103 protein-coding genes and 3 pseudogenes (1 of these 106 running past the window's edge) are annotated in these 114,645 nt (G+C 63.1%); 57 read left to right on the top strand and 49 right to left on the bottom strand.

The window, feature by feature from the left end; genetic code table 11:
* Both ACIPHM_RS07155 and ACIPHM_RS07150 read left to right on the top strand, forming a co-directional pair.
* Positions 1–516, top strand: partial view of an MFS transporter gene (locus tag ACIPHM_RS07155; protein ID WP_400326093.1) — the 3' end only. It extends 864 nt beyond the left edge of the window; the window shows 516 of its 1,380 coding nt (coding positions 865–1,380); its start codon lies beyond the left edge, outside the window; its stop codon occupies positions 514–516.
* A gap of 255 nt (positions 517–771) precedes the next feature.
* Positions 772–1,203, top strand: coding sequence for a hypothetical protein (locus tag ACIPHM_RS07150; RefSeq protein WP_400326090.1), 432 nt, complete (start codon positions 772–774; stop codon positions 1,201–1,203).
* A gap of 36 nt (positions 1,204–1,239) precedes the next feature.
* Here the strand turns inward: ACIPHM_RS07150 and ACIPHM_RS07145 are convergent, their stop codons facing one another.
* The 6 genes from ACIPHM_RS07145 to ACIPHM_RS07120 all read right to left on the bottom strand — a co-directional run bounded on the left by ACIPHM_RS07145 (position 1,240) and on the right by ACIPHM_RS07120 (position 7,177).
* Complete coding sequence (locus tag ACIPHM_RS07145; RefSeq protein ID WP_400326087.1) at positions 1,240–1,689, bottom strand: MarR family winged helix-turn-helix transcriptional regulator; 450 nt, start codon at positions 1,687–1,689, stop codon at positions 1,240–1,242.
* 110 nt (positions 1,690–1,799) lie between these two features.
* Positions 1,800–2,717, bottom strand: a complete 918-nt coding sequence (locus ACIPHM_RS07140; RefSeq protein WP_400326084.1) for an alpha/beta hydrolase — start codon at positions 2,715–2,717, stop codon at positions 1,800–1,802.
* A gap of 174 nt (positions 2,718–2,891) precedes the next feature.
* The gene (locus tag ACIPHM_RS07135) at positions 2,892–3,716 is read right to left on the bottom strand and encodes a hypothetical protein (RefSeq protein WP_400326082.1); all 825 of its coding nucleotides are present in this window, start codon (positions 3,714–3,716) and stop codon (positions 2,892–2,894) included.
* Complete coding sequence (locus ACIPHM_RS07130; protein ID WP_400326079.1) at positions 3,650–5,011, bottom strand: histidine-type phosphatase; 1,362 nt, start codon at positions 5,009–5,011, stop codon at positions 3,650–3,652. Before ACIPHM_RS07130 ends, ACIPHM_RS07135 begins: the two co-directional genes overlap by 67 nt.
* Before the next feature lie 463 nt (positions 5,012–5,474).
* Positions 5,475–6,362 (bottom strand): IclR family transcriptional regulator, encoded by an 888-nt coding sequence (locus tag ACIPHM_RS07125; RefSeq protein WP_400326076.1) that lies wholly within the window; start codon positions 6,360–6,362, stop codon positions 5,475–5,477.
* A complete protein-coding gene (locus tag ACIPHM_RS07120) occupies positions 6,359–7,177 on the bottom strand; it encodes an IclR family transcriptional regulator (protein ID WP_400326073.1) in 819 nt (272 codons plus the stop codon). The genes ACIPHM_RS07125 and ACIPHM_RS07120 overlap by 4 nt, the downstream gene beginning before the upstream one ends.
* A gap of 245 nt (positions 7,178–7,422) precedes the next feature.
* Between ACIPHM_RS07120 and ACIPHM_RS07115 the strand changes: the two genes are divergently transcribed.
* The 3 genes from ACIPHM_RS07115 to ACIPHM_RS07105 all read left to right on the top strand — a co-directional run bounded on the left by ACIPHM_RS07115 (position 7,423) and on the right by ACIPHM_RS07105 (position 10,497).
* On the top strand, positions 7,423–8,382 hold the full coding sequence (locus ACIPHM_RS07115; RefSeq protein WP_400326070.1) for an MBL fold metallo-hydrolase: 960 nt from the start codon (positions 7,423–7,425) through the stop codon (positions 8,380–8,382).
* Between the two features lie 104 nt (positions 8,383–8,486).
* Entirely contained in the window at positions 8,487–10,229 is a 1,743-nt protein-coding gene (locus ACIPHM_RS07110) for an FAD-dependent oxidoreductase (protein WP_400326067.1), read from the top strand.
* A 58-nt stretch (positions 10,230–10,287) separates the two neighbouring features.
* Complete coding sequence (locus ACIPHM_RS07105; protein WP_400326064.1) at positions 10,288–10,497, top strand: DUF2783 domain-containing protein; 210 nt, start codon at positions 10,288–10,290, stop codon at positions 10,495–10,497.
* 103 nt (positions 10,498–10,600) lie between these two features.
* On the opposite strand, the gene ACIPHM_RS07100 is transcribed toward ACIPHM_RS07105, so the two are convergent.
* On the bottom strand, positions 10,601–11,401 hold the full coding sequence (locus tag ACIPHM_RS07100) for an IclR family transcriptional regulator (RefSeq protein WP_400326062.1): 801 nt from the start codon (positions 11,399–11,401) through the stop codon (positions 10,601–10,603).
* A gap of 308 nt (positions 11,402–11,709) precedes the next feature.
* On the opposite strand from ACIPHM_RS07100, the gene ACIPHM_RS07095 reads away from it, so the two are divergent.
* From ACIPHM_RS07095 to pcaF, 3 genes are all read left to right on the top strand, one after another.
* Positions 11,710–12,387 (top strand): 3-oxoacid CoA-transferase subunit A, encoded by a 678-nt coding sequence (locus tag ACIPHM_RS07095; RefSeq protein WP_400326059.1) that lies wholly within the window; start codon positions 11,710–11,712, stop codon positions 12,385–12,387.
* Between the two features lie 33 nt (positions 12,388–12,420).
* Positions 12,421–13,071, top strand: a complete 651-nt coding sequence (locus tag ACIPHM_RS07090; RefSeq protein WP_400326550.1) for a CoA transferase subunit B — start codon at positions 12,421–12,423, stop codon at positions 13,069–13,071.
* 133 nt (positions 13,072–13,204) lie between these two features.
* Entirely contained in the window at positions 13,205–14,407 is a 1,203-nt protein-coding gene (gene pcaF, locus ACIPHM_RS07085; RefSeq protein WP_400326057.1) for a 3-oxoadipyl-CoA thiolase, read from the top strand.
* Positions 14,408–14,568: 161 nt separating this feature from the next.
* Here pcaF and leuA read toward each other — a convergent pair whose 3' ends face one another.
* Together leuA and ACIPHM_RS07075 are read right to left on the bottom strand one after the other, a co-directional pair.
* Positions 14,569–16,281 carry a 2-isopropylmalate synthase gene (leuA, locus tag ACIPHM_RS07080; RefSeq protein WP_400326055.1) on the bottom strand — a complete coding sequence of 571 codons (1,713 nt, stop codon included), beginning with the start codon at positions 16,279–16,281 and terminating at the stop codon, positions 14,569–14,571.
* Between the two features lie 253 nt (positions 16,282–16,534).
* Positions 16,535–17,038 carry an Lrp/AsnC family transcriptional regulator gene (locus ACIPHM_RS07075; protein ID WP_400326052.1) on the bottom strand — a complete coding sequence of 168 codons (504 nt, stop codon included), beginning with the start codon at positions 17,036–17,038 and terminating at the stop codon, positions 16,535–16,537.
* A gap of 322 nt (positions 17,039–17,360) precedes the next feature.
* On the opposite strand from ACIPHM_RS07075, the gene hppD reads away from it, so the two are divergent.
* The 4 genes from hppD (at position 17,361) to ACIPHM_RS07055 (ending at position 22,260) form a co-directional block, all read left to right on the top strand.
* Entirely contained in the window at positions 17,361–18,434 is a 1,074-nt protein-coding gene (gene hppD, locus ACIPHM_RS07070; protein ID WP_400326049.1) for a 4-hydroxyphenylpyruvate dioxygenase, read from the top strand.
* 163 nt (positions 18,435–18,597) lie between these two features.
* Complete coding sequence (locus ACIPHM_RS07065; RefSeq protein WP_400326047.1) at positions 18,598–19,983, top strand: amino acid permease; 1,386 nt, start codon at positions 18,598–18,600, stop codon at positions 19,981–19,983.
* Positions 19,984–20,152: 169 nt separating this feature from the next.
* The gene (locus ACIPHM_RS07060) at positions 20,153–21,352 is read left to right on the top strand and encodes an amino acid aminotransferase (RefSeq protein WP_400326044.1); all 1,200 of its coding nucleotides are present in this window, start codon (positions 20,153–20,155) and stop codon (positions 21,350–21,352) included.
* Positions 21,353–21,540: 188 nt separating this feature from the next.
* Positions 21,541–22,260: a glutathione S-transferase N-terminal domain-containing protein gene (locus tag ACIPHM_RS07055; RefSeq protein ID WP_400326042.1), complete on the top strand. Its 720-nt coding sequence runs from the start codon at positions 21,541–21,543 to the stop codon at positions 22,258–22,260.
* A 196-nt stretch (positions 22,261–22,456) separates the two neighbouring features.
* Here ACIPHM_RS07055 and ACIPHM_RS07050 read toward each other — a convergent pair whose 3' ends face one another.
* From ACIPHM_RS07050 to ACIPHM_RS07040, 3 genes are all read right to left on the bottom strand, one after another.
* A complete protein-coding gene (locus ACIPHM_RS07050) occupies positions 22,457–23,662 on the bottom strand; it encodes an NAD-dependent formate dehydrogenase (RefSeq protein ID WP_400326040.1) in 1,206 nt (401 codons plus the stop codon).
* Positions 23,663–23,934: 272 nt separating this feature from the next.
* Positions 23,935–24,846, bottom strand: coding sequence for a LysR family transcriptional regulator (locus ACIPHM_RS07045; RefSeq protein ID WP_400326037.1), 912 nt, complete (start codon positions 24,844–24,846; stop codon positions 23,935–23,937).
* A 166-nt stretch (positions 24,847–25,012) separates the two neighbouring features.
* Positions 25,013–27,502, bottom strand: a complete 2,490-nt coding sequence (locus ACIPHM_RS07040; protein WP_400326548.1) for a penicillin-binding protein 1A — start codon at positions 27,500–27,502, stop codon at positions 25,013–25,015.
* A gap of 255 nt (positions 27,503–27,757) precedes the next feature.
* Here ACIPHM_RS07040 and ACIPHM_RS07035 point away from each other — a divergent pair, with 255 nt between their 5' ends.
* The 3 genes from ACIPHM_RS07035 to ACIPHM_RS07025 all read left to right on the top strand — a co-directional run bounded on the left by ACIPHM_RS07035 (position 27,758) and on the right by ACIPHM_RS07025 (position 31,539).
* A complete protein-coding gene (locus ACIPHM_RS07035) occupies positions 27,758–28,465 on the top strand; it encodes an OmpW family protein (protein ID WP_400326035.1) in 708 nt (235 codons plus the stop codon).
* A gap of 225 nt (positions 28,466–28,690) precedes the next feature.
* Complete coding sequence (locus tag ACIPHM_RS07030; RefSeq protein ID WP_400326032.1) at positions 28,691–29,188, top strand: DUF2946 family protein; 498 nt, start codon at positions 28,691–28,693, stop codon at positions 29,186–29,188.
* Between the two features lie 182 nt (positions 29,189–29,370).
* Positions 29,371–31,539 carry a TonB-dependent receptor family protein gene (locus ACIPHM_RS07025; protein WP_400326031.1) on the top strand — a complete coding sequence of 723 codons (2,169 nt, stop codon included), beginning with the start codon at positions 29,371–29,373 and terminating at the stop codon, positions 31,537–31,539.
* Between the two features lie 179 nt (positions 31,540–31,718).
* Here ACIPHM_RS07025 and ACIPHM_RS07020 read toward each other — a convergent pair whose 3' ends face one another.
* Complete coding sequence (locus ACIPHM_RS07020) at positions 31,719–32,291, bottom strand: cytochrome b (RefSeq protein ID WP_400326028.1); 573 nt, start codon at positions 32,289–32,291, stop codon at positions 31,719–31,721.
* 597 nt (positions 32,292–32,888) lie between these two features.
* Between ACIPHM_RS07020 and ACIPHM_RS07015 the strand changes: the two genes are divergently transcribed.
* Positions 32,889–33,722 (top strand): aldo/keto reductase, encoded by an 834-nt coding sequence (locus tag ACIPHM_RS07015; RefSeq protein WP_400326026.1) that lies wholly within the window; start codon positions 32,889–32,891, stop codon positions 33,720–33,722.
* A gap of 86 nt (positions 33,723–33,808) precedes the next feature.
* Positions 33,809–35,077 (top strand): NAD(P)/FAD-dependent oxidoreductase, encoded by a 1,269-nt coding sequence (locus tag ACIPHM_RS07010; protein WP_400326023.1) that lies wholly within the window; start codon positions 33,809–33,811, stop codon positions 35,075–35,077.
* A 112-nt stretch (positions 35,078–35,189) separates the two neighbouring features.
* Here ACIPHM_RS07010 and ACIPHM_RS07005 read toward each other — a convergent pair whose 3' ends face one another.
* On the bottom strand, positions 35,190–36,191 hold the full coding sequence (locus ACIPHM_RS07005) for an LLM class flavin-dependent oxidoreductase (RefSeq protein WP_400326020.1): 1,002 nt from the start codon (positions 36,189–36,191) through the stop codon (positions 35,190–35,192).
* Positions 36,192–36,356: 165 nt separating this feature from the next.
* Here ACIPHM_RS07005 and ACIPHM_RS07000 point away from each other — a divergent pair, with 165 nt between their 5' ends.
* The 3 genes from ACIPHM_RS07000 to ACIPHM_RS06990 all read left to right on the top strand — a co-directional run bounded on the left by ACIPHM_RS07000 (position 36,357) and on the right by ACIPHM_RS06990 (position 39,635).
* Positions 36,357–36,815 (top strand): winged helix-turn-helix transcriptional regulator, encoded by a 459-nt coding sequence (locus tag ACIPHM_RS07000; protein ID WP_400326017.1) that lies wholly within the window; start codon positions 36,357–36,359, stop codon positions 36,813–36,815.
* Positions 36,816–37,142: 327 nt separating this feature from the next.
* On the top strand, positions 37,143–38,186 hold the full coding sequence (locus ACIPHM_RS06995) for a patatin-like phospholipase family protein (RefSeq protein ID WP_400326546.1): 1,044 nt from the start codon (positions 37,143–37,145) through the stop codon (positions 38,184–38,186).
* Positions 38,187–39,635 carry a GntP family permease gene (locus ACIPHM_RS06990; RefSeq protein ID WP_400326014.1) on the top strand — a complete coding sequence of 483 codons (1,449 nt, stop codon included), beginning with the start codon at positions 38,187–38,189 and terminating at the stop codon, positions 39,633–39,635.
* A 125-nt stretch (positions 39,636–39,760) separates the two neighbouring features.
* Here ACIPHM_RS06990 and ACIPHM_RS06985 read toward each other — a convergent pair whose 3' ends face one another.
* From ACIPHM_RS06985 to ACIPHM_RS06970, 4 genes and pseudogenes are all read right to left on the bottom strand, one after another.
* Positions 39,761–40,744, bottom strand: a complete 984-nt coding sequence (locus tag ACIPHM_RS06985; protein WP_400326012.1) for a M14 family metallopeptidase — start codon at positions 40,742–40,744, stop codon at positions 39,761–39,763.
* Positions 40,745–40,866: 122 nt separating this feature from the next.
* Positions 40,867–42,186, bottom strand: a complete 1,320-nt coding sequence (locus ACIPHM_RS06980; RefSeq protein WP_400326009.1) for an MFS transporter — start codon at positions 42,184–42,186, stop codon at positions 40,867–40,869.
* 219 nt (positions 42,187–42,405) lie between these two features.
* Entirely contained in the window at positions 42,406–42,639 is a 234-nt protein-coding gene (locus tag ACIPHM_RS06975; RefSeq protein ID WP_400326006.1) for a hypothetical protein, read from the bottom strand.
* A pseudogene (locus ACIPHM_RS06970) lies at positions 42,606–42,710 on the bottom strand (TetR/AcrR family transcriptional regulator); the annotation flags it as partial. The pseudogene ACIPHM_RS06970 and the gene ACIPHM_RS06975, both read right to left, overlap by 34 nt.
* A 168-nt stretch (positions 42,711–42,878) precedes the next feature.
* Between ACIPHM_RS06970 and acnA the strand changes: the two are divergent.
* From acnA to ACIPHM_RS06910, 12 genes are all read left to right on the top strand, one after another.
* A complete protein-coding gene (gene acnA / locus ACIPHM_RS06965) occupies positions 42,879–45,518 on the top strand; it encodes an aconitate hydratase AcnA (RefSeq protein WP_400326003.1) in 2,640 nt (879 codons plus the stop codon).
* Between the two features lie 37 nt (positions 45,519–45,555).
* On the top strand, positions 45,556–46,452 hold the full coding sequence (locus ACIPHM_RS06960; RefSeq protein WP_400326001.1) for a GntR family transcriptional regulator: 897 nt from the start codon (positions 45,556–45,558) through the stop codon (positions 46,450–46,452).
* A gap of 18 nt (positions 46,453–46,470) precedes the next feature.
* Positions 46,471–47,202: an ABC transporter substrate-binding protein gene (locus tag ACIPHM_RS06955; RefSeq protein ID WP_400325998.1), complete on the top strand. Its 732-nt coding sequence runs from the start codon at positions 46,471–46,473 to the stop codon at positions 47,200–47,202.
* A gap of 271 nt (positions 47,203–47,473) precedes the next feature.
* Entirely contained in the window at positions 47,474–47,800 is a 327-nt protein-coding gene (locus ACIPHM_RS06950) for a winged helix-turn-helix transcriptional regulator (protein ID WP_400325997.1), read from the top strand.
* A 269-nt stretch (positions 47,801–48,069) separates the two neighbouring features.
* Positions 48,070–48,645 carry a hypothetical protein gene (locus ACIPHM_RS06945; protein WP_400325994.1) on the top strand — a complete coding sequence of 192 codons (576 nt, stop codon included), beginning with the start codon at positions 48,070–48,072 and terminating at the stop codon, positions 48,643–48,645.
* A 452-nt stretch (positions 48,646–49,097) separates the two neighbouring features.
* The gene (locus tag ACIPHM_RS06940) at positions 49,098–49,280 is read left to right on the top strand and encodes a hypothetical protein (protein WP_400325991.1); all 183 of its coding nucleotides are present in this window, start codon (positions 49,098–49,100) and stop codon (positions 49,278–49,280) included.
* A 100-nt stretch (positions 49,281–49,380) separates the two neighbouring features.
* The gene (locus ACIPHM_RS06935; protein WP_400325988.1) at positions 49,381–49,710 is read left to right on the top strand and encodes a hypothetical protein; all 330 of its coding nucleotides are present in this window, start codon (positions 49,381–49,383) and stop codon (positions 49,708–49,710) included.
* Positions 49,707–50,570 (top strand): hypothetical protein, encoded by an 864-nt coding sequence (locus ACIPHM_RS06930; RefSeq protein ID WP_400325987.1) that lies wholly within the window; start codon positions 49,707–49,709, stop codon positions 50,568–50,570. Before ACIPHM_RS06935 ends, ACIPHM_RS06930 begins: the two co-directional genes overlap by 4 nt.
* The gene (locus ACIPHM_RS06925; RefSeq protein ID WP_400325984.1) at positions 50,570–51,769 is read left to right on the top strand and encodes an MFS transporter; all 1,200 of its coding nucleotides are present in this window, start codon (positions 50,570–50,572) and stop codon (positions 51,767–51,769) included. Before ACIPHM_RS06930 ends, ACIPHM_RS06925 begins: the two co-directional genes overlap by 1 nt.
* A complete protein-coding gene (locus tag ACIPHM_RS06920) occupies positions 51,769–52,650 on the top strand; it encodes a class I SAM-dependent methyltransferase (protein WP_400325981.1) in 882 nt (293 codons plus the stop codon). Before ACIPHM_RS06925 ends, ACIPHM_RS06920 begins: the two co-directional genes overlap by 1 nt.
* Positions 52,651–52,656: 6 nt before the next feature.
* Positions 52,657–53,352, top strand: coding sequence for a hypothetical protein (locus ACIPHM_RS06915; protein WP_400325979.1), 696 nt, complete (start codon positions 52,657–52,659; stop codon positions 53,350–53,352).
* Between the two features lie 7 nt (positions 53,353–53,359).
* A complete protein-coding gene (locus tag ACIPHM_RS06910; RefSeq protein WP_400325977.1) occupies positions 53,360–54,583 on the top strand; it encodes a DUF2087 domain-containing protein in 1,224 nt (407 codons plus the stop codon).
* 25 nt (positions 54,584–54,608) lie between these two features.
* On the opposite strand, the gene ACIPHM_RS06905 is transcribed toward ACIPHM_RS06910, so the two are convergent.
* Together ACIPHM_RS06905 and ACIPHM_RS06900 are read right to left on the bottom strand one after the other, a co-directional pair.
* Positions 54,609–54,731: a hypothetical protein gene (locus ACIPHM_RS06905; RefSeq protein ID WP_400325971.1), complete on the bottom strand. Its 123-nt coding sequence runs from the start codon at positions 54,729–54,731 to the stop codon at positions 54,609–54,611.
* 4 nt (positions 54,732–54,735) lie between these two features.
* Positions 54,736–55,683 (bottom strand): 2-hydroxyacid dehydrogenase, encoded by a 948-nt coding sequence (locus tag ACIPHM_RS06900; protein WP_400325968.1) that lies wholly within the window; start codon positions 55,681–55,683, stop codon positions 54,736–54,738.
* A 468-nt stretch (positions 55,684–56,151) separates the two neighbouring features.
* Here ACIPHM_RS06900 and ACIPHM_RS06895 point away from each other — a divergent pair, with 468 nt between their 5' ends.
* Positions 56,152–57,471 (top strand): MFS family transporter, encoded by a 1,320-nt coding sequence (locus tag ACIPHM_RS06895; RefSeq protein WP_400325966.1) that lies wholly within the window; start codon positions 56,152–56,154, stop codon positions 57,469–57,471.
* Between the two features lie 214 nt (positions 57,472–57,685).
* Here ACIPHM_RS06895 and ACIPHM_RS06890 read toward each other — a convergent pair whose 3' ends face one another.
* On the bottom strand, positions 57,686–58,594 hold the full coding sequence (locus ACIPHM_RS06890; protein ID WP_400325963.1) for a LysR family transcriptional regulator: 909 nt from the start codon (positions 58,592–58,594) through the stop codon (positions 57,686–57,688).
* A 70-nt stretch (positions 58,595–58,664) separates the two neighbouring features.
* A complete protein-coding gene (gene ruvA / locus ACIPHM_RS06885) occupies positions 58,665–59,246 on the bottom strand; it encodes a Holliday junction branch migration protein RuvA (RefSeq protein WP_400325961.1) in 582 nt (193 codons plus the stop codon).
* A gap of 249 nt (positions 59,247–59,495) precedes the next feature.
* On the opposite strand from ruvA, the gene ACIPHM_RS06880 reads away from it, so the two are divergent.
* Complete coding sequence (locus tag ACIPHM_RS06880; protein WP_400325958.1) at positions 59,496–60,617, top strand: ParA family protein; 1,122 nt, start codon at positions 59,496–59,498, stop codon at positions 60,615–60,617.
* 25 nt (positions 60,618–60,642) lie between these two features.
* Positions 60,643–61,218, top strand: a complete 576-nt coding sequence (locus ACIPHM_RS06875) for a HEPN domain-containing protein (RefSeq protein WP_400325955.1) — start codon at positions 60,643–60,645, stop codon at positions 61,216–61,218.
* Between the two features lie 49 nt (positions 61,219–61,267).
* On the opposite strand, the gene ACIPHM_RS06870 is transcribed toward ACIPHM_RS06875, so the two are convergent.
* Entirely contained in the window at positions 61,268–62,218 is a 951-nt protein-coding gene (locus ACIPHM_RS06870; RefSeq protein ID WP_400325952.1) for a LysR family transcriptional regulator, read from the bottom strand.
* A gap of 175 nt (positions 62,219–62,393) precedes the next feature.
* Here ACIPHM_RS06870 and gtdA point away from each other — a divergent pair, with 175 nt between their 5' ends.
* The 6 genes from gtdA to ACIPHM_RS06840 all read left to right on the top strand — a co-directional run bounded on the left by gtdA (position 62,394) and on the right by ACIPHM_RS06840 (position 68,851).
* Positions 62,394–63,431, top strand: coding sequence for a gentisate 1,2-dioxygenase (gtdA, locus tag ACIPHM_RS06865; protein ID WP_400325949.1), 1,038 nt, complete (start codon positions 62,394–62,396; stop codon positions 63,429–63,431).
* Positions 63,432–63,521: 90 nt separating this feature from the next.
* The gene (locus ACIPHM_RS06860; RefSeq protein WP_400325946.1) at positions 63,522–64,220 is read left to right on the top strand and encodes a fumarylacetoacetate hydrolase family protein; all 699 of its coding nucleotides are present in this window, start codon (positions 63,522–63,524) and stop codon (positions 64,218–64,220) included.
* 9 nt (positions 64,221–64,229) lie between these two features.
* Positions 64,230–64,871 carry a maleylacetoacetate isomerase gene (gene maiA / locus ACIPHM_RS06855; RefSeq protein WP_400325943.1) on the top strand — a complete coding sequence of 214 codons (642 nt, stop codon included), beginning with the start codon at positions 64,230–64,232 and terminating at the stop codon, positions 64,869–64,871.
* A gap of 96 nt (positions 64,872–64,967) precedes the next feature.
* On the top strand, positions 64,968–66,185 hold the full coding sequence (locus tag ACIPHM_RS06850; RefSeq protein WP_400325940.1) for a 3-hydroxybenzoate 6-monooxygenase: 1,218 nt from the start codon (positions 64,968–64,970) through the stop codon (positions 66,183–66,185).
* 123 nt (positions 66,186–66,308) lie between these two features.
* Positions 66,309–67,652, top strand: coding sequence for an MFS transporter (locus ACIPHM_RS06845; protein ID WP_400325937.1), 1,344 nt, complete (start codon positions 66,309–66,311; stop codon positions 67,650–67,652).
* 254 nt (positions 67,653–67,906) lie between these two features.
* Positions 67,907–68,851, top strand: coding sequence for a 2-hydroxyacid dehydrogenase (locus ACIPHM_RS06840; protein WP_400325935.1), 945 nt, complete (start codon positions 67,907–67,909; stop codon positions 68,849–68,851).
* 14 nt (positions 68,852–68,865) lie between these two features.
* Here the strand turns inward: ACIPHM_RS06840 and ACIPHM_RS06835 are convergent, their stop codons facing one another.
* Both ACIPHM_RS06835 and ACIPHM_RS06830 read right to left on the bottom strand, forming a co-directional pair.
* Entirely contained in the window at positions 68,866–69,117 is a 252-nt protein-coding gene (locus tag ACIPHM_RS06835; protein ID WP_400325932.1) for a hypothetical protein, read from the bottom strand.
* A 40-nt stretch (positions 69,118–69,157) separates the two neighbouring features.
* On the bottom strand, positions 69,158–69,811 hold the full coding sequence (locus tag ACIPHM_RS06830) for a hypothetical protein (protein WP_400325929.1): 654 nt from the start codon (positions 69,809–69,811) through the stop codon (positions 69,158–69,160).
* Between the two features lie 274 nt (positions 69,812–70,085).
* Between ACIPHM_RS06830 and ACIPHM_RS06825 the strand changes: the two genes are divergently transcribed.
* Entirely contained in the window at positions 70,086–71,066 is a 981-nt protein-coding gene (locus ACIPHM_RS06825) for a Ku protein (RefSeq protein ID WP_400325926.1), read from the top strand.
* Positions 71,067–71,074: 8 nt separating this feature from the next.
* Entirely contained in the window at positions 71,075–73,579 is a 2,505-nt protein-coding gene (gene ligD / locus ACIPHM_RS06820) for a DNA ligase D (protein ID WP_400325923.1), read from the top strand.
* Between the two features lie 2 nt (positions 73,580–73,581).
* On the opposite strand, the gene ACIPHM_RS06815 is transcribed toward ligD, so the two are convergent.
* Positions 73,582–74,556: an AraC family transcriptional regulator N-terminal domain-containing protein gene (locus ACIPHM_RS06815; RefSeq protein ID WP_400325920.1), complete on the bottom strand. Its 975-nt coding sequence runs from the start codon at positions 74,554–74,556 to the stop codon at positions 73,582–73,584.
* Positions 74,557–74,962: 406 nt separating this feature from the next.
* On the opposite strand from ACIPHM_RS06815, the gene ACIPHM_RS06810 reads away from it, so the two are divergent.
* A complete protein-coding gene (locus ACIPHM_RS06810; protein WP_400325917.1) occupies positions 74,963–76,012 on the top strand; it encodes an aldo/keto reductase in 1,050 nt (349 codons plus the stop codon).
* Between the two features lie 104 nt (positions 76,013–76,116).
* On the opposite strand, the gene ACIPHM_RS06805 is transcribed toward ACIPHM_RS06810, so the two are convergent.
* From ACIPHM_RS06805 to ACIPHM_RS06780, 6 genes are all read right to left on the bottom strand, one after another.
* A complete protein-coding gene (locus ACIPHM_RS06805) occupies positions 76,117–77,259 on the bottom strand; it encodes a porin (RefSeq protein WP_400325914.1) in 1,143 nt (380 codons plus the stop codon).
* 153 nt (positions 77,260–77,412) lie between these two features.
* Complete coding sequence (locus tag ACIPHM_RS06800; RefSeq protein ID WP_400325912.1) at positions 77,413–78,750, bottom strand: MFS transporter; 1,338 nt, start codon at positions 78,748–78,750, stop codon at positions 77,413–77,415.
* Positions 78,751–78,853: 103 nt separating this feature from the next.
* Positions 78,854–79,591 (bottom strand): class II aldolase/adducin family protein, encoded by a 738-nt coding sequence (locus ACIPHM_RS06795; protein ID WP_400325909.1) that lies wholly within the window; start codon positions 79,589–79,591, stop codon positions 78,854–78,856.
* A gap of 29 nt (positions 79,592–79,620) precedes the next feature.
* Positions 79,621–80,484: a VOC family protein gene (locus tag ACIPHM_RS06790; protein WP_400325906.1), complete on the bottom strand. Its 864-nt coding sequence runs from the start codon at positions 80,482–80,484 to the stop codon at positions 79,621–79,623.
* Positions 80,485–80,701: 217 nt separating this feature from the next.
* Positions 80,702–81,622: a LysR family transcriptional regulator gene (locus tag ACIPHM_RS06785; protein ID WP_400325904.1), complete on the bottom strand. Its 921-nt coding sequence runs from the start codon at positions 81,620–81,622 to the stop codon at positions 80,702–80,704.
* A gap of 234 nt (positions 81,623–81,856) precedes the next feature.
* Complete coding sequence (locus tag ACIPHM_RS06780; protein WP_400325901.1) at positions 81,857–82,756, bottom strand: LysR substrate-binding domain-containing protein; 900 nt, start codon at positions 82,754–82,756, stop codon at positions 81,857–81,859.
* A gap of 166 nt (positions 82,757–82,922) precedes the next feature.
* On the opposite strand from ACIPHM_RS06780, the gene yfcF reads away from it, so the two are divergent.
* The gene (gene yfcF, locus ACIPHM_RS06775) at positions 82,923–83,621 is read left to right on the top strand and encodes a glutathione transferase (protein WP_400325898.1); all 699 of its coding nucleotides are present in this window, start codon (positions 82,923–82,925) and stop codon (positions 83,619–83,621) included.
* Between the two features lie 34 nt (positions 83,622–83,655).
* Here yfcF and ACIPHM_RS06770 read toward each other — a convergent pair whose 3' ends face one another.
* Positions 83,656–84,009 carry a hypothetical protein gene (locus ACIPHM_RS06770; protein WP_400325895.1) on the bottom strand — a complete coding sequence of 118 codons (354 nt, stop codon included), beginning with the start codon at positions 84,007–84,009 and terminating at the stop codon, positions 83,656–83,658.
* A 387-nt stretch (positions 84,010–84,396) separates the two neighbouring features.
* Here ACIPHM_RS06770 and ACIPHM_RS06765 point away from each other — a divergent pair, with 387 nt between their 5' ends.
* Together ACIPHM_RS06765 and ACIPHM_RS06760 are read left to right on the top strand one after the other, a co-directional pair.
* Positions 84,397–85,494 (top strand): branched-chain amino acid aminotransferase, encoded by a 1,098-nt coding sequence (locus ACIPHM_RS06765; protein WP_400325892.1) that lies wholly within the window; start codon positions 84,397–84,399, stop codon positions 85,492–85,494.
* 145 nt (positions 85,495–85,639) lie between these two features.
* Positions 85,640–86,299, top strand: a complete 660-nt coding sequence (locus tag ACIPHM_RS06760; protein ID WP_400325889.1) for a YitT family protein — start codon at positions 85,640–85,642, stop codon at positions 86,297–86,299.
* On the opposite strand, the gene ACIPHM_RS06755 is transcribed toward ACIPHM_RS06760, so the two are convergent.
* On the bottom strand, positions 86,284–87,183 hold the full coding sequence (locus ACIPHM_RS06755; RefSeq protein WP_400325887.1) for a LysR substrate-binding domain-containing protein: 900 nt from the start codon (positions 87,181–87,183) through the stop codon (positions 86,284–86,286). The genes ACIPHM_RS06760 and ACIPHM_RS06755 overlap by 16 nt on opposite strands.
* Before the next feature lie 166 nt (positions 87,184–87,349).
* Here ACIPHM_RS06755 and ACIPHM_RS06750 point away from each other — a divergent pair, with 166 nt between their 5' ends.
* The 3 genes from ACIPHM_RS06750 to ACIPHM_RS06740 all read left to right on the top strand — a co-directional run bounded on the left by ACIPHM_RS06750 (position 87,350) and on the right by ACIPHM_RS06740 (position 91,368).
* Positions 87,350–88,375 (top strand): DUF1338 domain-containing protein, encoded by a 1,026-nt coding sequence (locus ACIPHM_RS06750; protein ID WP_400326543.1) that lies wholly within the window; start codon positions 87,350–87,352, stop codon positions 88,373–88,375.
* A 125-nt stretch (positions 88,376–88,500) separates the two neighbouring features.
* Complete coding sequence (locus ACIPHM_RS06745; protein WP_400325884.1) at positions 88,501–90,000, top strand: aldehyde dehydrogenase family protein; 1,500 nt, start codon at positions 88,501–88,503, stop codon at positions 89,998–90,000.
* Between the two features lie 171 nt (positions 90,001–90,171).
* On the top strand, positions 90,172–91,368 hold the full coding sequence (locus tag ACIPHM_RS06740; protein WP_400325881.1) for a PLP-dependent aminotransferase family protein: 1,197 nt from the start codon (positions 90,172–90,174) through the stop codon (positions 91,366–91,368).
* Between the two features lie 109 nt (positions 91,369–91,477).
* Here the strand turns inward: ACIPHM_RS06740 and ACIPHM_RS06735 are convergent, their stop codons facing one another.
* On the bottom strand, positions 91,478–92,932 hold the full coding sequence (locus tag ACIPHM_RS06735) for a 2-hydroxymuconic semialdehyde dehydrogenase (protein ID WP_400325878.1): 1,455 nt from the start codon (positions 92,930–92,932) through the stop codon (positions 91,478–91,480).
* Between the two features lie 216 nt (positions 92,933–93,148).
* Here ACIPHM_RS06735 and ACIPHM_RS06730 point away from each other — a divergent pair, with 216 nt between their 5' ends.
* On the top strand, positions 93,149–93,901 hold the full coding sequence (locus ACIPHM_RS06730; RefSeq protein ID WP_400325875.1) for a GntR family transcriptional regulator: 753 nt from the start codon (positions 93,149–93,151) through the stop codon (positions 93,899–93,901).
* 2 nt (positions 93,902–93,903) lie between these two features.
* Here the strand turns inward: ACIPHM_RS06730 and ACIPHM_RS06725 are convergent, their stop codons facing one another.
* The 3 genes from ACIPHM_RS06725 to ACIPHM_RS06715 are packed head-to-tail and all read right to left on the bottom strand — an operon-like array spanning position 93,904 to position 97,712.
* Positions 93,904–95,082, bottom strand: a complete 1,179-nt coding sequence (locus tag ACIPHM_RS06725; RefSeq protein ID WP_400325872.1) for a M20 aminoacylase family protein — start codon at positions 95,080–95,082, stop codon at positions 93,904–93,906.
* A 36-nt stretch (positions 95,083–95,118) separates the two neighbouring features.
* A complete protein-coding gene (locus ACIPHM_RS06720; RefSeq protein WP_400325869.1) occupies positions 95,119–96,354 on the bottom strand; it encodes a diaminopropionate ammonia-lyase in 1,236 nt (411 codons plus the stop codon).
* 59 nt (positions 96,355–96,413) lie between these two features.
* Positions 96,414–97,712: a Zn-dependent hydrolase gene (locus ACIPHM_RS06715; protein WP_400325866.1), complete on the bottom strand. Its 1,299-nt coding sequence runs from the start codon at positions 97,710–97,712 to the stop codon at positions 96,414–96,416.
* Positions 97,713–97,924: 212 nt separating this feature from the next.
* Between ACIPHM_RS06715 and ACIPHM_RS06710 the strand changes: the two genes are divergently transcribed.
* Complete coding sequence (locus tag ACIPHM_RS06710; RefSeq protein WP_400326540.1) at positions 97,925–98,398, top strand: Lrp/AsnC family transcriptional regulator; 474 nt, start codon at positions 97,925–97,927, stop codon at positions 98,396–98,398.
* A 42-nt stretch (positions 98,399–98,440) separates the two neighbouring features.
* Here the strand turns inward: ACIPHM_RS06710 and ACIPHM_RS06705 are convergent, their stop codons facing one another.
* From ACIPHM_RS06705 to ACIPHM_RS06695, 3 genes are all read right to left on the bottom strand, one after another.
* Positions 98,441–99,580: a porin gene (locus tag ACIPHM_RS06705; protein WP_400325864.1), complete on the bottom strand. Its 1,140-nt coding sequence runs from the start codon at positions 99,578–99,580 to the stop codon at positions 98,441–98,443.
* A 116-nt stretch (positions 99,581–99,696) separates the two neighbouring features.
* Positions 99,697–100,383, bottom strand: a complete 687-nt coding sequence (locus ACIPHM_RS06700; RefSeq protein ID WP_400325862.1) for an HD domain-containing protein — start codon at positions 100,381–100,383, stop codon at positions 99,697–99,699.
* Positions 100,384–100,388: 5 nt separating this feature from the next.
* Complete coding sequence (locus ACIPHM_RS06695; protein ID WP_400325860.1) at positions 100,389–101,921, bottom strand: alkaline phosphatase D family protein; 1,533 nt, start codon at positions 101,919–101,921, stop codon at positions 100,389–100,391.
* Between the two features lie 123 nt (positions 101,922–102,044).
* Here ACIPHM_RS06695 and ACIPHM_RS06690 point away from each other — a divergent pair, with 123 nt between their 5' ends.
* A complete protein-coding gene (locus ACIPHM_RS06690) occupies positions 102,045–103,064 on the top strand; it encodes a LacI family DNA-binding transcriptional regulator (protein ID WP_400325857.1) in 1,020 nt (339 codons plus the stop codon).
* A gap of 78 nt (positions 103,065–103,142) precedes the next feature.
* Here ACIPHM_RS06690 and ACIPHM_RS06685 read toward each other — a convergent pair.
* Positions 103,143–103,343 (bottom strand): annotated as a pseudogene (locus tag ACIPHM_RS06685) (peptide ABC transporter ATP-binding protein); the annotation flags it as partial.
* 33 nt (positions 103,344–103,376) lie between these two features.
* Positions 103,377–103,583: pseudogene (locus tag ACIPHM_RS06680) on the bottom strand (GntR family transcriptional regulator); the annotation flags it as partial.
* 101 nt (positions 103,584–103,684) lie between these two features.
* On the opposite strand from ACIPHM_RS06680, the gene ACIPHM_RS06675 reads away from it, so the two are divergent.
* Entirely contained in the window at positions 103,685–104,860 is a 1,176-nt protein-coding gene (locus ACIPHM_RS06675; RefSeq protein WP_400325854.1) for a D-cysteine desulfhydrase family protein, read from the top strand.
* 98 nt (positions 104,861–104,958) lie between these two features.
* Here ACIPHM_RS06675 and ACIPHM_RS06670 read toward each other — a convergent pair whose 3' ends face one another.
* Entirely contained in the window at positions 104,959–105,099 is a 141-nt protein-coding gene (locus ACIPHM_RS06670; RefSeq protein ID WP_400325851.1) for a hypothetical protein, read from the bottom strand.
* Between ACIPHM_RS06670 and ACIPHM_RS06665 the strand changes: the two genes are divergently transcribed.
* Complete coding sequence (locus ACIPHM_RS06665; RefSeq protein WP_400325849.1) at positions 105,098–105,484, top strand: DoxX family protein; 387 nt, start codon at positions 105,098–105,100, stop codon at positions 105,482–105,484. The genes ACIPHM_RS06670 and ACIPHM_RS06665 overlap by 2 nt on opposite strands.
* Before the next feature lie 41 nt (positions 105,485–105,525).
* Here ACIPHM_RS06665 and ACIPHM_RS06660 read toward each other — a convergent pair whose 3' ends face one another.
* The 5 genes from ACIPHM_RS06660 to ACIPHM_RS06640 form a co-directional block, all read right to left on the bottom strand.
* The gene (locus tag ACIPHM_RS06660; RefSeq protein WP_400325846.1) at positions 105,526–106,338 is read right to left on the bottom strand and encodes an ABC transporter permease; all 813 of its coding nucleotides are present in this window, start codon (positions 106,336–106,338) and stop codon (positions 105,526–105,528) included.
* A gap of 10 nt (positions 106,339–106,348) precedes the next feature.
* A complete protein-coding gene (locus ACIPHM_RS06655; protein ID WP_400325843.1) occupies positions 106,349–107,233 on the bottom strand; it encodes an ABC transporter permease in 885 nt (294 codons plus the stop codon).
* Positions 107,230–108,372, bottom strand: coding sequence for an ABC transporter ATP-binding protein (locus ACIPHM_RS06650; protein WP_400325840.1), 1,143 nt, complete (start codon positions 108,370–108,372; stop codon positions 107,230–107,232). Before ACIPHM_RS06650 ends, ACIPHM_RS06655 begins: the two co-directional genes overlap by 4 nt.
* On the bottom strand, positions 108,369–109,409 hold the full coding sequence (locus ACIPHM_RS06645; RefSeq protein WP_400325837.1) for a PotD/PotF family extracellular solute-binding protein: 1,041 nt from the start codon (positions 109,407–109,409) through the stop codon (positions 108,369–108,371). Before ACIPHM_RS06645 ends, ACIPHM_RS06650 begins: the two co-directional genes overlap by 4 nt.
* A gap of 83 nt (positions 109,410–109,492) precedes the next feature.
* Positions 109,493–111,172, bottom strand: a complete 1,680-nt coding sequence (locus ACIPHM_RS06640; protein ID WP_400325834.1) for a rhodanese-like domain-containing protein — start codon at positions 111,170–111,172, stop codon at positions 109,493–109,495.
* Between the two features lie 98 nt (positions 111,173–111,270).
* Here ACIPHM_RS06640 and ACIPHM_RS06635 point away from each other — a divergent pair, with 98 nt between their 5' ends.
* Both ACIPHM_RS06635 and ACIPHM_RS06630 read left to right on the top strand, forming a co-directional pair.
* Positions 111,271–112,311: a fatty acid desaturase gene (locus ACIPHM_RS06635; protein ID WP_400325831.1), complete on the top strand. Its 1,041-nt coding sequence runs from the start codon at positions 111,271–111,273 to the stop codon at positions 112,309–112,311.
* A 1,183-nt stretch (positions 112,312–113,494) separates the two neighbouring features.
* Entirely contained in the window at positions 113,495–114,532 is a 1,038-nt protein-coding gene (locus ACIPHM_RS06630) for a hypothetical protein (RefSeq protein WP_400325828.1), read from the top strand.
* The last annotated feature ends 113 nt before the right edge of the window (positions 114,533–114,645 follow it).

Below are 114,645 nucleotides of genomic sequence, written 5' to 3'. Positions count from 1 at the left end.
TCGGCGCTCACGTTCGTACTCGTGCTGAACTTCGGCGCCATGTTCGGCGCGATTGGCGGCGGCTGGCTCGCGGATCGTTTCAACATCAAGTACGTGCTCGTCGGCATGTATGCGCTCGCTGCCGTATCCATCACTTTGCTCGGTGTGAAAGTGCCAACGCCGGTGTTGTTCGTGCTCGTGGGATTGGCTGGCGCCTCGACCATCGGCACGCAGATCGTGACGTACGCCTACGCGGGTCAGTTCTATCCGATGGCGGCGCGCGGCACGGGTATCGGCTGGGCGTCCGGCGTGGGACGCAGCGGTGCGATTCTCGCGCCCATCGTGATCGGTGTGCTGGTGAGTATGTCGCTGCCGTTGCAGCAAAACTTTATGGCAATCGCGATTCCCGCCGTCATTGCGGTGATCGCCGTGTTGCTCATCGACCACAAGAAATCGGCGTCGGTGCAGCAGCAAGCAGCAACACAATGGCGAGGCAATTCGGCGGGACTGGCGAGCGGCGCGGGAGAACCGGCGTAAGCTCGCGCGTCAAGATGGGCCGGGTGACGAATCCCGACCCATGGTTGGCGGCACAGATGTGTGTCGCCATGCGAAAATTCGCGCCGCGGTGGTCACGGGAACGACTGCGGCTTTCGGTGAAGCAGCTCGGCGGTGCAGGGGCACAAAAAATAATTGCCCGGCGCGCATGCGACACATGAAAAATCATTCAACCCGAGCGCCCAACGCGCCGATATCCAGATATCCGTCCCAACGGACGATCTGGGGAAGATCCACATGTCGCGTCTTACTTTGCTGAGTTCTGTCGTGCTGGCCCTCACCAGCGCTTCGGCCTTCGCGGCCACTGCCGACGACGCTTCCGTCGTGCGGCTCTCCACCCAACAAACCATCGCCAGCGACGCCGTGTTTCTCGGTCACGTCGGTGCCGTTGCAACGCTCGGTGCCGACGCGTTGCGCGACGCACACGGCAATTTCGGCGTGAATGTCGCCGCGGGCGCACTCAACGTGCAATCGAACCAGATCGTGCTGGCGAACGCTGCAAACATCTCCGTCGATACCCGTCAGACGATCCGCAACGCCGCGACCGTCACCGGCGCCATGAACGCTTCGCTGGGCGAGCGCGCATTGATGGGCGCTTCGGGCAATATCGGCGTGAATGTGGCCGCGGGCGTGGCCAACGCCCAGGCGAACGCGCTGGCGATTCACTGACGCACGGAAGACGCCGCGAGGGTGTCGCCGGCAGGGTCAGCCTTCGGCCGGGAACTGCTTTTGCAAATTGCCGAGCCAGCGCGCCACGACGCGCAGTTCGGCGTCGCTGAAGTCGTCGTGCAGCAGGGCGTTGAGTTCAGCCAGAACGTCGCGCGCGCACGCAATGGCCTTATGACCGGCGGCGGTCACACGCAAGCGCGTGGCACGGCCGTCGGTGGCATCGGCGCGGCGAATCAGCAAGCCTGCGGCGACCATGCGATTCGCCAGCCCTGTCATCGACGACGGGGAAAGCTGCAATGCGGCGCCGACTTCGCCCACGAGCGCATCTTCGTGATGCAGCAGGTAGAAGAGCACACCCGCTTGCGCGGCGCTCACGCCTGCGCCCTCCACCGAGCGGGCGTCGATCCATTGCTGGACACGACGCTGGCCGACGTTCAGCAGGAACAACAGCCTGCGGTCGATGGCGTCGTCCGATCCCGGTTTCACAGCGGACGTCGTTCTGATAGCGGCCTGGGTAGCAAGGGACGCTTGGCGTTTTGGCATTCCGTCTTGTCAGTCTGGTGGATTCGATGTGATTCGGAACGGGAGTGGCGCGGCTACGACGTTCCCGTTAGCGCCTGGGTCCCGCTGTGACCCGCCGCGGCATTCACCGCGCCCGTCGACAATAACCAGTCGACGGTCTCCGGCCAAAGGCGTGGGCCGGAACGTTGACGGAAGTATCCCATATGCCCGATCGATCCGGAATCCGAAAGACTCGCCGAAATTTCTCGGCGTGTCACAGGCGCGTGATGAAGACGTGAGACGAGCATATCGATGCCCACGCGTGTCGCCCAGAGATCGTCGTCGAACCCCAGGGACAGGATCGGCGTGCAAACGCGAGCGAAGCGGGCTTCGGCGTCGAGCGTCGGATCGTCGAAGAAGTAGTTCGGAAGACGTGTCCAGCGACTCCATTCGAGCAATACTCCCACGGGCAGATCCTCCCCGATGCCGAGACGACTGCCGGGCATGAAACCGACGAGACGGGCTAGCGGCGGTGCGATCCAGTGCATGAGCAGGGTGACGCGGGCACGCTCGCGACGATAGGTGACCACTCGCATCGATCCGGCGTGCGACGCGACCTGAACGGCGGCGCGCAACAGGTTCGAGCTTTCACAAAGCCCGATGGCGTGGCCGCCGAAACTGTGCCCGACGGCATAGAGCGGCAGCGACGGGTAAAGCTCGGCCGCCCAGCGGGTGACGCCCTCCACATCGAGATCGGCCCAATCGCGCATGCGCGCGTTGAAGCCTCGCAGTGACGGCGGCCGCGAGCCGTCGATCCCACGATAGCTATAGGTGACGGCAATCAACCCACGCTCAGCGACGTATTGCGCAAACGCGAAATACAACCGCTCGGGCACGGCCGTTGCCGGATGCACCAACACGACACCCTTGGCAGGCAAGACCTCCGGATACCAGACGTGCCCGCCGAGCGGATACCCGTCGACAGCAGGAATTTCTGCAGCAAGCGACGACATGACACGACTCCCCGGCGTTCACATGCCCATGGGGGTGCGGCGCCTGTCAGTGAAAAGATTGGACGAGAAATTTGTTTCGCATACGAAGTATATGCATGAAGTTAATTCGTTCACGAATTAAATTAGAGGAAAGCTACGGGAGGACTGCGCACACAAGCGGGCGCGCACATTCGATCACTGAGATCCAGCACGCTTCGATGTCACCGGCCCCGTCGAGAATGACGTGCCGCCGCCGTCGGCATCGGGCGTGAACGTCATCGCGACGTCCAGCATTTGTCCGCACGCTTTGAATGTCCAGAGTTCATTCCAGACACCTCGCATCGTTTTACCCGCTTCGATAACATCGTGGGGGGGTTGCGTCACGCGCATGTCGAAGACATCGGCTTTCGTGCATTCCTTGAGTCCGGAGCGTGCAATGGCTGTCGTCACGGCGAGCATTACCGCGTCCTGTACCAGCGTCGGGCCTGCGAGAGGGTTGCCGGGATAGAACGCCTTTGGCGTTGGATTGCCACCGTTCGCGTCGGCGAGAAACAGCGTGTTGTAGATCTTCGAATCACCGCAGCGATCGAGTTGGTAACGCGTGAGCCAAATACCCTTTGTCGGGTTTTGCCCGCCATCGGGAAACGTTATCGGCTTCAAGACCACGGCACCGACCGGCTTGACCTGGTACTTCGACTTGCAGTCGGGTTGCAGGTTGAATTTCTTGTCGTCCTCCACACCCAACTGGTACATCACCAGCATCGCCGGACGAGAAAAAACATACTGCATTGCCGTCTTGTTCTTCAGTAACTCGGCGGTCGAATTGACAATCGTCTCGGCCTTGGCCGGCTCGACAAGAGCGAAAACAGCAACGGACGATACGACAGCGGCCAGCGTGATTCGAATTATTTGGCGCATCGCTGAGTCTCCCTTTCGTGTGTTCGTCTGAACCCTTATCGCACGGCCTCCAGACACGCCGGCAACAGCGCCGCCTTCGCGCGCTGCGCGAACGTCGGCCACTTGCAGGCCTTGCCGTCAGGACCGTCGCCGCAATCGGGAACGGGCAGCGTTACGCGCTTGGCAGGCTCGTCCAACGATAGCGCCGTGAGGTGACGCATCTGGTGCATCGACTGGTACACGAACTCCACGCGCACGAACGGCTCCCCCGCCGGATTGCGCCACAACGTGAAGACGAGCGCACCGTCGGGCGGCGTGTTGTCCGGTTGACCCGGCAGTTGCCAGTCGAGTTTGAGCATGCCCGCGAGATTGGCGACGTTCGTGTCGTGGCCCGTCAGCACATAGACGCGATTGCCCACCGGCAACACCGGACCGCGTACCGGCGCCGGCGGCGGGGCGCCCGTCGTCATTTGTGCGCGTGTGAGCGCGTCGAGCACCGCGGCCAGCAACGGCGTGCCGTTCGTCGCGGCGAGATAAGGTGTCTTGTTGAGCAGGTCGCGTTGCGCGTTATGCGCTTCGAGCAGGAGCGCCCAATCCTTTTCATCGCGAATCCGTCCCCACGCGACATCGGTGTCGGGCAAGCCCTCGCCGTACTGCAACAGGAACACTTCCGACGCCTTCGCCGCGCTCCCCAATGCCCCGCGCAACGCCACACCGCTGCCGTCGCCTTCCACACGCAGACGCGTCGGCACGTCCTCCAGCATGCATCCGCCCTGCGCACCGCACGCGGGGCTGTGCGCGTAGTCGAGCACTTGGCCCATGCGGGCGAGGGTCGCGGCATAACGCTTGTTCAGACCGGCGACGCCATCCGGCGCCAGACGCGCCTCGATCGCCCCGCGCGCCGCTCCCGGATCGAGCGGGCAGTCTCCGGCAGCGACCGGCTGGAAGACGGTGTCATACGTCGTGAGGTCCGCCTGATGCGACGTACGCATGTCGCACCCCGGCGCAATGCCTTGCAGCAAGGCATTGCCGGATTCACGCGTGCGCTGATCGATATCGGCCCATCCGTACACGGCGCCCGGCGCCGAACACGTGCTCTCGGGCAGCACGCGCCGCGCGCGCAGCCAATCGCCGTAGTAGCGTCCCATGCGCTCGGCCAACGAGCCGCCGCGCGCCGTCAGATAGCCAGCCGGCACGGGCCAACCGGGCCAGGTGTCCGGACTCAGTTTGTCCAACGGCGGATGTGCGTGGGTCGGAGACCGCACGCCGTGGCGGCTGACGATCACCGTGGAGACGAGGGTCCAGTCGGCCGGCATGCCGTCGATGCGCGCGGCCGACTCAGGCGGCTTCGCCGGTCCCGGCTGCTGGGGCGCCGGGGTCGTGCAGGCACTCAACGCCCCTGCGACGGCAACCGCCACGAGGCACGTCTGCCACCGACCGCCGGAAACACCCGAACGCCCGGCACGCCTGATACGCCCAATGCGCCCCAATCGGCCAAGCCAGGCACCGGCGGCAGCATCGTCACGAATGTCGAGAGGTCGAACGGAATCACGAGTCATCACGCGGGTCATGGCGGCAGTCATGGCAACAGGTCGGGGTGACGGGGACAAGGGGCAAGGGACAAGGAGGGCGACAGGACGACAGGAACTGCATCGGCGTCCATCTTACCGTGCGTCCCCGGCACATCATCCAAACCGTTCGTCGAGCGTGGCGGAAATACATCGCCGGGAGGGCGAGGGGACGCAGCGCGAGTACCCGAGAGCCCCATCACGCACCGCTTCCGGCGGCGTCGCCGCGACCGGCATCGTCCGGAACGCCGAACGGTTGCCCGGGAGCCGCTTGCGCATCGCGTCCCGAGCCGTCGCCGCTGACGCCGAACGATTACCCGGACGAGCCGTCGGCTCGTCCCACGGCCCCAAAGCGCCATGACAATCGATGGGCCGCCGCACGCAGGGCTTGCGACGGGGCGGCGTCGAACGCCGTCTCGAAGCTGCCTGCCGAGCCCATCAGCGCGAGCACCAGCGTCACCTCGCCCGTGTGATCGAAAACCGGCACCGCCACCGTATCGATGCCGGGCACCGGGTTGCTCAGCGCCGTATCGAACCGCTGCTCGCGAATCGTCGTCAGACGAACCGCGTAATCGGGCGACGGCTTCGTCGCGCGCCCTTCCGTGCCCAGTCCCGCCATGCGGACCCGTTCTTGCGCGAGCATGCCGTCCAGTACCGCATCGGGCAGGAAGGCGGCGAACGTGCGGCCGATGGCAGTGTTCACCAGCGAGAGCACCGTGCCGATGCGCAAGCTCACGTGCTGCGCTCGCACCGCCTCTTCCAGACGAACCACCGTGGGTCCAACCGGACCGAGCACGGCCATGGCCGCCGAAAGACCCGTCGCCTGCGCGAGCGCGAGAATCTCCGGCTCGGCTTCGCCCGTCGGCGAGAGTCGCTGCAATGCCATCAACCCGAGCTCGAGACTCAACGCTCCGGGCGCGAAATTGCCGTTCGCATCGCGCGAGAGCAAGCCCGCGCGCTGCAAGCTCACCAAATGCGGATGCGCCTTCGCAGCGGCCATCCCCGCCTCGCGTGCCAATGCATTGAGCGGCAGCGGGCGTCCCGCCGCCACCAGGGCTTCAAGCAGCACGCCGGTGCTCTCCAGCGCCTGAATGCCGCGTTGCGGTTTCACGGCGCCGTGCTTCACGTCGTTGTGCACAGCCGTACTTGCAGCGTCGTTCGTCCCGGTGACGGATGCATTGCGGTTTCGCGTGGCGCTCATGCGGGCACCTCGTCGTCGCCAACGGTATCGACTTGGTATGCGATGGCGTTCGCCGTCGCGCGCAGGGCGCTCGCCGCAGCACCGTCCCACGCGACGTCGAGCGCCGCCGTCGGACCGATCGCCGTGAGCGCCAGACGCAGACGTCCACTCGCATCGAATACCGGCGCGCACAGGCTGCTGACCGACGGACTCGGCATATTCACGCTCCGTGACATGCCGTGTTCGCGAGTCTCGTTAAGCAACGCGTCGAAGCGCGCCCGATCCGCCGCAACAGCAGGTAGCTGCTCGTGCCACGCCTGCGGCCATTGCGACTGCGGCGTGAAGGCGCAAAACGCGCGTCCGGTGGAGGTGGTCGTGAGCGACATCACGGAACCCACGTGCAAGTTCACATGCAGCGGGAACGCCGCGCGCTCGAAGTGCACGACGAGCGGGCCTTGCGGCGCACTTGTGCAGATCGCCACGCAGAAGCCGGTCTCGCGCGCGAGCGCTACCACCCGCGGCACGGCAGCGCGATAAGCCGGATCGTTTTCGAGATGCAGCAAGGCGAGTCGCAGCGCCATTGGCCCAGGCGCGTAATTGCCGGACATCGGATCGCGTTTGAGCAACCCGAGTCGCGTAAGACTCACCAGATACGGATGCGCCTGCGCAGGCGGCAGCCCCGCGAGTGCCGCGAGATCGCCCGGGCCCAGCGGGCAACGCGCCTGCGCCAGAGCCTGAAGCATGCGCGCTGCCACATCCACGCTTTGCACGCCGCGCGAGACACGGCCGGGCTGGCCCGTCGCGTCGGCCGTGCCGTCCATCGGAATTCGGTTCATGCCGTTTTGGGAGCGAAGCCCCCCGAAGAAAATGGCCTAGATTCTAAACAAGTCGGCGCATGCGCTCTCAATCACTTCCCCCGCGCACCGCAGGGTTAACCCGCAACAACGACATCGCTAATCACTCACGCCGTCACATTATCAAATAACAATCAGATTTGTCATTGACAAATATTCTGGGCGTTTCGTAAGATGCCCTCATCCAGCAGTACCTTCCCCGCATACAAGACAAGAGAGAGACAAGCATGGCCAAAGCATTCGCCTCCCAAGCCGACCTGGAAGCCAAGAAGGTCACCTTCACCCAACTGTCGGAAAACGCCTGGGCCTACACGGCTGAGGGCGACCCGAACTCCGGCGTCATCATTGGCGACGACGGCGTGATGATCGTCGACACGACGGCCACGCCCGCCATGGCGCAAGACCTGATCGCCCGGATCCGCACCATCACCGACAAGCCGATCAAGTACGTGGTGCTCTCCCACTATCACGCCGTGCGCGTGCTCGGCGCGTCGGCCTACTTCGCCGAAGGCGCGCAGCAAATCATTGCCAGCCGTGGCACGTACGAGATGATCGTCGAGCGTGGCGAAGCCGACATGAAGTCCGAGATCGAGCGCTTTCCGCGCCTGTTCGCCGGGGTCGAAACGGTGCCGGGCCTGACGTGGCCGACGCTGGTCTTCGAGAAGGAAATGACGCTGTTCCTCGGCAAGCTCGAAGTGAAGATCGCGCATCTCGGCTCGGGCCACACGAAGGGCGACACCGTGGTATGGCTGCCGTCGCAGAAGGTGCTTTTCTCGGGCGACCTCGTCGAGTACGACGCCGCCTGCTACACCGGCGACGCCCAGCTCGCCGAATGGCCGGCCACGCTCGACGCCCTCGCCGCCCTGGGCGCCGAGAAGCTCGTGCCGGGCCGCGGTCCGGCGCTGACCACGCCTGGCGACGTCGCCAAGGGCCTCGCCTATACCAAGGATTTCGTGACGACGCTGTTCGAAGCCGGCAAGCAAGCCGTCGAACAGAAGCTCGACCTGAAGGGTGCGATGGCGCTCACGCGCAGCAAGATGGATCCGAAGTTCGGCCACGTGTTCATCTACGAACACTGCCTGCCGTTCGACGTGACCCGCGCGTTCGACGAAGCGGCCGGTATCACGCACCCGCGCATCTGGACGGCGCAGCGCGACAAGGAAATGTGGGCCGCCTTGCAGGACTAAGAGGACGGAAACGACGGAAAGACTGAGTTCGTTGCATTGAAAAGTAAAAAACGTCACCCGCCGGCGTGCGAGCGCCGGCGCGGTGCCGACGATGGAGACTTTGCATGAGCAGCATCGATTACCAGCGCCTGGCGTTCGATTACCGGCGGTGCGCAGAACAGTCCGTGAACGGCGCCGACGCCGAATGCGCGACGCATCCGGTCATCGTGGTCGGCGCGGGCCCGATCGGATTGGCCACGGCCATCGACCTCGCGCAGCACGGCGTGTCCGTGATCGTGCTCGACGACGACTGCACGCTCTCGACCGGCTCGCGCGCCATCTGCTTCGCCAAGCGCACGCTCGACATCTTCGACCGTCTCGGCTGCGGCGAGCGCATGGTGCAAAAGGGCGTGCGCTGGAACGTCGGACGCGTGTTTCTGCGCGATCAGGAGGTCTACAACTTCGATCTGCTGCCCGAGGCGGGACACCATCGCCCGGCGTTCATCAACCTTCAGCAGTATTACGTCGAAGGCTATCTGTTCGAGCGCGCGCGCGAACTGCCGAACATCGAAATCCGCTGGAAGAACAAGGTCGTCGGCCTCACGCAACAGGGCACACCGGGGTCGGCCGACGCCAGCGTTACGCTCACCGTCGAGACACCCGACGGCGAATATCGCACGAGCGCCCGCTATGTCGTGGCCGCCGACGGTTCGCGCAGTCCCGTGCGCCAGCTCATCGGGGTGGATAGCCACGGACGCACATTCAAGGATCGCTTCCTGATCGCCGACGTGAAGATGACGGCGAACTTCCCGGCGGAGCGCTGGTTCTGGTTCGATCCGCCATTCCATCCCAATCAGTCGGTGCTGCTGCATCGTCAGCCGGACGACGTCTGGCGCATCGATTTCCAATTGGGATGGGACGCCGATCCCGTCGCCGAAAAGGCCCCCGAGCGAGTGATCCCGCGCGTACAGGCCCTGCTCGGCCCCGACGCGAAATTCACGCTGGAGTGGGTGAGCGTCTACACGTTCTCCTGTCTGCGCATGGACGACTTCCGTCACGGCCATGTGCTGTTCGCCGGGGATTCTGCGCATGGCGTCTCGCCGTTCGGCGCACGCGGCGCGAACAGCGGCGTGCAGGATGCCGAGAACCTCGCGTGGAAACTCGCGCTGGTGCTCGCGGGTCATGCACCCGACGCGCTGCTCGATACCTACGCCCGCGAGCGCGAGTACGCTGCCGACGAGAACATCCGCAATTCGACTCGCTCCACCGATTTCATCACGCCGAAGAGTCCCGTCTCGCGGGTGTTTCGCGATGCCGTGCTCACACTCGCTCGCGACCATGCGTTTGCGCGTCAGTTGGTCAACAGCGGACGTCTGTCCGTGCCTGCGGTGTTGCATCGGTCGACGCTCAACACCGCCGAGAGCGGCACGTTCGCCGGTGGCATGACGCCGGGCGCCGCGTGTGTCGACGCTCCGCTCGCGCGGCGCGGGCAGCACGGCTGGCTGTTGCCGCGTCTGGGCGGACGCTTCGTCGCGCTCGTGTTCGGTGCGCCGTCGTCGCTCGATGCGTCGACGCTGGCGTCGCTTGAAGCGCTCACGAACCACAGCGTGCCCGTCGTGCCGGTGTTCGTGACGCCCGATGCCGACGCCGCTCAGGACACGCACGACGAACACAGCGTCTGGCACGACGTGCAGGGCCTCGCCGCCCAACGCTATGACGCGGCGCCGGGCACGGTGTATCTGATTCGTCCGGACCAGCATGTATGCGCTCGCTGGCGTGCCGTCGACGCCAAGGCAATTGCCGCCGCACGCGAGCGCGCGCTGGGCCGCACCGCTCCGGAAGTCGCACCGATGCAATGCGCGGCGTGAGACTTCACCCGAATACCGACGCCCGGATCACACCGATATCGCAGGAAGGAGATACTTGATGGCACTCGACACACAACCGCGTCTGACCCGTCCGGACGATTTCTACGAAGCCCTGATCGACATGCATCGCGATCTCGACGACGCGCAAAGTCAGGCCGCCAACGCGCAACTGATTCTGCTGCTCGCCAATCAGGTCGGCGATCACGACACGCTGCTCTCGGCGATTCGTCTGGCCCGCGCCGGGGCGCTCGGCAACCCGGCACACTGATCGTCGGGCGGCTCGCCTGCGTCCCCCAAGCCAAACGGGGCGCTCGATCACCGAGCGCCCCGTCTGTTTTTGGCTGACGCGGTGCGTGCCGCGCAGGCGGACGTTACACCACCACCATCTGTGAAATCTTCTGCGCCGCCTGTTGCAGGGGCGCGAGGAATTTGGCTTCCATTTCGGCGGCAGACGTTCGGTTGGCCTGACCGCTCACGTTCATCGCCGCGATCACCTGACCGGCGCGATTGCGAATCGGCGCCGCAATCGAGATCAGCCCTTCCTCCAGTTCCTGATCGACCAGCGCCCAGCCCTTCGCGCGCACGCCGAGAATGCGTTCGCGCAAGGTGTCGATGTCGGTAACGGTGCGTTGCGTGTGCTGACGCAGCTCGGCGCGGCGCAGTACCGCGTCGAGTTCGTCGTCGGGCAGCGCGGAGAGCATCACTCGTCCCATCGATGTGCACCACGCAGGCAGACGGCTGCCGATCGACAGGTTGATCGACATCACCTTGCGCACCGGCACGCGCAGCACATAGACGATGTCGTCGCCATCGAGCACCGACGCCGAACTGCTCTCCTGCACCTGCTGGACCAGCGCTTCCATGAACGGCTCGGCCAGATTCCACAGCGGCATCGACGTCAGATAGGAAAAGCCGAGGTCGAGAATGCGCGGCGTGAGCCGGAACAGGCGCCCCTCGCTTCGCACATAACCCAGCGCTTCGAGCGTGAGCAGAATGCGGCGCGCCCCGGCACGCGTGAGGCCGGACGCCTGCGCGACTTCCGAAAGCGTCTGCGCCGGCCGCGCTGCGTTGAACGCCTTGACCACAGCCAGCCCGCGCGCAAACGACTGCACATAAGAGTCGCCCGGCTTCTTGTCGGTCGGTTCGGTAGGGTCGTTCGTCACAGGGCTCATGTATTCAGTTGTTGGCTATCTTCGCGTGAACGGCAAGCGTAATGGATTTGCGTCAACGGTTCTACCGCGCGACACAAGCCATCTCACTGCCTGGATATCGCAAGCCCCCCCCCGGGCCGGTCCTCGCTTGACGCCCGACATGGGAAGGCTTACGCTGTTCTTATAGCGAATATTTGTTCTCTGTAAGAACATTGTGAACCAGACGATGCCGCCGCACAAGACGCCATCGCCGGGAGACAGCCCACAGGGGCGGGTGTGCGCCAGCGCATCAGTTCGGTGGAAATGATGGAAATGCCCAGGAGGCACGTGTGATCAACAAGATTTACGACTCGCTCGCCAGCGCGGTCGCGGACGTTCACGACGGCGCGACGATCATGATTGGCGGCTTCGGCAACGCCGGTATGCCCTCGGCGCTCATCGACGCGCTGATCGATCAGGGCGCGCGCGATCTGACCATCGTCAACAACAACGCCGGGAACGGCGAGACGGGCCTCGCCGCCCTGCTCAAGGCCGGGCGCGTGCGCAAGATCATCTGCTCGTTCCCGCGTCAGACCGATTCGCAGGTGTTCGACGGGCTCTACCGCGCGGGCAAGATCGAGCTGGAACTGGTGCCGCAGGGCAACCTCGCCGAGCGCATTCGGGCCGCGGGCGCCGGCATTGGCGGCTTTTTCACACCGACCGGCTACGGCACGCTGCTCGCCGAAGGCAAGGAAACGCGCGTGATCGACGGCAAATCGTATGTGCTCGAATCGCCGATCCACGCCGACTTCGCACTCATCAAGGCGCTCAAGGGCGATCGCTGGGGCAACCTCGTGTACCGCAAGACCGCCCGCAACTTCGGCCCGATCATGGCCACGGCGGCGAAGTGCGCCATCGTTCAGGTGGACGACGTCGTCGAGCTGGGCGATCTCGATCCGGAAGCCGTGGTCACGCCCGGCATCTTCGTTCAACGCGTGGTCGCGGTGCCGAGCGCCGCACGCGCCTGATCCGCATCTGAACCGGAGCACTCCATGAGCCATGTGAACCGATTGACCCGCGACCAGATGGCCGCCCGCGTCGCCCAGGATATTCCCGACGGCGCCTATGTGAACCTCGGCATCGGCCTGCCGACGGCCGTTGCCAACCACCTGCCCGCCGAGAAGGAAATCATTCTCCAGAGCGAGAACGGTGTGATCGGCATGGGCCCGGCCCCCGCCAAGGGCGAAGAGGACGAAGACCTCATCAACGCCGGCAAGCAACCCGTCACGCTCAAGCCGGGCGGCGCGTTCTTCCACCACGCCGACTCGTTCGCGATGATGCGAGGCGGCCACCTCGACTTCTGCGTGCTGGGCGCGTTCCAGGTCTCGAAGACGGGTGACCTCGCCAACTGGCACACCGGCGCACCCGATGCGATTCCGGCCGTTGGCGGCGCGATGGATCTCGCCAGCGGCGCGAAGCAGGTGTTCGTCATGATGGAACACCAGACCAAGCAGGGCGAGAGCAAGCTCGTCGAGCAATGCACTTATCCGCTCACGGGCGTGGGTTGCGTCACGCGCATCTATACCGATCTCGCTGTGATCGACGTCACGCCCGAAGGGCTGCGCGTGGTCGATATGGTCGACGGCCTATCGTTCGACGAACTACAACGTCTGACCGGTGTGACGCTACTGCCCTCACCGGCCGTTGCCTGACGCTGCGCAAGACACCCTCGCCGGGACACCGCTCGATACACCGTGATGTCACCCGGCGATTTTTTTGACGTGAGAGATTCCCCCGCGAATCTCTATCCGCTATCCGCTATTCGCCATTCCGTGAGGTAGACAAATGAGTGAAGTCTTTATCTGCGACGCGATTCGCACCCCTATCGGCCGCTACGGCGGCGCGCTGTCGTCGGTGCGTGCCGACGACCTCGGCGCCATCCCCCTCAAAGCGCTCATGGCGCGCAATGCCAACGTCGACTGGCCCCAGGTCGACGACGTGATCTTCGGTTGCGCCAATCAGGCGGGCGAAGACAACCGCAATGTGGCGCGTATGTCGTCGCTGCTCGCGGGACTGCCGCAAGACGTGCCGGGCGCCACGCTCAACCGCCTGTGCGGCTCGGGCATGGACGCCATCGGCACCGCTGCACGCGCCATCAAGGCAGGCGAAGCGGGTCTGATGCTGGCAGGCGGGGTCGAGAGCATGAGCCGTGCCCCGTTCGTGATGGGCAAGGCGGCGAGCGCGTTTTCGCGTCAGGCGGAGATTTACGACACGACCATTGGCTGGCGCTTCGTCAATCCGTTGATGAAGGCGCAGTACGGTGTGGATTCGATGCCCGAGACGGGCGAGAACGTGGCGACCGAGTTCGGCATCAGCCGTGAAGATCAGGATCGCTTTGCCGTGCGTTCGCAGGAGAAGGCCGCGCGCGCTCAGGCGAACGGCACGCTGGCCGAGGAAATCACGCCGGTGTCCATCGCCCAGAAGAAGGGTGAAGCGATCGTGGTGGATCGCGACGAACACCCGCGTGCGACGAGCATGGAAGCGCTCGCCAGACTCAAGGGCGTGGTACGCCCTGATGGCACCGTGACCGCCGGTAACGCTTCTGGCGTCAACGACGGCGCCTGCGCTCTGCTGCTGGCAGACGAGGCGAGTGCGGCGCGCTTTGGCCTGACGCCGCGTGCCCGGATACTGGGCATGGCGACGGCAGGGGTAGCACCGCGCATCATGGGCATCGGTCCGGCTCCCGCAACGCAAAAACTGCTCGCGCGGCTCGGTATGTCGCTCGATCAGTTCGACGTCATCGAACTCAACGAAGCGTTTGCGAGCCAGGGCCTGGCCGTGTTGCGACAACTTGGCGTGGCCGACGACGATCTGCGCGTCAATCCGAATGGCGGCGCCATCGCGCTGGGCCATCCGCTCGGCATGAGCGGCGCACGTCTGGTCACGACGGCGATGTATCAGCTGCGGCGTTCCGGTGGTCGCTTTGCGCTGTGTACGATGTGCATTGGGGTCGGCCAAGGCATCGCTATCGCCATCGAAGCGGTGTAAGACAACTGCACCGCCGATGTTTCCGGGCCGGAGCACGCGTGCGGGACTGGGTAAGTCTCGCTACGCCGCACCGGAGTCCCGTGCGCACGATCAGTGCCGCGCGGGACTCGTCTGCCCTTCTGTCTCCTTCTTTCCGTCCTTCCTGTTGTTGTGCTGAGCGCTCAGACGGCCTTGGCGACGTCGCGCATAACGGCGTCGAAGAACGTGGCCTGCGCCTCGGCTTCGCTGCGGGCATAAGCACGGTTGATGCCGCTGATGACCGCGCGAATCGACGCCGTCGTCAGATTTGCATCGATGCCCACACCGAACGCGCTGCCGACGATGGTCTCGCCTGCCATCTCTGCAATGGCAATGGCGCGAGCGTCGGCCCCTTGCGTGAGCGCGCGCTCCTCGTAGTGCTGCACACGCACCGGCGTACGCATCGCGTGCATCAGTGCATCGAGCGGACCGTTACCGGTGCCAGACACCGTGGTGCGCTGACCTTGAATGTCGACGGTCAACGTGATGTGCTGACGGCCGTCGCGCTCCGAGAGCGTGTGACCGATATAGGCGACCGGCTCGTTGGACGCCACATATTCCTTCTGGAACAGTTGCCAGATCTGCGGCGCGGTGATTTCTGCGCCCGTCTCGTCGGTGTAGCGCTGCACGGCCGAGCTGAAATCGACCTGCAAACGACGCGGCATCTGCACGCCATACGCCTGCTCGAGCAAGTAGGCGATGCCCCCCTTGCCCGACTGGCTGTTCACGCGAATGATCGAGTCATACGTGCGGCCGAGATCGCTCGGATCGATGGGCAAATACGGCATTTCCCAGAACGTGTCCGGTTGTTGCACGGCGAAGCCCTTCTTGATGGCGTCCTGGTGCGAGCCCGAAAACGCGGTGAAGACCAGATCGCCGACATACGGGTGACGCGGATGCACCGGCAACTGCGTGCATTCTTCCGACGTGCGAGCCACTTCGTTGATGTTCGAGAAGTCGAGGCCCGGGTCGACACCCTGCGTGTACAAGTTCAGCGCGAGCGTGACGAGATCAACGTTACCGGTGCGCTCGCCGTTGCCGAAGAGGCAACCTTCGATACGGTCGGCGCCGGCCATCACGGCCAGCTCGGCCGCGGCCACGGCCGTGCCGCGGTCGTTGTGCGGGTGAACCGAGAGGATCAGCGAATCGCGACGAGCGAGGTTACGGTGCATCCACTCGATCTGGTCGGCGTAGAAGTTCGGCGTGCCGATTTCCACCGTGGCCGGCAAGTTGACGATGGACTTGCGCTCCGGCGTCGGCTGCCATACGTCGAACACGGCGTCGCAAACTTCCTTCGCGAATTCGAGTTCGGTGCCGGTGAACGTCTCGGGGCTGTATTGCAGCGTCCATTGCGTGTCGGGGGCGGCGTCGGCGCAGCGCTTGATCGTCTTGGCGGCAGACACGGCGAGCGCCTTCACGCCCGGCTGGTCGAGGTTGAAAACGATGCGGCGGAATTCGGGGGCGGTGGCGTTGTAGAGGTGAACGATCGCGCGCGGTGCGCCCTTGAGCGAGGCGAACGTGCGTTCGATGAGGTCGTCGCGGGCTTGCGTGAGGACTTCGATGGTGACGTCGTCGGGGATATGACCGCCTTCGATCAGCTCACGCACGAAGTTGAAATCGGTGTCGGATGCCGACGGGAACGCCACTTCGATTTCCTTGAAGCCAATGGCGACGAGCGTCTTGAACATGCGCATCTTGCGCTGGGCGTCCATCGGCTCGAAGAGCGCCTGATTGCCGTCACGCAGATCGGTGCTCATCCAGATCGGTGCACGCGTGATGGTGCGATTCGGCCACTGTCGGTCCGGAATGTTGACCGGAGTGAAAGGGCGGTACTTCGTGGCAGGGTTCTTCAACATGGCGGGTCTCGATTGTCAGCAAAAGTGTCAACCGGACGACGCACAGACGCAGATAAGCTACGACCTCCGGTTGGATGAACCGGGGCTCAGGTCGGCGTAACTGGGGAAAATCAGCGGTGCTTCAGTGAGGAATTCAGACGATGCACGCGCGCAGCAACGGACCAAGCCCGGTGGAGCGGGCTAGTAGTCGTAGCGAGAGGGAGAATTGCGCGGTGATCATGTCGCACATGAGATCACACAATTTCGGACGCTGTCAACCATGATGTGTCACCTTGTGACATTCCCACTCCTTCAGCGGCACCGCCGAGGTGCACTTGATCTCGTCGAGACAAACGCTCGACTTGACCGCGCTCACGCCGGGAATGCGCATCAGCGTATCGAGCAGAAATTCGGACAACGCCTTCAGATCGCGGGCAACGACCTTGAGCACGTAGTCGATGTCGCCCGTCACGGAGAAGCACTCCTGAATCTGCGCCAGTTCCGCGACCAGTCCCTTGAATTTCAACAGATCGCGAATATGGCCCCGCTCCATCGTCACATGGACGAACGCGACGACGCCGAGACCGAGTCGTTGCGCATCGAGCCGCGTGTCGTAGCCCTTGATCACGCCCATTTGTTCCAACCGGCGATGACGCCGCAGGGTCTGCGCAGGCGAGAGACTGATCTCCTCGGCCAGTTCCAGATTCGACATTCTCCCGTTGGACTGCAAAATCGCCAGCAGGTGTAAGTCAATTCGATCGATCTCGATGTTGTGCACTTTTATTTCCCATTTGCCACGTCTTAGAAATATTAGTGCATAACTTAGGGTTTCCCTAGCCGGTTACGAAATCCTATTTTGTCGCGAGGCACTTACACTGTCCGTCATGGAAAGATGAAAATATACGCGTGACCCATGCTGCAGCAAGGGTTTCGACGAACGGAACGACTGAATTGCCATTTCCCGACTCATCGGTCGGCAAAACACAATTTTGTTTCACCGCCGAAGTTATTCCGCTCCGCACTGCGGGACAACCACCGCGCAACGCACGCGTCCAACGAATCTACCCCTACAAATATCACCTCCCCCAACCGAGACGATCATGGCCGACCTGTTTGAAAATCCGATGCAATTGATGGGCTTCGAATTCGTGGAATTCGCCTCGCCCACGCCGAACGTTCTCGAGCCCATTTTCGAACAGATGGGCTTCACACTCGTGGCGCACCATCGCTCCAAGGACGTCCTGCTGTACCGCCAGGGCGACGTCAACTTCATCGTGAACCGCGAGCCGAACAGCAACGCAGCCTATTTCGCTGCCGAACACGGCCCGAGCGCCTGCGGCATGGCCTTCCGCGTGAAGGACTCGCACAAAGCCTACGCCCGCGCACTTGAGCTCGGCGCTCAGCCGGTCGAGATCGAGACGGGTCCGATGGAACTGCGTCTACCGGCGATCAAGGGCATTGGCGGCGCGCCGCTGTACCTGATCGACCGCTTCGAGGAAGGCAAGTCGATCTATGACATCGACTTCGAATACCTCGATGGCGTGGATCGTCATCCGGTAGGCCACGGCTTGCGCCAGATCGATCACCTGACGCATAACGTCTATCGCGGCCGCATGGCGTACTGGGCCAATTTCTACGAGAAGCTGTTCAATTTCCGCGAGATCCGCTACTTCGACATTTCGGGGGAATACACGGGCCTGACGTCCAAGGCGATGACCGCGCCGGATGGTAAAATCCGCATTCCCCTGAACGAGGAATCGGCCAAGGGCAGCGGCCAGATCGAGGAATTCCTGATGGCGTTCAACGGCGAAGGCATTCAGCACATTGCGTTCCTCACCGACAATCTGATCGAGGTCATCGATCGCCTGCAAATGGCCGGCGTCGATCTCATGACCGCCCCGAACGACTTCTATTACGATGCGCTCGAGACCCGCCTGCCGGGTCATGGTCAGCCGGTCGGCGAGCTCAAGGCACGTGGCATTCTGCTCGACGGCACGACCGCAAACGGCAAACCGCGTCTGCTGTTGCAGATCTTCTCGAAGACCCTGCTCGGCCCGGTGTTCTTCGAGTTCATCCAGCGCGAAGGCGATGACGGCTTCGGCGAAGGCAACTTCAAGGCGCTGTTCGAATCGCTCGAGCGCGACCAGATCGAGCGCGGCACGCTCAAGGTCTGAGTTCAGGGGAGACACGGTCGTTCGCTCGCGCGAACGATCCCAAAGCACACGGCGACGGCGTCAAAAGCGCCGCGCCGTGGCGGCTCTACGGTTCCGGTTCGTTCATACCGAACGAAAACAGAGAAACGCGCCGATTGCAATAAAGCCAGGGAAAGGAACAGACATGTCCGCCAACGCAGCACAAGAAGGCTCGCTTCATCGCGGCCTGAAGAATCGCCACATCCAATTGATCGCGCTGGGTGGCGCGATCGGCACCGGCCTCTTTCTCGGCATCGCTCAAACCATCAAGACCGCCGGCCCATCAGTCCTGCTGGGCTACGCCATTGCCGGCATCGTCGCGTTTTTCATCATGCGCCAGCTCGGTGAAATGGTCGTGGACGAACCCGTCGCCGGCTCGTTCAGCTACTTCGCCAACAAGTATTGCGGTCAGTTCGCGGGCTTCGTGTCCGGCTGGAACTACTGGGTGCTCTATGTGCTGGTCTCGATGGCCGAGCTCTCCGCCGTTGGCATCTACGTTCAGTACTGGTGGCCTGCGATCCCCACATGGGTCTCGGCGCTCGTGTGCTTCGGCATCATCAACGCGATCAATCTCTCCAGTGTGAAATCGTATGGCGAGATGGAGTTCTGGTTCGCCATCATTAAGGTCGCCGCCATCGTCGGCATGATCGGGTTCGGCGGCTATCTGCTCTTCTCCGGCAACGCAGGGCCCGAGGCCAGCGTGGCCAACCTGTGGCAGCACGGCGGCTTCTTCCCGAACGGCGTGTCGGGTCTCGTCATGGCGATGGCCGTGATCATGTTCTCCTTCGGGGGACTGGAGCTCGTCGGCATTACGGCGGCGGAAGCGGACGATCCGTCGCGCACCATTCCGCGCGCGACCAATCAGGTCATCTACCGTATTCTGATTTTCTACGTGGGCGCGCTCGGCGTGCTGCTCTCGCTGTATCCGTGGGAAAAGGTCGTGACCGGTGGCAGCCCGTTCGTGCTGATCTTCCATGAGCTCAACAGCAACTTCGTCGCCAACGTGCTCAACGCCGTGGTGCTGACCGCCGCCCTGTCCGTCTACAACAGCGGCGTGTACTGCAACAGCCGCATGCTCTATGGTCTGGCCGGTCAGGGTAACGCGCCGCGTGCACTGCTCAAGGTCAACGCCCGTGGCATTCCGCTCGCAGCGCTGGGGGTCTCGGCGGCCGCCACCGCCGTGTGCGTGGTGATCAACTACTTCATGCCGGGCAAGGCGTTCGAACTGCTGATGGGTCTGGTCGTCTCCGCGCTCATCATCAACTGGGCCATGATCAGCGTGATCCACCTGGCGTTCCGTCGCGCCAAGGCGCATAAGGGTGAGACGACGGTGTTCAAGAGCCTCGGCTATCCGCTCACGAACTACCTGTGTCTGGTGTTCCTCGCCGGCATTCTCGTGGTGATGTTCCTGATCCCGGACCTGCGCCTGTCCGTCTACCTGATCCCCGTGTGGCTGGTCGTGCTCGGCGTCGGTTATCGCCTGCGTCAGAAAAACAGCGCCGCCCCGGTTCCGGTCAGCGCAACGCGTTAAAAAAATCAACGCATCACGCCGGGCGTCCACCGCCCGGCGCGCACCCGGCAATCACGCACTAGCGGTATCATCAACCGTTTGCCACCGCCGGGATCGCTCGACCTTGGCTGGCCTGTCGGCTCCCACGAGCCTGCATCACCGATTTTCTTTCGTTTATCCAGGAACTGCCATGTTCGAACATATCGATGCCTATCCCGGTGACCCGATCCTCTCGCTCAACGAGAATTTCGCGAAGGATCCGCGTGCCAACAAGGTCAACCTGAGCATCGGCATCTACTACGACGACGATGGCCGTCTGCCGGTCATGAACGCGGTGCGTCAGGCCGAAGCGCTGCTGCTGGCCGAAGTCGGTCCGAAGCCGTATCTGCCGATGGCCGGTTTCGCCAACTATCGCGACGCCGTGCAAGGTCTCGTGTTCGGCGACGACTCGCCCGCACGCAAGAGCGGCAGCATCGCCACGGTGCAAACGCTCGGCGGCTCGGGCGCCCTGAAGGTCGGCGCCGACTTCATCAAGCGTTACTTCCCGGACTCGCAAGTGTGGGTAAGCGACCCGACGTGGGACAACCACCGCTTCATCTTCGAGCGCGCCGGATTTACCGTGAATACGTATCCGTATTACGACGAAGCCACCGGCGGCCTGCAATTCGAAGCCATGGTCGACGCCATCGACAAGCTGCCCGCACGCAGTGTGGTGCTGCTCCACGCTTGCTGCCATAACCCGACCGGCGTCGATCTGAACAACGCCCAGTGGGTGCAACTGATCGACGTGCTCAAGAAGCGCGAACTGCTCCCGTTCGTGGACATGGCGTATCAGGGCTTCGGCTCGGGCATCGACGCCGACGCATTTGTGATTCGCGAACTGGCGTGTCAGGGCCTGCCGGCTTTCGTCGCCAATTCGTTCTCGAAGAATTTCTCGCTGTACGGTGAGCGTTGCGGCGGCCTGTCGGTCATCTGCGAATCGCCGGAAGCCGCCGATCGCGTGCTGGGTCAGCTCACGAGCGCGGTGCGTTCGAACTACAGCAATCCGCCGACGCATGGCGCGAAGATCGTCGCCAAGGTGCTGAGCACGCCGGAACTGCGCAAGTCGTGGGAAGACGAACTCTCGACGATGTGCCAGCGCATCATGCGCATGCGCGGTGCGATCCATCAAGACCTGCGCGGCCACGTGCCGGACCACATGCTCTCGCGCTATCTGGAGCAACGCGGCATGTTCACGTACACCGGCCTGTCGGCAGCGCAGGTCGATGTGCTGCGTGACGAACATGGCGTCTACCTGATTCGCTCGGGCCGTATGTGCGTGGCCGGGCTGAACAATAACAACGTCGCTGTGGTGGCCGACAGCATTGCCAAGGTGCTGAACAACGCGTAAGCGTCGGTCGACATCCGACATCGGAAGCAAGCAAGGAAAAAGGACGGCACACACCGTCCTTTTTTTGTGCCCCCGCCGGGCGCGTGTGCGCGCGGGGTCGACGCCGTCGCCAGCACACCGACGCGCTTGGCGTTATATTGAGCGCTCCGCGGCGTTGTTGACCGCTCATCACGAATGCAACGATCCCCATGTCCGATCAGTCCCCCGATTTGTCCCAGTTTCCGATCACGCGCAAGTGGCCTGCTGCGCATCCCGAGCGTCTGCAACTGTATTCGCTGCCCACGCCCAACGGCGTGAAGGTATCGATCATGCTCGAAGAAATCGGTCTGCCCTACGAAGTGCATCTCGTGAGCTTCCAGACCGACGACCAGTTCACGCCGGCATTCCTGTCGCTCAACCCCAATAACAAGATTCCCGCGATCCTCGATCCGAGCGGTCCCGGCGGCAAGCCGCTGCCGCTGTTCGAGTCGGGCGCAATTCTCTGGTATCTCGCCGAGAAGACCGGCAAGCTGCTGCCCGTCGATCCGGCCGCGCGTTACGAGACGCTGCAATGGGTGATGTTCCAGATGGGTGGCGTCGGCCCGATGTTCGGCCAACTGGGCTTCTTCCATAAATTCGCCGGCAAGGAATACGAGGACAAGCGCCCGCGCGACCGCTACGTCGCCGAATCGAAGCGCCTGCTCGGCGTGCTCGACGCGCATCTGGCCGATCGTCAGTGGATCATGGGCGACGAATACAGCATCGCCGACATTGCCACGTTCCCGTGGATTCGCAACCTCATCGGCTTCTATGAAGCGGGGGAGCTGGTGGACTTCGAGCAGTTCAAGAATGTGCAGCGTGCCCTCGGCGCATTCGTTGCGCGTGCCGCAGTGATTCGCGGGCTCGACATTCCGAAGCGCCCCGCCTGAGCGCACGGCAAGTCGCGTCACGTAATCGCATCACGTAAAAAAGGCCGGTGCATCGATGAGATGACCGGCCTGAGAACGCGATGTTGCACGAGGAGGTCATGCACCGCCGGACGTCGGACCGACGACCCGGCGGGTACTGCCAGGAACTACATCAGCACTACGTCACTGCGGTGAACCTGAACGTCTGACATGCCCGTCAGGCCGACTTCTTGAAGCGAGCCGCTTCCTCCGAGCCGCCCGTGGCGTTACCGGCGCTGTACGAGTGCGCGCCCACGCCTGCGAGCTTGCCGCCCTGCACGATCAGATACTCGTTGCGAATCGGACGGTTCTCGAAATAGCACTCCAGGATTTCGCGCGTTCCGGCGGCGTAACGCGTCTGCGCGGAGAGGCTCGTGCCGGAGATGTGCGGCGTCATGCCATGGTGCGGCATGTGACGCCACGGGTGGTCGGCCGGCGCCGGTTGCGGGAACCACACATCGCCGCCATAACCGGCGAGCTGGCCGCTTTCGAGCGCGGCTGCCACGGCGTCGCGATCGCACAGCTTGCCGCGTGCGGTGTTGATCAGATACGCGCCGCGCTTGAAGTGCTTCAGGCTGTCGGCGTTGATCATGTGCTCCGTTTCCGGGTGCAGCGGGCAGTTCAGCGTGACCACGTCGCAAACCTTCGCCAGGCTCTCCAGGCTCGTGTGGTGCGTGAGGTTCAGTTCCTTCTCGACCGATTCCGGCAGACGGTGGCGATCGAGATAATGCAGATGCGTGCCGAACGGCTTCATCAGACGCAGCACACGCAGACCGATGCGCCCTGCGGCCACCGTCCCCACGTGCATGCCCTCCAGATCGTACGAACGCTCGACGCAATCGGCGATGTTCCAGCCGCCCTTGAGCACCCAGTTGTACGACGGCAGGTAGTTACGCACGAGAGCAAGCGTCGTCATCATGACGTGTTCGGCAACGCTGTTGCTGTTGCAATACGTGACTTCCGCGACCGTGATGCCGTGCTCCATGGCAGCTTGCAGATCGGTGTGGTCCGAGCCGATGCCGGCAGTCACGATCATCTTCAGCTTCTTCGCACACTTGATACGCTCGGCCGTCATGTAGGCGGGCCAGAACGGTTGCGAGATCACGATTTCGGCGTCGGCCAGTTCGCGATCGAGCACGCTGTTGTCGCCGTCCTTGCTCGACGTGACCACGAGCTGGTGCCCGTTCGATTCGAGGTATTTGCGCAGGCCCAGTTCGCCCGACACGCTACCGAGCAGCGCGCCCGGCTGGAAGTCGATGGCGCGCGGCGTCGGCAACGTCTGACCGTCGGGGTAGCACTCGATCTTCGGCAGATCGTCGCGGGCGTAGGTCTTCGGGTATCCGGTGACGGGGTCGTCGTACAGTACACACACAATCTTGGCCATGATGTCTCGCTCCTGAATGGTTATTTGCAAGATGTCTGCTTGGCGGCGTATGACGTCGTCGCTGCATTGAGGCCAATGATCGGTGTATGTGTCTCGTCTGGAAAATCGTTCCGGCCGATCGGTTGATCGGTGAGACCTATCAATGCCCCGACCCAGGGGAGAGTGTGCGGATATCGGCCGGTGTTTCGTTTCGGGTGGATAGCGTCGTGACCGCACGCTATGCGGCAGCTCGGGGCTGCGGATATGCCGTACGCCGTTATAGCGTCATAGCGTCATGCAGGCAGCAGCGAGTCCAGCCTTGATTGCAGATCCACGGACCGGAATGCGGCGACGGCCGCTTCGAGCAAAGGCGGACGTGGCTGCCGTTCGCGCAGGATCAGACCGATCTCGCGGTGCAGCGCGGGTTGCAGCGGTATGGCGTGAAGCTCGTCGCGCATCTCCGCCAGACACAACACACTGTGCGGCACGATGCTGAACAGTCCCGCGCATCGCACATGCGCGTACAGCGCCATGAGCGAGTCCGTCTCCACGCGCGGTGACGCCGATGTCCCCGCACGCGCCAACGCGGCATCGATCCCCTGCCGGCACTGCATATTGCCCGTGAGCAGGCACAGCGGCAGCTTCGCGGCTTCGTGCCACGAGAGCGACGTGCGTGCGGCCAGCGCGGATTCGTCGCGGGCGATCAGCACATAGCGTTCGCGGAACAGAGAGATGGTCTCGAACTCGCGCAAACGTGGATCGTCGAGGTAACTCAGGCCGACGTCCAGATCGAGTTCGGAGAGTTGACGCAGCGCCTGGGTCGCAGACAGGGTGTAGACCTCGTGGCGCATGCCGGGGAAGTCGCGCAGACAGGCGTCCGTGAGCAGCGGGACGAGCGGCAACGCCGTGGGGATGGCGCCGATGCGCAGGCAGCCGGTGACTTCACGTCGGCTTGCACTCGCCTCCTGACGCAGACCTTCGCAATCGGCCAGCACCTGACGCGCCCAAGCCAGCACCCGCTCGCCTTCCGGCGTAAAACCTTCGAAGCGGCGACCGCGTCGCACGATCGGCAGGCCGAATTCCTCTTCGATGCTACGGATCGCGCCGGAGAGTGTCGGCTGCGACACGTTGCACAACTCCGCTGCGCGACGGAAGTGCTGCGCCTGCGAGAGCGCCACGAGATAACTCAACTGCCGGATAAACATGGCTTGCGTCCTCCCCCGATGCCGAATGTCGGCGATGTCGCGGCAGATGCATCCGCTACCGCTATATCGTTATGAATATAGCGCAAGCCATGACGGGTCAGTCATGAGAATGTGGCATAACTGTTATGGGGAATCCGCCCGGTGAGCCACCGGGCGGCAGACACGCTTACTGGCCGGGGGCCGTGGAACCCGACGATGCGGGACTCTGAGGTGCGGCGGGCGGCGGGAACATGGTTCCGACAGCCGGGGCGGACGCGCCTGTGGCGCCCGTCGCAGACGAGCCGCCCGGCCCGTTCCACTCGCCCGGCACGCCCGGGATCGTGGTGCCGTGGGGGGCGCTCGCCGGTGGGGCGTACTCCGGCTGCGCCAGCACCGCCGACGCCACCGGCACGGGCAACGGCCCGGCATCGCTCGCGGCGCCAGGCGTCGATATCGTGGGTGCGGGTGCAGGCGCCGGCGCCGGAGCTGCCGGACGCTTTACCGGTGCCTTCGGCCAGGGCTCCGGCGTCTTCGCGAAGCGCCCCGTCACCCAATCGGAGGCGCGCGTCCACCAATCGCTGTACCAGTGACGGTTGTCCGGCGCTTCGAACTTCGCGTTCGCGTCGATCACCTTGGCACGCAACGCCCGCGAGAACACATCCCCGACAATCGGCAACGCGCTGTGTGCGCCCTGCCCCCAGTAATCGCTGCGCAGCGTGATACGGCTGTCGTTGAAGCCGACCCACGCCCCGGCGACCAACTGCGGCTGCATCAGGATGAACCAGCCGTCGGTATTGTTCTGCGTCGTCCCGGTCTTGCCCGCCACGTCGGCGCGAATTCCGAAACGCGTGCGGATCGCGTTGCCCGTGCCGCGATTGACAACGCCACGCATCGTGTCGAGCAGCGTGTAATCGTCGTTCTCCGATAGCGCACGCTCGGGACGCGCCGGTGAGAACGTCGCCAGCACGTCGCCTTCGCTGTTCGTGATTTCGGTGACCATGGTCGGCTCGCGATACTCGCCACCGTCCGCGATCGTGCCGTAGGCGGCCACCATCTCCTTGAGCGACACCGGGCTCGTGCCCAGCGCCAGCGACGGCACCGGATCGAGCTTGCTCTCACGCACGCCCATCGCGCGCGCCAGTCCCGCCACGCGCGATGGCCCCACGTCCTGCATCAACTGCGCAGTCACCGTGTTACGCGATTGCGCGAGCGCGTCGCTCAGCTTCATGGGCTTGTTGGTGGGCGCCGTGTCGTCGCTCGGTCGCCAGATCTCGCCGCCCGCCAGCGGGATTTCGACGGTCTGATCGACGATGGTGTCGTCCGGCTTGCGTCCCTTGATAAAGGCCGCACCGTACACGAATGGCTTGAACGTCGACCCCGGCTGACGGCGTGCCTGCTGCACGTGATCGAACGGATCGGTCGTGAAGTCACGGCTGCCGACCCACGCGCGAATCTCGCCCGTGCGCGGATCGATGGCCAGGAACCCGGCTTGCACGCGAGTCTTCGTCACGCGCAGATTCTGCATAAAGGTCTTGTCGGCGAGCAGACGTTTCATGGCCGCCTCGGGCGCTTCGCCGCCAGTCACCGCATTGCGATACTCGGCCGACTCGCGCACGAATGCCTGCACCAGCGCCGTGCTGTCACGCCAGCCGCCGCGCGCCGACCAGTTCGCATCGGCAATGCCCTGCAACTGATTTGCCTGACGCGTGAGCGCCTGCGTCGCCATCGTCTGCAAACGCGAGTCGATGGTGGTGTGCACGACCAGACCGTCTGAATAGATGTTGTAGTCGTTGCGATCCGCCCAGCCGATCAGCCATTTTCGCAGTTGTTGCGCGAAGTGCGGCGCGGGCCCCGGCTCCTGCGTCTGACGCTCGAAGTCGATGCGCAGCGGACGCTTTTGCAGCGCGGCGAGTTTCGACGCGTCGAGATCCCCGTACTTGACCATCTGCGCGAGCACGGTATTACGGCGTTGCAGCGCGCGCTCGGGATTGATCACCGGGTTGTAATAGCTATTGCCCTTGAGCATGCCGACGAGCGTGGCTGCCTCGACGACATCAAGCTGATCGGCCGACTTGTCGAAATACGTGCGCGCCGCCATCTCGATGCCGTACGCGTTGTACAGGAACGGCACCGTGTTCAGGTACGTTTCGAGAATCTCCGGCTTCGTGTACAGCGCCTCGATCTTGAGCGCGGTAATCGCTTCCTTGATCTTGCGGGTAAGCGTGGGGGCGCGGCCGATGTCGTCCGGATACAGATTGCGTGCGAGCTGCTGCGTAATGGTCGAGCCGCCCTGACGGTCACCCGAGAACGTGCGCAAGGCCGCCCCCGCCGTACGCTTCAAGTCGATGCCGTGGTGCTCGTAAAAGCGGTGATCCTCGGTCGACACCAGCGCTTTGACCACATTCGGCGAGACATCCTTGATCGACACCCATTCGCGATTCGACGGCCGGAACTCGGCGATGAGCTTGCCGTCGGCAGACAGCACCTGTGCCGGCTGGTCGACTTTCGCGCGGCGGATATCGCGAATGCTCGGCGTGAACGGGATCAGGATCAGCGTGTAAGCGACGAGCAGACACGGTAGTGCCGCAATCGCGATAAGGACGCCCCGACGCGTGGGGTGGCGCAGGTGATACCAGGCGCGAGCCGCATATGGTTGCAGGGGTTGCAAAAGACGCAGACCATACCGTCCCGCTCGGACGAGGGCATGGAGAAGCGATGCAAACAGCGATGACAGCAGCGACGAAATCGGGCGCTTCACGATGGGGGAACGCGTGGCAAAGTCCGCATCCTACCAAAACGCACAGCCCCCCGACCCGCGCGACAGTTTGTCGCACAATGCACACGCGTTTTCCCGCGCTTGACGCGCATCAAGTCCGCCGGCGTCACCTGCTTCTACCATCGGTCGTGCTCACTCACGACTTTGGAAAACACCATGAAGCACTCCCTCGGCGCCGCGGCAATCGCAACCGCGCTGGTTACCGGTGCCGCCTTCTTCAGCAACGCTGCCACGGCGCAAACCACCACACAGACATCCGGCGACGCCGCCCCCGAGACGGGAAAGACCTTCGGCTTCATCAAGGACAGCTCGCAAGGCATCTATGCCGGCGACATCCTCGCGCGGGTGCGTGCCATCGGCATCCTGCCGGACTCGCACGCGAGCGGCAGCGTGCTGCCGACGCTCGGCGTGACCGTGAACAACGCCATCGTGCCCGAGCTCGACTTCACGTACATGATTCTCGACAACGTCGGTGTCGAACTCATTCTCGGCATGTCGCGCCATCAGCTCACGTCCAACCTCGGCCATCTCGGCGGTGTGAACGTGTTGCCGCCGACCCTGCTGCTGCAATACCACTTCAACCACGCAGGCAAGGTGCGTCCGTATGTCGGTGCGGGTATCAACTACACGCGTTTCTGGAACAGCAACCTGAACGCGGGCGGCACGCCAATCTCGATCAAGAACCACAGCGTCGGTCCAGCCCTGCAGGCCGGCGTGGACATTCAGATGACCAAGCGCTTGTTCTTCAACTTCGACATCAAGAAGATCTGGATGAAGACGGACACCTCGCTCGCGGGCACCGATCTCGGCACGCTGCACATCGACCCGCTGATCGTCGGCGTTGGTGTGGGCGTGAAGTTCTAACGCTCCGACGTTCCGTTCCGGTGGGGAGCGCCACGCGCTGGGGGGCCGTGGCGCTCCTTTTTTTCCGGTTCCGGCAGGCGATGCGGCAAATTGTCGCGCCCTCCCTACATGAGAACGCAAAGCATTTACGCCGCGCGACGACAGCACCTACAATGCCTGGTTCCCTGATGTTCACATTGATGTGATTTCACCATCACATCGCTCAGCCCCTAACCCGGTCAAGGCATGCGCAAGCTCCGTCAGCATCGCGTCGCAATCGGGATCGCCCTGCTGGCGATCCTGCTGGCAGCGCTCATGCCTGCGATTGCGCAGTGGCGGGCCGCCATGCAGCAGGACCCTTTCGCGGTCTACTGCACGGTGCAGGGCACACAGGCGGCACTGGGAACGGCGACGACACCGCGCGCCGAAGCCCAGCGCGAACAGGCCCACGACGGCCACACCGGCCACGACGACGCCCAGGCCCCTCCCGCTCACTCGCAGGCCGCAGGTCTGCACAGCAGTCACGGCGGCGCCGATCATTCGCTCGCCTCGGCAGACCATTGGGAGAAGTGCGGCTACTGCGCACTCTGGGCCCATCAGCCGCTCGTCACCACCGATTTTCTGTCCCTCCCGCCCGTCGCGCAGGCTGGCATCGACGACGCCCCCCGAGCGTCGATACCGCACTACCCGCGCGCCCGTTTCTCCGACGCCTTAGCGCGCGCACCGCCCGTTCTCTCCCTCTGATCCTCCCGACTTCCGGTCATTGGCTGTCAATGCCGGGAGCTTGCGCCGAACGCACCGGGCGTTGATGCTCGTTTCGTCGTTCACGCTTGTCGCGTGGATGCGTTGCGTGCATTGCGTTCATCAGGTGCATTCGGCACCCACGATCATCAGGCGGCCGCTTAGCGGTCGCGAGAGAGACATTCATGTCACGTTCCATGACGCAGAAGCCGTTGCAAACGGCCATCGCGCTCGCCCTTGCCTCGCTGGGCGGCACCGCACACGCACTCACCACCGATCCCGTCGCCGATTCCGCCACCGATGCCGTCATCCATCTCGCCGCGACCGGCACGAGGGTCGCCGTCGACGGTGGCGCCCCGGCAGCCACCTTGCCCGTCACGAACGTGACTGCGCAGGCGGAGTCGCTCACGTCTCCCAGCGTTGCCGACCAGAAAGCGAACCTCTTCCAGACGGCGGGCTCCGTCGGTTTCGTCGACGCCGATTCGTATCAGAACACCTACGCTTTCAACCTGCGCGACGTTCTCAAGGACAGCCCGGGCGTCTTTGTGCAGAACCGCTACGGGCAGGAACTACGTGTGTCGATTCGCGGCTCGGGCATTGCCCGCGGGTACCATGTGCGCGGCCTCGAAATCCTTCAGGATGGCATTCCGACCAACTCGGCCGACGGTAGCGGCGACTACTATCAGATCGACCCGATGGGGCTGCGCTCGACCGAAATCTACAAGGGCGGCAATGGCCTCACCTACGGTTCGACGACCCTCGGCGGCGCCCTGAATTTCGTCACACCGACGGCCTACACCGCAGACGCCCCCAACCAGTTCCGCCTCGAAGGCGGCAGCTTCGGCACGGTTCGTGCGAGCGGCCAGATGTCGCGCATCTTCGGTCCGCTGGACGCCCTCGCGACCGTCACCCTCAATCGCTCGGACGGCTATCGCGATCACGCCAAGGGCAATTACGCCCAGATCAACGCGAACCTCGGCTACAAATTCTCGCCGCGCGTAGAAACACGATTCTTCTTCGGCGCGTACATCGTCGATCAGAAGCTGCCGGGCACGCTGTCGCTGTTCGACGCGCTCAACAATCCGACGAAAGCCGCCGCATCGTCCGTCACCGGCGACCAGGCGCGTAACTCACGCACCGAGCGACTCGGCAACCTGACGACCATCCGCTTCGATGTCGGCCAGCTCGACATCGCGTCGTGGGTGATCCACAAGAGCCTGTATCACCCGATCTTTCAGGTGCTCGATCAGGACGGCTGGACCTACGGCGTGGCCCCGCGCTACACGGCCAATCTGACGCTTGCCGGCATGCGCAACGACCTGATCGTCGGTGCGCGCTTCTTCGGCGGCAACACACAGGCCAATCAGTACGTCAACGTGAACGGCAATCGCGGCGCGCAGACGCTCGACTCCCGTCAAAGCGCGTACAACTACGAGGCGTATTTCGAGAACCGCCTGTTCTTCCTGCCAACTCTCGGCCTGATGGTCGGCGCAAAGGCCTATCGCGATGTTCGCCAATACTTCGATTACGGTGGCGTGCCCGGCGACACCAACTATCGTTCGACGAGTGCCGCCTACTCGGGCGTCAATCCCAAGATCGGTCTGCTCTGGGAGCCGCGCAAGGATGTTCAGGCGTTCATCGACGTCACGCGCAGCGCCGACGTGCCCGATTTCACCGACCTGTCGCAAACATTCGGCGCAACGTCTCGCTTCGTTCCGCTCGCATCGCAGCATGCCTGGACGATTGAAGCGGGCACTCGCGGCAAGCTCGATCGCGTGGCGTGGGACGTGACCGCCTATCGCTCGCTCGTCCGCGATCAGTTGCTCCAGTACACGACATCTCCCGACATCCCGGCATCCACGTTCAACGCGAACAAGACCGTGTTGCAGGGTCTCGAAGTCGGCGCGTCGGTCGATGTGTTCAAGAACGTGCTCGCCACCGGCGATCGTGTGACGCTGGCGCAAATCTGGAACTACAGCGACTTCCGCTTCCGCGACGACCCGCAGTACGGCAATAACCGCATCGCCGGTGTGCCGACGAACGTGCTGCGCACGACCCTCGGCTATGCGTTGACCGATCGCTTCCAGATCGCCGCCTCGCTCGACTGGGTGCCGACCGGCGCATGGGTCGACTACGCGAACACCATGCGCGTGCCCGGCTACACGCTGATCGGTTTGCAGGCGTCGTACCTGGTTCAGCGCGGCGTTACGTTCTATGTCGATGCACGTAACCTGACCGACAAGCGCTACGTCTCGGACCTCAGCACCGTGACCGATGCCCGCACCGCCAACACCGCCGTGTTCTATCCCGGCGACGGCCGCAGCGTGTTCGCAGGCGTGCGGTTGGCGTTCTGACCGGGCGTTAAACGCACGCCGATTGAGTCTCGGGCGAGTAAGCCGATTCAGGCACTGATTCAGGCTCCCGCGCCCGAACTGATTCCGGTGTGACGAACCCAGCCCCACTCACCCGGATTGCGCGACGGCCATCACGGCGTCGCGCAGGGTCTTACGGCATTCCTTGCACCGAAGGACGCTCAGAGCATACGGCGCAGCGTGTCGTCGCGCCGGAAGTAGTGGTGCCACAGCGCCGCCAGCGCATGCAGACCAATCACCCAGTAGAACGCGGTGCCCAGCGTCTCGTGAATTTCCTTGATCGACCGGCGCAGTTCCGTGTCCTTTCCGACGAACTGCGGCAGTGCGATATCCAGCCCCGGGATGATGAGAACATGCCCGCCGGCATTCAGCGTCAGATAACCCAGCACCGGCTGCGCAAACAAAAACAGGTAGAGCAGTAAATGCACGGCCGCCGACCCCATGCGCACCAGCCATCCCTGACCCGGGAGCGCCGCCGGTGCGCCCGCGATCAATCGCCATAACAGTCGCGGCACCGCCAGCACCAGTACCGCGATCCCGGCCCACTCGTGGATCGTCATGGACAACGCTCGCGGGGCGCTGCCTCTGGGCAAATACCCCTTCGTGATGACGGCGGCATACGCAATCGCGATCAGCAAAGCGACCACCCAGTGAAAAAAGATCGCGGGGGGCGTATAGCGCCCAACGGACGACAACGGCGAGCCGGGCGAATGAAACTTCATCGCTTTTGCCATCTCGGGTGGACTCCTCTGGTTTGGGATAGCCCCCATTATCGCGCCCGTCCTGTGACGCGAGAAGGTCGCAAATCGTCACATTTTGTTACGCGAAGTTTCCTCCCGACATTCGGATTCCTCCCTCCCATAAGTCAAGCGGCTATGCCGACAATACGCCTCGGCGCACACAAAGAGCGCGATCTCGGTGTCCCTTCGATGAACCTCCTTGGCCGGTGCTCTCTCGGCCGGCCTTTAAAGCCCTGCTCGCAGGGCTTTCTTTTTATCTCCGCAATAAATTCCTTCCTCCTGTCTCCTCAAGGCTCGACCACGGCCCGACGCACATCGCTGGAGCCATCACCGAGCCGTCTCGCTGCGGAGCAACATTCGCCATGTGCATCGGTGAGGCCAGCTTATCGCGGCAGTGCAACTAAAGGTCTGTGAACTATCCGAGAGAATGTGTGTACGAATGCAAAAGCGGCAATGTCCGCACTCTGTCTAGGACGAATCCGAGCCCAAAGATAGGACGACACCGCGAAGTGTTGCGCCAGGCCCTCACGGTACTGGTCATCGCTCGAGTTGCAGGCAGATAATGCTTACAAACATCCCGGAGGACAGACCATGCGAAAGATCTCGTTTCCCCAAGGCGACACCGTACCGGTGCTCGGTCAGGGCACATGGATGATGGGTGAGAGGCCGGAGCGGCGTCGTGACGAAATCGCCGCGTTGCGACTGGGCGTCTCGCTGGGCATGACACTAGTCGACACCGCCGAAATGTACGGCGAAGGGACGACGGAGAATCTCGTTGGCGAAGCACTCGATGGTCTGCGCGACGACATATTTCTCGTGAGCAAGGTTTATCCGCACAACGCGTCGCGGCATGGCGTCATTGCGGCGTGCGAGCGAAGCCTCGGGCGTCTGCGCACCGACCGCATCGATCTCTATCTGCTGCACTGGCGTGGCGACGTGCCGCTCGAAGAGACGATTGCGGGCTTCGAAGCATTGCGCGACGCGGGCAAGATCCGCTATTGGGGCGTGAGCAACTTCGATACGGACGACATGGAAGAATTGTTCGACGCGCAGGGAGGCGACGCGTGCGCAACCGATCAGGTGTTGTTCAACCTTTCGCGACGCGGCCCCGAGTACGATCTGAAACCCTGGCTCGCCGCGAAGGGGCTGCCGATGATGGCGTATTCGCCTATCGAACAAGGGCGACTGCCGACGACCGGCGTCCTTGGCGAGATTGCCCGCAAGCGCCACGTCGAGCCGCTGCAAATCGCATTGGCCTGGGTACTCGATCAGTCCGGCGTCATTGCTATCCCGAAAGCGGGTTCCGAAGCTCATGTACGCGCCAATCGTGCGGCGCACGACATCAAGCTGACGACAGAGGAACTGGCGTTGCTCAACCATCATTTCGAAGGGCCGTCGCGCAAACGTCCGCTGGAGATGATCTGAGAGCACTCGTGAATTTTGAAGGGGTTCGGTCACACATGCAGCACGCAGTACACTAGGCGCTTTCGTCTTTTATGCAGGACGGCTTCATGAGCGATTCACGTCCCGTCGTCGTGATCGGGGGTGGCTTGGTCGGCGTATGTACCGCTGCTTATCTTCAGCGTGCAGGACACGCCGTCATCCTCGTCGATCGGCAATCGGCGCGGCAGGCAGCCTCACTCGGCAATGCCGGCTGCATCAACGGTTCCTCGGTCGTGCCCATCGCCATGCCCGGTGTCCTCTGGCAAGTACCCGGCTGGCTGATGCAACCGGACGGCCCGCTCGTGCTGCGCTGGCGCTATCTGCCACGCATGGTCCCGTGGCTGCTGCGGTTCATCGCCGCGAGTCAGCCCGCTCGCGTTACAGAACAGGCACGCGCGTTGCGCGCCCTGCTCGGCCCTGCCCTCGACGCCTATCAACCGTTGCTCGACGATGCCGGTGCAAACGATCTGGTCACGCGCCGCGGCTATCTCATCGCTTACTCCAGCCAGCGCGGCATGTCGGGAGACGAAGGCGGGATGGCGCTCCGTCGTGAGAACGGCGTGCAAATCGAGACGCTCGATGCAGGCGCGCTCCACGAATTTGAACCTACGCTGTCGAACGACTTCGTCGGTGCACGCTACATCAGCGAAACGGGACACACGCTCGATCCGGGAGCGCTGCTGGCGAGGCTGACCGCACAGGTGGTCGCGCGCGGAGGACGTGTCGTCGACGCTGCGGCCACCGCCATCGAAACCAACGGTGCGCAAGCGGTGGCCGTGCATACCGACAAGGGACGTGAACCGGCAAGCGCCGTGGTCGTCGCAGCAGGCGCATGGTCGGCGCCGTTCGTGCGTCAGTTGGGCGACAGCGTCGTCTTCGACACCGAACGCGGTTATCACGTGGAGATTCCGGCGCCGCACGAAATGCCCTCACGGCCGGTGATGTGGGCCGAAGGCAAGTTGTTCGCTACGCCGATGAACGGCCGCCTTCGTGGCGCGGGGACTGTCGAACTTGCAGGGCTGCAAGCACCGCCGAACTGGCGACGCGCCGATCTGCTGCTCGGCCAGCTTCACAAGATGTTTCCCGGCGCGGTGCAAGGCGCGAAGTCGATGCAATCGGTCGACGGCGCCCGCTGGCAAGGTTTCCGTCCGAGCACGCCCGACTCCTTGCCGGTACTCGGTGCCGCGTCGAAGGTGCCGAATGCCTTTTATGCCTTTGGACACGGTCACGTCGGTCTGACGGCGGCGGCGTCCACAGGACGCACGATCGCGGGTCTGGTGAGTGGCGAACGACCTGCCATCGACCTGTCGCCGTTCTCCATCGGACGGTTTCGCTAACGAAGCCGACGCACCTCGCCAATGTCGGCAGGGTTGACCGGATGCGCCAGTGCAGACGACCGAGCACGGCACCCGCGCATTCCGCGTCGACCTGAGCCAATACCCGATACGCTCAGTCCTTGCAGACGGAAGCGACAATATCGCACGAGCGCAGTCGCAGCGCCGGATCGTAGATATCGGTGACGAGCATCAATTCGTCGGCTTGGGTGCGCTCGACCAGATCGGACAGACCCGCCTTGATACGCTCCGGCCCACCCACGACGGCCACGCCGAGGAACGCTTCGACGGAATGTTGTTCAGCCGGATCCCAGCGCGCGTCCATATCGTTTACGGGCGGCTGCAACTTCAGGCTGTGGCCGCGCATGAGCGCGAGAATCTTCTGCTGCGACGACGTCGCGAGGAATGCCGCCTCCTCGTCGGTCGGCGCGGCGATGACCGGTGCGCCTACCATCACGTACGGTTTATCCAGCACAGCCGACGGACGGAAAAGCTCGCGGTAAATTCGAATCGCGTCGAACAGAAAGCGCGGAGCAAAGTGCGACGCGAACGCATACGGCAGTCCCAGATGCGCCGCGAGTTGCGCCGAGTACAACGACGAACCCAACAGCCACACGGGGATATCGCTGCCCGCGCCGGGCGTGGCCACGAGTCGTTGCCCGGGTTGCGCCGGTGCAAGCAAGGCCCGTAACTCGGCCACTTGCTCCGGAAAATCGTCGCCGTTGGACAACCGGTCGCGGCGCAACGCACGCATTGTCGCCTGATCGGCCCCTGGCGCGCGTCCCAGCCCGAGATCGATGCGGCCCGGATACAGCGCGGCGAGCGTGCCGAAGTTCTCGGCAACCACTAACGGCGGGTGATTCGGCAGCATCACGCCGCCCGAACCCACGCGAATGCGCGAGGTCTTGTCCGCGATGTGACCGATCAGGAGTGCCGTCGCGGAACTCGCGATGCCGTCCATATTGTGGTGCTCGGCCAGCCAGAAGCGCGTGAAGCCCAGACGCTCGACATGCTGGGCCAGTTCCGTGGACTGTTTCAGGGCCTCGGCCACCGTACCGCCAGCGCGCACTGGCACCAGGTCCAGCATCGAGACGGCCGTTTTCGACAAACTGCTCATGGGATTCTCCATTTACCTGCACGCGTGTGAACCCGGTCTGTCGCTTCAGAGACTCCTCACACAGGGACACACCGGGTGACGCGCACTATCGCCACAAAGTATAGTGACGAAGGGTCAAAACCCCCAGTAGGCACCTTTTAGTTGAATAGTCACCATTTGGTTACCATGAACAAACCCGAGCCCTTCGTTTTCGAAGAAACCTGCGTGCCGCGTCGTGTGCTGGAGCTCTTCAGCGTGAAGTGGACGAGCATGGTGCTCTACGCGTTGCAGTGCGGCACCACGCGCACCGGAGAGCTGCAGCGCCGTTTGCCGGGCATTTCGAAGAAGATGCTCACGCAGACGCTGCGCGAGCTTGAGCGTGACGGTCTGATTCACCGCGAGGTCTACGCGGTCGTGCCGCCCAAAGTCGAATACTCCCTCACCCCGCTCGGCGAGTTGTTCATCGAGCCCATCGAAATGCTGTACCGCTGGGGGAATCAGCATGCCGACGTACTCGCGCAACTGAGCTTGCGACGCGGCAAACCGCCGCAGGACAGTGCCGCCACGGACGACGTCGACGACGACACCGCCGCCCCGCTCGACGCAGACCTCGCTCCCGCCCCACGCGCCCCGCACGCCACCTAACCGCATCCGCGGCGCGCCTCCTCCCGCGCCACGCCACGGCATCAATCTCGCCCACCGCGAGGTTGCCCATTTCACGTTTATCTGAGACAGTGGTCATGTTGCAGCGCAACCTGCGTACCGCCTGCAACCGTACTCTCGTAACGAACCCCGCGGGCAGTGCTTACCGGCACGGTGCCGCATCGCCGAGGGATCATGCCACGCTCCCAACCTACCCAACGGGTGCAATCGACGCCGCGCGCCACACGCGCTGCCAGCCGTTCGTCACCCGCCGCGCGCGCCACCACCTCGCGTCAGGCCCGCGCGCTCCCCGTGCCGATCGACCTTGCGTTGCAAGGCGGCGGCGCTCACGGCGCATTCACATGGGGGGTGCTCGACCGTTTGCTCGAAGCCATTTCACCCGACGCAAGCGACGCCCACGACTCACCCACCCCCACCCCACCATTCCGGATTGAAGGCATCTCCGGCACCTCGGCCGGCGCCATGAACGCCGCCGTGCTCGCGACCGGCTACGCTCGGGGCGGCCCCGACGCCGCACGCGGCGCGCTGGAGCAATTCTGGCGCGACGTCGCCCATGCGGGCCGCTTCAGCCCACTGCGTCGCACCCCGCTCGATATCGTGCTCGGCCGCTGGTCGCTCGATAACTCGCCGTTCTTCATGCTCTTCGATCTGGCGGCACGCGTCGTCTCGCCATACGATCTCGCACCGCTCGAATTCAATCCATTGCGTCGCCTGCTGGCCGATCACATTGATTTCGACGGCATATCGAAAAACGCCGACGACAACCCCATCCAGCTTTTCATCACCGCGACCAACGTGCGCACCGGACGCGGCCGCGTCTTTCGCAATGCCGAAATGACGGCCGATGTACTGCTCGCCTCCGCCTGCCTGCCCATGCTCTACCGCGCAATCGAGATCGACGGCGAGCCGTATTGGGACGGCGGCTACGCGGGCAACCCGACGATCACGCCGCTGGTGCGCGAAACGTCGTCGTGCGACACGATCCTCGTGCAGGTCAATCCGGTCGAGCGCAACGAGGTGCCCCGCTCGGCACGCGAGATTCTCAATCGCGTGAACGAAGTCTCGTTCAACGCCACGCTACTCAAGGAACTGCGCATGATCGCGGTGTTGCGTCAGGTGGTCGACGCCGGGAGCGCCGAAGGCAAGCGCTGGGCACAAATGCGCATGCACCGCGTTGCGAGCGACATGATGACCTCGCTCGGCTACTCGTCGAAGCTCTCTGCCGAATGGGATTTTCTGGTGATGTTGCGCGACGAGGGACGCCGCTGCGCCAACGCCTTCCTGCACGACCATGGCGCCGACCTCGGCCACCGGTCGTCGCTCGATCTCGACCCGCTCCGGGAGACGCTCTGAATGGAGCTTGCCGGCATTCTGATCGGTCTGGCGCTACTCGTCTGGCTGGCTTATCGCGGCTGGAGCGTGTTGCTGCTGGCCCCCGCGGCAGCCATGCTTGCCGCTGCACTCTCGGGTGAACCCGTTCTCGCGCACTGGACGCAGACGTTCATGCAGAACGCCGCCCGCTTCGTCGCGCAATTCTTCCCGCTGTTTCTGCTCGGCGCGCTCTTCGGCAAGTTGATGGAAGACAGCGGCGCGGTACGCGCCATCGCTGCGTTTCTCACGGACAAGCTGGGCGCGCGACGGGCGATGTTCGCCGTCGTGCTCGGCGGCGCGCTCGTCACATACGGCGGCGTGAGCCTCTTCGTGGCCTTCTTCGTGCTCGCCCCGATGGCGCACGCGCTGTTTCGCGAAGCCGACATTCCCGTGCGGTTGATGCCCGCCGCCATCGCGTTGGGGACATCGACCTTCACCATGTCTGCCATGCCGGGCACCCCCGCCATCCAGAACGCGATCCCGATGCCCTTCTTCGGCACCACGCCGTTTGCGGCCCCCGGTCTCGGCCTGATGGCGTCCGCGATCATGCTTGGCGTCGGTCTGTGGTGGTTGTCGTGGCGTGAAGGACGGGCGCGCCGAGCAGGTCACGGTTACGCGCAGACGGAAGTCTGGGACACGACGGCAGACCCCACGGTCGTGCGCGAGCGTGCCAGCGTGGCGCGCGAATTCGATCCGGCGGAAATCGAACAGGGCCATCGCAACGACGCGCTACCGGGCATCTTCACCGCGGCGCTGCCGCTGCTCGTCGTGATCGGCGTCAACTTCGTAATGAACGTGATCGTCTTCCCGCGTCTGGACGCCAGTTTTCTCGCCGAGCCGCGATGGGGCGGCATCACATTGCACAGCGTGGCGGGCGTGTGGGGCGTGTGCGTTGCGCTCGCGAGTGCCATCGTGGTACTCGTGATCTTGCAATGGCGACGCCTGCCTGCGCTGCGCAAAACGATGGACGCGGGCGCCAACGCCTCCGTCCTGCCGATCATGTGTACAGCGAGTCTGGTGGGATACGGAGGCGTGATCGCGGCACTCCCGGGCTTCGAGATGGTGCGCGATTGGGTGTTGTCCATCGACGGCGGCCCGCTCGTCTCGCTCGCCCTCTGCGCGAACCTGCTCGCCGCCATCACGGGTTCCGCATCGGGCGGTCTGACGATTGCGCTCGACGCGCTCGGCCCCTCGTACGTCAGCCTCGCGGCACAACACGCCATCGATCCGGCGCTGATGCATCGCGTGGCGGTCATCGCCTCGGGCACGCTCGACAGCCTGCCGCACAACGGCGCGGTCGTGACATTGCTGGCGGTGTGCGGCAGCACGCATCGCGAGAGCTACCTCGATATCGTCATGACGAGCATCGTGAGCGCGCTGATCGCACTCGTGGCCGTGATCGTCGTCGGCTCGCTGGTCGGAACGTTCTGACTGTACGAATCCTCGTCTCATCAACGCAAAACGGGCCGGTGAGATACCGGCCCGCTTCGTGAGACGTCGATGTGCCCGGCGCCGTCAAGGGATAACAAACGCTAGCAGACACTATCGCGGCAACCTCACCGATCCAGCAAACGCCCCAGACGCATCATCGTGACGTTCACCCCGAGGTGACGCATCGACGGCTGCACGATCACACAGTTGTCATACGGCGTGACGATGACGTCGTGGCCGTCGCGGGCAATCTCGGTGCCGGCCTTCTCGATCACTTCCAGCCCGGTGAACGGCTGCGAGAAACGGAAGTCCATCGAGCGCGCCACGACCGGCTGCGTGATTTCGACGAACTTCTGACGCGCGGGCAAGGTTTGCGTGAGGAACTCGGCGACGTCCGCCTCGGCAACCACGCCCGCGTGCAGCAGGAAGCGTGCGGCGCTGTCGAGCGCCACGTCACGCGCGCTCTTGGCAAAGTGCTGTCCGGTTTCGATGAGCAATGCGTTCTTCGGACTGGCCGGGTCGCCGAAGCCGCCGTAGTCGCGCATGCGCGTGCCGTTGGCATGGCCCTTGTCGATGATGACGTGCTCAGGCGTGCCGAGTTCTGCGGCCAGGGCAATCGCCTTTTCCAGCGGCCCGGTCATCATCAGCGGGGCAGACGCTTCATGCATCGAGTGAATATCGAGCAGCAGATCCACCGTGTCGATGAACGGACGCATCGCGCGAGCACGCGTGAGTTCTCGGCTCTGACATTCGCCGTCGAGCGTCGACGGCGTCCACACACGGTTCATGTCTTCGTCGAGAAAACGCGTGGCATCCGCGTTCTCGGCGCTGAATTGCTCATAGGCGCCGATGTTGCCGAAGCCCAGCGACAGACGGCCCGCCGTGGGGCGCAGTCCCGAGGCGAGCAGCGCATCGACGGCGATGGCGCCGCTCACTTCGTTGCCATGCGTGAGCGCGAGAATCATCACGTGCTTGCCGGGTTTGCCGCTGTCGAACGTGTGCAGATAGTCGACGCCGGTATTGCCTTCGCGCCAGCGGGCGATGTCGGGGAACGAGACTTCGATGGGGTACGCCGGCAGGGCGGCGCGGATCGCTTCGAGCGTGGTCATGGAGAGTGCTCCGCAGGGGGATGCCAAAAAAATGACGACGTCGCGCAAGGGGATGGGCGGACGTCGTCGTTGCGGCTGAAATCAGTGCATCAAATATTGGACTGGCCGTGGACTAGCCGTCATCAGGCTTTCGTCGCGCGCGGCACGCCGTGCGTCACGCCAGCGATCTTGCCCGCACGGACACGACGTCCGAGCGCGATCACGGCGGAGATACTGAGCACGGCGGTGGCCATCACGTAGAAACTCGGCGCGAGTTTGTTGTGCGTGGCGTCGATGAGCCAGGTCACGATGAGCGGCGCGAAGCCGCCGAACAGCGTCACCGAGAAGTTGTACGACAGCGCCAGACCGGTGCCACGCGTGCTCGTCGGGAAGATGTCGGCGAGCAGCGCGGGCAGCGGCGCGAGACTCACGGCGATGAGCAGACCCACGAGCGCCTGCACCATGAGCAGCGTCTGGAACGTCGGGTAGCGGTTGAGCAGTACGAACAGCGGATACGTCGTCACGCCCACGGCGATGAGCGCCCATAGCATCACGCGGATACGGCCGAAGCGATCCGACAGATGGCCCACGACGGGCGCTGCAATCATCAGCATCAGACCGGTCACAACCGCACCGATGAACGACGACGTCGCCGGAATATGCAGTTGTTTGACGGCATACGTCGGCATGTACAGCTTGTGAACGTAGTTGAACGCAGTGGCGGCGGCAACGACGCCTGCGCCGAGCAGCATGTTGGCGCGATCACGACCGAAGACTTCGCGCAGCGGCGACTTTTCGCGTTGCTGTTCGCCGAGCTTCTTGAAGTCGGCGGTCTCGTCGATATTGCGACGGATGTAAAGGCCGACCGGACCGATGAGCAGACCCACGGCGAAAGCGACACGCCATCCCCACGCGCTCAGTTGATCGGCGCTGAGCAACAGGCTCAGCAGCGCGGACACCCCGGCGGCGAGCACCGTCGCGAGGCCCTGCGTCGACATCTGCCAGCTCGCGAAGAAGCCACGGCGCTTGGCGTCGGCGTGCTCGACCATGAAGGCCGTGGCGGCGCCGAACTCACCGCCCGTCGAGAAGCCTTGCAGCATGCGCGCGACGATGATCATCAGCGGCGAGAGAATGCCAATCTGCTCGTAGGTCGGCGCGAAGGCGATCATTGCGGTGCCGACCATCATCAGGCCGATGGAGACCGTGAGCGACGCCTTGCGGCCCGCGCGGTCGGCATAGCTGCCGAGAACGATCGAGCCCAGCGGACGCGTCACGAACGAGATACCGAAGGTGCCGACGGAGAGCAGCAGCGACGTCGTGGCGTCGTGCGCGGGGAAGAAAAGCTGGCCGATCACGATGGCGAAGTAGCCATAGATCAGCAGATCGTAGAACTCGAGTGCGTTGCCGATACTCGCGGCGCAGATTTCGCGCCATGGGTTGTGGGCTTTGGTGTTACCGGTCATTCCCTGCTCCTCTGGATCGCTGGCGTTGGAGATAGATGTGTGACGGCCCCGCAAACGCGAGGGGTGCGATTGACGCACCCGGGCTGCCTGCCAGTCTCAGGAAGCGGAGTGTAGGCGGCGAAAAAAGCCGCTTCGTGCCGTTTCGGCACGCAGAAGTGCTGATTGGGGAGACGGCACGGCACAGGTCCCCATGCGAGCCGTCGCGGTCGCACCGTCAAGTCAGCCCCCCGTTTGCAACAAACCATTGGCGAGGCGCTTGTACACCTCGACCGCCCGGTTGAAGACGGTTTTCGGGTCGTCCGACGAGGCAATCCACATCGCGGCATTGAGCGCCGCCCCGTTGAGCAGGCGCGCCCCGTGGCTTCCGTGTCCACCGGCTTGATAACGCCTGTGTCGATCAATGCCTGAAGGCCCACCATGGTTCTCGCCAGACACATGTTCTCGCTCGACCATTGAGACGGGCCGCCCAGCACGGCCGGACCGTCGCGCAGCATGATGCGCTGGATCTCCGGCTCCAGTGCCATCTCGATGTAGGCGATGGCCTCGGCCAGAAGCCGATTCCACAGATCCTTTTCCCTGACGCTCGGCGCGTGCATTGCGCTCTCGGGGGTACGCGAGCCAACGTGGGCGTGCCTGGAAGGGATTCCTGTCGGTTATTGCATTTTTTAGTAAACATATGCAAACTTCAATCCATGGAATCCATCAATACGCCCCTTCCTCCGTCTGCCGGCACGCTCGAACTGGGCGATACGTCGTATCGATTTGTCGATTTGCCCGCGATATTCGGCAACGTTCTGCCGCGCCTGCCGGTCGTCTTGCGACTGTTGCTGGAGAACGCCATGCGCAATCTGGCGGGCACCGAGCGCAACGCCGCGGTCGCTGGCGTGCTGGGCTGGCTCGAGCACGGCACCAGTGAGGATGAGATTGCATTTCAGCCGTCGCGCGTGCTCATGCACGACACAACGAGCACGCCGGCGCTCGTCGACATTGCCGCCATGCGAGACGCCCTGGCCGAGGCCGGCGTCGATCCGTCGGTACTGAATCCAACGCTGCGTGTCGACGTCTGCGTGGACCACTCGCTCGCGGTCGAACAGACCCGGCGCCCCGATGCCGCCACGCTCAATCTCGAAATCGAAATGCGCCGTAACGCCGAGCGTTATCGCTTTCTGCGTTGGGCGTCCAAGGCGCTCGATGGCGTGCACATCAACCCGCCGGGCACCGGCATCATGCACACCATCAATCTGGAGCAACTCGCCTCGGTGGCGACGCAGCAAACCATTGACGATCAGACGTGGCTGATTCCCGACACCCTGATCGGCACGGACAGCCACACGCCGATGATCAACGGCATCGGGGTGCTGGGCTGGGGCGTGGGCGGGCTTGAAGCGCAGACAGTGATGTTCGGCATGCCGGTGATGCAGCGCATTCCCGACGTCATTGGCGTGAAGCTCACCGGTCAGTTGCCTGCAGGCACATCGGCCACCGATCTCGCCCTGCGCGCGACGAAAGCGCTGCGCGACATCGGCGTGTCGGGCGAATTCGTCGAGTATTTCGGACCGGGCGTCTCGACGCTGACGGCCGGCGAGCGTGCCGTCGTCGCCAATATGGCCCCCGAATACGGCGCCACCACCGGTTACTTCCCCGTCGACGCCACGACACTCGACTACCTGCGCGCCACCGGCCGCCCCGAGGCCCTGATCGAGTCGGTCGAAGCCCTCTATCGCCGCGCGGGCCTCTGGTTCGACGCGCACAACACGCCGCGATATACGCGCGTCGTCGAGATCGATCTCGCCACGGTGGAATTGCACGTCGCGGGTCCGCGCCGCCCACAGGATTTGCTGCCTTACGCGAAGACGGGAGATGCGCTGCGCAAAGTCGCCGGGCAGCCTGAGCACACGTCGCAGACATTGCCCGCGTGGCCCGTGGCCATCGCGGCGATCACGAGTTGCACCAATACCTCCGACCCGGCCCAACTGATCGCGGCCGGACTCGTGGCGCGTCGCGCGCGAGCGCTCGGATTGCGCGTTGCCGACTGGGTGAAAACGTCGCTCGCACCGGGCTCGCCTGCCGCCGTCGATTATCTGCAACGCGCCGGTCTGAGCGAAGATCTCGCTGCTGTCGGCTTCGATATCGTCGGCTTCGGCTGCACGACTTGCATCGGTAACTCGGGCCCGCTTCCGGCACCGATTGCCCAAGCCATCGGCAACCAATCCGCCACACCGGTCGCCGTGCTCTCGGGCAATCGCAACTTCCCGGGACGCGTGCATCCCGACCTGGGCCTCGGTTTCATCATGTCGCCGCCGCTGGTCATCGCGTACGCGCTCGCGGGCTCCGCCGCGCTCGATCTGAGCACGGCACCGGTGCAGACCCGCGCCGACGGCACCGCCGTCTACCTGAAGGATCTCTGGCCCACGCGCGAGGAAGTCGATGCGCTCGTCGCCTCCGGCACGCGCGCAACCGACTTCAAGTCCGCCTTTGCCATCGCCTCGTGCAATCCGATGTGGTCCGGTCTCGATGCACCGCAGTCCGCCTGCTTCCCGTGGAATCCCGAGTCGACGGCATTGCGCCGCCCGCCGTTTGCGTCGCTGGACGCAGGCACACAGTTGGGCGACTACGCCGCCTACCCGCTGCTCGTGCTGGGCGACGATGTCACCACCGATCACATCTCACCGGCCAGCGCCATTCCGAAGCAAAGCGATGTCGCCGATTTTCTGGTGGCCAAGGGCGACGATCGCAACGACCTGAACGCGTTCGCGTCGCGCCGTGGCAATTGGGAAGTGATGGTCCGGGCCGCGTTTTACAACAAGACGCTGGTGAATCTGCTGGACACCCAGTTGCCCATGGCGCATACGCGTCATGGGCCCAGTGGCGACGTAATGCCGATCTTCGAAGCCGCGCAACGCTACCAGGCGAGCGGCGACTCGGTCGTGCTGCTGGCGGGCGCGCGATACGGCACGGGATCGTCGCGCGACTGGGCAGCCAAGGGGCAGCGCCTTTTGGGGATTCGCGCGGTAATTGCGGTAAGCTTCGAGCGTATTCACCGTTCCAATTTGATTGGCATGGGCATTCTGCCGCTGCGGTTTCCCGCAGGCCTCGACCCGGAAATGCTGGCCGTCCGAGCGAACGACACGATCCACATCGCTGCCAATGCCGAGGCGATCGCGCCGCGCGGTCCCGTCGTGGTGCGCATCGAGCGCGCAAACGGCCGCAGCGAGACGTTCACCGCCACGGCCGCAGTCGAAACCCGTCTTGAGATCGCATTGCTGCGCCAGGGCGGCGTGATTCCGTCGATTCTGCAACGCACGCTCGCGCCGCACACCGAGGCCGCATGACGGCACGATGACGCATGCTGGTCACGATCGATCCGCAATGAAATCCGAGCGCTCCGTTGCTACCCAAATCGTCGACCTGATTCAGGCCGACGCCATGCAGGCCGGCCAGCATCTGCCCGCGCAAATGCTGGCCGACAGACTGCGCGTCTCGCGCTCACCCGTCAATCAAGCGCTTGCCCTGCTCCACGAGAAGGGCATTCTGGTGCGCGAGCGCAATCGCGGTTACTTCCTCGCGCAACCGGTCCTGGCAGCCGACGCCAACGCTGCGCAGGCACTGGGTCTGGACGAAACCGACGTCGTCACCCGCACGTACTTTCAGATCGCCGACGACCTGCTGCGCGGCCAGTTGCCCGGCGAGTTCTCCGAGCAATTGATCCGCACGCGTTACGCGCTGACGAGGACGCAGCTCAATGCCGTGCTCGGACGTATCCGCGACGAAGGATGGGCCGAGCGCAAACCCGGCTACGGCTGGCAGTTTTCGTCGATGCTGACCACGCCCGACAGCCTGATTCAGACGTATCGTCTTCGTCTTGCGCTGGAGCCGGCAGCGCTGCTGGAGCCGGGCTACAGGCTCGCCCCGAAGGTCATCGAACAGCTTCGCGCGGCGGAGTGGCACCTGCTCGACGGCGGCATCGAAACCGACACGGCCGATCAGTTGCACGCGCGCGGCGTGCGCTTTCACGAATCGCTCGTCGAAGCGTCCGGCAATCCGTTTTTCGTCGACACGATGCGACGCGTCACGCGTGTGCGACGTCTGCTCTCCTACCGCTCGATGCAGGATCGCACGCGCTACAAACCGCACGCCGACCAGCATCTCGAAATTCTCGAACTGCTCGCGCGCGAGCGTAATGAAGAGGCATCGGCATTGCTGCACGCCCATCTGAAGCACACGATTGACGCCATCGGCAAAATTGCCGGCATTCTCGAACCTTAACCTTCGCGACTCCCTATCATGACGCTCGACTCGACCCTGCTGGCTGCGTTTGCTCCGACCGGCGTGCTGCGCGCCTGCATCAACCTTGGCAACCCGATTCTGGCGGGCGTCGACGCGCAGTCCAGACCCGTTGGCATCTCCGTCGATCTGGCGGGCGCGCTGGCGAAGCGGCTGGGCGTCGCGCTTGAACTCGTAGTGGTCGACGCCGCCGGCAAGTCGGTAGAGACGGTGACGAACGAGCAAGCCGATGTCGGCTTTTTCGCCATCGATCCGCGCCGGGCGGCCACGATCGGTTTCACCGCGCCGTATGTCCTCATCGAAGGCTATTACCTCGTGCGCAACGAATCGCCGGTGAAGACCAACGCAGACGTCGACCGGACAGGCACGCGCGTTGTCGTCGGCCAGGGCAGCGCGTACGACCTGTTCCTGAGCCGCGAACTCAAGCAGGCGAAAATCGTGCGCACGCCCACGTCGCCCGCGGTCGTCAAAACGTTCGTCGACACGGGCTGCGAAGTGGCCGCAGGCGTGAAGCAGCAGCTTGAGCAGGACGTGGCGGGGCTCACCGGTTATCGTCTGCTCGACGAGCGCTTCATGGTCATCCGCCAGGCGATGGGCGTGCCGATCACGCGCGGCGAAGCGGCGTTGACCTATCTGAAATCGTTCGTCGAAGACATGAAGCGCGAAGGCTTCGTGCAAAACGCCATGCAGCGGCACGGCATCACGGGAGTGAGCGTCGCGCCGGCAGAGTGAGCGAAGCGCGCCGCGGGGGTCACAGCCACGCGCCGAATTCGGTGCGAATGTGGAAGTGCCCTGCCGCGATGTAGACGCGCTCGTCGACGCCTCAGAACTCGCCAAACTGAAGACGGTAGCGGGCAAGCGAGCCGTTTTCCCTGCGAGCGCCAATAGCCTTCGTTGAAAAACGACTCGGGGCTATTTTAGGTTTTGGTATAAAAAGGGAAGAAAGCATTAAGATTTCATCCAAGTACAAAAAATATACCTAATTTTAAAGGGTGAGCGCGCAATGAAAGAGCATCTTTCGGGCTGTTCGGTAGAAGCGTCGATGCGCATTCTGGGCGGCCGCTGGCGTCTGCTGCTCGTGTCGTATCTGATTGACGGCCCCAAACGGTTCAACGATTTGCGCCGCGACGTGCCGGGTATCTCCCAACGCATGCTCACGCTCGACCTCCGCGCGCTCGAGGACGCAGGTCTGATCAAGCGCACGGTGTATCCCACCTCGCCCGTCAAGGTCGAGTACGAACTGTCGGAAGACGGCCAGCGCTTGCGCCCTATCGTCGAGGTGATGAAGGAATTCGGCTTGTGGCTCAAGGCGCGTGGCGAGCAGGCATAGCGTCGGGATATACCCGAAGCCAGCCCGACATCATATAGCCGAGCGTCATGACTGGCGGGGCTAGCCGTCCACCGAGGGCGGTATGCCGGACGGCCTCCGTGCAAATTGGGGTGGCAGGATGCAAATGTCTGACTACACTTCCTAAGTGCATAAGACGCCGGGAAACCGCCAAATACGGTTCGTCATACGAAGTTCGCCAAGCGCGTCGTGCGAAAGTAAAAATGGGGCCAGCAACCTAGCGTTTCCATTCCTTCACGGGAGGCATGTCCATGACGTGCCTAGACAAATGGATGATCGGCGCCTGTGTCGTCACGCTAAGCGGTGTGGCGCTGGCCGGTGGCACCAACACGGGATCATCCGAACAGATGATAATGGCGAACCTCGGCCCCTCGCCCCTGCCCATTCTGGTGCCGCCTCCGGCAATTCCCATCCCGAGCGCAGTGGTGACGGCTGTTCCCGTCACGCTGTATCCGTTTGGACGGGAAAGCCAAGGCGCCCCCGAGCGCGTCGATCGCACGCCGAATGCCGATTTGCCCCTCTACACACGAATCGAAGCGATCAACCATGCCCCACCCACAGGCACGAGCCGGCATGCGGATTGGATCGATACGGCGCCCGCCTCGACGGCCGCAAAGCCGACCCACAGTTACCTGAACATCGGATCGAACCTGTCGCCGAAGCTGTCTCTGGTCGAATGGAATAACGCCGACGACAAACTGGGCTCCGATCCGAAGCGCGGGCTGGCCGTGAAAACCGACGACTGGAGCGTCTCGGCCACCGCACACGTGCCATTACTGGGCCAACACGACATCGGTGCCACAGTCTACGTCAAACGGCGTTTCTGAAAACGCATCGGCATGCGTGACGAACGGTCGGCGAGCATGCGCCGGCCCTTTCTCTTCGAACCATTTCGAGATCGGTCACGCTGAGGGTCTTACGGCCGTCACATCGATCTCCACCTGCCGCTCCGGACGCACCAGCGCCCGCACCTAGCCGTTAGATCCGCTCTACTAACCCTCCGGTTGCAGCATCACGTGACACGGCGATATCCGTAATGGACATGAGTCGTGCCCTTCCCCAAAAACAAAAATCTTGGCAATTAATTTAAACAAGAAATCCCATATGAATTTAAGACTCATCCCACTGACATAAATATTTTGATACACACCAAAAATCTTTACATTGACACGACAATCAAGCCTGACTCATCCTTACGGCGTGTGCGGTCACCCCAATGAACAAATGAGGGCGCACACCGCTTTTAATAAATTAATATTCTTTAAAAATGATCATCACCATGGCGATTTCATTGAGGAATATAAAACCAATTCATGAATTAAGCATCGACGAGATAAAACCGGTCGCAGCCAACGTCAAATACGCACAGCGCAACGATGTCGAGGTGGCGCCGGTTGCGGCCAACGTCAAGTATGCGCAGCGTAACGACAACCCGGCAATGATTGTCGCAGAGACTGATTGACTTGACCCGAGCGTGGTCATGAATTTCTGAATCCGATTCTTGAGCCAGGGCTTTGATCTCTTGCTCAAGGATCGATGTCCCTCTGAAATGACGTCCGAATATGGTTGCACTGTTATCGCCGAAATTCGCAAAGGAATTATGGGGTAAGCAAGCGACGGAGTTGACCATATCGCAGATCCCGTTCAACGATAAAGATGTGCTTGGCGCACTCAAGGAATATTCCGTGTGCGCGAACGACATTCGATCCCGCAACCCTCAGTCTGAAGTCATAACCGCTTTCAATGGAAAGCGCACATCGGTACCGCGCCCCGATTTCCTCGTTTGTCCCACCGATAACACGCTCGACGAGTACGTATCGGAATTGGCGGTCTGGCCGGCAACGACGAATGGGGAGTTATGTATTATGGCCTTCATGCGGCAAGTCCCTTGATCTGGGATGTCGCAAAAACTTTTTCCGACCAGCTCGCCTTATCAATAGGCTATCGGCCTGGCGGCCGCGTCGACATCGACTGCTTCATCGGGCGATATTCATCCACCCACATCGGAATACATGTGGATCATGCGCATAATTTCGGTTTCACCCTGCGCGATGGCAAGACGATGTTTACGTGGCCCGGAAACCGCTTGGATCTCGTTGGCGTTAGATTCCCCGACTATCAAGCATTCAAATCTGAAGGCGTTCCGCTCAAGTATAAAGAAAATCGAGTGACTTACTTCCCCGCGGACTGGCTTCATGTTGCAGAAACAAGATCCGACATTTCCGCAAATGTGAATATCGCATTTTGGGAAACCGGCGACGACTCTCAGCAAAACGCGAACTACGTTAAAGGTCTGCTCCAGGTACCCAACCGCACCCGCCATGACGTGCGCTCTTCAGGCATTGCGAGCCTAAACCCCGACGATGAGCTTCTGCTTTCGTCCCTAAAATCCTTGCTCGACAGCGCGTCTCTGAAAAGACGCATGATGATTGCTCAACTGATCGCGGACACCAGCAGCCGCTTGAATGTCGGCCGCCCCATTGTCGAAGTCGAAGAGCTGGACAATGTCATTGCTCTTAACGCTATCAGCACCTTGCAGTGGACGCCGGTATTTCAGGAGGGTGAGATCCTGATCGCAGCCAACGGTCACTGCGGCAGCTTCAGATACAGCCGCGCATTGCACGACTTTCTGAATCACCTGTGCACCGGCCAGCAAGTGAACCTTTCGGACTTGTCGAGCGGGAACGACAAGGTGCTAAACGACGATCTTCTGCGTGTTGCCGCGTCGCTGGCGCGGTGGGGGGCACTTTAATGCGTATCGGAAGTCGATGGGCGCTCGTTTTTGTTTGCCTCTCCCTGTCGTTTGGCAGCTTCTCCGATGAAGCGGCCCAAGTGACCTTTGCCTTGACGTTGGCCGACCACACTTCCTCGGTATCGATATTGCTCGCCGCGGGTCTCATCGGAGGCATGCTTTCCGGCCCGATCGCCCCGAGGATACTCAGACGGATCGGACCTCGCAAAACGATTCCTGCTGTGTTTCTCCTCCAGGCGCTTCTGATCGCGCTCGCGTCGTTGGCCAATCAGTTCTGGAGCTACGTCGGCGTGTCGATGGCGCTCGGGGTCACGGGATCCCTTCAGTGGGCGGCAATCATGGTCGCGATTCCAAGCTACACAAACGACGAGCGATACATCGATCGTGCGAACCGGATTACGCAATCGGTGCGAAACATGGGGTACGTGGGCGGCCCAGCGCTCGGCGGACTGCTGTACAACGTGGCCGACCGTTCACGGGGGCTGTTGCTGCTGGCGTTGTTGGTATTGGCCGCAGCACTTATCACTGCGCAATGTTTCAAGGTGCTGGATTCCTCCGGCCAGAAGTCAGATCGGGCGCTCCCCCAAGAGAACCAGCGGGGAAGACTCGACTTGCCGGATCTCTTTCGCACAACGGGTGTGATTCGTGCGATCGCCCCATTGCTAATGACGGTCGTGTTGACATCCACGCTCAACGTGCTGTTGATATTCCGAGTTCGCACCGAGTTGCAGTTTAGTGCCGAGATCTACGGATTCATTATCAGCGCGTTAAGTGTGGGGCTGATCGTCGGTCCCGTGGTTTTCTCCGGGATGCTGGCGAGGCTCGGCGATGCCGCTGGTGCCTCCGTTGCCGCCAGTATCATCGGCTTGGGTATTTTATGGCTGGCACTGAGTGACGCGGCGTGGATCATCATGTGCGCCGCATTCCTGATCGGATCAGCAAACGGCATCCAGAACGCGCTCACGGCAAGCTTCATGATGAAGGCGATCGATCCACAGCGACGGGTCAACCTGATGCCCGCCTACATATTTTGCGTCCAGACGTCGGTATTTCTCGGTTTTCTGGGCGCCGGTGTGGTCAGTACGGTCAATGTGAGCATGGCTCTCTCGGCCGTTGGCGTCGCAACGGCAATCATCGGCGCATGCGGCTTCGCGTTGAATGCCAAGAACCGACCACGCCTGATGACGAAAGGAACCTAATGATGGAGGGTATAGGACGCTTCGGCTCGAAGCCAAACGACGCGAAATCGGTCGAACTCCAACCCCCGTTGGATCGTATCGTGACGTCAGGCATAGCAGATCTCAGAGTCAGCCACTATTACTTCGACGAGTCGCTATTCGACGAGTATGAACTGACGACAGTCCGCGCGACATGGGATTTTGCCGCAGCGGAATCCATTGTCCGGGATGGACATAATATTCTCGATCTGGGCTGCGGCGATGGTCGATTGCTCCTGCACCTCGCCGAAAAATTTTCCCTAAAAGAGAGCTTTGGCGTCGATATCTCCGCGATCGCCATCGACCGCTTCAATGCGTCCATCAATCACAGCCACATTCACGCGCTCCAGGGCGACATATTCGATCTGCCAACGCCGATTACGCAGCGACGCTTCGACGTCGTTTTGTTTGGCGACGCGACCATCAACTTCATTCTGGACGACGACAAGCTCGAAGTGCTGTTGCGTGGCGCGAAGGAGCAACTGCGTGACGCCGGATCGAGGGTCATGGTTGCCGTCTTCGGTGACGGAACACCCGAACGTCTTTCGTTCATGGACAAACGATGCACGGTAGTGCCATTTCGGCGAAGCAATGGGGAAGCCGCACTCATCTGGTGGGCCTACCAATATGACCGCGACAAGCTAATTATGCATCGATCGGTGTTTGCGCAATTGGGGCGCAATGAGAACGGAAATATCGAAGGCGTCGTATGCGACCTTCGGGACCGGATGTGGACGCCCTGCTCACTCGCCCCCATCGCGCAGGCCAGCGGACTCACGATCGAAAAGGTGGTCCCATCCGAGGTGCAAGACGGGGCCGCCGTGGGCCTGGCAACCGCAATTGTCGTATTGAAATCGGCCTGAACCCCCATGAACGCAGATCCGATTCGACCAAACTTTTATCAGGGCACGGGGGGATATGCCTGGCAACTCGCCGAGTATCTTCAGGGCGTCCGGGCCGACGGAAATGGCAGCTACACGCTCAGCAAGTCGAGACCACCGGAGTTGAGGAACCCACTCGCTACCTGTCCTGAATTCCTGGCGCCAGACCGCCGGGTCAGGTGGTCCAAATCCGTGCGCATTACTCGCAATACGCCGCAGCTTATCGGTGCACGAGGGATTCGATCATCGCTCGTCGTGGTTGAAAACACGCAGACGTTTGCAGGGTTTCGCCATGAAGACGTTCAGGCGCTTGCGCAAGGAACCACTATTGACGCGTTGCGGAGTCTGGAAATCAATGGCGTCGTGCATGAAGCGGGGACGCTGTTGATCGCGCTATATCGACATGGGTTCATCGAAACTGACCGAACGTTCCCGAAATCTCCTGCGCTGCGCTATATGATCGAACCCACCTGCATCGTAGCCGACGCCCCCGGGATCGGACGTGTCGCCATCAACCAGCTTAACGGTCGAACCATTCGATTAAGCGAAGCCTCCCAAGACATCTTCTCCGCGGGCAAGCCTTTGAGCGAGATACCGGAATCACTGCACCCGAACATCGTCCACTTTGTGAAAGCCGACATGTTGCGATTGATTTCTGGAGGGAACACCTGTGCACATGATTAGACCCGGAATGGGTACCGAGAACAGCGCCAGTCTGATCTCGGCGCTCATCCGCATGACTCGCCCTGCAACGATCGTCGAGATAGGTGCCGGCGACAGCACGGTTTTCATCGCGCAGGCGCTCCAACAGGCCCGGCAGGATTGGGAACACGACAAGAGACTACTCGATGCTTCGACATGGCACGAGCGCAGTGCACTTCTGGATCCGACAGGGATTCCCGATAGCTATCGCCCCAGATTGATCACCATTGACAACTTCATGGCCGAAGGCTCCTCGGCCGAAGAAGCATGGAATGCGTTGAAGCATCACGATGTCGGCAGCGACCTCGTTACCTTCGTCAAGAGCAACTTCCACGCGCTTGACGACGCCACCATCGCCTCATGGGGGGCGATAGACATCGTTTGGATAGATGCGGGCACGCCGGCCGACGATGTCCGCTTCGTCGCGACGCTTTGGGAACACGTCGCGCCTGGTGGATACCTGTGCCTGCACGAGCCCATCATGCTGACCACCGTCGACATGGATGGCGCACAACGCGTTCGCAGAGTCAGAGTGCCAATCTGGGAAGAGCTGTTTCGCAGACTGGACGATTCATTCGAGCTCATCACGCTGCCGGAGTTGCACAAATACCGCCAGAGCGGCTTGGGTGTCGTGCGCAAACGCCGTCAAGACGAACGCGCGCTCCGTTCGCAGTCGCTGCAGTCCGAGCTAATCGAATTGGGAGAAATTCCAATTCGCAGCAGCTACTTGCCGATTGGCGAGGAGGCGTTGAGCCAGCGACATCGCAAAGACGCCATCATTGCCGCCATGACGTCGCACCAAACGCGCTCCGTTTATTCCGCGATCGTCCTCGGCGACAATCGCCTCGTCGATATCGCGAACAGAGTCGGCATCGATGCGAAGACCGTTGGAAAAATCGTAACCCGTTTGCTGGGCGTCGGTCTCATTGAGCGAGTTGAGGGTGGATTTTCCGACGTCGACACAGCCTGGGAGGGGATTTCCGATCGACGGCATCACAGTGCTGAAGATTTGAGCGACCGGCAACTGGAAACGAATCTTGTCGTCGAGAAGATCGCAACGGCTTTCGCTCCAGACACGCAATACACCGAATCGGAGATATCCAAAATCTGTCAGTTGTTCACAGCCGATTACGCTCGGCTGCGCCGATACCTTGTCGATCACGGTTCGCTGCAACGCCAAAACGGGGTATATCGACGGGTTCTATCGCAATAAGGCGGACGGCATTCGCTTGCCCCGCTCAGGTGACGATGGCGCCCGGCATGATCTCGCAGGTCGGCACGTCGTGCCGACTTCGTTCGTAGGCGTCGTCGCCGCGCGCGATCGCAACGGCGTCTTCGGCTTCGCGTGCGGTGTCGGACATGGTCTCAATACCCTCTTGCGGCGTCGTAGACGAACGGCAGTGGCGCGCCGCGCCGATGCGCGCCCACAACATCCGCCACCTGACGCGCTCTCGCCGCGTACGACACCGTCGAGGCGATGTGCGGTGTGACGAGCACTTTCGGATGGCGGCGCAGTGCATCGTCCGGCGGCAAGGGCTCCACGTCGAACACATCGACCACGGCCGAGCGCATACGGCCGCTGTCGAGCGCGTCGAGCAGCGCCTGCCGGTCGAGGTGCGCGCCACGACCGACCTGAATCAGGCTCGCCCCCGTGGGCAGTTGCGCAAACCGCTTGCGCCCGAGAATGCCGCGCGTGGCGGGCGTGTCGGGCAACAGATTGACGAGGATGTCGGTCTCGGCGAGCACGGCGTCGAGTTGCGCTTCGCCCGCGAATACGTTCACGCCCGTGAGCAGCTTCGGCGTACGCGCCCAGCCGTTCACACGGAATCCGTTGGCATGCAGACGCGTGGCGACGGCACTCCCCAACTCCCCAAGCCCAAGCATGCTCACGCAGGTGTCGCGAGCGAGGCGCCCGGTCAGCTCGTTGGCCCAACGTCCGTCGCGCTGGGCGATGACGAGGGCAGGCAAGTCGCGCACGATGGCCAGCGCGGCGAACGTCACGAAGTCGCTCATGCGCTCGCGCGTCTCGTGCGTCACCATGCGCACGATGGGTACGTCTGCGGGTAACGCCGGATCGGCAAGAATATGGTCGACGCCCGCCGCCGCACTCAGAATCAGCCGCAGGCGCGGGTAGTGCGCAAGGCGTCCATGATCGGGTTGATAGACCAGCGCGTACTTGACGTTGCGCGCATCGACAAACGGGTCGTCCCAGCCATATACGCGCAGACCGGGCATCAGTTGCGCGAAATGGTGCTGCCATTCGGTCAGCGCGGCAGCGCCGCCCGACTTGATCAATAACGTATCGCCTTGCATGACTTCCGGGGCATCAGGATGGAGCGGCCCCTCATCGTACCGGCCGCCTCTCGCCCGGCTAAGCATTTGTTATCGAAATGCTTATGAATGAGCGTCAGAAATGCACGTGGCGCAGGCGCATAAGCCAGAGGAAATCGCGCAAAACGCCAAATTTGGGAAAATATTTTCAGAATTTTCGGGGTTTTGTCCCACCTGCCGAAACATTCCTGACGCCGCACAAATGTCCGCCCGGCGGGCCTTATCATCGTGCTGCAACGCAACAATGGCGTTGATTGTTGCTAAATACACAACAATCAATCCAGCTTGGGGGCATTGTCTGCACCCGCCGACACCCGCTATAGTGGCCCGCCCCGGCTCCGCGACGCGGTACGCGAATTCCTTCGTGATCCTTCCTCCCGAGGTGAGTGGGCGGACCCGCGTTATGTTGCAAACGTAGTAATCAATGCGATGCCCCCATCGCCAATAGAAATGAGAGACACAGTTACAGCCAACGCAGGAATCGACAACAAGCCCCCCACCCCCGAAGAAGTCCGCAAGCGTGTTTTCGCAATCGTGGCGGCATCCTCAGGGAACTTGGTCGAGTGGTTCGACTTTTATATCTATGCCTTCTGCGCGATCTACTTCGCGCCCGCGTTCTTCCCCAGTTCCGATCCGACGGCACAGTTGCTCAATACGGCAGGCGTGTTCGCGGCCGGCTTCCTGATGCGTCCCATCGGCGGCTGGATTTTCGGCCGCATCGCCGACCGCAAGGGTCGCAAGCACTCGATGGTCGTCTCCGTGATGATGATGTGCCTGGGCTCGCTGCTGATCGCGGCGCTCCCGACGTACGCCAGCATCGGCAACTGGGCACCGGCGCTGCTGCTGTTCGCGCGTCTGCTGCAAGGTCTGTCGGTCGGTGGCGAATACGGCACGACGGCGACGTACATGAGTGAAGTGGCGCTCAAGGGCCGTCGCGGCTTCTTCTCGTCGTTCCAGTACGTGACGCTCATCGGCGGCCAATTGCTCGCCGTGCTCGTGGTCGTGATTCTCCAGCAATTGCTCGAGGAATCCGAACTGAAGGCCTGGGGCTGGCGTATTCCGTTCGTGATCGGGGCGATCACGGCGGTGGTCGCGCTGATGCTGCGCCGCAGCCTGCACGAAACGTCGACGGCCGAGAGCCGCACGAATCGCAACGCCGGTTCGATCACGGGTCTGTTCCGTCATCACAAGGCGGCGTTCTTCACGGTGCTCGGCTACACGGCCGGCGGCTCGCTGATCTTCTACACGTTCACCACCTACATGCAGAAGTATCTGGTGAACACGGCAGGCATGCCGATCAAGACCGCGAGCTACATCATGACGGGCTGCCTGTTCGTCTACATGTGCATGCAGCCGATCTTCGGCATGCTTTCGGACAAGATTGGCCGTCGTAACAACATGCTGCTGTTCAGCGCCCTCGGTGCAATCGCCACGGTGCCTATCCTCACGACGCTGAAGACCGTGCAGAGCCCGGTCCTCGCGTTCGTTTTGATCTGTGTGGCGCTGGCCATCGTGAGCTTCTACACGTCAATCAGCGGTATCGTGAAAGCCGAGATGTTCCCGATCGAAGTTCGCGCGCTGGGTGTGGGCCTGTCCTACGCCGTGGCCAATGCGATCTTCGGCGGTTCGGCCGAATACGTGGCGCTCGGTCTGAAGAAGGCCGGCATGGAGCCGACGTTCTACTGGTACGTCACCGGCATGATGGTACTTGCGTTCCTCGTGAGCTTGCGTTTGCCGCGTCAGGCGAAGTACCTGCATCACGAGCACTGATCGCGACGGCACAGGCGCGGGCTTCGGCATCGCGCCTGCTGCCCCTCTGCTTTTCGCTTCGCCTCGCGCGGGCTCGCCCCACCGCCCGCGACGGCCTGTCCCCCCCTCCCCGGAATCCCCCTCGTCGGCGAAAGCGATGCCGTCGCTTAAAACCGCTTGACCCTCGCGTTAGGTGAGGCTTCGGCGTTGATGCGCGGCTAAGGGCGCTAGTGCTTCAGGCGTCGTCGCCTGCCGCGAGACGTGCGCTCTGCCAGATGGCGTCGAGCACGGGGTGCGGCTGGTGACGCCGCCGGTAGAGCGCGATATCGAAGCCGATCTGCCAGTCCTTGCCGCCGACGATCGCCAGCGTGCCGCGCGCCACGTCGTCGGCTACCAGCCGTTGCGGCAACCAGGCAATGCCGGCGCCGCGTCGCGCCATCGCGAGAATGGCTTCATAAGAATCGGCCTGATAGACGGGCTTGAGCGTCGGGCGATTTGGCATCTCGGCGAGATGGCGGGCCAGCACGGCGCGCAGTGTGAGCGTGCGCGCGAAGGCCAGCCACGGAATGGGCGACGGCCCCGCCGCGAGCCGGTATCTGGCGCGTCCCTTCGCGTCGAGGGCGCTGACCGGCACCAGCACTTCGCGCGCCACGCTCAGCCAGTCGAAGCGTTCCTGATCGATCAGCAGTCGCGTATGCGCGCTGGAATAGACAATCAGCAGATCGACCTCACCGGCCGCCAGCCGCAGGATCGCTTCCTCGGCACCGCTGGTGGAAAGCGTGGCGGTGAAGAAGCCGATGCGCGAGACGGTTTCGTCGTACCAATCGGGGAAGAACGTCGCGGCCAGCGTGCGCCCGGTTGCGATCTTCAGGTTGTTCTCGAGGGTGGGCGCGGCGTCCTGCAACTGCGTGCGGGCACTGTGGAGAATGTCGAGTGCGTTGGTCGCGGCGTCGAGAAACACCGTGCCGGCGGCCGTGAGTTCGAGCGGTTTGCTGCGCTCGACGAGGCGCGTGCCGACCCACTCCTCCAGCGCCCGGATACGCCGCCCGAACGCCGGGTGCGTGACGAAACGGTTCTCCGCCGCCCGCGTGAAACTGCGTGTGCGCGCCAGTTCGACGAAGTCTTCAAGCCATCGCAGTTGCATACCGTCTCCTCACTGCCTTCACGCCTTCACCCCTTCACACCGGTTGGGCCGCTCCAGGTGCGCCTCGGGCTCAGGCCTTCGAGAGGGATTTGAGCGCGTGCTTGATGCCGTCGGACACGCTCGTGCCGTCGGACACTGTCTTGACGGCGGCAAGCGCCTCCTTGTCGGAGTAGCCCAGCGCGAGCAGCGCGTTGATGACGTCGCTCTTGTGATCGTGCGGCACGGCCGCGCCCGCCACTGTACCCAATTGCGCGCCCAGCTTGCCCTTGAGTTCGAGCAGCAAACGCTCGGCCGTCTTCTTGCCAATGCCGGGGATCTTGGTCAGGCGCCCCGACTCTTGCAGCGTGACGGCCTGTGCGATATCGGCCACGCTCATGCCCGAGAGGATCGCCAGCGCGGTGCGCGCGCCTACGCCCGAAATCTTGAGCAGTTCGCGGAACGTATTGCGCTCGTCCGGCGAGCCGAAGCCGAAGAGCAGTTGCGCGTCTTCGCGCACGATGAACTGCGTGAGCAGCGTGACGCGCTCACCGATGTTCGGCAGGTTGAAAAAGGTGCTCATCGGCACCGAGATTTCGTAACCGACACCCTGGCAGTCGACCAGGATGTGCGGCGGATTCTTTTCCAGCAACGTGCCGGAGATGCGGCCAATCATTGATGCCCCGAGAGAGTGACTTCGACAGGCGGCAAGTGTAGCAAACGGTGAGCCGCGCTTCCCCTCACGACGCGTGACTCTGCGCATGCAGCGCCCTCTAAGTAGGCAACGTCGGATAAATTCGCATTGGCGACACCCGCCATCCCATTGAAAAAAAAAAGGATTTCCTCCGTTCCATATCGGCGGCGTGCAGTCCACTGTGCCCACGAACAGCGACACTAGCGGTCCTATTAAACCGTCACTCCTGTAATGAACAACCCTCAAACTCAACAGTTGCACTACATGAATATGTCGGCGACACTGCTCTGGCACACTCTCAAAAAACCATGGGACCGGAAAATGGCAAAGCGCTTAGTGTTGTTTAACCACAAAGGCGGGGTAAGCAAAACGACGACCGTCTACAATTTGGGCTGGATACTGTCCAAAAAGCATCGCGTTTTGCTGGTTGACGCGGACCCTCAGTGCAATTTGACAAGCCTGATTCTCCGCGATGATTTTGATCACTATTACGTGGATGACAAAACTCGCCTCAATAACCTGAAGGATGGAGTAAGTGCCGCCTTCAGTGGAAAACCAATCCCGATAGTCGCGGTTGACTGTCCCGACGTAGCACGAGCGCCGAATCTTCATCTACTTCCAGGGCATGCAAATCTATCTGAGTACGATGCAGCACTAACATTCGCTCAGAACGCCAACAACGCGATCACTACCCTACAAAACCTTCCGGGCGCGTTCAATGAACTGATCGCACTTACCGAGAAAAAATACGATATTGAATACACGCTAATCGACCTCAACCCGGGGCTAAGCGCAATCAACCAAAACCTCTTCCTCAACAGCGATGTCTTCGTGGTTCCAACGAATCCAGACCCTTTTTCGGTCATGGCGTTGGGAACATTACAAACCGTACTGCCTCGTTGGGCCAACTGGAAAAACAACTCACTGGAAATCTTCGCCGAATCGGCCTATCCGTTGCGTCCTGGCACACCAAAATTTGGCGGAACCATTATCCAACGATTCAACGTTCGAAACGGGCGTGCCGCGAAACCTTATCGAGACAATATCGACGAAATCAAGTCGACAGTTTCGAACAGTCTGGTCCCTTCACTCTCAAAAGTTGGAATGACTTTCCCTGCCGAAATATACACAGACACCTTCAAATTGGAAGGGTATTGCCTTGAGGAAATTCAGGATTTCGGGGGATTACTCCCAAAAGCATTCAACGCGGGCGTTCCTGTCTTTGAACTATCTGATCGTGAAATCGGCGAGGCCGGCAGTGTTCTGACAGATTTAGCAGAAAAACGAGACAAGCTTCGCGCACAGCTAGAAGGTGTCGCCACAGAACTCATCTCACTAATGTCAAATGCTTAAGTCGATCTCTGCCTTTAGATCTAACATGAACGACGCGGACGCACTAACCGGAATTTATGATTATTTGACAGAAAATGTGCGCGGGCCGGTGAGCTTTGACGACTTACTAAGATCAAAAATAGTTTACTCGGTCAGCGCATTCGATAAGTTGCTCCACGACATCATCAGAATTGGGATGGTAGATATTTTTAGTGGCAATCGTCCGTCCACACCAAAATTTCTCAATGAGCCAATTCCTTTGAAAGTTGTGGAGCAATTAAGGTCTCCCGCTGCACCGCCATCCGAAATTGTTTTCGCCCAAACCATTCGGGAAAAACTAAAGACATTGTCATTCCAGGATCCGGAAAAAGTCGCAGATGGCCTGAGCTACATCTGGAGCGAGAATCAAAAATGGCAGAAAATTTCTGCTGAGATGGGGGACGATGAGAAAACTGTTCGCACAACACTAAAATTAATCGTTTCGCGGAGAAATGCTATCGTTCACGAAGCAGATATAGACATGTCCGCGGAAGCGAAGAGGCCAATTGACCGCCAGTCTGCGGGCGATGTCACTCGGTTTCTTAGAAACCTCGGGGAGACGATTCATAGATTGGTCTGCTAATTTCGCCCATTGCTGAGCGTCCGTGTCGCCTTTATTCAAAGGCGCTTCTTCAGCCCTCGCCCTCAACCCCCATCACCGAATCCCCGGTGGAGCGCGTTGCCGCAGAACGCAGGCATTCGAGCGCTTCGGCCACCGCGGCGCGATTTGCGCCGTCGTCGCGCCAGTACATCGAGACGCCACCGAAGCCAGCCAGCCGCAGCGGCACGATGCGCAGCGCGCCAAGTGCCTGCAAGCGGCTCGCCGTGCGGTGCGACGCCAGACCGATCATGTCGCTGTTGTTGAGCAGCGTGAGATTGAGCATCGTCGAATTCGATTCGACGGTGTCGTTCGGGAGCGGATACCCGGCCTCGGCCAGCGCCGCCTCCAGCGCGTTGCGAATCGGCGTGCCGCGCGGCCAGACCACCCAGCGATATCGCTGCATGTCCGGCCAGTCCACATTCGGGAGCGAAAACACCGGATGCCGCGCACGAGCGACGAAGTGCAACGGCTCCAGATACAACGCCTCGGCGCGCACGTTACGGTCCTGCAACTCGGGCGCCGAGCGGCCAACCACGATATCGATCTCGCTGTGCGCGAGCTGATTCATCAGCCGGTCCATCGTGTTCTCGATCACGCGCGCCTGCACGCGCGGCATGCGTTGCAGCAGCAGCAACACCGCGAGCGGCACCGTGTCCGCCGAAGACGCCCCCGAAGTGCCGATCGCCACCAGCCCGCTGCCGCCCTCGCGCATGGCGTCGAGATCGTCGCGCGCGGTGTCGAGCTGCGCTTCGATGCGTCGCGCATGCTGGATCAGCGCCTCCCCGTACGACGTCGGACGCAAACCCCGCGCCTGACGCTCGAACAGCGGCAGGCCGATGTCGTCCTCCAGATCCTTGAGCCACTTCGACAAACCGGGCTGCGTCGTGTTGAGCAGTACCGCGGATTGGCTCATGTTGCCGGTCTCCGCGAGGGTCAGCAGCATCTGCAAATTACGCAAACGCAGTCGATGAGTCCAATCCATGCCCTGTCTCCGAGCACCTCGGCGATGCCCTCGAAATCGTCCGACTCATATGATTTTTCGTATGGATCCGATGATTTATTCATTTCAAAGAATATGTCTCGCCGAGTATAACGCTATCCATGCACCCGAAAAGCCACGGCAAACCGACCGGGCCCCATCGCACAGGGAGACAAGCATGTCCGACCGCGCCCCCAGCGCCGAGCGCGCTGCCTACTACGAACACATTGGCCGCAATCACATGGCCCCGCTGTGGGAGTCGCTGCACAGCCTCGTGCCGCCCCAGCCCCGCCCGCGCGTGGTGCCCGCCCTTTGGAAATACAGCGAAGTGCGTGCGCTGGTGATGGAGGCGGGACGCGTCATCAGCGCCGAAGAAGCCGTGCGCCGCGTGCTGATTCTGCAAAACCCGGGCACGCCCGGCTCGTCGAGCATCACCGGTTCGCTCTACGCCGGGCTGCAACTGATTCTGCCGGGCGAGATCGCACCGAGCCATCGTCATACACAGTCGGCCCTGCGCTTTATCGTCGAAGGCCGCGGCGCCTGGACAGCCGTCAACGGCGAGCGCACCACCATGCATCCGGGCGACTTCATCATCACGCCGTCGTGGACGTGGCACGACCACGGCAATCCGTCAGACGGCGAACCGGTCGTGTGGCTCGACGGCCTCGACATTCCGCTGGTGCAGTACTTCGACGCAGGTTTCGCCGAGAACTACCCCGAATCGCAGCAGCCGGTACAGCGCCCCGAAGGCGACAGCTTCGCGCGCTACGGCTACAACATGCTGCCCGTGCACCACAAGGTGAGCGACCCGACGTCGCCGATCTTCAGCTACCCGTACGCCCGCTCGCGCGAAGCCCTCGACACGCTGTATCGCAACGGCGAACTCGATCCGTGGGACGGTATCAAGCTGCGCTACGTCAATCCGGCGACCGGCGGCTGGCCGATGCCGACGATGGCGACGTTCATGCAATACCTGCCCGCCGGCTTCCAGGGCAAGACCTATCGCAGCACCGATGCCACGGTCTTCTCGGTCGTCGAAGGCCGCGGCACCGTGCGCATTGGCGACGAGGTCTTCCAGTTCGAGCCGCGCGATCACTTCGTCGTGCCCTCGTGGGCACCGGTGCAACTCGCAGCGCTCGACGACGCCGTGCTGTTCAGTTACTCCGATCGCCCGGTGCTCGCCGCCCTGAATCTGCTGCGCGAGTCGCGCACCTGAGCGCGCCTTCGCCATCGACCGCGCGCAGGACACGCATCCGCCCCGGCGCGCGCTCACCGTCTTCCCCTTCATTCGTCGAGTCAAAACACCATGTCCTTCGTCTTTACCCCGCCCGCCACCGTCGCCATTCCCATTGTCGGCAGCCATGACCAGTTCGCCGTGCGCCGCGTGTATTGCGTTGGCCGCAACTACGCCGCCCATGCGCGTGAGATGGGCTTCGATCCGGACCGCGAGCCGCCGTTCTTCTTTTGCAAGCCGGCCGACGCCGTGCTGCCGGTCGCTTACGGTGAGACGCTGGCGCTGAAGTACCCTGCGCAGACGAGCAACTATCACTACGAAGCCGAACTGGTCGCCGCGATCGGCAAGGCCGGCTCGGACATTGCGCTCGACGAGGCACTGTCGCATGTGTGGGGCTACGCCGTGGGCCTCGACATGACGCGTCGCGACCTGCAAATGAAGATGCGCGAAATGGGCCGTCCGTGGGAAATCGGCAAGGCCTTCGATGCATCCGCGCCCATCGGTCCGATCCATCCGGTATCAAGCGTCGGTCACATCGAGAAGGCCGCGATTTCGCTGACGGTGGACGGCGAGCAGAAGCAGAAGAGCGACGTCACGCATCTGATCTGGTCGGTGGCCGAGACGGTCTCGTACCTGTCGCAATTCTTCCGTCTGGAACCCGGCGATCTGATCTACACCGGCACGCCCGAAGGCGTCGGCCCGGTGAAGCCCGGCGAAACGATGGTCACGGCCGTCGAAGGGCTCGGCGAAATCACGGTGCGCGTGGTCTGAGGTATCGCCATGCAGCTCTATAGCTTCTTCAATAGCTCGACGTCGTACCGCGTGCGCATCGCGCTCGCGCTCAAGGGGCTGGCGTTCGACACGATTGCGGTGAACATCCGCGTTGGCGAGCACCGTGCACAGCCGTATGTCGACGAGGTCAACGCGTCGGCCGTCGTCCCCGCGATTGTCGACGGCGACTTCGCGCTGGGCCAGTCGCTCGCCATCATCGACTATCTCGATGCGAAGTATCCCGAGACGCGTCTGGTGCCGCAGAACATCGAGGCACGTGCTCGCGTGCTCGAACTCGCCATGCTCATCAGTTGCGACATTCATCCGGTGAACAACCTGCGCATTCTGAAGTATCTGCAAGGGCCGCTGGCGCTGTCCGCCGAGCACAAGGACGTGTGGTATCGCCACTGGGTCGCCGAGGGCATGGCGGGCGTGGAACGCCTGCTCGCGAAGCACGGGCACGGCACGTGGTGCTTCGGCGATGTGCCCACGCTCGCAGACGTCTGTCTGATTCCGCAGATCGCCAATGCGCAGCGCATGGGCTGCGATCTTTCGGCGTATCCGCGAGCGATGGCCGTGTTTGCGCAAGCGGCGAAGCATCCGGCGTTCCTGGCGGCAGCGCCCGATCGTCAGCCGGATTACGCGGCGTAATTTGAAGCGGTGAAGCGCCAGGCAAGGCCGAGAACGGCGAACAGGCCGAAGTGGATGAAAAGGCAGGACGGGCCGTCAGTGCCCCAGGAGACAAGCATGAAGCAACCCCATCAACCCAAAGCGCTCGTCGTTGGCGGCGGCATCGGCGGTCTGGCCGCTGCACTGGCCCTCGCCAACCAGGGCGTGCGCATCGAACTGCTTGAGCAGGCCGAGACCATCGGCGAGATTGGTGCCGGCATTCAGCTCGCGGCCAACGCCTTCGCGGCGCTCGACGCGCTCGGCGTCGGAGAAGCGGCGCGCGGGCGGTCGGTGTTTACCGATCACATCACGCTGCGCGACGCCATCGATCGCAGCATCATCGCGCAAGTCGATGTCGGCGCGCCCTATCGCGCGCGCTTCGGCAATCCGTACGCGGTGATCCATCGCGCCGATATCCATCTGTCGATTCTCGAAGCGGTGCAGCGCAATGCGCGGATTCAATTCCGCACGGCCACGCGTGTCGTCGCGCTGGAGCAGGACGCCAACGGTGTCGCCGTCACGGATCAGCACGGCGCGCGCCACACGGCCGACGCCGTGATCGGTTGCGACGGCGTGAAATCAGCCGTGCGCGCCGCGCTGATCGGCGACGCGCCGCGCGTGACCGGCCACGTGGTCTATCGCGCCGTGGTCGACGCCGAGACCATGCCGAAGGATTTGCAGGTCAACGCACCGGTCGTGTGGGCGGGGCCGAATTGCCATCTCGTGCATTACCCGTTGCGCGGCGGCAAGCAATACAACCTCGTGGTGACGTTCCATAGCCGCGAGCAGGAAGTCTGGGGCGTGCGCGACGGCAGCAAGGAGGAAGTGCTGTCTTACTTCGAGGGCATCGACGCGCTGCCGCATCAGATGCTCGACCGTCCGACGTCGTGGCGACGCTGGGCCACCGCGGACCGCGATCCGGTCGAGCAGTGGAGCTTCGGGCGCGCCACGATCCTCGGCGACGCCGCGCATCCGATGACGCAATACATCGCACAGGGCGCGTGTCAGGCGCTGGAAGACGCCGTCACGCTCGGCGCCGCCTACGCCGCAGCAAATGGCGACTTCACCGACGCTTTTCGTCGCTACGAACATGCCCGCATTCCTCGCACCGCGCGTGTGCTGTACGGCGCGCGCGACATGGGGCGTGTTTATCATGCCAAAGGCGTGGATCGCTGGGTGCGCAACTCGCTCTGGAAGGGCCGCACGCAAACGCAGTTCTACGACGCCCTGCAATGGCTGCACGGCTGGCGCGCGGAGAACTGTCTGTCGCAAACGCCGTGGCTGGCTGACGCATAAGCGCACACCGACGCACACCGACGCAACACACACGACGCGGCCCCAAAAACAACCGCGCGTAGTCCCGTGGCGCAACGAGCCAATGCCGTCGCGCCGCTTCTGGAACCTTCGAGGAGACAACCCATGCCAGCCACCCCCATCAACGTGACGGCGTTCATCGACCGGCATCGCATTTCGCCGTTCCAGATGATGATCGTCGTCCTGTGTTTTCTGATTGTCGCCATCGACGGCTTCGACACGGCCGCCATCGGCTTCATCGCCCCCGCCATTCGGGCCGAGTGGTCGCTCACGCCCGCGCATCTCGCCCCGCTGTTCGGTGCAGGACTCGCGGGCCTGATGGCCGGTGCGTTCCTGTTCGGACCGCTCGCCGACAAGCTCGGCCGCAAGACCATCCTCATCTTCTCGGTGTTGTTCTTCGGGGTGGCGAGTCTCGCGTCCGCCTGGTCGGTGGATCTGTGGCACCTCATTGCGCTGCGCTTTCTCACGGGCCTCGGTCTGGGCGGCGCCATGCCCAATGCGATCACGCTGACGTCGGAGTACTGCCCGGAATCGCGTCGTTCGTTCCTCGTTACAACGATGTTCTGCGGCTTCACGCTAGGCTCGGCGCTGGGCGGACTGGCGTCTGCGGGCCTGATCGAGGCGTTCGGATGGCGTTCGGTATTGATTGTCGGCGGCGTCATGCCGATTGTGCTCGGCGTGATTCTGGTCCGCGTGTTGCCGGAATCGGTGCACTATCTCGTGATGGCGGGCAAATCGCCGGAGCGGGTGGCCGCGTCGCTGCAACGCATTGCGCCGCATGAGGATCTGCGCGGCGCCACGTTCAATGTCGCGACGAAGCCATCGACCACGTCACCGGTGCGTCACCTGTTCAAACCGGAATTGCTGCGCGGCACGTTGCTCTTCTGGGTGACGTTCTTCATGAGCCTGCTCGTCATCTATCTGCTCTCGAGCTGGCTGCCGACACTGCTGCGCACGAATGGTCTGACGCTGCGCAACGCTGCCATCGTCACCGCCATGTTCCAGGTGGGCGGCACGCTCGGCGCCATCGTGCTCGGCTGGTTGATGGACCGCGTCAATCCGCACTACGTGCTCGCGGCGGCCTATGTTCTGGCGGGCGTGTGCGTGGCGGCGGTCGGTCCGCTGGCCAGTTCGCCGGTGCTCGCATCGGTGGCGGTGTTCTGGGCCGGGTTCTGCGTCTCGGGAGGGCAGGTCGGTGCGGGTGCGCTGTCCGCCGGGTTCTACCCGACGGACTGCCGCGCCACGGGCGTGAGTTGGGCCAACGGCGTCGGACGTCTGGGCTCGGTGGTCGGGTCGGTCGGCGGGGCGTCGATGCTCGCGATGGGCTGGTCGATGCCCGCGCTCTTCGCCGCCATCGGCGTGCCAGCCGTGCTCGCCGGTATCACCATGCTCACGCTCGGCCGTCTGCGCCACCGGCAGGCGGTGCTCTCGCTCGACGCGACGGCGTAAGCGCTGCGCCAACCTCTCAATCGTTTCGCCAATCGGAACCGACTCATCCGTGCATCGCATCCGGCGGGCGCCATTCGCAGTGCGCGATGGCGCCCGCTTGTCTATCCATCGTGAATATTTCATGCCGTAGCGATTTGCAGCGTGTTGCAGCGCGCAAACCGTCGCAGATAGGAATAGCATGGCGTCTGACGGCGAATTCGAGGGACTCATGCGGCCCCCGGCGCTGTCGATCCAAATTCCCCTGACGGAGATTGATGGTGTCGCTGCCCTCCCTGCTGGTCATTATTCCGATGCATCCCGAGCAGTTGTCCGAACTGCAATCCCACTTCGACGTGATCTACCGCCCGAGCCACCATCCCACGCCCGAAGGCTGGGGTCCGGAGGGCGAGCGCGCGCGCTTCGTGCTCACCAACGGCTCGCGTGGCATGAACGCCGCCGAACTGGCACATCTGCCGAACGTGGAGCTGATCGGCGCGCTGGGCGCCGGTTACGAGAATCTCGATGTTGCGGCCATGCGCTCGCGCAATATCGTTGCCGTGAACGGTGCGGGCGCCAACGCGCCGACCGTCGCCGATCAGGGCTTTGCGCTGCTGCTCGCTGCGATGCGCCGCATTCCGGAGTACGACGCGGCGTGCCGCAAGGGCGTCTGGCGCGACGCGCTGCCGATGCAGCCGGGTGTCTCGGGCAAGAAACTCGGGATCGTGGGGCTCGGGGCCGTCGGACGCCAGTTCGCGAAGCGCGGGGAAGGCTTCGACATGACGATCGGCTACCGGAACCGCACGCGTCGCGACGATCTGCCCGCGCACTATCGATACTTCGACAACGTGTTGGCGCTGGCCGAGTGGGCAGACATTCTGGTCGTCACGGCACCGGGCGGCGCGCAGACGCATCACATGGTGAACGCGCAAGTGCTCCAGGCCCTGGGCAAAGACGGTTTCCTCGTGAATCTGGGACGCGGCAGCGTCGTCGATACGGCGGCCCTTGCCGAGGCGCTGCGCAATGGCACCATCGCCGGTGCCGGGCTCGACGTCTACGAAGGCGAGCCGTCGCCGCCTGCCGCACTCATCGACTTGCAGAACATTGTGCTGAGCCCGCACTTGGCCGGCCGCTCGCCCGAGGCCGAAGCCGCCACGATTGCGATGTTCCTCGAGAACACCCGCCGCTATCAGGCAGGTGAAGCAGTGTTGACGCCATTGTGAGGGTCCGACGCCATTCAGTGATTATCGAGCCCGTCGATGCTGCGCACGGGCGACGACGTGAGTGTCTCGCCGTCGTTGACGGGCTCGAACTCGATACTGCTCTTGGCGTTGCCCGTGGTGAAGGCCGTCTCGCAGATCGGGCATTTCACTTCGGCATCCGAATGGAGATAGTCGTAGAGCGCCTGAACGTTCGGCTCGCTCGCCGCCACGGCGAAACGGGATTTGCAGGTGGGACAAACGACGAAACCGGTGTGGATCGACAGCATGGTGAACCTCCTGATCGTCTTGGGGGCGATGCGATCGATTCTACAGCCAGTCTGTGCGTCGCGGCCTCGCGCGCGTACCCCTGGCAGGATCGTTCGCCGCCACGCCGATGGTCGGCTCGGCACGCGCCCCGCTGACGTCGTCGCCGACTCCGCCATGGGCTCGCCGCACCGGATCGAAGTCTTGCCAATCACCATCCTCCCAGACCCCGCTCGCTTTTTCGATCTCGGCAGCCCCCGCGTCGCGTAGCACGGCAATCGCCGTATCGGCCGTGGACTCGCTCACCTGCGTGGCCAGTATCACCCCTGCGTCGCGCATGCCCGCCCGTCTGGCGGATACGCGCCCACGGCTTCGCATGCGGGCCAGCGCGCCGAGAAACGCGCCCAGATAAGCGCCGGCCATCATGCCCACAACGGGCACCAGCCAGAAGCGCCAGATCGTCACGAACAGCAATGCCCCCAGCGCCAGACCGAAGGCGCCGCCCGCGATCACGCCCTGCGCGGCGCCCTTACCCGCCGGGCGCGCCGCAGCGTCGGCATCGACGTCACCGCCGATGGGGAATCGGGCGTGCTGTCCGGTCGGCGTGAGGAAGAAGACCGACACGTCGGACGGCCGAAATGACCGGTCATACAAGCGGCTCGCCACCAGATTCGCCTGATCGAACGTTGTAAAGCGTCCCGCCACGATCATCGCCATTGCCAACCTCCCTGTGCTGATTTCGTGCATCGATTTCTGTGGGATGACTGCCCTTTCGCTTTGTTTCATCAAGGAATTCTTATGGGCAAACAATACGCATTGAGAAAATCAATGCCCGGGAACCCCTGTACCGCGCATCGGATCGCAACGACATATGGCGAATCGGAGCGAGGAGACGCCGTGCGCGCCACCTATACTGGATAACTTGCACACCTGATTCAGCTTCGACATCCTCCGTTGCCCCCGCACAGGGCGCACCCCATCAGGAGCAATCATGGCTCGCGCGATCTGGAAAGGTGCCATCAGCTTTGGACTGGTCAACGTGCCGGTCACACTGTTTCCCGCGTCCACCACGCATACCCTCGATCTCGACTGGCTCGACAAGAGAACGATGTCGCCGGTCGGGTACAAGCGTGTCAACAAGGAGAACGGCCAGGAAGTGCCGCGCGACCAGATCGTCCATGGCTATGAGTACGAGAAAGGAAATTACGTGGTGCTCAGCGACGACGAAATTCGCGCTGCGAATCCGGCCGCAACGCAGACGGTCGACATTCTGGCGTTCGTCGACGCGACGGACGTGTCGTTCATGTATCTGGACACGCCCTATTACCTCGTGCCCGAGCGTGCGGGCGCGAAGGCCTATGCGCTCCTGCACGCGGCGCTCATCAAGGCGGGCAAGCTCGGCATCGCCCGCGTGGTGATGCATACGCGCGCGCATCTGGCCGTGCTGGCGCCCGCAGGCGACGCGCTCGTGCTCGACACGCTGCGATGGCAGGACGAAATGCGCGATCCGGCCGAGGTCGGGCTCACGAAGGAGAAGCTCGACAAACGCTCCGCTCCCGGCGAGCGAGAGCTGGACATGGCGATCCGATTGATCGACGAGATGTCGGGACCGTGGCGTCCAGGCAATTATCACGACACGTTTCAGGATGACCTCAAGGCCCTCATCGACCGCAAGATCGCATCCGGACAAACACGCGAGGTCGCGCAGATCGAAGCGAGTGCGCCGAAACTCTCCAGTCCCGGCAACGTCACCGACTTGATGGCGTTGCTCAAGCAAAGTCTCGGGACGAAAGGCCAGCGCGAAGCGGTTCAGGCAGCAGCGCAGGATGTCGAATCGAAGGCTTCAGGGAATAGAAAGTCCGCGAAGTCGACCAAGTCAGCCGGCGGCAGCGCCGATAAGAAGACAGCGACGAAGAAGGCAGCACCGGGCAAGGCTGCGACCCGGCGCGCCAAGTCCACCAGGGCCAAGTGAGCGCGGTCATGCCGAGACGCGCGCCGAACGTCCCCACGAAAACACGTCGCGGCAAGCAAAGCGATCCGCTGGCCGCTTACGATGCAAAACGCAATTTCACCGCCACGCCGGAGCCTCGCGGCCAACGCGCCCGCCCGGCGGGTGCATTGCGTTACGTCATTCAGCGCCACGACGCCAGCCATCTTCACTACGATTTCCGCCTCGAACTCGACGGCACGCTGAAGTCGTGGGCGCTGCCGAAGCAACCGAGTGCCGACGTTACTCGGGCGCGTCTGGCCGTTCAGGTGGAGGACCATCCGCTGGCCTACGCCAGCTTCGAAGGCGACATACCCGCAGGCAATTACGGCGCGGGACACGTCGACATCTGGGATAGCGGCTCGTGGACACCTGACGGCAACCCACGACGCGATTACGCCGACGGCAAACTGTCGTTCACGCTGCATGGCAAGCGGCTGAACGGGCACTGGACGCTCGTTCGCACGGACAAACCCGCTCGCCAGCCGCAATGGTTGCTGATTCATCGACGCGACGATGTCACCGCGTCGACGTCTGCGAAGAAACCGATAGCGACGCGCAAATCAGGCGTCGCGCCGCCCACGGACATGCGTCCGATGCTCGCGACATTGGTCGATCAGGCGCCGTCGCCCGACGGCTGGCACGCCGAGCTCAAGCTCGATGGCTATCGCGTGCTGATCCGCGTCGCAGGCGACGACATCCGCATCTTCACCCGCTCGGGACAGGACTGGACGCATCGCTTCCAGCCCGCCGTCGAAGCGCTGCGCCAACGCGGCCTGCCCAATGCATGGCTCGATGGTGAAGCCGTCGTCACGAACGCGCAGGGCTTACCGGATTTTCAGGCGTTGCAGCGGGCATTCGACGAAAACGCGCAGAGTGCGATCCTCATCTACGTCTTCGATCTGCCCTGGTGCAACGGACACGATCTGCGCGACAAGCCGTTGCACGAACGTCAGGCCGCGCTCGCCAACCTCTTCGAAGGCAAAGAGACGGACGCCGTGCGTGTACTTCACCCCGTGGACGGCGATCTCGAGTCGCTATGGCACAGCGCATGCGAAGCGGGTCTCGAAGGCATCATGATCAAACGCGACGACTCGCCGTACGTCGGCGCGCGCAGCGACGCGTGGCGCAAGCTCAAGTGCTCGCAGCGGCAGGAGTTCGTGGTGCTGGGTTTCACGTCACCCGCCGGTTCGCGTCAGGGCTTCGGCGCGCTGCTGCTCGGCTACTACGATGAGGATGGCAAGACGCTGCGCTACGCCGGGAAAGTCGGCACCGGCTTCGACACCGAGGCGTTACTGCGCCTGCGAAAACGACTCGACGCCCTCGAAACCGCGAGTCCACCGCTGTCACCCGCGCCGCGTCCGGGTGGCGCGGCACGGGTGCATTGGTTGCGCCCGAAACTCGTCGCAGAAGTGCGCTTCGCCGAATGGACGCGCGACGCTCACGTGCGACAGGCCTCGTTTCTCGCCATGCGCAGCGATAAGCCCGCGAAGGATATTCGGCGCGAGGTTCGTCGCAACGGCTCCATCAACACGATCGGCACGCTCAACGCGCTCAACACGAAAAAGGGAACGCCATCGATGCCAGGCACTGCTCGGTCGAACGCAAAATCAGCCGCGTTACCGGTGAAGATTACGCACGGCGAGCGCGTGATGGACACGCACTCGGGCGTTACGAAAGCCGAGCTCGCCGAGTATTACCACGCGATCAGTCGATGGATGCTGCCACATCTGGCCGAGCGTCCGGTCGCGGTGCTGCGCGCTCCCGAGGGCATCGGCGGCGAGATGTTCTTTCAGAAGCATGCCGCGAAGACGATAGCGGGCGTGCACGTGCTCGACCCGTCACTCGATCCGGACCATGAGCCGCTCATGCAGATCGACGACACGACCGGACTCGTCAGCGCGGTGCAGATGGGAACGGTGGAGTTCCACACATGGAACGCGCGCAGCGATCTGATCGAGCGCCCCGATCGCGTGATCTTCGATCTGGATCCGGGAAAAGGCGTCGCGTTTGCGCAGATCGTGGAAGACGCGCGACTGATTCGCAGCTTGCTGGATGAGCTAGGGCTGAAGAGTTTCGTGAAAACGAGTGGCGGCAAAGGGCTACATGTGGTGACGCCGCTGGCGCGACGTCACGAGTGGGACGTCGCCAAAGGATTTGCGCAAGCCGTAGCGCAACATATGGCGCAGGTCTTCCCGGACCGCTTCACGGCGACGATGGGCCCGAAGCATCGCGTCGGGAAGTGTTTCATCGACTATCTGCGCAATTACCGGGGGGCCACGACGGTCTGCGCCTACTCGGCCCGCGCCCGCGAGGGCATGGCTGTCTCGATGCCGGTGCATTGGGAGGAATTGTCCGATTTACCCGGCGCCGACGCGTGGAACGTGCGCAATGCCGTCGACCGGCTCACTGCGCTGAAACAAGACCCTTGGGCGGCGTATGAGAAGGCGTCGCAGCAACGGGTGACGAAGGCGATGCTGGGTCGGTTGGGGGATTGAAGTCACCCCCGCGGTGCGCCTGCATCGCCGTCCTGCAACCACCGGCGCTTATCGCGCAACGGTGCGTCTCCGAAAACGCGTGCGTACTCGCGGCTGAACTGCGAAGCGCTCTCGTAGCCCACTGCCTGCGCGGCCGCCGCCACGGCGATGTCCGCGGCGAAGATCAACCTGCGCGCTTCCTGCAAACGCAGTTGCTTCTGATACTGCAACGGACTCATCGCCGTCACCAGCTTGAAGTGATGATGCAGCGACGACACGCTCATGTGCACTTCCTGCGCCAACGCATCCACCCGCAACGGTTGGGCATAGTGATCGCGCAACCAGCGCACGGCATTCGCGATGCGGTTCATCTGGCTGTCCTGCAATGCCATCTGCCGCAACAATACGCCCTGTCCGTTCATCAGCAGGCGATACACGATCTCGCGTTTGATCATCGGCGCCAGAATCGGAATGTCGCGCGGGGTGTCCAGCAATCGCAGCAAACGCAGCACGGCGTCCACCAACGCCGCATCGAGGCGGTTGACGTACAGCCCCCGCCCGCACGGTGCCGGCGCAGGTGGTGGCAGATGCTCGTCGCCGATGAGCGAGGTGATGTCCTCGGCCACGAGATTGAGGCGCATCCCCAGATAGGGCGACTGCTCGCTCGCCCCCGACACCTGTGCCACCACGGGCAAATGCACCGACGACACCATGTAATGCATCGGGTCGTACGCGTAATGCTCCTCGCCGATCTGCAAGCGCTTCTCGCCCTGCGCGATGACGGCAAACGCCGGTTGCTGCATCGCCGGTTTCGGACCGCCCGGATGCAGAATGCGATGCACGAGCAGGCCGTCCACCGCCGTGGGCGCGGTGCCCTCCAATCCGTGCGTGGCACGGTCGAGCAACCGCACCAGTTCCGTGCGCGCAGCGTGCGACGGGTCATCCACAAACTCTCGCGGGGGTATCACCTCGCGAGGAGGCGTTTTGACGAGATGCATGCAAGTGTCCTCATGACAGACCGGCCGCACGCGATACCGCGGCCGCAATGGGCTACAGCATACGCTCGCCACCGAAACTTGCCTGATCCTCCGGGCCCACATCGACACGATCGGGCAGAAATTCCGGAGGATCCGGCAAGATTCGCGCCACGACCTCATGAAAGGACGCACCTCGCACGACAGTCACCCCTCACCTTCCCGCCATGTTCGACAGTGCTCTGCGGCCAAAAAACCTGCCGGACGACGCCCGCGAATCCGGCCCCTTGCAGAATCAGGCAGGAAATGTGCAGGAACAGGTACTGCTTGCCTGATGCCCCGCGACGCATAATGCATCCCATCCCGTGCACACCGCCGTTCCCCTCATTGGCGGTCACATGCGACGGGCGGCAATCAACGGAGCGATGCAATGCGACAAAGAAAACTCGGCAACACCGGCCTCTTCGTCTCGGAACTGTGCCTGGGCACGATGACCTTCGGCGGACAGGGCGAACTGTGGAGCAAGATCGGCCACTTGCAGCAAAACGATGTCGACGCCCTCGTCGGCCGCGCGCTCGACGCAGGGATCACCTTCATCGACACCGCCGACGTCTACTCGGAAGGCCAGTCGGAAGTTCTCACCGGTCAGGCGCTGCGCAACCTCAAGGTGCCGCGCGACAGCGTCGTGGTCGCCACCAAGGTCTTCGGTGTGACCGGTGCGCAAGGCAGCAACTCGCGCGGCCTGTCGCGCTATCACATCATGGACGGCGTCAAGGCAAGCCTCAAGCGTCTGCAACTCGATCACATCGATCTGTATCAGGTGCACGGCTTCGATCCGGCCACGCCCATCGAAGAAACGCTGGGCGCGCTCGACACGCTGGTGCGTCAGGGACACGTTCGCTACATCGGCGTCTCGAACTGGGCTGCCTGGCAGATCGCCAAGGCGCAGGGCATTTCGGCGCGTCTGAATCTCGCCAGTTTCGCGTCGCTTCAGGCGTATTACACCGTGGCCGGACGCGATCTCGAGCGCGAAATCGTGCCGATGCTGCGCAGCGAAAACGTCGGCCTGATGGTGTGGAGCCCGCTCGCCGGCGGCCTGCTCTCGGGCAAATACACGCGTGACGGCCAGTCGGAAGACGGCGCCCGGCGTCAGCGTTTCGACTTCCCGCCCGTCAATGTAGCGCGCGCCTATGACGTCATCGACGTGATGCGCGGTATCGCCGCCGAGAAGGGCGTGTCGGTCGCGCAGATCGCGCTGGCCTGGCTGCTCGCGCAACCGGTCGTCTCGACGGTCATCATCGGGGCGAAGCGTGCCGATCAGCTCGACGATAACATCGCTGCCACGCGTGTCACGCTGAGCGCTCGCGAGCTGTCCGCCATCGATGCCGCCAGCGCACTGCCGAGCGAGTACCCGGGCTGGATGCTCTCGCGCCAGGGAGACCCGCGTCGCGCGCAACTTGCCGAAGCCGGTCTGCTTTGAACGACTGAAGCGTCATCGACGAGAACGGCGCACCGTAAAACCGGTGCGCCGTTTTTGTTCGTCATGCGAGGCGACGTGCCGCCGCATCACGTCGCATCTCGCCATCAGAACGTGTGACGCATGCCGACGTTCACGCCCAACTGGCTTGTGCCTGCCGTGGGCGAGCCGCCCGCACCGCCCGAGCTGACCGAATACGCGGCGTGCTCGCTGTTGCCGAGCCAGGCGACTTGCGTGTACACCGCCGTGCGCTTCGAGAGGAAGTACGTGCCACGCAGCGTGGCCATCGTCGCTCGCGTGTTCTGGCGCGCATTCAACATGCGGAACACCTCGCCGTCCACTGCGAAGGTCGGGGTGAACTGATACAACGCGCCCACGTAGAACATGTCGGAATTCACGTCGGCGACGGCAGCCGACGCCGTCTGCACGCGACGTCCCAACCACCCCGCGCCCGCCTTCCAGTTGCCGCCCTTCACATAGCCGTTCAACTGCCAGCGCGTGTCCTTGTCCGACGAACTGGTGAGCGGCACCGTCGCCGCACCGTTGAAGAAGTTGGCAGCCGCCCCCGCGCCGCCGCGCTGTTCGTCCCACGCGCCCGCCACGCCGAACCATGCCGTGTCGTACTTCAGCATCGCGGAGATCTGACGGCAGGACGTCATCTGTCCAGCGGTCTGGCCAGCGCACGTGCCTTGCCCCGGTGAGTTGCCGGTGCCGCCGTTGTCGCGTCCGAACGAATACGTCGCGCCCACCGTCAGGCCCTGAAACACGCCTTTGTAGGCGAGCGTGTTGTCGCTGCGCGCATTGGGAATGTAGCTGTCCAGCGAACCGCTGCCGTACAGGTCAGGGCCGAGAATATCGGCGTCGCTCATCACCCAGAACGTCATCGAATACTGACGGCCAAACGACAGCGTGCCGTACTGATTCGACAACCCCACCCACGCCTGACGGCCGAACAATCGTCCGCCCTGGTTCAGGTCGCCCGCACGAACGTTGAAACCGTTCTCGAGCACGAACAACGCGCGCAGACCGCCGCCGAGATCCTCGTCGCCACGCAGCCCCCATCGCGACGGCAGAGCGCCGGTGTTGGCCGGCATGCGCACGAGCGAGCTGTTGTTGGCTCCGGCGTGCGAAAGGTATTCGACGCCGGTGTCGAGAATGCCGTAGAGCGTCACGCTCTGGGCAGAGGCGGATGTGCCGGACAAAGCGAGGCCGGCAGCCAGCGCGAGCGCGGGCAGTCCCTTGTGGGTCACGGTGAAGTCTCCATTGGATCGTGTGGTGGTCTGGCCTGTTGTCAGTGGATTCGGCCAGTTGCAACGCCGCCGCACGAGCATCGGGGGACGCTCGGGCGGCGGGTACTTCGGGGGCTTGCGCGTAACGCTCGCCCCGTTGTTCTTGCGCTCGGGTCAGACCACGCCCGTCGCAGGCTTGACCGCCGCCGCGAGAGAACCGACACGGCTCACGCGCCGGCGCATCGCGAGCATGAGTCCCGCCGCGAGGAACGCGGGAATGGCCACAATCTGGAAGGCCTGCGCCGTGCCGGATGCCGTGGCGATCAGCACGCCGCCGAGGCTCGACCCGAGAATGGAACCGAGACGTCCCACGCCGAGTGCCCACGCTACGCCGGTCGCACGCGAGGCGGTCGGGTAGTACGCCGCCGTGAGTGCATTGGCCCCGGTCTGCGAACCCGCCACGCCGAAGCCCGCGAGGAAGACAACGACCATCAGCCAGCCCGACTGATGTGTCACCGAGCCCAGCACGCACAGCGCAATGCCTGCCATTACGTAAGATGCCGCGAGCACACGATATGGGCTCGTGCGATCCATCGCGAAGCCGATCAGCACCGCGCCGACGGTGCCACCGAGCGGGAGCATCGCGCCGATGCGTGCGGCCTGCTCAAGCGTATAGCCCGAGTCCTTGACGACCAGCGGCAGCCAGCTCGTCAGCAAATAGAACGCGCACAGCGTGCAGAAGTACGTCGCCCAAAGCAACAGCGTGCCCACGACATAACGACGCGAGAACAGCCCGCCCACGGCCGAACTGGGTGCATCGGCCGGTGCGACTTCCGGGTCGATACGCGTGACTTTCGGATCGATATGACGCGCAATGGCGAGAAGTTCGCTGGCACGATCGCCACGAGCCGCGAGATACCGCATGGACTCCGGCAGCCAGCGCATGAGCACCGGCACGATGGCGAGCGGCACCACACCGCCCGCGATCAGCACGCCGCGCCAGCCGATATGCGGCAGCGTCTGCGCAACGATCTCGCCGCCGATGGCAAAGCCCAGCGTGAAGCCGCAGAACGTGGCCGTCACAAGCAGCGAGCGAATGCGCTCGGCGCAGTACTCGGAGCTCAGGGTGATGGCATTGGGCATTGCGCCACCCAGACCGATACCGGTCACGAAGCGCATGACGGCAAGCTCGGTCGGGCTATGGACGAAGGCCGACGCAATGCTGCCCAGCGAGAACAGGATCACCGAGAGAATCAGCACGCGCTTGCGGCCGATACGGTCAGCGAGCGGGCCGAAGATGAAGCAGCCGAGCATCAGGCCGCCAAGCCCCGCGCCGAAGACCGTGCCGAGGCTGGTCGTCGCCATCGCCCATTCGCTACGAATGGCCGGCGCAAGATAGCCGATGGCGGCGGTGTCGAAACCGTCCAGTGTGACGATCAGAAAACACAGGGCAATCACGCGCCATTGAAATGGCGTGATGCCCCTGCGATTCATCAGGGCGGATATTTCCATGTCTGTCTCCTGTGCGGCAATTACCGCAGGCTGAGCCGCGGGCCGTGGCGTCTGTCGACGACGCTCTATCCATGGGCCACGCAGCCGGTTGGGGGCGATTACATCAAGAACCTGGGTGTGACGACGACCTGCCGGGCAACTCCGGATCGCCTGCCGAGAGGTATTCCCACATGCGCTCGATGATCCGGCCCGAGCGGGTGGCGCGTACACGGCACGCCTCGTCTTCGAGGACGGCTGCGGGCAGCGCCGCTTCGAGTGCGAGCACGTCGAGGTCGACGCGGGCAGCGTCTTCGAGATACCACGTGAGGGCGACCATCGCTTCGAGCGTGTCGGCAGCGACGACAGCGCCGTTGCCACGCATCACCACGGCGGCATTCGTGCCCATCGTGGCGATGACGGCGGCCGCCTGTTCGTCGGAGCGGATCAGTTGCGGGTCGTCCCACAGCGGCACGCCGGGGGCGAAGTAGGTGCCCGGCCCGTGCAGCGCGCGCGGGGTGCGGCGCAGTGTCGAGAGCGACATGGTTTTGGGCGGCATGGTGCGCGCCACCGCGCCGATGTCGGGGCGCGAGCGATAGATGTGCTGATGCAGACGGACTTCACCGAGCACGCCGTCGGGCAACGGGCCGTCGACGGGCACGACAGTGCCCGGCTCGCCCGCGCCGAGCAGGCCCATGGGGCGGGCGGCGCAGACAACGAAATGATCGGTATCGAGCCGCGCGCTGCAATGGCCGTACGCGTGCGCCAGGCCTGCGCGCGCCAGCGTGCGGGCGGCCACGCGCACGGCGCGATCAAGCTCGGTGATACCGGCGATGCGTTCGGCGTCGAATGAAACGTGTGTCATGGGCGAGCGGGTGGGCAGGTCGGGACAGGTCAGGACGAAAACTCGGGAATCTCGGGCTTCGCGCCCCACATGCAGAACCCGGTCGGATCGAACGGGAACTGACGCGGAACGTAAGTCGCCTCGTCCTCCGGCGCGATCTTGCGCACGCCCGTGGAATACTCGTAGACCATGCCGTCCGGCCCCGCGAAGTACAGGAACATCGCGTGCGACGTCGGGTGACGCCCCGGCCCGAAGCGAATCGGCACGCCCTGCTCGCGCAGGAAGTACCACGAGCGCATGAGGTCGTCGATGCCGTCCACCTGAAAGTTCACGTGCTGGATGCCCGCGCGCTGGGCGGGGAACAGCGCGATCTTGTGATGCACATCGTCGATGCGCAGTAGCGGTACTTCGCCGATGCGGTCCGACACACGGGCGTTGCACACGCTCGTCCAGAACGCTTCGTCGCGACGCGCGTCGGTCGTACATAGCCCGACGTGGCTGAACGAATCGATGCCCGCATCGCGCTCGCCGTGATAACGACGGCCGGTCTGCGCTGCGCGCAGCACCAGTTCGATCTGATTGCCGGTAGGGTCGCAAAACGTCAGAAAATCGCCCACGCGGCGCATGTCGGCCTCCTCGCGCGTCCCCCGCCGAAACGGGATGCGCAGGGCGTCGAGTTGCGCGGCGGCGGCATCGAAATGAGCGTCGGTGGCGACATCGAACGCGACCGTGTGGTCGGCGGGATCGCCTTCGAAGTAGCACACCGAATGGTCGCGGCTGTCGCTGCGAAGGAATACGTGACCGGCTTCCCGACGCACTTCCTGCAACCCGAGAATGGTGCGCGCATAGCGTGTGGCACCTTCGAGGTCGCGCGTCCCCAGCCGCACGTAACGAATGTCGTGCAGATTGATCACCGCGTGTCTCCTGCGGATATTGTTTGTGTCCCGGGCGATGACCCGATGACGTCGATGTCGTGAGGGATACGATAAGGACCGGCGTCGCGTGACGCCAACAAATTGCGTAAATGCGCGGTATTTACGGCGTGAATTGGGGGTGCAGCATGGATACGCGGTCGTGCAGACGTCTCGTGTGAACAAGCGTCAGTCGTGCGTGGCGCGTTGCGCGATCAGATCAGTCTTCGCCGTGGAACAGTCGGAAGATCGTGCTGCGCAGCCAGCGATGGCCGGCGTCGGTGTGAAAACGTTCGTGCCAGAGTTGCGAGATGTCGAACTCGGGCCCGTCGAACGGCAGGGCGTAAGCGCGCAGATCGGCGGCGGCCTTGAGGGCGCGGCCCAGACGCGTCGGCACGCAGACCACCAGATCGCTCGCGGCGATGAGCGCCGAGAGCCCCATCGAATGCGCCATGCGCAGCGCCACGTGCCGCCGATGCCCCGACTGCGCAAACCATTGCTCGACGGCCGTCTCGAAAACATCGTGATGGCCAGCCGTCGGACGATAGACCGCATGCGCCGCCTCGAAGAAGGCTTCGGCGCTCAGTTGCCCGCGAATCGTGGGATGCCCCTCGCGCACGAGCGCAACGTAATGCTCGCGAAACAGCCGCTGCTGGTGAAAGCCCGCCGAGAACCGCGTAAAGAGTCCCAGCGTGAGATCGATGTCGCCCATCGCCATGGCGTTCTGCGCTTCGCGCGGCGTGGTGTCCACCGTGACGATACGCACGCCGGGCGCTTCGAGCGCAAGCGTCGCCATGAGCTTCGGCATGAAGATCAGTTGGCCGATGTCGCTGAGATAGAGACGGAAAGTCCGTTGCGCTTTGGCAGGCACAAAGTCCTGCGGCGCTTCTACAGCACCGCGAATCAGCCCGAGCCCTTCGGTGACGGGCGGTGCCAGTGAGGCGGCGAGATCGGTCGGCAGCATGCCTTGCGCGGTCTTGACGAACAGCGGGTCGCCAAACGCGAGACGCAGACGCTTGAGCGCATTGCTCACGGCCGATTGCGTGAGGTTCAGTTCCTCGGCGGTGACGGTCGTGCTGCGCGTGCGCAGCAGCGATTCGAACACGAGCAACAGATTCAGATCGAGCGAGCGTAAGTTCATCCGCGGCCGTGCAGTCCTGCAAGAAACACTACGAACATTAGGAGCATCAGTCTGCGCCAACGTGTGCTGCGCAGCAGCCCCCGTGCGTCCGAACGTCTCGTCGCATCGTCTTGTGAGCAGGCGATGGTCATGACGCGCATCGCACCGGCGGGGCTGTCCCGCATTTTAGGCAACGAGCGGCGGCCCGTGCAGTGCGGGAAACCCCGCCCATGGGCTCACCCGCGTTCATGGTATTTACGTGCGCGCACCTGCGCGCGCCGCGGCATGCAGACGCGCAATGACCTCCAGCACTTCAGGACGCTTCTCGCGCTTGGCCGTCACCACGTGGTACTGCAACGGACACGCGACTTCGTGATCCGAGAGGCGAACGAGACGACTGCGCGCAATCCAGTCGTTCGCCAGCGGCGCACGGGCGAGCGCGATGCCCAGTCCAGCCTCGGCGGCAGCGAGCACGACCGTGTAATCCTCGAAACGACGATCACGCGCACGCGGACGCAGCGACACGCCCTGCGCGCCGCACCACGCTCGCCAGCCCGTCAGATCCGAGTCGTGCAACAGCGGCATCGCCAGCATCTCGGTGGCACTCGCGCCTCTCAGACACTGCGCGATCTCGGGCGACGCGATCGGGTACAGCGTCTCTGCCATGAGCGGCTCCGCATCGACGCCCGCCCACCCGCCGCGGCCGTAGCGCAAGGCGATGTCGACTTCGCCCGCCCCCACGTCTGCATTGCGGTGCTCGGTCGTGACCTGAATGTCGATGAACGGCTGCCCTGCTTCGAGCGAGCGAAGCCGCTCCAGCAGCCAGAGTTTGGCGAACGACGGCACCACGCTCAGACGCACCGCTGGCAGCTTGCGCGCCTGATGCCACTGATCGGCGGCCGCGTCGATCACGTCGAAGGCATGTTCGATGCGTCCGAGAAAGCGCTGGCCGTCGCAGGTCAGACTCACGCCCCGGCCGTGCCGCTCGAAGAGCGCACAGCCGAGCCAGTTCTCAACGGCGCCGACCCGGCGGCTGATCGCGCCATGCGTGAGGCCGCTCGCCTCGGCCGCCGCCGTAAACGAGCCGTGACGCGCCACAAGACAGACGGTTTCTAGATTCGCCAGCGGCGGGCGGGCGCGTTGCGAAGTGTGCATGGGACGTGGGGGACCAGGGAAAACTCGTGCGCTCAAGGGACCGCAAGGTGTGAATACGGCTCACAGCTTGCCAGCGATTTGTGCAGTAGCTTATCACCGCGCGAGTGCGGCAACATAGGTGTCTGCGGGTGATTCGCACCCGCCTTTTCCGATACAGGAGTCCACCGTGTCAGCCGCCGCCCCCGCTTCGCTCACGCTCTACGTCGACGCTCAGTTCACCAGCCCCTACGCACTGTCGGTTTTCGTCACGTTGCGAGAGAAAGGCATTGCGTTCGACCTTCGCACCGTCGATCTCGGGCAGGGCGCGCATCACGAACCGGGCTACGCCGATCTGTCGATCACACGGCGCGTGCCCACGCTCGTGCATGGCGACTTCACGCTGTCCGAATCGACCGCCATCGACGAATATCTGGAGACGATTTCCCCCGAGGTGCCGGTGTACCCGGCGGATGTGCGTGAGCGTGCGCGTGCCCGTCAGGTGCAGGCGTGGCTGCGTAGCGATCTGGGGGCCTTGCGTGAGGATCGTTCGACGGAATGCATCTTCTACCGCCCGTCGGACAAGCCGCTGACGGACGCCGGCTACGCCGCCGCGAGTAAGCTGATCGCCATCGCCCAGAGCCTGTTGCCCAACGGCCGCCTGTCGCTGTTCGACAAGTGGTGCATTGCCGACATCGACCTCGCGCTGATGATCAACCGTCTCGTGTACAACGACGATGTCGTGCCGCCCGCGCTCGCCGAGTATGCCCGCCGTCAGTTCCTGCGCCCAGCGGTGCAGGAGTGGATCGCGATGACGCGCCCGCCGCGTCCGGGCGATCTGGGGAATGTGGGCGATGTGGGCGATGTGGGTGGCGCTCAAGCCGTCTGAAAGCGTTGAGGGATCCGCGCGGAGCCGGGTCCCGTTACACCGCGACCATCGCCAGTCGTTGACGATGGATGCGGATGTGAAGCAACACGAGCGCGCGGCAAGGGCAATCGTCGCGCAACGCGACTTTGCCTCGACCCTGCGCGCCGTCGAGCGTGGCGTGGCGACTGTCCAGCGCCGCCTGAAACGCGGCCGACGCCACCGAACGCGCGGCCAGCATCAACAGCAATAACGACGCCGCCATCGCGAGACGAAAATCAGCCGAGGTAAAGACGCGCTCCGGCACGTCGAATACGAGCATGGCGATCACCACGCAGGCGTCGATGCAGGCGGCCCCCAACGAAGCCACGAGCAGATAGGCGCGCAACATCCGAATCGTTGTCGATTTCATCCGTCTCCTCTCCCTTTGCTCTCATCGGACGAGAACGTTCGCCAGCGGCGCGTACCGCTCCCGTCATCATCCGCCTCTGATCTTAAATGTCGAGTGTCAGTCGCCCTGTGACCGGAAATGATTTTTTACACACTGTTACCCCTGCCTGGCAAGGTTTCATGGCAAACGCAGGCAACACGAGCGTCACTGGATCACGCATTTTTCTTGCAAAAATCGTACAAATTCCGATTTTTTTCGGCGCCATTGCTCCGGGAAGCCCGTCGTGGCGGGACGTGCGGTGAATTCAGTCGACAGGCAGGCCCCGAAAGGAGGAAAATGTCGCCACCTTGCCGTTTACGTTAACGGCACTGACGACTCAAGCCACCTCTGCCGAGACATTGAAGAAACATGAGCGCCGATAATCAATTGCGTTTTGTCGTGGAGCCGCACGCCAACCCCACCCCCGCCGACCAAATCGCCGCCAAGCTGGCGAACCCGGTGTTTGGCCGCGTATTCACGGACCACATGGTCACGATCCGCTGGACCGAAGGCACGGGCTGGCATGACGCGAAGGTGGAAGCCCGCCGTCCGTTCGAAATTGATCCGGCGTGCGCCGTGCTTCACTACGCGCAGGAAATCTTCGAAGGCATGAAGGCCTATCGCGGCGAAGACGGCAAGATCTCGCTGTTCCGCCCGCAAGCCAACGCCAAGCGCTTCCGTGAATCGGCCCAGCGCATGTCCATGGCCGACCTGCCGGAAGCCGTGTTCCTCGAAGCCGTGGAAAAGCTGGTCGACATCGACCGCGCATGGATCCCGGGCGCGGAAGGCAGCAGCCTCTACATCCGCCCGTTCATGTTCGCCTCGGAGAGCTTCCTCGGCGTGCGCGCCGCGCATGAGTACATTTTCTGCGTGATCGCCTGCCCGGTCGGCCCGTACTTCAAGCCCGGCAAGTCGGCGGTGACGGTGTGGGTGTCGGACCAGTACACGCGTGCGGCCCCCGGCGGCACGGGCGCAGCCAAGTGCGGCGGCAACTACGCCGCCAGCCTCATTGCGCAGACGGAAGCGAGCGCTAAGGGGTGCGACCAGGTCGTGTTCCTGGACGCTGCCCAACACCGCTGGATCGAAGAACTCGGCGGCATGAACGTCTTCTTCGTGATGGACGACGGCTCGCTCCAGACGCCACCGCTCTCCGGCACGATCCTGCCGGGCATCACGCGCGCGTCCATCATCGAACTGGCCCGCCGCGAGGGTCTCACGGTCAACGAAACGCCGTATGCATTCGCCCAGTGGCAGGCCGATGCGGCCAGCGGCCGTGTGAAGGAAACGTTTGCGTGCGGCACGGCCGCTGTCGTGACGGCAATCGGTCAGGTGCGTCACGCCAACGGCGAATTCAACATTGCCGACGGCGGCGAAGGCCCGGTCACCAAGCGCATTCGCGATCAGCTCACCGGCATTCAACGTGGCAAGGTCGCCGATCCGTTCGGCTGGGTCCACCACGTCGCGTAATCGCGCGTTGATACCCCAGGTATGACGACATAACACGCTGTGAAGCTGCGCGTCGCCCGAGACAGCGACGCGGGAAATCGCCGGCGGCGCGTGACGACACCAGGAGAGTCGGACGCGCCGTCTTGTTGTTCCTGACTTACAGATCATGAAACATGATACGGGCGCCATGGCGGGGGAAACCCGCGGCGCTATTGCGGCAACCGACACAATCGGCGTTCCGCACTCCGTGCTCGAAGATATCTATGCGATGGTCATCGGCATGGCATTTGTGGTGGTCGGTCTGGTGCTGCTCAAGGCTGCCGGGTTGGTCACCGGCGGCGTGGCCGGCATCGCCCTGCTCGCCTCTTACGTCTTTCCCCTGCCGGTGGGCACCATCTTTACGCTGGTGAACATTCCGTTCTTCCTGTTCGCGTATTTCACGATGGGCGCGCGCTTCGCGCTCAAATCCACTGTCGCGAGCTTCGGCATCACCTTCGCACTCGCGGCCATGCCGCAGACGTTCGACGTCGCCTTCGTCAATCCGCTGTTCGCGGCGTTTGTTGGCGGCACCCTGTGCGGCATGGGCATTCTGGCGCTCGCACGCCATGGCGCGGGAGTGGGCGGTACCGGCATCGTCACGCTGTGGCTGCAACGCAAGCGCGGCATCAATGCCGGGATCACGCAGGTCTGCATCGACACAACGATTCTGCTCGCGTCGCTGACCACCATTCCGGCCGGACGCGTCGCCTGGTCCGCCCTCTCTGCCGTCGCCATGAGCGCGATGGTCGTGGCGTGGCACCGCCCGGGGCGCTATACCGGACGGTAGGCCGTCGCCTGATTCAACAGCCACTCGCGGAACACGCTGAGTGGCTGCCCGTGCGTGAGCTCCGTTGGATAGACGAGGTAATACGCCGACTCGGCCACGCTTTTCACATCGAACGGGATCGTGAGGCCAAGCGTCGCCAACGGGCCCTCGACGAAGAACTTCGGCACCAGCGCAATCCCCAGTCCGGCCGCAGCCCCCGCGATGAGCATCGTATGAAGCTCGTAGCGCACGCCTTGCAACGCTCGATGATCTTCGATGCGCTGCTCGGCAAACCACTGAGTCCAGGCGCTCGGACGCGTCGTCGAGTGCAACAACGGGTACGCCAGCAAATCGGCAGGCGTTCGCACCGGCCCTTTCAATAGCGACGGCCTGCAAACGGGCACCACTTCCTCGCCGAAGAGATAATCCGACGACGTGCCCGGCCACGTGGGCTGCCCGAAGTGAATGGCCGCTTCGAAGTGTGTCTCGTTGAACGTAAAGAGGTCGGTGTGCACGCCCATGTTCACGCGCACGTCCGGATGCCGATCGTCGAAGTCTTTCATTCTCGGAATCAACCACTCCGACGCAAATGTCGGCAGCACCGCCAGCTCCAGATAGCCGCCCCCGCTGCCGTGCGCCATGATCGCCAGCGTGTCGCGATCCAGTTGTTCCAGCGTGCGCCGCACCTGGGTGCCGTACAGACGCCCGGCGCGCGTGAGCACGACGCGCTGCTTCGCGCGCACGAACAGGCGCACGCCGAGTTGCGTCTCGAGCGTGGCGATCTGGCGCGACACTGCGCTCTCGGTCAGGAACAGCTCTCGCGCCGCGTGGGTGAAGCTCTCATGCCGGGCGGCGGCCTCGAAGGCCAGCAGCGCTGCCGTTCCGGGCGTTTTGAATTTGCGCATATTGATTCCAAAAACGCATCAAGTGGCAATTTTATCTCGCTTTACGGGCGAGGCATCCGTTCCAATAATGCAGTCACTGCAAGAAGGCATGGAACGACCGTGTTCCGTGCCCCGCCCTGACACCCTGCGACGCCCAAAGATGGCGTCCCCCCTGCGAGACAACCCGATGCGCAATGCCAACGTGCAGTCCTTGCTGGTTTCCCTGATTGGGCAAGCGCGTACCGACGCGCTTTTCGCCACGCTCAATTCGCCCTCGATCCTGGCCGATTTCGAGCCGGGCCGCGTGACCCGCGCCGAACTGGCGCAAGCCATGAACATGGCGCTGTTCGAAGGGCTGCTGGCGCGCTCGCAAAACGGTCGTACCTACACCGAAGAAGCGATTGCTGCGGGCGGTGGCGTCTATTTCGATCATGGCGCGCTGCGCACGGTGCGCTGGGATCAGAACGGCGCCCTGCCGCCGGGCGAAGCCGCGTTCGCGCGTATTCTGCGTCCGCTGGGCTTCCGTCTGAACGGCCGCTACCCGCTCGACCGTCTCGGCATGACCGGCCGTGCTTACGCCCATGAAGACGCCCCGGAAGAGATTTCGCAATTCTTCGTGAGCGAGCTGCATCCGGAGCGTTTTTCCGAGACGTTCCAGCAAGCCGTGTCGCGTGTGGTCGGCACCTCGAAAGACCCGCTCACGCCGGCCGCTGCCGGTCAGCTCTGGGAACTGGAGCGCGACGGCACGCTGCCGCTCGAGTCCGCACAAGCCCTGCTGCCGGTGATCGTCGGTGCATTTGCGCGTCAGCACGACGTGCCGAGCGAAGCCGATTACGAGCTGCTGCTGGCCGAATCGGCCGAAATGGCGTGGATCTCCACCGAAGGCAACGCGTTCAACCATGCGACCGATCGCGTGGAAGACGTGTTCGCGCTGTCCGACGCCGAGAAGGCCAAGGGCCGCCCGATGAAGCCCGAAGTCGAGCGTTCGCGCTCGGGCCGCGTGTTTCAGACGGCTTATCGCGCCGACACCGTGCGTCGCGAATTCCGTGGCAAGGACGGCAAGATCGTCACGCGCGACGTGCCGGGTTCGTTCTACGAATTCATCACGCGTCACCGCGAGTACGACACCGCCAAGCGCTGCTGGAAGATCGATCTGCGTTTCGACGCCGGCAACGCGCAGGGTATTTTCAAGATGACGGCCAACGCCAAGTAACCGGGTAATACGAGAGCTCACGACTTCCGGCGCACAATACGTGTGTGCGCCTGTGCTGTGGCCTTATCTGCCGACACCGGTCATCAGCACCGGCGGCCAACACTGAATTCCATAAGGGTATTAACGTGAACGCGACTTCCATCCTCAACGAACTGGGCATTGCCAAACTGGCCGAAACCGGCGACATCGCCGTGCACTCGCCGATCAACGGCGAACTGATCGGCCGCGTGGCCAGCGCATCGGTGGCCGACGCACAAGCCGCCCTCGCCCGCGCGCAAACCGCGTTCACCGCATGGCGCAATGTGCCGGCACCGCGTCGGGGCGAACTGGTCCGCCTGCTGGGCGAAAAGCTGCGCGAGCGCAAGCAGGCGCTGGGCGCCCTCGTCACGCTCGAAGCGGGCAAGATCCTGCAAGAAGGGCTGGGCGAAGTTCAGGAAATGATCGACATTTGCGACTTCGCCGTCGGCCTGTCGCGTCAACTGTACGGTCTGACGATCGCCTCGGAGCGTCCGGGCCACCGCATGGCCGAGACGTGGCACCCGATGGGCGTTTGCACCGTCATTTCCGCTTTCAACTTCCCGGTGGCCGTGTGGTCGTGGAACGCAGCGCTCGCGCTCGTGTGCGGCAACGCCGTGGTGTGGAAGCCGTCGGAAAAAACGCCGCTGACCGCCCTGGCCGTCAACAAGCTGATGGAAGAAGTCATTGCCGAATTCGGCGACGCACCGGAAGGCCTGACCGCGCTGATCGTCGGCGGTCGCGACGTGGGTGAGGCGCTCGTTGCCGATCCGCGCTCGGCCATCGTGAGCGCCACGGGCAGCACCGAAATGGGCCGCAAGGTCGGTGTTGAAGTCGCACGCCGCTTTGGCCGTTCGATCCTGGAACTCGGCGGCAACAACGCCGGCATCGTGACCGAAAGCGCCAACCCGGAACTCGCCTTGCGCGGCATTCTGTTCTCGGCCGTCGGCACCGCCGGTCAGCGTTGCACCACGCTGCGCCGCCTGTTCGTGCACGAAAGCGTGTACGACAAGACCGTCGATCGTCTGAAGACGCTGTACGGCAAGGTCGCCATCGGCAACCCGCTCGAGCGCGGCACCCTCATGGGTCCGCTGATCGACGAAGGCGCGTTCAAGCGCATGCAGGACGCACTCGATCAGGCTCGCGCACAAGGCGGCAAGGTGACGGGCGGCGAGCGCCACACCGTTGCCGGCAGCGAAGGCGGTTTCTATGTGAAGCCGGCCATCGTCGAAATGCCGTCGCAAACGGAAGTCGTGCTGACGGAAACGTTTGCGCCGATTCTGTACGTGCTCAAGTACAGCGACTTCGCGCAAGCCATCGACGCCAACAACGCGTCGTCGCACGGTCTGTCGTCGTGCGTGTTCACGAACGATCTGCGCGAAGCCGAACGCTTCACGTCGTCGGCCGGTAGCGACTGCGGTATCGCCAACGTCAACATCGGCCCGAGCGGTGCGGAAATCGGCGGCGCATTCGGCGGCGAGAAGGAAACCGGCGGCGGCCGCGAGTCGGGCTCCGACGCGTGGAAGGGCTACATGCGCCGTGCGACCAACACCGTGAACTACTCTTCCGCCCTGCCGCTCGCGCAAGGCATCGACTTCTCGATCGAGTGAAGTCGCGATAGCAGGCCCCGGTGTCGAGCATCTCCATTCGTGACGATGCGCGACGATGCACGACGCACCGGGTCTGCCACCAATGCTGCATGTGCCGGACGCGTCACCGCGTCCGGTGCAGAGACTCCCCCGACCGCCACTTTCCGTCACGCTTTGACTAGCGAGGCCCCCATGTACGCATTCACTTCTCCGTTCGCCAATCCGGCCGGCTCACCGATTCGCGAGCTGTTCAAATACCTGTCCGAGCCGGGCATGATCTCGTTCGCCGGCGGCTACCCCGCGAGCGACCTGTTCGACGCCGACGGCCTCGCCGCCGCGCAACAACGTGCCTTCGCCCAGCCGACGCGCTGCCTGCAATACGGCCCGACCGATGGCCTCGCCGAACTCAAGACGCAACTCATCGCGCTGATGGCCTCGCGTGGCGCGCCGTGCGCCGCCGAAGAACTGCTGGTAACGACCGGCTCGCAGCAGGGGCTCGATCTGCTGCTGCGCGTGATGGTAGCGCCCGGGGATGTCGTCGTGACCGAGCAGCCCGCTTACCCGGCAACGTTGCAGGCGCTGCGTCTGCAACAGGCGAAGATCGTCACGGTGCCGGTCGATGCCGACGGCCTGAACATCGAGCATCTGGGCACGCTGCTGCGCGAGGGCAAGATTGCCGCGCCCAAGCTGCTGTACACGGTGCCCACGTTTGCCAATCCGACGGGCGCCACGCTCTCGCGCGAGCGTCGTATCGCGCTACTCAAGCTGGCCGTGGAATACCGCTTCGTGATCGTCGAAGACGATCCTTATGGCGACCTGCGCTTTGCGGGCGAAGCCGTGCCGACGTTGCTCGCCCTGACGGCAGAGGTGCCGGGGTCACGCGACTGGCTGGTGCACTTCTCCAGCCTGTCGAAGATCGTCGCGCCGGGGCTACGTGTGGGCTGGACGGTTGCGCCGCCGGAAATTGCGCGGCGCTGCGTCGTGGCCAAGCAAACGGTCGATCTGTGCAGCGTGCCGTGGACGCAGGCCGTCGCCGCCGAATATCTCGCGGCCGGGGCGCTGACGCATCATCTGCCGAAGATCACCGAGGCTTACCGTCTCAAATGCGAAGCCATGTGCAGTGCGCTGGCCGACAAGCTGGGCAGCGCGATTCAGTTTCACGCGCCGCAGGGCGGCATGTTCGTGTGGGCGCGGCTGGCGTCGGTGAAGACGAGCGAGCTGCTGCCGAACGCGATTGCCGAGAAGGTGCTGTTCGTGCCGGGCACGGCGTTCTTTGCCGAAAATGCCGACGAGGCGTCGCTGCGCCTGTCCTTTGCAGCACCGGCCGTGACGGCCATCGAGGAAGGCGTGGCACGTCTGGCACGCGCGATGGCGGCGACCGGCAAGTGACGCAAGCGGGCCAACGCCCGTTGTAGACGTCATGACAAGACAAAGGGCCTCGCTGGCCGTTCCGGATGGGCGGGTCAGCGAGGCCCTTGGCGCTTTGTGCTCGTGATGCTTACAGCTTCACGCAGACATTGCGCAACTCGGTGTAGAACTCCAGCGAGTGCACCCCACCTTCGCGTCCGATGCCCGATTGCTTCGCGCCACCGAAGGCCGTGCGCAGATCGCGCAGGAACCACGCGTTGATCCAGCACACGCCGACTTCGAGCGCCGCGCCCATGCGATGGGCACGGCTAACGTCCGACGTCCAGAGCGTTGCAGCAAGGCCGTAAGGCGTGGCGTTGGCCATCGCGATCACTTCCTCTTCCGTGTCGAACGGCGCAATGTGGCAGCACGGCCCGAAGATCTCTTCGCGGATGACCGATGCCGTCTCCGGCAAACCCGTCCAGATGGTGGGCTGCACCCACGCACCGTCCTTCATCGACGCCGGCATCTCGGGCACGCCGCCCCCGGTCACGACCGTCGCCCCTTCTTCACGCGCCTTCGCGTAATAAGAGAGCACCTTCTCGCGATGCACTTGCGAGACGAGCGGGCCGAAGTTCGTACCCGGCGCATACGGATCGCCCAGCTTCAGCGCTTCGGCGCGCTCCTTGAGCGCCGCCACGAAGCGCTCGAAGATCGGACGTTGCACATACACCCGCTCGGTGCCGAGACACACCTGACCGCTGTTATCGAAAGCCGAACGCGTAATGCCCGCGACGGCCTTGTCGAAGTCCGCGTCCGCAAACACGATGCCCGGGTTCTTGCCACCGAGCTCGAACGACACCGGACGCACGCCATTGGCTGCCGCCTTCATGATGGCTTCGCCCGTGCGTGTCTCGCCAGTGAAGGTGATGCCGTTCACGCCCGGATGCTCCGTGAGGAACGCGCCCGCCGATTCCGGTCCGAAGCCGTGCACCACGTTGTAGACGCCGGCCGGCACGCCGACCTCGTTCATCACCTCGCCCAGCAGCGTTGCCGTAGCCGGCGTTTCCTCCGACGGCTTCACAACCACCGTATTGCCGAACGCCAGCGCCGGGCCGACCTTCCATGTCATCAGCAGCAGCGGCAGGTTCCACGGACAGACGACCGCGATCACGCCGCGCGGCGAGCGCACGCCGTAGTTCAGCGCGTTGCCGCCGTCGGGCGTGGTCATCGCGAACGACTCCGTCGGCACGTTCTTGATCATGTCCGCGAACACCTTGAAGTTCGCCGCGCCGCGCGGAATGTCCAGATGACTCGCCAGACCGTGCGGCTTGCCCGTATCCGCGATCTCGGCGGCGAGAAAGTCGTCGAAGCGGCGGTTGATGCCATCGGCCACGGCGTGCAGCAGTTCCACGCGCTGGGCCACGGTCATCTTGCCCCACGGCCCCTGAAGCGCTGCGCGGGCGGCACGCACGGCGGCGTCCACTTCGGTGCGTCCGGCTTCGTGCACCTCGCCGATCAGGCTGTTGTCGACCGGGTTGCGGTTCTCGAACGTGCGGGCGCTGGACACCCACTCGCCGTTGATGAAGTTCTGGAAATGCTTCATGTCTCACTCTCGTTTTGTCGGGTTGCACCGGGTACGCGGCGACGGACCTCCACACCGGGAGGGGAACGTCGGCATGGCGCACACGATAAATCCGCGCTCGGGTTCTCGTCAATATTTTCTCGAGAATTTTAATTTATATCGATTATTTGTCTATTTTGCGACAATCGGGGGGGAAGCTGCTTATAATCTCGCCACGCCACTCGACCCACCCGACGCATGCACAGCCCGACCCCGTCCACTGCCTCGACCGCCCCGACCGCCGACGTCACGCTCGCGCAAAGCGCCTACATGCGTCTGCGCAGCGACATCGTCGAGGGGCATCTCGCGCCGGGCGAAAAGCTGCGCGTCGAGCATCTGAAGGATCGTTACGAAGTCGGCGCCGGGACGCTGCGTGAAGCGCTGGCGTTGCTGGTGGCGGACGCCCTCGTCGTCCAGCACGGCCATCGGGGCTTTCGCGTAACGCCGATCTCGCTGGCCGATTTCATCGACATCACCGAGACGCGCGTGCAGTTGGAAACGGAGGCGCTACGCCAGTCCGTCGCGCTGGGCGACGACACGTGGGAAGCCGACCTGACGAGCGCGTTTCACCTGCTTACGCTCGCGGAAGACCGCCTGGGCGAGGGGGACGGCAAGACCGGCGACGGTAGCCTGTTCGCCCAATGGGAAGCGCGCAACCGCGCCTTTCATGAAGTGTTGATTCGCGCGTGCCCGTCGCGCTGGCTGCATCACTTTCTGGCGATTCTCTATCGCCAGTCGGAGCGCTATCGACGGCTGTCGATCACGCATCGTCCGGTGCCGCGCGACGTCCACGAAGAGCATCAGGCAATCTTCGACGCCTGTCTCTCACGCGATGCCGACAACGCGGCGTCATTGCTCGCGGCACACATTCGCAAGACGCTCGAAGCGGTGCGCGAACTGCCCGACGCCGTCATCAACGCCGGGGCCGTGCCGCTCACGCCGGTGCGCTGAACTCAGCGCGGCAGGCTGTCGCGCACGAGCTGCGCAAAGTAGCGTGCGCCGAGCGGCAGAATCGCATCGTTGAAGTCATAGCCAGCGTTGTGTAACGGGATCGCGCCGGGTTCGTCGCCGTAGCCGTTGCCGATGAACGCGAAGTTGCCCGGCACGTGCTGCAAGAAGACGCCGAAGTCCTCCGAGGCCATCATCGGCGCGGTCTGCGCGTCGACCATCCCCTCGCCCGCCACCTTCTGCGCCGCGCGCACGGCGAGCGCCGTGTTGCCGGCCCAGTTCACCGTCGGCGCGAACTCATGCGTGTATTCGAATTCGCAATGCGCGCCGTGCATCGCGCACGCACCCATGCAGATTTCGCGCATGCGCGTCTCCAGCAATTGCTGAACGTCGGGCGTATAGCTGCGTGTATCGCCCTTGATGACGACGTTCGTCGGAATGGCGTTGCGAATCCCGTCCGTGACAAATTCGGTACACGACACCACCGCCGACAGCCCCGGATCGACGCTGCGCGACACGACCGTCTGAAGCGCCACCACGATCTGTGCGCCGATCACCAGCGGATCGACCCCCATATGCGGACGCGCCGCATGCGTGCCCTTGCCGCGAATCCGAATGACGAAGTTGTCTTCACTCGCCATGATGCCGCCGGTGCGCGTGGCGATGCGTCCCGCCGGGATGCCCGGCATGTTGTGCACGCCGTAGATCGCGTCGATGGGAAAGCGCGCCAGCAATCCGTCGGCAATCATCGCCTTCGCACCGCGGCCGTGTTCCTCGGCGGGTTGGAAGATGAAGCGCACGGTGCCATTGAAGTCACACGATTCGGCGAGCAGTTTCGCCGCACCCAGCACCATCGACATATGACCGTCATGGCCGCACGCGTGCATTTTTCCCGGCACCTGCGACGCGTATTCGCGCCCCGGCGCCTGCTCGGCGATCAGCAGGGCGTCCATGTCGGCACGAATGCCGATGCTCCCGGTGCCGTCGCCCACGCGCAGGTTCGCCACGATGCCCGTGCCGCCGATATTGCGATGCACATCCAGCCCGAGGCTCTCGAGAATCGTCGCGACCGTCTTCGATGTGCCGATTTCCTCGAAACCCGTCTCCGGCTGACGATGGAAGGCGCGTCGCCAATCGGTCAGCGCCTTGGCGAAATACGTGTCTTGTGCGATGTCCTGACGCATACGTGACGTCTCCGAATGCCGTGGTCGATAGTGTCGTTAGCGTGCAAGCCACGCCTGCTGGCGCTGCTCGACGGACGTCGCAGACTCACCCACGAGTTCCGCGTAGACCGAAGGTGCCGTCGCCCCTTCGGTGCTGATCAGCAGGACGCGCGAATCCGGCGTGAGGCCAAGCGCAGACGCCATTGCGGGCGTTGCCGCCGCGCGCATCAATCCCGCAAGCCCAGCGACGCCAGACTCGCCGGCGACGAAGGGCACGTCGCTGTCACTGCCATGCGCGAGACGCTGCATCGCCTGCACCGCCTGCGCATCGGTGACGGTCATGAACGCGTCCACCGACGGTTGCAGGAAACGCCACGCGAGCGGCGACGTCTCGCCGCATGCCAACCCGGCCATCACCGAATCGACCGAACCCGATGCCGATGCGGCCTTCCCGGCGATGGCGCTCTGGTACAGACAATCGGCCTGCTCGGGCTCCACCACCACAAACGCCGGACGCTGCGCGCCCCAACGCTCCCAAAGATAGCTCACGATTCCTGCGGCCAATCCCCCAACGCCGCCTTGCAGAAAGACATGCGTGATGGGGCTGGCCGCCTGCGATGCACCGCCATTCTGCACCGCCAACGTTTCAGTCACTTCCGCCGCCACCGTGCCATAACCTTGCATGACGTCGCGCGGAATGACCTCGTACCCATCGTAGGACGTATCCGAAACCACATGCCAGCCATGACGTGCCGCAAGCGCCGCCGCCTCTTCGACCGAATCGTCGTAGTTTCCCGCAATGCGCACGATCTCGGCGCCGTAGGCGGCAATCGCCTGCTCGCGCTCGTCGCTCACATGGGCGTGCAGCACGATCACACAACGGCATCCGATGCGCTGCGCTGCGGCGGCCAGCGCGCGGCCGTGATTGCCGTCCGTGGCGCTAATGGTGGTGAAGCCGGTCAACGCATCGCGGTCCTCGCCCTTCAACAGCGACTTCGCCGTGAAGCCTCTCCCCTCGAACTGACGCAACAACAGACGCACCAGCGCAATCGGCGCGCCGAGCGCCTTGAAGCTGCCGAGCGCGGAGCGCCGCGCTTCGTCCTTCACCAGCACGCTGCGCACACCGAGCGACGCCGCCAGATCCGGCAGCGAGCGCAGCGGCGTGCTGCCGGGCGTGAGCCCATCCCAATGCGCAAGCCACTCGCGGCTTTCCTGCGCACGAGCGATGCTCATGATGTCCTGAAGATCGGCCGGATACGGCACGCGCGTGGCATGAGGATTGACGTAAAGCATTTGGGGGGCTCCGGTATTACGGGATGTTCAGGGGCTCGGGGTTAGCGGCTTTCGTGGGCCTATTGGGGTAAGTGAGCCTGTTGCGCCACACCAAGACGTTGCGCGACGACATCGAGCAGCACTTCGGCGCCGCGTACCAGTTGATCGTCGTCGGTATGCTCGCGCGGGTTGTGGCTGATGCCGCCACGGCTCGGCACGAAGATCATCGCGGCTGGCGCGATGCGCGCGATCATCTGAGCGTCGTGTCCGGCCCCGGACGTCATGCGCTTGTACGACAGCCCCATGCGCCTGGCGCTCGCCTCGATGACATCGGCCAACTCGGCGTTGAAGACCACGGGCGTGAAGCGCGCGAGGCGTTCCGTCGAGATGCGCACGCCCTCCTCCTGCGCGATCTTCTTCAGGAACTCGGTCAGACGCGCTTCGCTGGCCGCCAGACGCTGCTCGTGCGGATCGCGCATGTCGACGGTGAACACGGCGCGGCGCGCAATCACGTTGATGACGCCCGGCTCGAACGTCATCGTGCCGACGGTGGCGAGCGTCGTGCCCGATTCGACCGCGATGCGACGCAACTCGGCCACTGTGGCGGCGGCGACATAGCCCGCGTCGTGACGCAGGCGCGTTGGCGTCGTCCCCGCATGGTTGGCGTTGCCCTGCACGGTGATCTGCTGCCACGAAATCCCCTGCAAGTTCTCGACGACACCGATCTCCAGCCCTTCCGCTTCGAGAACCGGCCCCTGCTCGATATGCAATTCGAGGTATTCGTGCGGGACGAGTGTGCCCGGCGTCATCTCGCCGGCATAGCCGATGCGCGCGAGTTCGTCGCCCAGTCGCGCGCCGTCTGTGCCGATGGCGTCGAGGGCTTCCTCCAACGGCAAACCGCCCGCGTGCACCAGCGACCCCATCATGTCGGGATGAAAGCGGGCGCCCTCCTCGTTCGTGAACGCCGCCACCGTGATCGCCCGCGACGGCACGATGCCCGCATCGCGAAACGCCCGCACGACGGCCAGCCCGCCGAGCACGCCGTAGCAGCCGTCGAGCGCACCTGCGTTGATGACAGTGTCGATGTGCGACCCCATCATGAGCGGGCGTGGCACTTCGTTCAGCTGGCCCGACGTGGCTTTCGCCGGCCCCGGCAGCGTGCCGAAGATATTGCCGATGCGGTCGACCTGCACGTGCAGGTCGAGCTCGCGCATCCAGGCGACGACCTGATCGCGACCGGCCTTCTCGGCATCGGTGAGGGCGACGCGTGTGCGTCCGCCCGCGACGGGATCGGCACCGATCTCGCCCAGCGCGCGCAGTTGTTGCAGCAGAACGGGGCCATTCAGATGAAGAGGGACAGCGGCTTTGATGTCGGACATGAGTCGGTCGGTGGTTCTTGTGGGAATCGGGAGGCGCGAGTCGTTTGCGAGTCGTTTGCGAATCGCTTGATCCGTTTTGCCGAGGCACCGCGCGGCGCCAAATGCCGGGGGTTGCCGCTAGCGGAGTATCATCGGACAGCCTGAATAATATTCCGCCCAGTGCGTACGATTTACGCATTTTTGGCACTCTAATCGAGTTTTTATTGCGCACCATGACCCTCGACAGCTACGACATCGCCTTGCTCGCCGCGATTCAGGAAGACGCGACGACGCCCCAGCATGCGTTGGGCGCGCAGGTCAATCTGTCATCCGCCGCGGTGAACCGGCGGCTGAAGAAGCTCGCAGAGGAAGGGGTGACGCGCAAAACCGTGTCGCTGGTGGATGCTGAGCGTGTGGGCTATCCGCTCACGATCATCACCGAGGTCGAGGTGGAAAACGAGCGGCTCGATCTGCTCGACGCCATGAAGCGCAGCTTTCTGGCGTGTCCGCAGGTGCAGCAGTGCTATTACGTTGCGGGGGAATGCGACTTCGTCGTCATCATGGTCGTGCAGAACATGGCGCAGTACACGGCGCTCACGCGCGCGCTCTTCTTCGAGAGCAACAACGTCAAGCGCTTCAAGACACTCGTCTCGATGAGCAACGTGAAAGTCGGGCTGGAAGTGCCGCTGGACGCCGTCGCAGACTGAACGTTGCGACGGCGCGGGCCTGACTTGCGATGCGGCGGCGGCTCAGAACTTGTGCCGCACACCGGCGGTGACGTACATCTGCGAACGGGTGCCCGCGTCGACATAGACCGTCGCGATGGCCGCCTGCGCCGGGCCGATACCGTTGTAGCCGGTCGCGTGCGCATACGTCACTACACAGAAGAGGTCCGTGCGCTTGCTGAGGCTGTAGTCCACGGCAGCGCTCACCTGATGGTAGTGCGCCGACGAGTCGCCCGACGCGTTCAGATAGTCGTACCCCGTCTGTGCCGTGAGCGCGGCCGAGATCTGCCACACGGCATAGACGCCGTAGCTGTCGTAGCGCTGCGTCGTTCGGAAGGTCGATGCGGCGTCGGCGTTGTAATACGACTGGCTGTAGTAACCGCCGAGGGTCACGTTGCCGAAGGTGTACCGTCCCCCGGCACGGTAGATGTCGATGGACTTCGCGCTCGCATACGCCCGGTTCACGGCGCTGACGAAGAGGAAGTCGGTCGTGCTCGTGCCGCGTGTGCCCGCCACGGCGTTGCCGTTGTCGATGTGCAGATATCCCGCCGCCACACGTGCCGGACCAAAGGTGTACGAGCCCGCTGCGCTGTACGTCTGCCCCGCGCCTTGCGCGCCCGGCACACCGCCCAACGCATACATGCCCTCGATCTGCACGCCGCGCCACACCGGGCTGGTCCACTTCAGGGCGTTGTTGATTCGCGCGGTGTTCTGCGAGTTATCGACGTCGCCCGGCGCGGTCCAGTAGCCCGCCACGAAGAAGTTGCCCTGCGTGGGCAGCACCTGATCGATGAGCGGATCGTACTGACGCCCGATCAACACCGAACCCCACTCGCGGCTCGTCAGGCCGACATACGCTTGCCGTCCGAACTCGCGCGAGCCTTGCAACAAGCGTCCGTTGGTCGAATCGAAGCCGTTCTCCAGCTTGAAGACGGTTTGCAATCCGCCGCCCAGATCCTCGGTGCCGGTCAGCCCCCAGCGCGTGCCGAGACCGTTGCCGGTGACCATCGAAATCTGGCTCTGCTTTCCGCCCGCGTGATTTACATACTGCAAGCTGGTGTCGATGATGCCGTACAACGTCACCGAACTTTGCGCCTGCGCGACGCACGGCATCGCGCAGACAGCACCCAGCAGCAGACCTGCCGCAAGCGGCATCTTCATCATGTTAGTTTGCATAACTAATTAAATAGACAACGGTTGACGAATTTTCATGTGTTATTCGTCAGCGCTATGAGATCAGGGGTCGGGAGATACGTGGCCGCACGGATCTCCCGTGGCTGTCATGGCGAGATTTCCTCGCGCAGCAGGTCGACGTACGCCCGCATCGTGGCAATGCGATGCTCACCGATACGTTGCGCGGTGGACGTCAGGAGCCCGTCGGCAAGATGCAGCAGTTTCGTCTCGAAATGATCGAGCGCGAAGCGGCGGTCATCGAGATCACGGTGCGCGGCGAAGGGATCGAGCGGGTCGTAAAGTCGCGAGCCGTTGCGCCCCGCGACGTAGAACGTGCGGGCGATGCCGATGGCGCCGATGGCGTCGAGACGATCGGCGTCGCGCAAGACGCGAGCCTCGCGCGAACGGGGCTCGACACCCGCCGAAAAGCTGTGGGCTTCGATGACGTGCGCGGTGGCGTCGATGCGCGCGGCGTCCCAGCCCAGCGTGCGCAAGACCTCGCTCGCCTTGTCCGCCGACAGACGCGAGGCCTGCGCGCGACGCGGGTCCGTCTTTTCCACTTGCACGCAATCGTGCAGCAACGTGGCGACCGCGAGCATCTCCAGATCGAGCGCGGGTTCGTCGGCAGCGATCTGCGTCACCAGCTTCCACACGCGAATCAGATGCGACCAGTCGTGCGAGCCGTCGTCGCTGTCTTGCCGGTCGGCAGAGACACCCAGCGTGTCGAGCACGGCGGCGATGACATCGCCATGCGGGAAGAAGGCTTGCTGCAACAGGTTGTCGGGGTGATTCATGGCGTTCAGATTTCCAGTGCGCCGGTTTTGCCGTTCTCGACCACGAAGCGCTTGCTCGTGCGAACGGTGCCACCGGGTTTATCGGTAAAGTCGATGGTAAGCAGATCGGTGAGCAACTCGTTGCGCGTCACCGTGCAGCGCATATAGCCGCGCTGCTCACTCGCGAAGTAATTGACGTGGGGGTTGTGCGGCATGCCCTCCGCCATCGGCCTGGCCAGCGGCTCGGGCCAGAGTGCGCTAATCGACGTGCCCACCAGTTCGGTCATCGGCGCGGTGCGCGGATCGTCGCCCACATTGCGCACGACGGACGAGATCATGTACGAGTGGATATCGCCCGAGAGCGACACCGGATTGGGCACGCGGGCGGCCACGATCTGGTCCAGGATGCGATTGCGCTCGGCCGGATAGCCGTCCCACGATTGCAGGTAGCGATAGAGTTCGCCATTGTGCCGCATGTCGAACGGCGTCATTTTCACCGTCGACGCGATCACGTTCCATTGCGCAGGCGACTTTTGCAGACGGTCCGCCAGCCACAGCTCTTGTCCACGGCCGAGCATCGAACGCTCTGCCGCTTCGCTGTGCTTGCACGCGCGCTCGTAGACGCCGAACGCGAACTTTCCGTCCGACTCGCTCGCGCATGGCGTCTCCGAATCGCGGAACTGACGCGTGTCAGGGATCGTAATGCGCATCAGATTCCCGATGTCGTAGCCGCGCTGAATCTGCATGGCCGGCGAGGCGGGCATCGGCGCATAGCGCACCGGCTGAAACTCATACCACGCCTGATAGGCAGCGGCGCGGCGTTTGAGCAACGTGATGTCGGCGGTGTCGTCTTCGAGGCCGTCGTGATTGTCCAGCGTCAGAATAAATGGGAACGTTTCATGCGCACGTCGCAATGCGGCGTCAGTCTTATACAGCGCGTGACGGCGGCGATAGTCGTCGAGCGTCATCGGCAACGCCTGTCGCTCGTGTGCGCGCACACCGCCCCCACGGCTCACGTCGTAGATGTAATCGCCCACATGCATCACGAATGACGGATCGTCGGCGGCCATGCCGTCGTAAGCATCGAAATACCCCTGCTCCCAGTTTTGACAAGACACGACATTGAACCGGAAGCGCGACATGTCGCCGCGCTCGGACGGCAGCGTACGCGTACGGCCGACGGGGCTCAGTTCGTTGCCGCAGCGAAAGGCGTACCAATATTCGCGATCGGAGGCCAGGCCCGCGACATCGACATGCACCGAATGGCCGTACATCGGTTGCGCCACGGCGACGCCGCGCCGCACGACCTTCGAGAGTCGACGGTCGGTCGCGACCACCCATTCGACATTCACCGGGCCACTGGCGACGGGCGTGGTGTCGGTGGTGTCGCGCGCCAGACGCGTCCAGAGCACGATGGCGTCCGGCGTCGGATCGCCGCTGGCGACCGAGAACGGAAAGGACGTGCCGTGCGACAAGCTGCGGGCGCTCGACTGCCGGATGATGACCGCCGGAGCACCCACGAGAATGCCGGTGCCGGCGAGAAAGGTACGACGCTTCATTGCAATTTCCCCTTACACTGCGAATGCGTCGAAGTATGCATTTCGGATCATGTCATACGTATGACTGACGGATTTTAACCACTAAACCTGTATTTTTAGAAACTCAACGCCCGAATGAGCTCAATGAGCGATAAGCAGGAAAAACTACCGGCAGGGCGGCCGACGAGCCGCGATGTTGCCCGCTTGGCGGGCGTCTCCCAGTCCACCGTATCGCTGGTGTTCGCCGGCAAGGCTGAGGGACGCGTCACGCCCGAGCGGCGCGATCAGATCCTTCAGGCGGCGCAGACGCTGGGCTACCGGCCGAATTCATCGGCGCGCGGCCTGAAGCTCGGCACGCAGAAGCTGCTGGCGCTCGGCGTGCCGAACGTCTCGAACCCCTACTTCGCATCGGTCCTGAAGTCGATCATCGGCAACGCTGCGACCCACGGTTACGCGACGGTACTCATCAACACCGGGGAATATGGCAACGACCCCGAGCGTCTGCTGCTGAGTCTCGATGCCCACGCCTTCGACGGCATGATTTTCTGGGAAGCGTCCTGGACGGCGCGCGCGCTGGAGATCATGCCGACGTCGGTGGTCGTGGTCGACGGTGATTCGCCGGACGGCGCGGACGTCTTCATCCCATCGGAAGTCATCGTCAGGGAGATGGTCGATCACCTCGCGTCGCTGGGGCACAAGCGCATTGCGCGCGTGGGCTTCGATCTGGAAGCCAACACGTTTCGCGTGCGCTCACGTGCGTATCGGGAGGGTTTGCAGGCGCATGGCCTCTCGTACGAGGCCCGATGGGAGATCGAGGTGCCGTTCGGTGAAACGTCGTCGGCAGCCATCGAAGCCGTGCTGTCTCAGGAGGATCGGCCGACGGCGTTCGTCTGCGACGACGATCTGCTCGCCCCGCTGGTGTATCGCGCGGTCACGCGTTGCGGCCTGACGGTTGGGAAGTCGGTGTCGGTCGTTGGCATCGGCGATATCGAACTGGCGTCGCTGCTCGAACCACCGCTGACGACCGTCGCCATTCCGACGCAGTCGCTCGGCGAATCGGCCGTCGAAATCTTCCTGCGCAAGCGCGCGGGACAACCGCCGACGGTCAGCACGGTGCAAACGCGTTTGATTCTGCGGGATTCGACCGGGCCCTGCGTGGCCTGAGTCGCGAACGTAGGGGCAACGGCAACGGTAAAGACAAGGGAAAGCCCCCTCGAACGGCACCATCCGAGGGGGCAATGCTTACAGACGCTTCGCCTGACGCATGCTTCGCAGGAACGCGCGCGTGCGCTCCTGTTGCGGGTCACCGAAAATCTGCTCCGGCGGCCCCTCTTCACAGACGACGCCATCGCACAGGAAACAGACTTCCGACGCCACCTCGCGTGCGAAGCCCATTTCGTTCTCGTGCGTGGCGAGCAACATCGTCATGCCCTCGTTCGCGAGGTCGCTCGCGGTGAGCGGCGACACGATGGCGCCCGCATTGCGCTTGAGCGACACCCAGCCTTCGGATTGCAAGCGCATCAGCGCTTCACGCACCGGGATCTTGCTCACACCGATTTGCGCCGCGATTTCATCCTGACGAATCGGTGCGCCCTCCGGCAATTCTCCGGACAGACTCTGCCGGCAAATCGCTTCGTAGGCACGCTCGGCAGTGGATAGCGATGCGTTGTCGGTGTAGGTCACGTATGCTCGTCAATCAAGGCTGGAATGCATGGCTCGACGATCATACAATTTCAGATATCCGTATACTTTTTCACCCTTTACCCGCCACGCCCGGAGCCACCATGATCTCTTCGTTGAAGTCGGCGCTCGACACGTTTCCGACCGTCAGTTTAATGAGTCAGCCCACGCCCGTAGCACGTCTGGAACGGCTGGAAAAAGCGTGCGGTGCAGACAAACGAGGCATCCGCATTTATGTGAAGCGGGACGATCTCGGAGACACCGGCGGTGGCGGCAACAAACTTCGGAAGCTGGCGTTTCTGCTCGGGGAGGCGCTGGCGACAAACGTCGACACCGTCATTGCCATGGGCGGGATTCAGTCTAATCACGCACGTCTGACGGCGGCCGCCTGCGCGAAACTGGGGCTGTCGTGCGAACTGTTGCTGGCCGACATGGTGCCCGTGCCGGGAACGGACTATCACGAAGGCGGGAATGTCCTGCTGGACCGGATATTCGGCGCTCGCATGACCTTCCTGCCCACGGGCAGCGATGTCATGGGAATCGCGAACGCGCGCGCTGCGGAACTGACGGCGCAAGGCAAGCGAGCTATGGTAATTCCGACCGGCGGCTCGTCGCCGCTCGGGGCATTGGGATATGCCAGCTGTGCGCACGAGATTCTGGCGTTCGAAGCGGGGAGCGGCATCGAATTCAATCATGTCGTGGTGCCCAACGGCAGCAGCGCCACGCAAGCGGGTCTGGTCGCGGGATTCCAGATCGCGGCGCAGCGCGGCAAGATCGTGCAGGCGTATTCGGTGCTGCTGGATCAGCCGTCAACGCATGCGAAAACGGTGCACCTGGTCGAGGAGGCACTCGCGCTGCTCGGCGCAAGCGGCACGCCGTTCGACAAACAGGCGGATGTCCTCGTGCACGGCGAGTATCGTGGCGACGCCTACGGCATTCCGACGCAAGCCATGATCGACGCCGTGCAACTGCTCGCGCGCACGGAGGGCCTTCTGCTCGACCCGGTGTATTCGGGCAAGGCGTTCTCGGGGCTGCTCGCGGACATAGCCACCGATCGGTTCTCGCCCAACAGCAATGTGCTGTTCATTGCGACGGGCGGCACGCCGGGCCTGTTCGCCTATCGCAGCACCTTTGCAGCGGAGCCGGCTGCCGCAACGAGGGGCGACCGCGCAGGGAAAGGCTGGAATGGCGGGAAGTCCGCCGCATCGCCAGCGGAACCGGACACGGGCAAGTCGAGCGGCGCGGCCGGTGGAAAACGCCGCGCCCGCGCCCCGCGCTAACCTGTCGAGTCACGCACGCGTGCTGGCCGCGCATCTCGGCTAGCACGCTTCGCCGTCGAAAAGACGATCTTCGATTGTTCCGTCCGTGCAACTTTAAGTTACCCGATCCCGCATATCTTGCGGCGCATCGCGTCGATATGATATTCGCCACCTGCGGCAGCACGCGCAGGAACGAGCTCGTACGGATCGCCGATATCGTCATCGGATGCAGTTTGCTTTTGGATGAGAACAATCACCATGCTTCGTTTCAATACTCAATGGTTTGCACGGGTGCTGATGTCGGCCCTGTTCCTGATCGCAGGCATTCGCAAGATTTTCGCCTTCAAGGCGACGGTCGGGTACTTCACGGCCATGGGCCTGCCGTTCAGCGAAGTCGTTGCTGTGCTGGTCATCCTGATTGAAGCCGGCGGCGGTATCGCGTTGATTCTGGGCTGGCGTCTCAAGCCGCTGGCGCTCGCACTCGCGATCTACACCGTGGCAACGGCCTTCATCGGCCATCGCTTCTGGATCGCCGACCCCGCCCAGTTCAGCGCTCAGTTGAATAATTTTCTGAAGAACATCGCCATCGCCGGTGGCTTCCTGCTGCTGTTCGCGCAGCCTGGCCACGCCTCATCGAAGGCGTAAGCGAATTTTCCCCGCCTCGCTTCACCCCGCCTCACGTCGCGTCACGCGGTGGTGAATGCTTTCTCCAACCCGATCGCCCGATCCAGCGCAAATACCAGGATCGTCGAGAGCAGGAAGAGAACGCACGACATGGCCGCGACCGTCGGGTCGTCGAAGTCGCGAATGTAGTAATAGGCTTCGACGGGCAAGGTTGTCGTGGTCGGCGTCACGAGGAACGAGGCAATCGTGAAGTTATCGATCGTCTCCACGAAGATGAAGATGCCCCCGGCGAGCAAACCGGGGCGCAATTGCGGAATCACGATCAGACGGAAGACCTGCCAATTGGTCGCCCCGAGATTCCTCGCGCTTTCCTCCAGTTCGTGACGCAGCCCATGCATGTTCGCGAGCAACGCCCGCAGTGCGTAAGGCAATGAAACGCAAATCATGCCGACCACGAGCGCGCCGAATCCCGGGCCGATCCCCGCCTTGTAGCTCAACGCCAGCAACGCCACCCCCGACACGACACCAGGCACGATGATCGGCGACATCAGCAATGCCGTGATCGCCTGACGGCCCGCAAACGTTCCGCGCGTCAACGCATACGATGCGGGCACCGCGATAATCAGCGTGATCGGGGCCACGATGAAGGAGATGAGCAGGCTGTTCTTGAACGCCTCACGAAATCCGTCATTGCTGAAGAAATTCTCGAACCACTGCAAGGAGAATTTCGTCGGCGGCAAAGAGAAATACGAGGTGGCGCTGAACGAATACAGCACGACGATGGCCACCGGCGCGAGCATCAGCACCGCCACCACGATCGAGAAGTATTTGAGCGCCGGCGGGCAACTGGAAAAGTCTCGCGACGATGCACTCATAGCGCCTCCCTCAATGTGCCTGCCGGTGCAGACGTCCACCGGCGAATCGTTGCAGGGTCGAGAATAGCCAGACGGCACATAGCGAAGTCAGCAAGAAGATGAAAGCGGAGGTGGCCGCCATGGGCAAATCGAAGTTCACGAAGATCAGGTCGTAGATCTCGTTCGAGACGAAGCGCACACGTCCGCCGCCCAGCAGCAACGGGAAGATGAACGAGCTCACCGCGATGGAAAACGACAACGCGCTCGATGCGACGATGCCGGGCAGACTCAGCGGCAGCGTCACATGCCAGAACGCGGACAACCGGGACGCGCCGAGACTCACCGCCGACTCCTCCAATGCCCGCGGCACGTTTTTCAGTGCGCCGATCAGCGTGAGAACGAAAAACGGCAGAATGTAGTGAACCAGCGAGATCGACACCGCGACGTTGCTGTAGATCATCGGAATCGGCGAGTCGATGATGCCGAGCCGAATCAGCGTGCCGTTGATCACGCCTTTGTTGCCCAGAATGATCAGCCACGCATAAGCACGGGTCACCGTGCCCGAGAGCAGCGTCAGGACAAAGGCGGCGATCAGGAAGCGGCGCAGCGCCGTTTGCGCGCGCACGATGGCAAAGCTCACCGGAAACCCGATGAGTATCGCGGCAATCGTGAGACCGGCGGAAACCTTGAGCGTTTGCAGCAGCACGCGCCACTCCGACGGCGTGCGAAGAAAGCGTTCGAAGTTATCCAGCGTCAGGGGCCCCTCCCCGTCGAAGCGTCCCGGCAGCGGATGCAGCAGACTCGCCTTGACGAGAAGGAAGTAGCCGGACAGGAAAATGGCCAGCACCAGCAGCGACGGGGCAATGAACCACCATGACGCCTGAGACGTAAATGCGCGGATGATACGGGCCGTCATGCGTCGAGCACCATGCACGATTGCGCTGCGATGCTCAGATCCACCGGCGTGCCGTTCGGGATCATCAGCTGCCCCGGTTGGCGCTCGATTTCGACCACGAAATACCGCCCCTCGCCCACCCGCACTTCGTACCTCACCATGTCGCCAAGATTGATCGAGAACGCGACGATCCCGGCGAGCGTTGCATGCGTCTCGGAGGTCTGCGGCAACGCTGTGCGTTGCCCGTCGACGGCGAGGCGGATCGCGTTCGCGCGGATCGCCAGCTCGATCGTCTGGCCCAATGCCAGATGCTTGGAAGCCGGCACCTGCAGACGGTCACCGTTATCCAGAATGCACTCGGCGACCTGCGAATCGATTTTCCCGATCCGGCCGCTAACGCTGTTGGACGACCCCACGAAATCCGCCACGAAGCGACTCCTGGGTGCATCGTAAATATCGAGCGGCGTGCCGAACTGCACCACCTTGCCGTGTCGCATGACGGCAATGTAGTCCGAGATGATCATGGCCTCGCGCTGATCGTGCGTCACGCACACGGTAGTAACACCCACCGACTGCTGGAGCTTGCGTAATTCGAGCTGCATCTGATCGCGCAAATCCTTGTCGAGTGCGCCGAACGGCTCATCGAGCAGCAAGACTTTCGGGTGGGTGACGAGCGCACGCGCGAGCGCGGCTCGCTGCTGTTGTCCGCCGCTCAGTTGCGACGGATAACGTTCGGTCAGATCCGTGAGCTTCACGAGGTCGAGCGCCTGCATGGCCTCGACTCGCGCCTGACGCTTGGGCACGCGTCGCATCTTCAGACCGAACATCGTGTTCTCCAGAATCGTCATATGCGGAAAGAGGGCATAGCTCTGGAAAACCATGGCGACGTCGCGCTTGTTGGGAGGCACATCGAGAATGTGCTTGCCGCCAAGCGCGATAGTGCCGGTGTCGGCGCCCACGAAGCCGGCAATCATGCGGAGCAACGTCGATTTCCCGCAGCCGCTCGGGCCGAGCAGCGTGAGCAGCGATCCCGCCGGAACCTCCAGCGAGATGCCGTCGACCGCCGCGAAAGCGCCGTACCGCTTGGAGACGTTGTCGATCGTCAGCCGTCCCCCCCTCGTTTCGGGCGAGGGGGACGCAAGGTGCTGCTGCAAGGTCATTGCGCGATGTCTCGTTTGAAGCGCGCAGACCAGGCCGCGATGTTGCGGTTGATCTCCGTCTCGTCGGGAATGACGGCGTCGGCGGCGGACGGCGACACCTTGGCCAGCGCTTCCGGAATCGTGGACTCGCGGTTGGCCGGGGCCATGTTCAGGATCTCGCCGATCTGGGTGTTGTTCTTCGTATCGAGCAGGAAGTTGATGTAAGCCGCCGCTTTGTCCGCGTTCGGCGTATTCACGATCATCGCGACGTCGGAGCCAATGGTGGTGCCCTTCGGGCTCACGATCTTGAGCGGCACGCCGGCGTCGGCGACTTTCTTCAGGTGAGCGGGCGTCTCGACCAGCACCGACACGTCGCCTTGCGCGAGCGCCTGACGGGCTTGTGCATCGGACGAGTACAGCATGGCGATATTCGGCTTCACTTGCTTCAAGGTATCGAAGGCGGCGTCGACGTTACCCGGCTTGCCATTGACCGCCTGCGCGATCAGCAGAATGCGGCCCTGATAGGCCGTGATATCGGGAAGCCCCAGCTTGCCCTTGAATTCGGGCTTCCAGAGATCGGCCCAGGACGTGATCGGCGTCTTCACTACGTCCGTTCGATAGCCGATGGACAGCGGATATTGGTAGAGCGAGGCGTAGCCCGCGGTGACCAGTGCGGGCGGCAGCTTCTTCAGGTTGGGCATCTTGTCGGCCGGCAGCGGCACGAAAAGCTGTTTGTCGGTGAAGGCGCGCTCGGCAACGGCGGACGTCGACATCCACACGTCGATCGTCGGCGCATTGCGCATCGATTGCAGGCGCGCGAGTCCTTCCGCCGAGCCGGTTTGCGCGATCAGACGCACCTTCACACCGGTCTTCTTCGTGAACGCTTCGTTCACCACTTTCAGGGCGGATTGCGTAATGCCCCACGACATCACCGTCAAGGTGTCCGACGGGGTCTGGGCTTTGACGGAGAAGGCGGCGGCCGACAGCAGGGACATCGCCAGTGCGGCCCGGAGGAAGCGGTTTCGCGTGAAGTTCATCATGAGTTCCAAAGTAAGCATCCAAGAATCAGGTACGCACAATCGTCGACGCCGGCCTTCGGGTGTCGGGCCGGCCGAGCGCCGCGGCGGGAGAAAGGGTTTGGCTACAGCCCGGCGGTTTCGAAGAACCGGAACTGCACGGTGGGGTCCTGACGCACTCGCGCGCTCAGTTCCCGTTCCCAGACGAGGTAGTCGGCCCACACGCGATTTCTGCGCGGTCCTGCGACCCGCATCACCGATCCCCAATCGTCATCGAACGGCCCCAGCAGTTGCAACGGGGTCCAGTGCGGTTCCGTCGGACGCCCTTGCGCTTGCCAGCCTTTCGTACCGCGGGTCAGCCATGCAAAGGTGTGGCCGGGCCACTGCTCACGCGCGTCGCGGGCGGCAAGACGTGCTGCGGCGCCGTCGGGTGAGGTGAACACGATGGGGCGCCCCGTCACCAGCAGCGGCGACAAGCGGCCCAATGCCGACGGCAGCACGAAATAGGCGCCCGGCAGATGATGGGTTTCGTAGTCGAGGCTGGGCCCGACGTCGACGATGTGCGCCTTCTGCGATGCGATCAGGTCGGCCAGCGCCTCGGGCGTCAAACCGTCCTGGGTGTCGTCGGCCCGGGCGTCGCTGCGCTGCTCGTCACGCGCATCGACGCGCGGCTCGCCGTCGACGATGAAAATCTCGGCCTGATTGAGCTGGCTCAGCCAGAAAGCGGTCACCGCCGCACGCAAGCGATGCGGATCGTCGAACAGCACAATGCGGGCGTTGCGCGTGCCGATCAGATTCTCGAAATGCATGAACAACTGTCCCCCGGCGACGCTACGCACGGCAGCCGTCGGGGACGTCTGGGACGTCTGCGAGGGCCGGCCTTCGCTCGCCGGGCGGAGATCGAACGCATAAAGGGTCCGGTCGGCTTGCTCGCGAAAACGTTCGACGTCGTCGGGCGATATCACCGTCAGACCGTAGCGATCGATCAGTGCGCTGGCACGGTGGTGCAGCGTCTCGTCCGACGCGGGCGGCAGTTGGTCTGCCACCCCGGCGTTCTGCACGACCGGGGCGCGCTCCAGCGCCCACTGCATGACGCCATCTTCCACAAAGGCGACGTTGCGGCGCCCGAGCAGCGCCAGCGTGGTGGCGCCGATGATGCCGCGCGTGCGGCTAAAGCAATTGATCGCCCAGAGTGGCTCCGGCTCGGCTTCGGGCCAGTGACGCAGCGAGAGTTCGGTGCCGGGATAGTTGTCGGCGCCCTGCAGGGAAAGGAATTCGAATTCGGTGCGTGGCCGCGCGTCGATCAGGGTCGTGGGATGCGCACTCGCCAGTCGCGAGCGCAGGTCTTCGCCGCGAATCACGGGCGTTGCAAAGTGTTGACGTGCCAGATCGCCGAAGGCTTTGACGAGCGTGCCATAGCCATCGATCGCCGGCAGTCCTGCGCCAATCCATGCCTGCACGCCACCGGCGAGCACGCTGACGTCGTCATAGCCGAGTCTTCCCAGCAGCTTCTGTGCGCGATGTGCCGGACCATTCGATTCACCACGCTCGTCGACCAGAACGACAGGCGTGCTCGTTCTCGGCACCTGCTTGCCAATTTCCAGCTCAAGCGTGGACAACGGGGCGAGTCGCGCCAGATTCAAATGCGCATCGACGTACTGACGCGCCTCACGCACGTCCAGCAATGCGAGTTCTCGGGTGTCGAGCAGTCGTTGCCGAAGCGAGTGAGGGGAGATCGAGGAGCCGTGCGGCGCAGCCGAATCCTGCGCTGACTGGACCGTCTCGTTGGGAGCGGCATTAACCATCTTTGACCATCTATGACTCAGTAATCGGGCGATCCAACGCGGGTTCAAGGCATCGATGCTAATGATTTTTTAATAATCGCAAAGCAATCATTTGTGATTTGCAATGTGAAAAACCAGATAAAGAACGCCTGCTTCTCCTGATAGCATGCGGGGCTTCATGTCAGGTAGTCGCCCTGTCATCTTATTATTTAATATCAAGTTACCTGATGACTACGTTACCGCTAAAGCCTTCGATTTCCCGCGCGTCCGAGCGCTGGTGGCAACGATACGAAGCACCGACTTTCGTGCTGGCGTTCCTCTTGTATTTGTCGTGGGCCGCACTGGTGAAATGGCACGCCGCGGTGCCGGGATGGTTACTGTTTCTGCTGGGCGGCTACATTGCGCAGTTGCATTTCTCGTTGCAGCACGAGGCCATTCACGCCCTGCGTCACATTCCCAAAAAGCTCCGCTGGGCGCTGGTCTGGCCGCCGTTGAACCTGTGGCTTCCGTATCCGATGTATCACCGGGGGCATAGCACGCATCACGTCAATTTTCATTTGACGCATCCCGAGAAAGACACCGAGAGTGCTTACCATTCGCCGTCCGCGTGGGAGCAGCATGGGCCGGTCTGGCGCGCCATCTATCTGGCGAATCAGACGCTCGCCTTTCGCTTGATACTTGGCCCGTTTCTGCGTCTGTACAAACTCGCGAAAACGGAAATTCTCAAACTGGCGGCCGGTAATTTCTCGGACGTAAAAGTCTGGATATTTCACCTCATCAGCGTCATTCCGATTCTCTATTACGTAATCGTCGTCTGCGATATGAAGTTAGGCGATTATTTACTTTATTTCGTCTACCCGGGAATGATGCTCGGGCAACTTCGCACATTTACCGAACATCGTTGGGGCAATTCGCCTCACGAGCGGGTCGCCATCGTCGAATCCAATGCGGTTTTCGGACTGCTTTATCTTTTCAATAATATCCACTACGTCCACCATCGCGCACCGACGATGCCGTGGTACGAGATCCCGAGGCACTTCCGCCGCAACCGCGAAGCGTCCCTCGAAGGCAACGGGAATTTCTACTATCGCGGATACGGTCAGATCGCCCGTCGATATCTGTTCAAGCCGGTGTTTCATCCGGAGCATCCGCGTTGGTGAGTGCTGGGGTTTTGTCGATGGAGAACGACCGGTAAAGCACTAGATGCGCCCCTGAGATGGAGTGCATTGCCGAGTCGAACTTCCGTCCGGTCATGTTTGCAGGGAATGGGTTCCCACGCGGCGCTCAGTCGAAGAGATGCAATTGACGCACGAGCGCCGCAAGACTGAGCGCTAACGCACCCACTGCTGCGCAGACAAGCAGCAAGGCAAGCAGGTGTACGACTCATGCCAGTTGCCCATCGGGCAGCGTGTACAGCAACGGCCTGAACAAATCTGTTGGTGACATTGCGGTAGCGATCGGCCAGCAGGAAGTCTGCAAAAGCCTGATCCGAGCGCCAGAGTGATAGGGAAGCATAGCGATCGCTCAGAAAGCCGTAGACGGATTTTTCGGCGTGGCAGGTGAAAAACCGCCAGGTTTCAAACCGGCCGCAAGCTATTTTCCATAAAGGCTCTACGTCATGTTAGTCGACCGGTCGACCGGTCGATTGAGGGCATAGGGCTCGCCTTGCAGGACTTCGCGAACACCTCTCGAAATGCCACGTACTACCCTATTGGCACCGAATTTTCCCGGTCTAACGGCGAGTCGATTCATGGTGGTTAGGATCTCGAATGTGATTTCCTATCGATAGGTATGTCCGTGCAAGAAAACGCTTGATTACTTCTACAAAAGATACTTTGATATGAATCGTGAATCGCGCCATTTTCGTCGGAATTGAGTGAGCCTTGCAACATCCAAGCACGGGCACGTCTGCGCTGTGCGGCCGCGCTGAGGAGGGGGGAAATGTTGGTCAAGCAGATGAACCTAGCGCTGCCCGACGGGTTGAGTGTCGACAGGAGCAACACGCGTTCCACCCTGACAGGGATAGCGTCATGATTGTGAGCGGCCTGTTGGAGACCAATACGTCGACGTGCTCAACGATTCGCTGTCCGCGCGCCCGCTATAACATGATCTGCTACGCTCCGCCCGGCTTGCGCCACTCTCGAACTGGCGGTGGCCGTTCGCATGAGACGCTGCACTATCGGTACGACGAAGCAAAGAATCAGTTTCATTGCCTGGTCCGGTTCGTCAACGGGCAACTCGATGCCTACACGATGGTGAAAGATGGCCGCGTGCGCGGGTGCAATCGGCCCTGGTGCCGGGCGCAGGCAAATTTCCGGATCTGGAGGGAGCGGTGCCGATCAGTTGTTCGACCTCCTCGACGACGCTCGGGCAGCGTCGGAAGAAGCGGAAACATGGCGCGGAGGATCGCTCAATGAGAAGGGAAGTGGTGAGGGACGCGCGCTGATCGGATCGTTTGGACAGATATTGAAAGAGAGGGATGTTGTGGATACCTCGTCGAACCCCGAGAAACGTCAGTCGTCAGGCTTCGTGGATATCGAAGTTGAAGAGATATGCCGCAGAATCACCGTACAGCCGCCCTATTTTGCGTTCAAGCGACTGCGCGAAAATACTCTCGGAGAGATATACGGTGAGTTTATTGTAGAGCAGCCGTTGGGGAGCGAAACAGGCCCCGTCACGGCGGCGGAAATAGGTCGGCATCTGGCGATCCTTGGATCATGTGCGGCCGCGCAAATTGATCACCACTTGACTTACTATCTTGCAACTCATGCAAGCTATATCCGTTTGCGAGAACCGCTCATCAAGACTCATGGCGAGTTACTCCAAGCCAACGCGCGCGTGGTCCGATTCAATCACCGCAGTCTTGAAGTCGATTCCTATGTGTCCGACGGTGCCCCCTTTGCGCGGCTGACCGTGCGTTACCAATGCCTTCGGGAGTCGCTGTTCAATCGCATGTTCGAAGGGTTTCGGCACCACCCTATAGCGGTACCCGAAGCGTCCCCGTATGTTCGACCGGTGCCGCTGAGCTTCGACACGCCGTCGGCTACCAGATTAGTCGCCCATAGTCGGCAACTCTCTGTTAACGAATTTGCGGGACATTTTCCGAACTATCCTGCCTGGCCGGTCGCCATTCTCGCTTCCTGCTCGTTACGGGTGGTGGGACGGCTTATTGAACACCGTCTCGGACGCTCAGCGTCTTATGATGTGCTGACGGCAGAACTCGTCGCACATAAGTTAATCGGTGCAGCGACAGCTGTGTCGTTTGTCGCAACGTATGTTAGTGAGAGTCCAATAGATCACCGCTTCAACGTCAATTGCGACGTCATTGCCGATGGAGTCGTGGTGGCTGAGGTGCTTACCTCAGTGCGAGTCGCGAATTGACCTGCCCCCCTTCGGCAAGGCCAAAAAACTCCTAGCAAAGTCCTTTAGCCCAGTTCCCGGAATGCGGCAGGAGCATTGCTGTTGCGCGAAGTTTCACGGCGAGCTCTGCTGAC

Origin of the sequence: Pandoraea sp. NPDC087047, from assembly GCF_044745225.1 — a bacterium.
Taxonomy (GTDB): domain Bacteria; phylum Pseudomonadota; class Gammaproteobacteria; order Burkholderiales; family Burkholderiaceae; genus Pandoraea.
This window is presented reverse-complemented; position numbering and strand designations above follow the sequence as displayed.

What these genes read in the sequence shown, in the direction of transcription:
- ACIPHM_RS06725 (WP_400325872.1), bottom strand. Translation starts at nt 95,082, where the DNA reads ATGCGTCAGGACATCGCACAAGACACGTATTTCGCCAAGGCGCTGACC.
- ACIPHM_RS06700 (WP_400325862.1), bottom strand. Translation starts at nt 100,383, where the DNA reads ATGAATCACCCCGACAACCTGTTGCAGCAAGCCTTCTTCCCGCATGGC.
- ACIPHM_RS06645 (WP_400325837.1), bottom strand. Translation starts at nt 109,409, where the DNA reads ATGCTTACTTTGGAACTCATGATGAACTTCACGCGAAACCGCTTCCTC.
- ACIPHM_RS06845 (WP_400325937.1), top strand. Translation starts at nt 66,309, where the DNA reads ATGCCAGCCACCCCCATCAACGTGACGGCGTTCATCGACCGGCATCGC.
- ACIPHM_RS07000 (WP_400326017.1), top strand. Translation starts at nt 36,357, where the DNA reads ATGAACAAACCCGAGCCCTTCGTTTTCGAAGAAACCTGCGTGCCGCGT.
- ACIPHM_RS06935 (WP_400325988.1), top strand. Translation starts at nt 49,381, where the DNA reads ATGGTTGCACTGTTATCGCCGAAATTCGCAAAGGAATTATGGGGTAAG.
- ACIPHM_RS07120 (WP_400326073.1), bottom strand. Translation starts at nt 7,177, where the DNA reads ATGAACCGAATTCCGATGGACGGCACGGCCGACGCGACGGGCCAGCCC.
- ruvA (WP_400325961.1), bottom strand. Translation starts at nt 59,246, where the DNA reads ATGATTGGCCGCATCTCCGGCACGTTGCTGGAAAAGAATCCGCCGCAC.
- ACIPHM_RS06920 (WP_400325981.1), top strand. Translation starts at nt 51,769, where the DNA reads ATGATGGAGGGTATAGGACGCTTCGGCTCGAAGCCAAACGACGCGAAA.
- ACIPHM_RS06750 (WP_400326543.1), top strand. Translation starts at nt 87,350, where the DNA reads ATGCGCAATGCCAACGTGCAGTCCTTGCTGGTTTCCCTGATTGGGCAA.
- ACIPHM_RS06905 (WP_400325971.1), bottom strand. Translation starts at nt 54,731, where the DNA reads ATGTCCGACACCGCACGCGAAGCCGAAGACGCCGTTGCGATCGCGCGC.
- ACIPHM_RS06770 (WP_400325895.1), bottom strand. Translation starts at nt 84,009, where the DNA reads ATGAAATCGACAACGATTCGGATGTTGCGCGCCTATCTGCTCGTGGCT.
- ACIPHM_RS06915 (WP_400325979.1), top strand. Translation starts at nt 52,657, where the DNA reads ATGAACGCAGATCCGATTCGACCAAACTTTTATCAGGGCACGGGGGGA.
- ACIPHM_RS06670 (WP_400325851.1), bottom strand. Translation starts at nt 105,099, where the DNA reads ATGGTGATTGTTCTCATCCAAAAGCAAACTGCATCCGATGACGATATC.
- ACIPHM_RS06875 (WP_400325955.1), top strand. Translation starts at nt 60,643, where the DNA reads ATGAACGACGCGGACGCACTAACCGGAATTTATGATTATTTGACAGAA.
- ACIPHM_RS06640 (WP_400325834.1), bottom strand. Translation starts at nt 111,172, where the DNA reads ATGGTTAATGCCGCTCCCAACGAGACGGTCCAGTCAGCGCAGGATTCG.
- ACIPHM_RS06860 (WP_400325946.1), top strand. Translation starts at nt 63,522, where the DNA reads ATGTCCTTCGTCTTTACCCCGCCCGCCACCGTCGCCATTCCCATTGTC.
- ACIPHM_RS06800 (WP_400325912.1), bottom strand. Translation starts at nt 78,750, where the DNA reads ATGGAAATATCCGCCCTGATGAATCGCAGGGGCATCACGCCATTTCAA.
- ACIPHM_RS06870 (WP_400325952.1), bottom strand. Translation starts at nt 62,218, where the DNA reads ATGGATTGGACTCATCGACTGCGTTTGCGTAATTTGCAGATGCTGCTG.
- leuA (WP_400326055.1), bottom strand. Translation starts at nt 16,281, where the DNA reads ATGTTGAAGAACCCTGCCACGAAGTACCGCCCTTTCACTCCGGTCAAC.
- ACIPHM_RS06765 (WP_400325892.1), top strand. Translation starts at nt 84,397, where the DNA reads ATGAGCGCCGATAATCAATTGCGTTTTGTCGTGGAGCCGCACGCCAAC.
- ACIPHM_RS07055 (WP_400326042.1), top strand. Translation starts at nt 21,541, where the DNA reads ATGTCCGATCAGTCCCCCGATTTGTCCCAGTTTCCGATCACGCGCAAG.
- ACIPHM_RS07005 (WP_400326020.1), bottom strand. Translation starts at nt 36,191, where the DNA reads ATGAGCAGTTTGTCGAAAACGGCCGTCTCGATGCTGGACCTGGTGCCA.
- ACIPHM_RS06880 (WP_400325958.1), top strand. Translation starts at nt 59,496, where the DNA reads ATGAACAACCCTCAAACTCAACAGTTGCACTACATGAATATGTCGGCG.
- ACIPHM_RS06925 (WP_400325984.1), top strand. Translation starts at nt 50,570, where the DNA reads ATGCGTATCGGAAGTCGATGGGCGCTCGTTTTTGTTTGCCTCTCCCTG.
- ACIPHM_RS06780 (WP_400325901.1), bottom strand. Translation starts at nt 82,756, where the DNA reads ATGCACACTTCGCAACGCGCCCGCCCGCCGCTGGCGAATCTAGAAACC.
- ACIPHM_RS07105 (WP_400326064.1), top strand. Translation starts at nt 10,288, where the DNA reads ATGGCACTCGACACACAACCGCGTCTGACCCGTCCGGACGATTTCTAC.
- ACIPHM_RS06900 (WP_400325968.1), bottom strand. Translation starts at nt 55,683, where the DNA reads ATGCAAGGCGATACGTTATTGATCAAGTCGGGCGGCGCTGCCGCGCTG.
- ACIPHM_RS06675 (WP_400325854.1), top strand. Translation starts at nt 103,685, where the DNA reads ATGATCTCTTCGTTGAAGTCGGCGCTCGACACGTTTCCGACCGTCAGT.
- ACIPHM_RS07020 (WP_400326028.1), bottom strand. Translation starts at nt 32,291, where the DNA reads ATGGCAAAAGCGATGAAGTTTCATTCGCCCGGCTCGCCGTTGTCGTCC.
- ACIPHM_RS06830 (WP_400325929.1), bottom strand. Translation starts at nt 69,811, where the DNA reads ATGGCGATGATCGTGGCGGGACGCTTTACAACGTTCGATCAGGCGAAT.
- ACIPHM_RS07045 (WP_400326037.1), bottom strand. Translation starts at nt 24,846, where the DNA reads ATGTTTATCCGGCAGTTGAGTTATCTCGTGGCGCTCTCGCAGGCGCAG.
- ACIPHM_RS07025 (WP_400326031.1), top strand. Translation starts at nt 29,371, where the DNA reads ATGTCACGTTCCATGACGCAGAAGCCGTTGCAAACGGCCATCGCGCTC.
- ACIPHM_RS06710 (WP_400326540.1), top strand. Translation starts at nt 97,925, where the DNA reads ATGACCCTCGACAGCTACGACATCGCCTTGCTCGCCGCGATTCAGGAA.
- ACIPHM_RS06735 (WP_400325878.1), bottom strand. Translation starts at nt 92,932, where the DNA reads ATGAAGCATTTCCAGAACTTCATCAACGGCGAGTGGGTGTCCAGCGCC.
- ACIPHM_RS07010 (WP_400326023.1), top strand. Translation starts at nt 33,809, where the DNA reads ATGAGCGATTCACGTCCCGTCGTCGTGATCGGGGGTGGCTTGGTCGGC.
- ACIPHM_RS07050 (WP_400326040.1), bottom strand. Translation starts at nt 23,662, where the DNA reads ATGGCCAAGATTGTGTGTGTACTGTACGACGACCCCGTCACCGGATAC.
- ACIPHM_RS06950 (WP_400325997.1), top strand. Translation starts at nt 47,474, where the DNA reads ATGAAAGAGCATCTTTCGGGCTGTTCGGTAGAAGCGTCGATGCGCATT.
- ACIPHM_RS06955 (WP_400325998.1), top strand. Translation starts at nt 46,471, where the DNA reads ATGACGCTCGACTCGACCCTGCTGGCTGCGTTTGCTCCGACCGGCGTG.
- ACIPHM_RS06650 (WP_400325840.1), bottom strand. Translation starts at nt 108,372, where the DNA reads ATGACCTTGCAGCAGCACCTTGCGTCCCCCTCGCCCGAAACGAGGGGG.
- ACIPHM_RS06910 (WP_400325977.1), top strand. Translation starts at nt 53,360, where the DNA reads ATGGGTACCGAGAACAGCGCCAGTCTGATCTCGGCGCTCATCCGCATG.
- ACIPHM_RS07015 (WP_400326026.1), top strand. Translation starts at nt 32,889, where the DNA reads ATGCGAAAGATCTCGTTTCCCCAAGGCGACACCGTACCGGTGCTCGGT.
- gtdA (WP_400325949.1), top strand. Translation starts at nt 62,394, where the DNA reads ATGTCCGACCGCGCCCCCAGCGCCGAGCGCGCTGCCTACTACGAACAC.
- ACIPHM_RS06960 (WP_400326001.1), top strand. Translation starts at nt 45,556, where the DNA reads ATGAAATCCGAGCGCTCCGTTGCTACCCAAATCGTCGACCTGATTCAG.
- pcaF (WP_400326057.1), top strand. Translation starts at nt 13,205, where the DNA reads ATGAGTGAAGTCTTTATCTGCGACGCGATTCGCACCCCTATCGGCCGC.
- ACIPHM_RS06840 (WP_400325935.1), top strand. Translation starts at nt 67,907, where the DNA reads ATGGTGTCGCTGCCCTCCCTGCTGGTCATTATTCCGATGCATCCCGAG.
- ACIPHM_RS06665 (WP_400325849.1), top strand. Translation starts at nt 105,098, where the DNA reads ATGCTTCGTTTCAATACTCAATGGTTTGCACGGGTGCTGATGTCGGCC.
- ACIPHM_RS06980 (WP_400326009.1), bottom strand. Translation starts at nt 42,186, where the DNA reads ATGACCGGTAACACCAAAGCCCACAACCCATGGCGCGAAATCTGCGCC.
- ACIPHM_RS07030 (WP_400326032.1), top strand. Translation starts at nt 28,691, where the DNA reads ATGCGCAAGCTCCGTCAGCATCGCGTCGCAATCGGGATCGCCCTGCTG.
- ACIPHM_RS06940 (WP_400325991.1), top strand. Translation starts at nt 49,098, where the DNA reads ATGGCGATTTCATTGAGGAATATAAAACCAATTCATGAATTAAGCATC.
- ligD (WP_400325923.1), top strand. Translation starts at nt 71,075, where the DNA reads ATGCCGAGACGCGCGCCGAACGTCCCCACGAAAACACGTCGCGGCAAG.
- ACIPHM_RS06795 (WP_400325909.1), bottom strand. Translation starts at nt 79,591, where the DNA reads ATGACACACGTTTCATTCGACGCCGAACGCATCGCCGGTATCACCGAG.
- ACIPHM_RS06895 (WP_400325966.1), top strand. Translation starts at nt 56,152, where the DNA reads ATGAGAGACACAGTTACAGCCAACGCAGGAATCGACAACAAGCCCCCC.
- ACIPHM_RS06890 (WP_400325963.1), bottom strand. Translation starts at nt 58,594, where the DNA reads ATGCAACTGCGATGGCTTGAAGACTTCGTCGAACTGGCGCGCACACGC.
- ACIPHM_RS06755 (WP_400325887.1), bottom strand. Translation starts at nt 87,183, where the DNA reads ATGCGCAAATTCAAAACGCCCGGAACGGCAGCGCTGCTGGCCTTCGAG.
- ACIPHM_RS06945 (WP_400325994.1), top strand. Translation starts at nt 48,070, where the DNA reads ATGACGTGCCTAGACAAATGGATGATCGGCGCCTGTGTCGTCACGCTA.
- ACIPHM_RS06695 (WP_400325860.1), bottom strand. Translation starts at nt 101,921, where the DNA reads ATGAAGCGTCGTACCTTTCTCGCCGGCACCGGCATTCTCGTGGGTGCT.
- ACIPHM_RS06655 (WP_400325843.1), bottom strand. Translation starts at nt 107,233, where the DNA reads ATGACGGCCCGTATCATCCGCGCATTTACGTCTCAGGCGTCATGGTGG.
- ACIPHM_RS06810 (WP_400325917.1), top strand. Translation starts at nt 74,963, where the DNA reads ATGCGACAAAGAAAACTCGGCAACACCGGCCTCTTCGTCTCGGAACTG.
- ACIPHM_RS06705 (WP_400325864.1), bottom strand. Translation starts at nt 99,580, where the DNA reads ATGATGAAGATGCCGCTTGCGGCAGGTCTGCTGCTGGGTGCTGTCTGC.
- ACIPHM_RS07125 (WP_400326076.1), bottom strand. Translation starts at nt 6,362, where the DNA reads ATGAGCGCCACGCGAAACCGCAATGCATCCGTCACCGGGACGAACGAC.
- ACIPHM_RS06835 (WP_400325932.1), bottom strand. Translation starts at nt 69,117, where the DNA reads ATGCTGTCGATCCACACCGGTTTCGTCGTTTGTCCCACCTGCAAATCC.
- ACIPHM_RS06660 (WP_400325846.1), bottom strand. Translation starts at nt 106,338, where the DNA reads ATGAGTGCATCGTCGCGAGACTTTTCCAGTTGCCCGCCGGCGCTCAAA.
- ACIPHM_RS06850 (WP_400325940.1), top strand. Translation starts at nt 64,968, where the DNA reads ATGAAGCAACCCCATCAACCCAAAGCGCTCGTCGTTGGCGGCGGCATC.
- maiA (WP_400325943.1), top strand. Translation starts at nt 64,230, where the DNA reads ATGCAGCTCTATAGCTTCTTCAATAGCTCGACGTCGTACCGCGTGCGC.
- ACIPHM_RS06990 (WP_400326014.1), top strand. Translation starts at nt 38,187, where the DNA reads ATGGAGCTTGCCGGCATTCTGATCGGTCTGGCGCTACTCGTCTGGCTG.
- ACIPHM_RS06815 (WP_400325920.1), bottom strand. Translation starts at nt 74,556, where the DNA reads ATGCATCTCGTCAAAACGCCTCCTCGCGAGGTGATACCCCCGCGAGAG.
- ACIPHM_RS06720 (WP_400325869.1), bottom strand. Translation starts at nt 96,354, where the DNA reads ATGCTTTACGTCAATCCTCATGCCACGCGCGTGCCGTATCCGGCCGAT.
- ACIPHM_RS06760 (WP_400325889.1), top strand. Translation starts at nt 85,640, where the DNA reads ATGAAACATGATACGGGCGCCATGGCGGGGGAAACCCGCGGCGCTATT.
- hppD (WP_400326049.1), top strand. Translation starts at nt 17,361, where the DNA reads ATGGCCGACCTGTTTGAAAATCCGATGCAATTGATGGGCTTCGAATTC.
- ACIPHM_RS06985 (WP_400326012.1), bottom strand. Translation starts at nt 40,744, where the DNA reads ATGACCACGCTCGAAGCGATCCGCGCCGCCCTGCCGGCGTACCCCATC.
- ACIPHM_RS07150 (WP_400326090.1), top strand. Translation starts at nt 772, where the DNA reads ATGTCGCGTCTTACTTTGCTGAGTTCTGTCGTGCTGGCCCTCACCAGC.
- ACIPHM_RS06825 (WP_400325926.1), top strand. Translation starts at nt 70,086, where the DNA reads ATGGCTCGCGCGATCTGGAAAGGTGCCATCAGCTTTGGACTGGTCAAC.
- ACIPHM_RS06730 (WP_400325875.1), top strand. Translation starts at nt 93,149, where the DNA reads ATGCACAGCCCGACCCCGTCCACTGCCTCGACCGCCCCGACCGCCGAC.
- ACIPHM_RS07065 (WP_400326047.1), top strand. Translation starts at nt 18,598, where the DNA reads ATGTCCGCCAACGCAGCACAAGAAGGCTCGCTTCATCGCGGCCTGAAG.
- ACIPHM_RS06975 (WP_400326006.1), bottom strand. Translation starts at nt 42,639, where the DNA reads ATGGTCGAGCGAGAACATGTGTCTGGCGAGAACCATGGTGGGCCTTCA.
- ACIPHM_RS07060 (WP_400326044.1), top strand. Translation starts at nt 20,153, where the DNA reads ATGTTCGAACATATCGATGCCTATCCCGGTGACCCGATCCTCTCGCTC.
- acnA (WP_400326003.1), top strand. Translation starts at nt 42,879, where the DNA reads ATGGAATCCATCAATACGCCCCTTCCTCCGTCTGCCGGCACGCTCGAA.
- ACIPHM_RS06785 (WP_400325904.1), bottom strand. Translation starts at nt 81,622, where the DNA reads ATGAACTTACGCTCGCTCGATCTGAATCTGTTGCTCGTGTTCGAATCG.
- ACIPHM_RS06740 (WP_400325881.1), top strand. Translation starts at nt 90,172, where the DNA reads ATGTACGCATTCACTTCTCCGTTCGCCAATCCGGCCGGCTCACCGATT.
- ACIPHM_RS07110 (WP_400326067.1), top strand. Translation starts at nt 8,487, where the DNA reads ATGAGCAGCATCGATTACCAGCGCCTGGCGTTCGATTACCGGCGGTGC.
- ACIPHM_RS06715 (WP_400325866.1), bottom strand. Translation starts at nt 97,712, where the DNA reads ATGTCCGACATCAAAGCCGCTGTCCCTCTTCATCTGAATGGCCCCGTT.
- ACIPHM_RS07100 (WP_400326062.1), bottom strand. Translation starts at nt 11,401, where the DNA reads ATGAGCCCTGTGACGAACGACCCTACCGAACCGACCGACAAGAAGCCG.
- ACIPHM_RS07140 (WP_400326084.1), bottom strand. Translation starts at nt 2,717, where the DNA reads ATGTCGTCGCTTGCTGCAGAAATTCCTGCTGTCGACGGGTATCCGCTC.
- ACIPHM_RS07115 (WP_400326070.1), top strand. Translation starts at nt 7,423, where the DNA reads ATGGCCAAAGCATTCGCCTCCCAAGCCGACCTGGAAGCCAAGAAGGTC.
- ACIPHM_RS07035 (WP_400326035.1), top strand. Translation starts at nt 27,758, where the DNA reads ATGAAGCACTCCCTCGGCGCCGCGGCAATCGCAACCGCGCTGGTTACC.
- ACIPHM_RS06690 (WP_400325857.1), top strand. Translation starts at nt 102,045, where the DNA reads ATGAGCGATAAGCAGGAAAAACTACCGGCAGGGCGGCCGACGAGCCGC.